The sequence below is a fragment of the Streptomyces sp. NRRL F-5650 genome, assembly GCF_000721365.1.
Taxonomy (GTDB): Bacteria; Actinomycetota; Actinomycetes; order Streptomycetales; family Streptomycetaceae; genus Streptomyces; species Streptomyces ardesiacus.
In genome coordinates, this window is the sequence record NZ_JOGV01000004.1 from 56,358 (window position 1) to 171,700 (window position 115,343).

Here is a 115,343-nt window from a genome sequence, read left to right on the forward strand (position 1 = left end):
GCCGCGTCGATCAACTGCTCGGCCCCGAGGGCGTACACCTCGGCCGTGGGGCTGCCGGACGCGCCGTTCAGCGCGGGCACCGTCGCGCGGAGGGTGACCGCCTCGTGGTCCGCGTCCGGGACCAGCGCCGGGTCGTCGGGGCGCAGCACGGTGACGGTCGGCCGCGCGGCCGGCCCGGGAGCGGCGCCGAAGACGCGGTCCAACTCGGCCGTACGGTCCGCCGCGTGCACCACCGTCCGGTGCGCCGTGCCCCGCGGACGCGCGCCGCGCAGTGCGAGGAGCACCGTCAGCCTGCTCGCCCCACCGCGCTGCGGCGGCACCTCGTCCTCGCCGCGCACCGGTGAACCCCCGCGCAGGCGGTCCAGCACCCCGGGAGCCACGCCGGAGACCACGAACTCGGCCTCCTCCAGGGTCCCGTCGGCCAGCTCCACGCCCGCCGCCCGGCCGTCCTTCTCGACGATCCCGGTGACCTCGGCCTCGAACCGGAACTCCACCCGGCGGGCCAGGCACCGCTCGTACACCGCCCGCGCCAGCTCCCGCAGACCCCCGCCGCGCACGTACCACACGCCGAACGCGTACTCCATGTACGGCAGTACGGCGGCGTTCGCCGGGGCGGTGCGGGGGTCCAGGCCGTACGCGAGGGCGTGGCTCTCCAGCAGGGCGGCCAGCCGGGGGTCGCGCAACTCCCGGGCACCGACCTCGGCGAGCGTGCCGGCCCGGCGGGTGCGCAGCAGCCGTCTGTGCGGGACCGCCGGGTAGGGCTCGCGCTCGGCCAGCACCCGCCAGTTCGGCCAGAGCGGCTCCTCCAGGAGGGGGCGGCGGGTGCGGTCCCAGGTCTCCCGGGCCCGCACCAGGAAGTCGCCCCAGCGCTGCCCGGCGCCCGCACCGAGCGCGGCGTCCAGGGCGGCGACGACGCCCGCGCGCGAGGCGTTCGGCAGGGAGACCTCCGTGCCGTCCGCGAACACGTGCCGGGAGGAGGGGTCGACCTGGACCAGGTCGACGCACGACTCCAGCGGCTCCTTGCCGGTCTTCACGAACAGATCGCGCCAGACCGCGGGCAGGGGCAGCAGACCGGGACCGGTGTCGAAGGAGAACCCGTCCCGCTCGAAGCGCCCCAGTGCCCCGCCGTAGGTCCGCCCCCGCTCGTACACCACCACCCGGTGGCCCGCGACGGCCAGCCGGGCGGCCGCCGCCATGGCGCCCGTCCCGGCGCCGATCACCGCAATCCGTGCCATGCCAGGGACCCTATCCGCCGCCACCGGCACTCCCGCGCGAGGGCTGAGCACCGGCACGGACGTCCCCGTGACCGGTCGGGCGGGCCGCCTCGTGGGCCGGGGTGCGCACGGCTGAGTAGGTGTACCTAGATCGGCAGATGAGTACCCGGGCGGATGGGCTCCGACCTGCGGGGACGAGAGAGTGGAGACACGGAGAGGGGCACGGCTCCGGCACCGGCGGCACGGGGCGCCGGAACGGAGCCGGGCCCGCGATCCGCTCCTTCCGCCGGCCGTGGCCGGCGGGAGCGAGGCACGGGGGAGCCCGGAGGGACGACCGGCGACGGGAGTTCCGACGAGGGGACGTACGGGGGAGGACGCGCCGGTCCGACGGCGGCCCGCGGGGGACGCGGCCGCCAGGGACCGGCGCTCCTTCGTGCGGCCGGCCGAACCGTCCCGCCCGCTCGGCCCGGCCCGCTCAGCCCCGCCCGCTCACCCGCCCCTGGAGCAGCCGGGACAGCGAGGCGTGCACGTCGTCCAGGGAGCGCTCCGGCTGGAACGCCTTCCAGTCCAGCGCGGCCACCAGAACCATGCCGACGAGCGCGGCGGCGGTCAGCGGCACGTCGATCTCCTCGCTGAACTCCCCGCTCGCCACACCCTCGCGCAGCACGTCCTCCACCACCGCCACGGCCTCCTGCCGGACCACCAGCAGCGTGGACTGCCAGGCCCGGTTGGTGCGCCACAGCTCGGCCACGTAGAGCTGGGCGAAGGCCGGGTAGCGGTCGATGAAGACGAGCCCCGCGCGGATCATCGCGTCCAGCGCGTCGACCCGGCCGAGCCCCTGCCGAGCGGTCCCTTCCGCGGCCTGGCGCAGCGAGGCGGTCAGCAGCCCGACGCCGTGCCGCAGCAGCTCCTCGAAGAGGACGGACTTGCTGGCGAAGTTGTAGTAGACCGTGCCCTTCGCGACCCCGGCCCGCTCGGCGATCTCGTCGACCGTGGTGGCGGAGAAACCCTGTTCGGCGATGAGGGTGACCGCCGCCTCGTACAGCTTCTGCCGGGTGGCCGCACGACGGCTGCCGCGCTGCGAGGCGGTGCTGCTGCTTTCCATGGTCCCGATTCTCACAGCACCCCGCGGGGCGCGGTCACCGCAGGCCCGGGCGGCCCCGGAACCGAACGGCCGATCGAAGCGAAAGGCCAGGTCAGAACGGATTGTCAGTGGCATACCTCACGATGGGCACATACGGCACCTCCTGCCGGGAGGGCGCCGTCACGGAGACGACAGGAGGATCGTCATGGCCCACTCGTCCGCAGCCGCCGCCCGGCGGCGCCGCGCAGCCGGCCCTGCACCCTCACTGACCGGACCGGCGAGCGACGTGCACCCCGTGCTCCGCCGGACGACAGCCCCGCCCGCCGCTCTCGGCCTCCTCGCCCAGGCCCGGGCCGGACTGGAGGAGGCCACCGCCCTCGAAACGCCGAACGAGCGGTACGCGACGGCCCACCTCGCCGCCCTGCGCACCGCCGCCGCCGTGCTGGCCGCGCGCGGCCGCCCGGAGACCAGCCCGCGGGCCAGGGCCCGCATCCGCAGCGCCTGGGAGGTGCTGCCCGAGATCGCGCCCGAGCTGTCCGACTGGAGCGCGCTGTTCGCCTCCGGCGCGCACCGCCGGGCCCGGGCCGAGGCGGGCATCCAGGGCGCCGCGGGCACCCGGGACGCCGACGACCTGATACGCGACGTCGCGATGTTCCTGCGCCTGGTGGAGCGGATGCTGGTCCTCCAGCCGGTCCTGCCCCAGCCGCGCCCCGACACCGACCCGCCGGGCCCGGAGCATCCCGGCCGCCCCGGCGCCGGGCACCCGGGCCGCGACCTGCCGGACGCGGGGTGAGCGCGGCGTGAGCGGGTGACCGGCGGGCGCGGCCGAGGCAATAGGGTGGGAGACGCCTGAAGCCTCCCCCTCCCCGCGCGGGCGGGGGCGGCAGCCCGTTCGCTCCGCCCGTGTCCGAGGCGGTGCCGCGCCGAGGAGTCAACTGCCGTGTCGGACCCGATGCGCCCGCCCGCCTCCCACCCCCGACCGCAGACGGCGTCGCCGCGCTCCGAGCCCTCCCGTTCCCGGTCGGCTCTGCGTACCGCCGTGGTCTGGGACGTCCTCCAGGACGCCCTGGAGCGCCGGGTCAAGGCCACGGGCCGGCAGGCGCTGGACGTCCTCGACACCGGCGGCGGCAGCGGCAATTTCGCGGTGCCCGTGGCCGGCCTCGGCCACCGCGTCACCGTCGTGGACCCGAGCCCCAACGCCCTGTTCGCGCTGGAGCGCCGCGCCGCCGAGGCCGGGGTCGCCGACCGCGTGCGGGGCGTGCAGGGGGACGCCCGCGGCCTCTTCGACGTGGTGGAGCGCGGCGGCTACGACGTGGTGCTGTGCCACGGCGTCCTGGAGTACGTCGACGACCCCGCGGAGGGCGTGCGCAACGCGGTGTCGGCCCTGCGCGAGGACGGCGTGCTCAGCCTGCTCGCCGCGGGCCTGGGCGGCGCGGTGCTGGCGCGCGCCCTCGCCGGCCACTTCACGGAGGCCCGGCAGGCCCTCGCCGACCCGGACGGCCGCTGGGGCACCGGCGACCCCGTGCCGCGCCGGTTCACCGCCGAGCAGCTCACCGGGCTGGTCGAGGCCGCCGGCCTCCGCGTCGGCGCCGTGCACGGCGTACGGGTCTTCGCCGACCTCGTGCCCGGCGTGCTGGTGGACACCGAGCCGGGGGCCGTGGAGGCCCTGCTGAAGCTGGAGGCCGCGGCGGCCGAACTCGCCGCGTTCCACTCCGTGGCCACCCAGCTCCACGTGCTCGGTGAGACCCGGGGTGCGGACGAGGCCTGAGCGCCTGCCGGGGTGAGGCGCTGATCAGGGGCGCGACTGCAGATGGAGTACGCCACAGGCCCCCCGAACGGGGGGCAGTCGCCGTATGATCGAGGGAGACGGCCCGGCATGACGGGTCGGCCGCTGGGGAATGGGAACTTCAGCGAGCCGGCACGGCCATGACGGAGTCCGGTTGGTCAATTGGCGCAGAGGGGCGGGTTTCACGGGGGCGATTCCCTGCCTATCCTGAAGAGACCCCCCGGGTCGCCCCGGCGACTGCACGATGAGGAGGACTCCGTGCCGCTCTCGGAGCACGAGCAGCGCATGCTCGAGCAGATGGAGCGAGCGCTGTACGCCGAAGATCCCAAGTTCGCGACAGCGCTCGAGGGAAGCGGGCTGCGTACGTACACCCGGCGACGGGTCTACCAGGCGGTCGCGGGCTTCCTCGTAGGTATTGCGCTCCTCATGGCCGGAATGGTCGCCCAGCAGGTGTGGCTCAGTGTCGTGGGCTTCCTGGTCATGCTGGGCTGCGCGGTTCTCGCCGTGACCGGCTGGCGCAAGGCCCCCAAGCCGGGTGAGCAGCAGGCGGCCGGTGCCGGTCCGCAGGCGGCTCGTCGCCAGCAACGACAGAAACGCTCCATGATGGACCGCATCGACGAGCGCTGGCAGCGCCGCAGAGACGAGCAGCAGGGCGGCCAGTAGCGCCCGAGCAACCGCTCACAGTGCATCCGCGTGAGGGGGTGCCCACCCGGACGGTGGTCACCCCCTCACGCATGCCCGGGAGCCGAACCCTGGAATGCCGCGACCGCGGGGAGGATTCCGGCAGGGGCCCGGGAGGTCTCCGTGGGCGCCGTCCCGGCGGGGCGGCGCCCATTCGGCTCAGCCCTGCTGGTCCGATGTCCTGCGCCACACCGGGCGGGCCGCCGCGACCCGCCGTTTCAGGGCCGCCCACCGGGCCGACACCGCCCACGCCACCCGTACGGCCGAACGCGGGGCGAGCCGTGCACGCAGCCGCGCGGCGCGCCCCGCCGTGGCCCGCAGACCGGCGGTGGCCAGCCGGACGTCCTCCGTCAGCCCCGCCGTCGGCCGCGGGCGGGGCGCGTACAGCACCTGTTCCACCGCGTCCGCCACCCGGTGCACCGCCGCCGCGGCCGCCGGGTCGAGCCGGCCCAGCCGGACGACACGGGCCGCCGCCTTGCGGGTGGTCTGCGACTCCTCCGGCAGGATCCCGAGGTCCCATGCCGTGTCGGTCAGCTCCTGCCAGACCGCGAGGGTGTGCGGACCGGCGTCCGCCTCGCCCCTGCCGTGCGCCCCCAGCCGCCGCGCCCTCACCCGCAGCCGCCACAGCAGCGGCGCGAGCGGGACCGACAGCACGACGAGTCCGGCCAGGACCCAGCCCAGCAGCGCGTACCACGGGGGTCCGCCGCCCCCCGTGACCGGCACGGCCACCGCGGACTCGGTCGCACACGCGTCGAGCTTCTTGTCCTCGGGGGAGCAGGCGTCGCTCTCCGAGGGCGCCGCCGACGGCTCCGCCTGGGAGTTCCGCGACGGCAGGGCCGGGTCCGGCACCGAACTGCCGGGCCGGTCCGTGACCGTGTACGCCGGGGTCGACCCGCGCGTCGGCGTCGGCTCGAAACGGGTCCAGCCCACGCCCTCGAAGTACACCTCCGGCCACGCGTGCGCGTCGCGCAGCCCCACCGAGACCGAGCCGTCCGCCTGCGGGGACCCCGGGGCGAAGCCCACCGCGACCCGGGCCGGGATGCCCAGGGAGCGGGCCATCGCCGCCATGGCGAAGGAGAAGTGGACGCAGAAGCCCTCCTTCTCCTTCAGGAACCGGGCGATCGCGTCCGAGCCGCTGCCGATGTCGACCTGGGTGTCGTACTCGAAGCCGCCGTTGACCGCGAAGTACTCCTGGAGCCTGACGGCCTGCTCATAGGGGTTCGCGGCACCGGCGGTGACCTCGCGGGCGGTGCGCGGGACCACGCCGGGCAGCGAGTCCGGCAGCTCGGTGTACTCGCGCAGGAGCGCCGCCGAAGGCTGCGGCGCCGCGGCGAGCTGCTGCGCCGTCGGCTGCAGGCTCAGGCTCCGTACCTCGTAGGTCAGCCCCCGGGTGTTCTGGCCGTGGTCGCCGACCAGGGTCATGCCGACGGGTTCGTAGCGCCAGTTGCCCGCCACGCGGACCGCACTGGGCGGGTAGGGCATCGGCAGCCAGTCCTGGGCGAAATCGTCCGCCGCCGAGATCAGGGACCGGATCTCGGTGCGTCCGACGTCGGGGCCGAGCCCGGCCGGGGTGGGGAACGTGCCGTCCGGCACGGCGGTGATGTGCCGCTTGGACGGCTTCCAGGTGGTGCCGTCGAAGTCGTCCAGGGAGACGATGCGCAGGTACAGGTCGGACAGGTTCTCGGAGTCGGTCCGGAGGGTGAGGACCTCGCGGTCCTCGTCCACGTTGAGACTGTCCCGCAGGGAGACCAGCGGGTTCACCGCGGAGATGGTGCCGCCGCCCCCGCTCCCCGGGCCCACGCCGCCGCGGGCCCCGTCCAGCAGCCCGCCGTCCATCGCGGGCAGGGCGAGCGGCACCACCAGGGCGATGCCCAGCGCGAAGGCGCCGATGCGCCGGCCGGTGCGGACCGGGGCGAGCGCGCGCCCCTGGCCGGCCCCCGGAGCGCGCGGCGAGCCGCCGAAGACCCGGCCCCACTGCGAGAGCCGGTCCCGCCCCTCGGCCAGCAGCAGCATCAGATAACCGACCGCCGCGAGCAGGAACCACAGCCAGTCGGCGCCGCCCTCGGACAGGCCCGCGGCCACCGAGTACAGCGCGAGCAGCGGCAGACCGGCCGGGGCGGCGCTGCGGAAGGACACCGCGAGGGCGTCCACCAGCAGCCCGATCACCAGGACGCCGCCGACGAGCATCAGGCGGATGCCCTCGGACTCCAGCGGCGCCGGGATCGCGTACCGGGCGATGTCGTCGCCACCCAGCCGGAGCAGGTCGGCGAAGTGCTGGAAGGCCTGCGGGCCGGGGAACAGCCCGGCGACCGCCTGCTGCCGGGCGAAGACCAGCGTCAGCAGCACCAGCGTGACCAGGGCCTGGGCGGCGATGGTCAGCGGCCGGGCCAGCGGCACCCGGCGCGCCACCGCGCCCACCCCGGTCTGCACCGCCAGCAGGACCGCCGCCTGCAGAATCCACGTGGCCGGGTCGACCAGCGGCAGCAACGCGCACGCCGCCATCAGCGTGGCCGCCCAAGCACACAACGCCAGCCGCGCCCGTCCGCTCATCGCCTCGCCCTTCGGCCGGTGGTCGTGGTGGGGGCCGGGCGCGGTCCGGTACCGACCGTCCGCTCCCGCCGCCCGCGTGTCCGGCGGTCGGTGCGCGTCGTGGGCCGTGTCCGCCGGCCCGCTCCGGCCCGCGGGTCCGGCCCGGGGGCCGGGGGCCGCCGGTGCGCCGACCCCGCGTGGCCGGTCGCCTCACCGGTCGCCTCACCGGTCGCCTCAAGGGGATGTGCCGGCCGCCCGCGTCCGCTCATCGCGCCGCCTTTCCGCCGGCCGGGGTCGTCAGGGTGGTGCGCTCGCGGTCGGCCGTGCGCCACAGCTCCTCCACCGAGGCGCCCCGGGGGACGGTCACGGCGGTCCAGCCCGACTCGCGGAGCATGCGCAGCCGTTCGCCGCTCCCGTCCAGGGGGCCGGGCGACTCGGCCGGTTCCCGGGACCAGGTCTCGCTGTCCAGGAGGAAGGCGAGGGCGCCGCCGCTGCGCTGCCGCATCTTGGCGGCCACCGCGGCCTGCTCCTCGTCCAGGTCCCCGAAGAACGCCACCAGCAGCCCCTCGTTCCCCCCGCGCAGCGTGTCGTAGGCCGCGGACAGACCCGTGCCGTCGGAGTGGTCGATCACCGCGAGGGTGTCCAGCATCAGTCCGGCCGCCTCGGCCGTGCCCTGGCTCGCCCCCGCGAAGCCCTCGGCGCCCTCGCCGGGCACCGAGTCGCCGGTGTCGGTGAGCAGCCGGACCGAGAAACCCCGCTCCAGCATGTGCACCAGCACCGACGCCGCGCCGGACACCGCCCACTCGAAGGCCGAGTCGGGGCCCGCGCCCTCGAAGGCCACGCCCCGGGTGTCCAGGAGCACCGTGCAGCGGGCCCGCTGCGGCTGCTCCTCGCGGCGCACCATCAGCTCGCCGTACCGCGCGGTGGAGCGCCAGTGGACCCGGCGCAGGTCGTCGCCGTACCGGTACCCGCGCGGGATCACGTCGTCGTCGCCGGCCAGGGCGAGCGAGCGCTGCCTGCCCTCGCCGTACCCCTTCGCCTCGCCGCTCAGCCGCACCGGCGGCAGGGCCTCCACGCGCGGGATCACGGTCAGCGTGTCGTACGCCGAGAAGGAGCGGGTCAGCTCGCACAGGCCGAACGGGTCGGTCAGGCGCAGTTGCAGCGGCCCCAGCGGATAGCGGCCGCGCAGGTCGGAACGGACCCGGTAGGACACCTCGCGGCGGCCGCCCGGCTCCACCCGGTCGAGCACGAAGCGGGGACGCGGGCCGAGCACGTAGGGCACCCGGTCCTGAAGCATCAGCAGACCAGTGGGCAGCCGGGAGACGTTGTCGACGCGCAGGTGGACCCGGGCCTCGCTGCCCGCGGGCACCCGCCCGGGGGAGAGCCGGCGGCTGCCCGCGACCCGGTAGCGCGTGCGGTGCAGCACCACCGCGCAGACCAGCGGCAGCACGCCCAGCAGCAGCCCGACGCGCAGCAGGTCGCTCTGCCCGAGGACGTAGGAGCAGATCGCGGCGGCGATGCCCGCGGCCAGGAAGGACCGCCCGCGGGTGGTCAGACCGGCCAGCGCGGTCCGGATGCCGCCCTCGCCCCGGTCCTCCCCGGCCCCGGCCGTCCCCCCGGCGTCCATCACAGCCTCCGCGGCGGCTGCTGACCGTACGCCGACGCGGCGCGGCCCACGCCGAGACCCTGCCGGGGCTCCGCCGGCACCGGGGTGCGCTGCAGGATCTCCTGGACGACCTGCTCGGCGGTGCGGCGGTTGAGCTGGGCCTGCGCGGTCGGCAGCAGCCGGTGGGCCAGGACGGGGACCGCGAGGGCCTGCACGTCGTCCGGCAGCGCGTAGTCCCGGCCGCTCAGGGCGGCGGACGCCTTCGCCGCGCGCAGCAGGTGCAGCGTGGCACGCGGCGAGGCGCCGAGTCTGAGGTCGGGATGGGTGCGGGTCGCCGCGACCAGGTCCACCGCGTACCGCCGGATCGGGTCCGCCACGTGGACGCCGCGGACCGCTTCGATCAGCTTCAGGATCTCGTGCGCGTGCGCCACCGGCTGCAGGTCGTCCAGGGGACTGACCCCGCCGTGCACGTCGAGCATCTGCAACTCGGCGTCCGGGCTCGGATAGCCGATGGAGACCCGGGCCATGAAGCGGTCCCGCTGGGCCTCGGGCAGCGGATAGGTCCCCTCCATCTCGACCGGGTTCTGCGTCGCCACCACCATGAACGGGCTGGGCAGCTCGTAGGTCTGGCCGTCGATGGTGACCTGGCGCTCCTCCATCGACTCCAGCAGCGCCGACTGCGTCTTCGGCGACGCGCGGTTGATCTCGTCGCCGATCACCACCTGCGCGAAGATCGCGCCGGGCTTGAACTCGAAGTCCCGGCGCTGCTGGTCCCAGATGGAGACCCCGGTGATGTCCGAGGGCAGCAGGTCGGGCGTGAACTGGATGCGGCGGACCGAACAGTCGATGGACCGCGCCAGCGCCTTGGCCAGCATCGTCTTGCCGACCCCCGGGACGTCCTCGATGAGCAGGTGTCCCTCGGCCAGCAGCACGGTCAGCGAGAGCCGTACGACCTCGGGCTTGCCCTCGATCACGTCCTCCACCGAACCGCGGACCCGCTCGACCACGGCGGTCAGATCTTCCCCCACGCTCCCGTACGCCCGCGCGGCGGAACCCTCCCGGCCCACCTGGTCGTCATAGGTCGTCACCCGGCCCTCCTCGGCCTTGCCCCGCACTCCCTGAGCGATGGGGGTACCCCAACTTGCCGGGCCGGTCCCACTGCGCGGACCGGCCCACCCCGAATCACGGACACCGCCCGGAAAAAGTTCCGTGCGACACCACTTCCCGCATTCTCGCCGCCGTTACCGATTCGTGTCACTGCCTGTGGACAACTGGTCGCGACACGCGGCGCCCGGGACCCATGGGCGTGCGGCCTGCGGGCGCCTGCCCGGCGGGATCGTCGGAGCGGGCCACCGGGACACGCGTCAGGCGGGGTCGACCTCGCGCAGCAGGCCCGTCCTGACGTCGAAGACGAAACCGCGCACGTCGTCGGTGTGCAGCAGGAACGGCGAGGTGCGCACCCGCTCGATCGACTGGCGCACGTCCTGGTCGGCGTCCCGGAAGGCCTCCACCGCCCACGCCGGACGCTGGCCGACCTCCAGCTCCAGGTCGTGCCGGAAGTCCTCGGTGAGGGACTCCATGCCGCAGTTGGTGTGGTGGATCAGGGCCACACTGCGGGTGCCGAGCGCGCGCTGGCTGATCGTCAGGGAGCGGATCACGTCGTCGGTGACGACGCCGCCCGCGTTGCGGATCGTGTGGCAGTCGCCGAGCTTCAGGCCGAGGGCGGCGTGCAGGTCGAGGCGGGCGTCCATGCAGGCCACCACCGCGACGCGCTGGACCGGGCGGGCGTCCATCCCGGGGTCGCTGAACGCCGAGGCGTAACGGGCGTTGGCCTCGACGAGCCGGTCGGTGACGGTGTGGTCGGCCGCGGTGGCGGATGCGGAGCCTGCGGGTACCGATGCGGAAGTCGTCATATCCATGACGTTACTGGCCGTTCCCGCCCGTGGCCCGCTCCGAAGCGGGACAAAGAATGTCATCGGAGCCGGTTGTGAGCCAATCCACAGGGTGGTGCGCATACGGCCGTACGAGTGAATTGCCGTGCCGTGCCGGTTTGCGGACGCCGGCGGCCGCGACGCGCAGGCCGGTTGATTGACCGGGCGACACCGTGGACTAAAGTGACGCGAAGCGGGAGGCGAGGGTCTCCCTGCTGGACTGAATTCCCCGGAGACCTGGGCGACGCCCCGCCAGATCTCCCCACGTGCGCGGCGCGTACGTACGGCTCGGCCTCCTCCCGCTCCCGGCCGGCCGACGCTTTTGGCGCCGGCAGGCATCCCCTTCAGATGCGAGCGGGAGGGGACCCGGCGGTGCGTGACGCCGTACCGGACCCGAGAGGCCGCCCCACTTGAGCCAGAGTCGACACGTCCCGGTGATGCTCCAGCGGTGTCTGGACCTGCTGGCGCCCGCCCTCCAGGAGCCGGGAGCCGTGGTCGTCGACTGCACGCTGGGACTCGGCGGACACAGCGAGGCGCTCCTCGAACGCTTCCCCGAGGCCCGGCTCGTCGCACTCGACCGCGACAAGGAGGCCCTGCGCCTGTCCGGCGAGCGGCTCGCCCCGTACGGAGAGCGCGCCACCCTCGTGCACGCCGTCTACGACGAACTGCCCGACGTGCTCGACCGGCTCGGCGTCCCCCGCGTCCAGGGCGTGCTGTTCGACCTGGGCGTCTCCTCCATGCAGCTCGACGAGGCCGGCCGCGGCTTCGCCTACGCCCAGGACGCCCCGCTCGACATGCGGATGGACCAGAGCACCGGCACGAGCGCGGCCGAGGTCCTCAACACCTACCCGCCCGGCGAACTCGTCCGCATCCTGCGGGCTTACGGCGAGGAGAAGCAGGCCAAGCGGATCGTCTCCGCGATCGTGCGCGAGCGCGAGAAGGAGCCGTTCACCAACAGCGCCCGCCTCGTCGAGCTGATCCGCGCGGCGCTGCCGCAGGCCGCCAAGCGCACCGGCGGCAACCCGGCCAAGCGCACCTTCCAGGCCCTGCGCATCGAGGTCAACGGCGAGCTGTCCGTGCTGGAGCGGGCGATCCCGGCGGCCGTCGAGGCCCTCGCGGTGGGCGGACGGATCGCCGTACTGTCGTACCACTCGCTGGAGGACCGGCTGGTCAAGCAGGTGTTCGCGGCCGGCGCCGCCAACACCGCGCCGCCCGGCCTGCCCGTCGTCCCCGAACGCTACGCGCCGCGTCTCAGGCTGCTGACGCGCGGTGCCGAACTTCCCACCGAGGAGGAGATCGCCGAGAACCGGCGGGCGGCACCGGCACGGCTGCGCGGCGCCGAGCGCATCAGGGAGTCCCTCGGGTGAAACGAGCCAGGCAGGCCCGGCACGGGTGCGGACCACACCGTCTGGGGGAGGGCGCGTGAGCAGGAAGACCACACCCGAACTGAGGGGCAGGGCGGCCCGCCTCGCCCGGCTGCTGCCGACGGGCAGTGCCCGGGGCCAGGCGGCCCGCGCCCCCTTCGTCCTCCTGGTCGTCGTCCTCCTCGGCGGCGGTCTCATCGGCCTCCTGGTGCTCAACTCCGCCCTGAGCGAGGGCTCCTTCCAACTGGACGACCTCAAGCAGCGCACCAAGGAGCTGACCGACGAGGAACAGGCGCTCCAGCGGGACATCGACGCCTACTCCGCCCCCCAGGCCCTCCAGCGCCGCGCCCGCGAACTGGGCATGGTGCCCGGCGGCGACCCCGCCTTCCTCGGCCCCGACGGGAGGGTCAAGGGATCGCCCAGCCCCGCTCCCGCCGCGGCCACCCCGCTCGTGCTCGCCCCCGAGGCGCTGACCGCGACGTCCGGCAGCCCGTCCGCGGCCACGCCGTCCCCCTTCACCGAGCCGTCCGCCCCGGCGGTCCCCGCGTCCCCCACCGCGGCCGCGACGCCCACCCCGACCACGACTCCCGGCAGGTGACGGAAGTGTCCGACAGGCAACCGCCGCGCCGCCGGGTGCCCGGACCCGCCAGGCCCGCCCGCCCCGGCGGCGGGCGCGGCCAGGGCCCCGGCGCCCGGCCGGCCCGCAGGCCGGGCCCGCCCCGGCCCGCGCCCCGCGCCTTCCGGCTGGGCAGCCCGCGCCCCCGCCTGCGCATGATCGGGCTCGCGCTGACCCTGGTGCTGGCCACGTTCGTCGTACGGCTCCTGCAGGTGCAGGCCGTCGACGCCGGCACGTACTCCGCGAAGGCCGCGCAGAACCGCTACGTCGTGCACACCCTGCCCGCCGAGCGCGGCGGGATCACCGACCGCAACGGCGTCGCCCTCGCGACCACCGTGGACTCCTACGACATCACCGCCGACCCCACGATGTTCACCCGCGAACAGCTCGAGGTCGACGACGGACCCGAACAGGCGGCGGCGCTGCTCGCGCCGATCCTCGGCCAGAAGCCGGAGGACCTGGCCGAGGTGCTCCGCCCGAAGAACAAGAAACTGCGCTACGTCCGCCTCGCCCGCCGGCAGACCCCCCAGGTCTGGAACCAGATCAAGGACCTGAAGACCGCGCTCACCACCAAGACGGAGACCGACAAGTCCGCGGTCAACGTGCTCGCGGGCGTCTTCGCCGACCCCAGCAGCAAGCGCGTCTACCCGGGCGGCGATCTCGCGGCCGGTGTCCTCGGCTGGGTCGGCGCCGACGGCAAGGGCGGCGGCGGCCTGGAGCGCAAGCTGGACAAGGTACTGGCCGGCGAGGACGGCAAGATCCGCTACGCGCAGTCCGGCGGGCGCCAGGTGCCCACCGCCGGCTCCACCGAGACGCCCGCCGTGCCCGGCAGCGACATCGAGCTGACCATCGACCGCGACATCCAGTGGGCCGCGCAGCACGCCATCACCGAGCAGGTGGAGAAGTCCAAGGCCGACGGCGGCTACGTCATCGTCCAGGACACCACCACCGGCGAGATCCTGGCCATGGCCAACGCACCGGGCTTCGACCCCGGCGACCTCGCCCACGCCGACCCGGCGGCGCTCGGCAACGCCGCCCTCCAGGACGCCTTCGAGCCGGGCTCCACCGCCAAGGTGCTGTCGATGGCGGCCGTGCTGGAGGAGAACGCCGCCACCCCCGGCACCCACATCACCGTCCCCAACCGGCTCAAGCGCGGCGACCGGCTCTTCAAGGACGACATCGACCACCCGACCTGGTACCTCACGCTCAACGGCGTGCTCGCCAAGTCCAGCAACATCGGCACCATCATGGCCACCGGCGAACTGGGCCGGACCCAGGCCGAGGCCAACAAGGTGCTCTACTCCTACCTGCGCAAGTTCGGCCTCGGCGCCTACAGCGGGCTCGGCTTCCCCGGCGAGACCAAGGGCATTCTCGCGCCGCCCGACCAGTGGTCGACCTCGCAGCAGTACACGATTCCTTTCGGCCAGGGCGTCTCCGTGAACGCGCTCCAGGCGGCCTCCGTCTACTCGACCGTCGCCAACGGCGGCGTCCGCATCGAACCCACCCTCGTCCGCGGCACCAAGGGCGCCGACGGGCGCTTCACCCCGGCTCCCGAGCCCAAGAAGACCCGGGTGACCAGCGAGAAGACCGCGAAGACCCTCGCGCAGATGCTGGAGTCCGTCGTCGACGACGAGGAGGGCACCGGCACCAAGGCCCGCATCCCCGGCTACCGGGTGGCGGGCAAGACGGGTACGGCCAACCGAGTGGATCCGGCCACCGGCAAGTACCACGGCTACACCTCGTCGTTCGCCGGGTTCGCCCCCGCCGACAAGCCCCGCGTCACCGTCTACTGCGCCATCCAGAACGCCACCGAGGGCAGCTACTTCGGCGGCCAGATCTGCGGACCCATCTACAAGCAGGTCATGGAGTTCGCCCTGAAGACCCTTCAGGTCCCGCCGACCGGGGCCGCCCCCGCGAACCTCCCGGTGACCTTCAAGCCCTGAGCCCCGCCGCCCCCACCGACACCGAGCCCGTACCGAGCCAGCGCCGTTTCAGTACCGAGCCACCAGGAACCACCCGTGACAACGATCACCCCCGATCCCGGGAACCAGAGCGCCCCCCGGGGCCCTGCCCAGCCCTCGCTTCGCCCCCGGGCGGGTACTCCCGGTACGCTCACCGCCGTGCCACACCCTGATCAGTCCCAAACCACCCAGAAGGGCCACCCCGTGACATACCCGGGACCGCCCCGGCCGGTGCGGATCTCCGCCACACCCCTCGCGGAACTCGCCGGTCAGTTGGGTGTCGCCGCTCCGGACGGCTCCGCCGAGGTCACCGGCATCACCCACGACTCGCGCGCCGTCCGCCCCGGCGACCTGTACGCCGCCCTGCCGGGCGCCCGCCTCCACGGCGCCGACTTCGTCACCCAGGCCGCCGGCCTCGGCGCCGCCGCCGTGCTGACCGACCCGGCCGGCGCGGAGCGTGCCGCGGCCGCCGGACTGCCGGCGCTCGTCGTCGACGACCCGCGCGCGCGGATGGGGGAACTGGCGGCCACGATCTACGGCCACCCCGGCCGCGACCTCCTCCAGATCGGCATCACCGGCACCTCCGGCAAGACCACCACGGCCTACCTGGTCGAGGGCGGCCTGCGCACCGCGAAGTCCACCGGGCTGATCGGCACGGTCGAGATGCGCATCGGCGACGAGCGCATCAAGTCCGAGCGGACCACCCCCGAGGCCACCGACCTCCAGGCGCTGTTCGCGGTGATGCGCGAGCGCGGCACCGAGGCGGTCGCCATGGAGGTCTCCAGCCACGCCCTGGTGCTCGGCCGCGTCGACGCCTGCGTCTTCGACATCGCGGTCTTCACCAACCTCAGCCCGGAGCACATGGAGTTCCACTCCGGCATGGAGGACTACTTCCAGGCCAAGGCCCAGCTCTTCACCCCGAAACGCAGCAGACTCGGCGTGGTCAACGTCGACGACGAGTACGGACGCCGGCTCGCGGGCGAGGCCACCGTGCCGGTCGTCACCTACTCCGCCGAGGGCCACCCCGACGCCGACTGGCGCGCCGACGAGGTCAAGGTCGGCCCGCTGGACTCCACGTTCACCGTGCTCGGGCCGCGGGGCGAGCGGATCGCCGCCAGGTCGCCGCTCGCCGGGCCGTTCAACGTGGCGAACACCCTCGCCGCGATCGTCGCCCTGGCCGCCGCCGGGCTCGACCCGCAGGCCGCCGCCGACGGTGTCGCCGCCGTACCGGGCGTGCCGGGGCGCCTGGAGCGCGTGGACGAGGGCCAGCCCTTCTTCGCGGTGGTCGACTACGCCCACAAGACCGACGCCGTCGAATCGGTGCTGCGGGCCCTGCGCAAGGTCACCGAGGGCAGGCTGCACGCCGTGCTCGGCTGCGGCGGCGACCGGGACACCACCAAGCGGGAGCCGATGGGCGCGGCCGTGGCCCGGTTCGCCGACACCGCCGTACTGACCTCGGACAACCCCCGCTCCGAGGACCCGCTCGCCATCCTCGCCACCATGCTCCAGGGCGCGGCCTCCGTGCCCGCGCACGAGCGCGGCGAGGTGCAGGTCTTCGAGGACCGGGCCGCCGCGATCGCCGCCGCCGTCGCCCGGGCCGAGCCCGGCGACACCGTGCTGGTGGCGGGCAAGGGCCACGAGCAGGGCCAGGACATCGCCGGGGTCGTCCGTCCCTTCGACGACCGCCAGGTGCTGCGCGAAGCCATCCAGAAGATCCAGGGACGAGATCCCGAATGATCCAGCCGATCCTGATTCTGATCCAGGGGACGAACTTGTGATCACCCTCTCACTCGCCGAGATCGCAGAAGTCGTCGGCGGGCGGATGCACGACATACCGGACGCGTCCGCCGAGGTCACCGGGCCGGTCGTCCGGGACTCCCGGGAAGCGGGGCCCGGCAGCCTCTTCGTCGCCTTCGTGGGCGAACGGGTGGACGGCCACGACTTCGCCGCGCAGGTCGTCGAAGCGGGTGCGGTGGCCGTCCTCGGCTCCCGCCCCGTCGGCGTGCCCGCGATCGTCGTGGACGACGTCCAGGCCGCCCTGGGCGCCCTCGCCCGGCACGTCGTGCGACGCCTCGGCACCACCCTCGTGGCCCTCACCGGGTCGGCCGGCAAGACCAGCACCAAGGACCTGATCGCCCAGGTCCTGCGCCGCAAGGCGCCCACGGTGTTCACGCCCGGTTCCATGAACAACGAGGTGGGGCTGCCGCTCACCGCGCTCACCGCCACCGACGAGACGAAGTTCCTCGTCCTGGAGATGGGCGCCCGCGGCATCGGCCACATCCGGTACCTGTGCGAACTGACCCCGCCCAGGATCGGCCTCGTCCTCAACGTCGGCTCCGCGCACATCGGGGAGTTCGGCGGCCGGGAGCAGATCGCCCAGGCCAAGGGCGAACTCGTCGAGGCGCTGCCGCCGGCCGAGGAGGGGGGCACCGCGGTCCTCAACGCGGACGACCCCCTCGTACGGGCCATGGCCTCCCGAACGAAGGCGAAGGTGCTCCTTTTCGGAGAGTCCGACGAAGCGGACGTTCGCGCCGAGAACGTGCGACTCACGGACACCGGACAGCCTTCCTTCAGCCTTCACACACCCTCCGGTGCAAGCGATGTGACCATGCGCCTGTACGGTGAGCACCACGTGTCGAACGCGCTCGCCGCGGCCGCCGTCGCCCACGAGTTGGGCATGTCCGCAGACGAGATCGCCACCGCGCTCTCCGAGGCGGGCTCCCTCTCCCGCTGGCGGATGGAGGTCACCGAGCGCCCGGACGGCGTGACGGTCGTCAACGACGCCTACAACGCGAACCCCGAGTCCATGAAGGCAGCGCTGCGTGCGCTCGTCGCCATGGGAAAGGGGCGTCGTACGTGGGCGGTGCTCGGCAAGATGGCCGAGCTCGGGGACGAGGCGCTCGCCGAGCACGACGCGGTCGGACGGCTCGCCGTCCGGCTCAACGTCAGCAAGCTCGTCGCGGTCGGGGGCAGGGAAGCCCAATGGCTGCAACTGGGCGCATATAACGAGGGTTCGTGGGGTGAGGAGTCGGTGCACGTGTCCGACGCACAGGCGGCGGTCGACCTGTTGCGCAGCGAGTTGCGCCCGGGGGACGTCGTGCTCGTGAAGGCGTCCCGTTCGGTGGGTCTGGAGGGCGTCGCCTCGGCGCTGCTCGAGACCGGCACCGAGGGTGAGGTCGCCGCCCGATGATGAAGCAGATCCTGTTCGCAGGAGTCATTGGCCTCTTCCTGACGCTGGTCGGCACCCCGCTGCTGATCAAGCTCCTGGCCCGCAAGGGCTACGGCCAGTACATCCGGGACGACGGACCGCGCGAGCACGCCAGCAAGCGCGGTACGCCGACCATGGGTGGTATCGCCTTCATCCTGGCGACGGTCGCCGCGTACTTCCTCGCCAAGGGCATCACCGGCTACCTGGACCCCGACATCGACGCGGGGCCGACCTTCTCCGGTCTGCTGGTGCTCGGTCTGATGGTGGGCATGGGCCTGGTCGGCTTCCTCGACGACTACATCAAGATCGTCAAGAGGCGTTCGCTGGGCCTGCGGGCCAAGGCGAAGATGGCCGGCCAGCTCATCGTCGGCATCGCCTTCGCCGTGCTCTCGCTGCAGTTCGCGGACAACCGGGGCAACACCCCGGCCTCGACCAAACTGTCGTTCATCACCGACTTCGGCTGGACCATCGGCCCGGTGCTGTTCGTCATCTGGGCGCTGTTCATGATCCTCGCGATGTCGAACGGCGTGAACCTCACCGACGGCCTGGACGGCCTGGCCACCGGCGCCTCCGTCCTGGTCTTCGGCGCCTACACCTTCATCGGCGTCTGGCAGTTCCAGGAGTCCTGCGCCAACGCGCTGACCCTGACCAACCCGGGCGCCTGCTACGAGGTGAGAGACCCCCTGGACCTCGCGGTGGTCGCCTCCGCCCTGATGGGCTCCTGCCTCGGCTTCCTGTGGTGGAACACCTCGCCGGCCAAGATCTTCATGGGCGACACCGGTTCGCTCGCGCTCGGCGGTGTGCTCGCGGGTCTGGCGATCTGCTCGCGCACCGAACTGCTGATGGCCATCCTCGGCGGCCTGTTCGTCCTGATCACCATGTCGGTGGTCATCCAGGTCGGCTCCTTCCGCCTCACCGGCAAGCGGGTCTTCCGGATGGCGCCACTCCAGCACCACTTCGAACTCAAAGGCTGGTCCGAGGTCCTTGTCGTGGTCCGCTTCTGGATCATCCAGGGCATCTGTGTGATCGTCGGACTCGGCCTCTTCTACGCGGGATGGGCAGCGGACAAGTGACCTCCTCGGTGCCTTCGGAATTCACCGGCAAGCACGTCACCGTCGCCGGACTCGGCGTCTCGGGCGTCCCGGCCGCCAAGGTCCTGCACGGGCTCGGCGCGCACGTCACCGTCGTCAACGACGGCGACGACGAACGCGCCCGCACGCAGGCGGCGGAGCTGGAGGCGCTCGGCGTCACCGTGCGCCTCGGCGACGGGGACACGCTGCCCGAGGGCACCGAGCTGATCGTCACCGCACCCGGCTGGAAGCCGACCAAGCCCCTGTTCACGGCGGCCGCCGAGGCCGGCGTCCCGGTCTGGGGCGACGTCGAACTGGCCTGGCGGCTGCGCGGCCTGGACGGCCGGAAGGCCGCGCCGTGGCTCGCCGTCACCGGCACCAACGGCAAGACCACCACCGTCCAGATGCTCGCGTCGATCCTGAAGGCGGCCGGACTGCGCACCGCCGCCGTCGGCAACATCGGCGTCTCCCTGCTGGACGCGGTCACCGGCGACACCGAGTACGACGTCCTGGCCGTGGAGCTGTCCAGCTACCAGCTCCACTGGGCGCCCTCCCTGCGCGCCCACTCCGCCGCCGTGCTCAACCTCGCCCCGGACCACCTCGACTGGCACGGCTCCATGGAGGCCTACGCCGCCGACAAGGGCCGCATCTACGAGGGCAACCGCGTCGCCTGCGTCTACAACGTCGCCGACAAGGCGACCGAGGACCTGGTCCGCGCCGCCGACGTGGAGGAGGGCTGCCGGGCGGTCGGCTTCACGCTCGGCACCCCCGGTCCGTCCCAACTCGGCGTCGTGGAGGGCCTCCTGGTCGACCGCGCCTTCGTCGAGGACCGGCACAGGAACGCCCAGGAACTCGCCGAGGTCTCGGACGTCAACCCGCCGGCCCCGCACAACATCGCCAACGCCCTTGCCGCCGCGGGCCTCGCCCGCGCCTTCGGCGTCTCCGCCGCCGCCGTGCGCGACGGGCTGCGCGCCTTCACGCCGGACGCCCACCGCATCGCGCACGTCGCCGACGTGGACGGCGTGGCCTACGTGGACGACTCCAAGGCCACCAACACCCACGCCACCGAGGCCTCCTTGGCGGCGTACGAGTCGATCGTGTGGATCGCCGGCGGGCTGGCCAAGGGCGCGACCTTCGACGAACTGGTCACGGGCGCGGCCAAGCGGCTGCGCGGCGTCGTGCTCATCGGTGCCGACCGCGCCCTGATCCGCGAAGCCCTGGCGCGACACGCCCCCGAAGTACCCGTGGTCGACCTCGACCGGACCGACACTGGTGCGATGCTCCAGGCCGTCCAGGAGGCGCGGCGGCTCGCCCGGCCCGGTGACACGGTGCTGCTGGCCCCGGCCTGCGCCTCCATGGACATGTTCACCAACTACAACCAGCGCGGTGACGCGTTCGCGCAGGCCGTTCGCGAACTCGGCGCCTGACCCGGCCGCGCTCCCGCGCCGGGTGAACTCGGGAGGACGCGTGGGACGGTCCGTGCCGACGTACAGCGGAGGCAGCGATGCCCGGTAGTCCCCAGAGCCGCACCGGGCGTCCGCCCGTACAGCGGGCGGCCGTCAAGCGACCCGGCACCCCGGGACCGCCGCCGCAGGAGAACCCGCTGCTCCGCCTGTACCTGCGCCTGCGCCGCGCCTGGGACCGGCCGCTGACCGCGTACTACCTGATCTGCGGCGGCAGCGCGCTGATCACGGTGCTCGGCCTGGTGATGGTCTACTCGGCCTCCCAGATCACCGCGCTCCAGCTCTCGCTGCCCGGCTCGTACTTCTTCCGCAAGCAGGCCCTCGCGGCACTGATCGGCGCGGGGCTGCTGGTGGCCGCCATGAAGATGCCGGTGAAGCTGCACCGCGCGCTGGCGTATCCCATCCTCGCCGGTGCCGTCTTCCTGATGATCCTGGTCCAGGTGCCGGGGATAGGAGTGGCGGTCAACGGCAACCAGAACTGGATCTCGCTGGGCGGCTCCTTCCAGATCCAGCCCAGCGAGTTCGGCAAGCTGGCCCTGGTGCTGTGGGGCGCGGACCTGCTCGCCCGCAAGCACGACAAGAAGCTGCTGACGCAGTGGAAGCACATGCTGGTGCCGCTGGTGCCGGCCGCGTTCATGCTGCTCGGACTCATCATGATCGGCGGCGACATGGGGACCGCGATCATTCTGACGGCCATCCTGTTCGGCATGCTGTGGCTGGCCGGCGCGCCCACCCGGCTGTTCGCGGGGGTGCTGTCGATCGCCCTGGTGCTGGGCTTCATCCTCATCAAGACCAGCCCCAACCGCATGGCCCGGCTCAACTGCCTCGGCGCCACCGACCCCGGCCCCGGCGACTCCTGCTGGCAGGCCGTGCACGGGATCTACGCCCTCGCCTCGGGCGGACTGTTCGGTTCCGGGCTCGGTGCCAGTGTGGAGAAATGGGGCCAACTCCCCGAAGCACACACCGACTTCATCTTCGCCGTCACCGGTGAGGAACTGGGCCTGGCGGGGACGCTGTCGGTGCTCGCCCTCTTCGCGGCTCTAGGCTATGCGGGTATCCGCGTGGCCGGACGCACGGAGGACCCCTTCGTGAGGTATGCCGCGGGAGGCGTGACCACCTGGATCACGGCCCAGGCCGTGATCAACATCGGTGCGGTCCTCGGACTGCTGCCGATCGCCGGTGTCCCGCTCCCGCTGTTCTCCTACGGGGGTTCCGCCCTGTTGCCGACCATGTTCGCCATCGGGCTGCTGATCGCCTTCGCGCGTGACGAACCCGGTGCGCGGGCGGCGCTTGCGTTGCGGCAACCTCGCTTTGGTAGAAAGCGGGGAGCCAGGGGACCCGCGGCCAAGCGGAGCCCCCGGAGTTGGAACACGATGCGACGGCGCGCCTCGGCGGCGCGCTCGTCCGGAGAGCGGTGAATTTCGGTGCATGTCGTACTCGCCGGCGGAGGAACCGCGGGCCACATCGAGCCCGCGCTCGCCCTCGCGGACGCCCTGCGCAGGCAGGATCCGACCGTGGGGATCACGGCCCTGGGCACGGAACGCGGCCTGGAGACCCGCCTGGTGCCCGAGCGGGGTTACGAGCTGGCGCTGATCCCGGCGGTACCGCTGCCGCGCAAGCCCACCCCCGAACTGATCACCGTCCCGGGCCGGCTGCGCGGCACCATCAAGGCGACCGAGCAGATCCTGGAGCGCACCAAGGCGGACGCGGTGGTCGGCTTCGGCGGCTACGTCGCCCTGCCCGGCTACCTCGCCGCCAAGCGCCTCGGCGTGCCGATCGTCGTCCACGAGGCCAACGCCCGTCCCGGCCTGGCCAACAAGATCGGTTCGCGCTACGCCGCGCAGGTCGCCGTCTCCACCCCGGACAGCAAGCTGCGCAACTCCCGCTACATCGGCATCCCGCTGCGCCGCGCCGTGGCCACCCTCGACCGCGCCGCCGCGCGTCCCGAGGCCCGCGCGATGTTCGGGCTCGACCCCAACCTGCCGACGCTGCTGGTCTCCGGCGGTTCGCAGGGCGCCCGGCGGCTCAACGAGGTGGTGCAGCAGGTCGCGCCGTGGCTCCAGCAGGCCGGCATCCAGATCCTGCACGCGGTCGGGCCCAAGAACGAACTGCCGCAGGTCCACCAGATGCCGGGGATGCCCCCGTACATCCCGGTAAGTTATCTGGACCGGATGGACCTCGCGTACGCAGCCGCCGACATGATGCTCTGCCGCGCGGGCGCGATGACCGTCGCCGAACTCTCCGCCGTCGGGCTCCCGGCCGCCTACGTCCCGCTGCCCATCGGCAACGGCGAACAGCGGCTCAACGCCCAGCCGGTGGTCAAGGCCGGCGGCGGACTGCTGGTCGACGACGCGGAACTGACGCCCGAGTGGGTCCAGCAGAACGTCCTGCCCGTGCTGGCCGACCCGCACCGGCTGTACGAGATGTCCCGCGCCGCCGCCGAGTTCGGCCGCCGGGACGCCGACGACCTCCTCGTCGGCATGGTGTACGAGGCGATCGCCGCCCGTGCGCACCGCTAGACACGTCTGACGGAAGGCAGGGAGCGTGGCCGGACCGACCACCGCCGAGCGCGGGGCACGCCAGCAGGAATCGTCCGGCCCGCCCCCCGCGCGCCGGTTCCGCCCGCCCCGTCTTCGTACGATCATCATCCTCGCCGTCGCGCTCGTCCTGGTCGCGGGCGGAACCGTCTGGGTCCTCTACGGCTCCAACTGGACGCGTCTGGAAGACGTCTCGGTCTCCGGAACCCGCGTCCTGACCCCCGAGCAGGTGCGCGAGGCCGCCGACGTACCGGTCGGGGACCCGCTGGTCTCGGTCGACACGGACGCCATCGAGGCACGGCTCCGCCGGAAATTGCCCCGCATTGACGAGGTCGAGGTGGAGCGTTCCTGGCCGCACGGAATCGGACTGAAAGTGACGGAGCGCACTCCGGTCCTGATTGTGCAAAAGGGCGGAAAGTTCGTGGAAGTGGACGATGAAGGCGTCCGTTTCGCCACGGTTTCCCGTGCTCCGAAAGGCGTGCCCGAGCTCGAATTGGAACCCGCCCGCTCCGGCTCCGCCGCGGCGAGTCTGCGCCGCTTCGGCGACGACCGCCTGGTGCGCGAGGCGGTACGGGTGGCCGGCCGGCTCCCGGGCAAGGTCGCCCGGGACACACGGCTCGTCAAGGTCCGTTCCTACGACGACATCTCGCTGGAGCTGAGCGGCGGCCGGTCCGTGTCGTGGGGGAGTGGTGAGCAGGGTGTGAGCAAGGCCCGCGCGCTGACCGCGCTCATGAAAGCGACGCCCGACGCACGGCACTTCGACGTCAGTGTTCCCACCGCCCCGGCGTCATCGGGGAGTTGACGGGTATACGCGCAGGCCAGCACCCTGGTTGGGCAGCGCTACGGCTGATCACATAGGGTGAAAAGAAAAACGGGAGGTTCGGCGTGTTCGTTGAACGTGCGCCACTTGTCGACTTAGTGTCCTGTTCGGAAGAGTCCAAGGAACAGACACACTGGTAACCCTAAACTTCAGCGTTAGGGTTCGGGTCGGCGCTACGGACCGTCCCAATCGGCATCAGTCGTCGGGTCGCGGGGGCATCAGTGCTTCGGCGGTCGGGCGACACGTAACTCGAGGCGAGAGGCCTTCGACGTGGCAGCACCGCAGAACTACCTCGCAGTCATCAAAGTCATCGGTGTCGGCGGCGGTGGTGTCAATGCCATCAACCGGATGATCGAGGTCGGTCTCAAGGGCGTCGAGTTCATCGCCATCAACACCGACGCACAGGCGCTGTTGATGAGCGACGCCGACGTCAAGCTCGACGTCGGCCGCGAACTCACCCGCGGACTCGGCGCCGGAGCCAACCCGGCCGTCGGCCGCAAGGCCGCCGAGGACCACCGCGAGGAGATCGAGGAGGTCCTCAAGGGGGCCGACATGGTCTTCGTGACAGCCGGTGAAGGCGGCGGCACCGGCACCGGCGGCGCTCCCGTCGTGGCCAACATCGCCCGCTCGCTGGGCGCCCTGACGATCGGCGTGGTCACCCGCCCGTTCACCTTTGAGGGACGGCGCCGGGCCAACCAGGCCGAGGACGGCATCGCGGAACTCCGCGAAGAGGTCGACACCCTCATCGTCATCCCCAACGACCGGCTGCTGTCCATCTCGGACCGCCAGGTCAGCGTGCTCGACGCGTTCAAGTCCGCCGACCAGGTGCTGCTCTCCGGTGTGCAGGGCATCACCGACCTCATCACCACGCCCGGCCTGATCAACCTGGACTTCGCCGACGTCAAGTCGGTCATGTCCGAGGCGGGTTCGGCGCTCATGGGCATCGGCTCGGCCCGCGGCGACGACCGCGCGGTGGCCGCGGCCGAAATGGCCATCTCCTCCCCGCTGCTCGAGGCGTCCATCGACGGCGCCCGGGGCGTGCTGCTCTCCATCTCCGGCGGCTCCGACCTCGGCCTCTTCGAGATCAACGAGGCCGCCCAACTGGTCAGCGAGGCCGCCCACCCCGAGGCCAACATCATCTTCGGCGCGGTCATCGACGACGCCCTCGGCGACGAGGTGCGGGTCACCGTGATCGCGGCCGGCTTCGACGGGGGCCAGCCGCCGTCCAAGCGGGACAACGTCCTCGGGTCCGCCTCGGCCAAGCGCGAGGAGCCCGCTCCGGCCCGGCAGCCCGAGAGCCGCCCGTCCTTCGGCTCGCTCGGCAGCGTGAAGCCGAAGGAGGAGCCGGAGCCCGCCCCCGCGCCGGAGCCGGTGAGCGACCTGCCGCCGGTCTCCGCGCCGCCGGTCCCGCCGTCCCGCACCTACTCGGACAGCGCGGCCGAGGAACTGGACGTGCCGGACTTCCTGAAGTGATAGGACAGCGCGACACCGTGAACGGCGCGCACTTCGGCTTCACCGACCGGTGGGGCGGAGTGAGCGCCGTTCCGTACGAGGAGCTCAACCTCGGCGGCGCGGTCGGCGACGACCCCGCCGCCGTCACCGCCAACCGGGAGCTGGCGGCCAAGTCACTGGGTGCCGACCCCGCCCGCGTGGTCTGGATGAACCAGGTGCACGGGGCCGACGTCGCCGTGGTCGACGCGCCCTGGGGGGACCGCCCGGTCCCGCGGGTCGACGCCGTCGTCACCGCCGAACGCGGACTCGCCCTCGCCGTCCTCACCGCCGACTGCGTGCCGGTGCTGCTCGCCGACCCGGTCGCCGGCGTCGCCGCCGCGGCCCACGCGGGCCGGCCCGGGCTGGTCGCCGGAGTCGTCCCCGCCGCCGTGCGGGCCATGACCGGACTCGGCGCGGACCCCGCCCGGATCGTCGCCCGTACCGGGCCCGCCGTGTGCGGCCGGTGCTACGAGGTGCCCGAGGAGATGCGCGCCGACGTGGCCGCCGCCGAGCCGGCCGCGTACGCCGAGACCAGTTGGGGCACTCCGGCGCTCGACGTGAGCGCCGGAGTGCACGCCCAGCTCGAACGCCTCGGAGTGCGCGACCGGACGCGGTCGCCGGTGTGCACCCGGGAGTCGAAGGACCACTTCTCGTACCGACGCGACCGCACCACCGGGCGGCTCGCGGGCTATGTCTGGCTGGACTGATGGGCATGACGGACCGTAAGCACGAACTCGCCGCGAATCTGGCGAAAGTGGAAGAACGCATCGGCGCCGCGTGCGCGGCCGCCGGCCGCCCGCGCGAGGACGTGACCCTCATCGTGGTCACCAAGACCTACCCGGCGGACGATGTGCGCATTCTCTCGGAACTGGGGGTGCGGCACGTCGCGGAGAACCGCGACCAGGACGCCGCGCCCAAGGCCGCAGCCTGTTCGGATCTGCCGCTTTCGTGGCATTTCGTCGGCCAGTTGCAGACCAACAAGGTCCGTTCCGTGGTCGGTTACGCGGATGTCGTGCAGTCGGTGGACCGGGCCAGGCTCGTCACCGCCCTGTCGAAGGAGGCCGTGCGGGCCGGGCGCGAGGTGGGGTGCCTTCTCCAGGTCGCGCTCGACGCGGGCGAGAGCGGGCGTGGGGAGCGCGGCGGCGTCGCGCCCTCCGGAATCGAAGAGTTGGCCGACCTGGTCGCCGGATCGGACGGGCTGAGGTTCGACGGTCTGATGACCGTCGCCCCGCTCACCGGCGAGTACGCGGGCCGCCAACAGGCGGCGTTCGAGCACCTCATGGATTTGTCGACCTGCGTGCGCCGAGCCCATCCGGCTGCGAACATGGTCTCCGCGGGGATGAGTGCGGACCTCGAGCAGGCCGTGGCCGCCGGAGCGACACATGTACGCGTCGGCACTGCGGTACTCGGAGTCCGACCCGTGCTCGGGTAACGTCGCCAAGAAGTCGGACCACAGCAGAAAATATGGTCATTACCGCCGAAAGGCGGACGCAACGACCTCGTGGATCGCAGGCACTTGGAGTCGTCGGCAGATCCACCACAGAGCGGAGGACTCAGAGCATGGCCGGCGCGATGCGCAAGATGGCGGTCTACCTCGGCCTCGTGGAGGACGATGGGTACGACGGCAGGGGGTTCGACCCCGACGACGACTTCGAACCCGAACTGGACCCGGAATCCGAGCGGGACCACCGGCGCCACGAACCGGCGCACCAGTCACACGGTTCACACCAGCCCCAAAGGGACGAAGAGGTACGAGTCGTACAACCCCCCGCGCAGCGCGAGCCGATGCCCCGTTCCGCTTCGCTCGCGGCGGAATCGAGTCGTCCGGCGCGCATCGCGCCCGTGGCGTCCATCACACAAGAACGCGCAAGCCTGGAAAAGAGCGCACCGGTCATCATGCCCAAGGTCGTGTCCGAACGAGAGCCCTACCGGATCACCACACTTCACCCCCGGACCTACAACGAGGCCCGTACCATCGGGGAACACTTCCGTGAGGGCACTCCGGTGATCATGAATCTCACTGAGATGGATGACACAGATGCGAAGCGACTTGTCGACTTTGCGGCCGGTTTGGTGTTTGGTCTTCACGGCAGTATCGAGCGGGTGACGCAGAAGGTGTTCCTGCTGTCTCCTGCTAACGTCGATGTCACGGCGGAGGACAAGGCCCGCATCGCAGAGGGCGGGTTCTTCAACCAGAGCTGAGACGCACCACCGGCAGAGAGCAAGAACCCGGGCCCGGCACAGGGTCCGACACATGGTTCAGGGGAGAGGGAAGCACAGGTCATGAGCGTGGTCCTGGATGTCGTCTACATCGCGCTGATGTGCTTCCTCATCGTGCTCATCTTCCGGCTGGTCATGGACTACGTCTTCCAGTTCGCCCGCTCGTGGCAACCCGGCAAGGCGATGGTGGTCCTCCTGGAGGCCACCTACACTGTCACCGATCCACCGCTGAAGCTTCTGCGGCGGTTCATCCCGCCGCTGCGTCTCGGGGGCGTGGCGCTCGACCTGTCCTTCTTCGTACTGATGATCATCGTCTACATCCTGATCTCGATCGTGAGCCGGCTGTGATCGATGAGAGAGATACGGGCTTGCCGAATGCCGACGACAACGTTGAGGTGAAGAGATGCCGTTGACCCCCGAGGACGTGCGGAACAAGCAGTTCACGACCGTCCGCCTCCGAGAAGGCTATGACGAGGACGAGGTCGATGCCTTCCTCGACGAGGTCGAAGCCGAACTGACCCGACTGCTCCGCGAGAACGAGGACCTGCGCGCCAAGCTGGCCGCGGCGACCCGCGCGGCCGCGCAGAACCAGCAGAACATGCGCAAGCCTCCGGAACCGCCGCAGGATCAGCAGCAGCACCAGCAGCAGGGTCCGCCGCAGCAGGGCGGCATGCCCCAGCAGGGCATGCGAGGTCCCGGCGCTCCGGTGCCCGCCGGCATATCGGGCCCGCCGCAGCAGCAGATGGGTGGCCCCATGGGTGGCCCGCCCCAGCTGCCGAGCGGTGCTCCGCAACTGCCCGCCGGCCCCGGCGGACAGGGTGGCCCGCAGGGTCCCGGCCCGATGGGTCAGGGTCCGGGGCCGATGGGCCAGGGCCCGGGTCCGATGCAGGGCCAGATGGGTCCCGGTCCGATGGGCGGCCCCATGGGCGGCCCGCAGGGTCCCGGCGGCCCCGGTGGTCCCGGCATGCCCGGTCAGGGCGGCCCCGGCGGCGACAGCGCCGCGCGTGTCCTCTCGCTGGCCCAGCAGACCGCCGACCAGGCGATCGCCGAGGCCCGTTCCGAGGCCAACAAGATCGTCGGCGAGGCGCGTTCGCGTGCCGAGGGTCTGGAGCGCGACGCCCGTGCCAAGGCGGACGCACTGGAGCGGGACGCGCAGGAGAAGCACCGCGTCGCGATGGGCTCCCTGGAGTCCGCCCGCGCCACGCTGGAGCGCAAGGTCGAGGACCTGCGCGGCTTCGAGCGCGAGTACCGCACGCGGCTGAAGTCGTACCTGGAGTCGCAGCTCCGCCAGTTGGAGACGCAGGCGGACGACTCGCTCGCCCCGCCGCGTACGCCCGCGACGGCCTCTCTGCCGCCGTCCCCGGCGCCCTCGATGGCACCGGCCGGCGCGAGTGCCCCGTCCTACGGCGGCAACCAGTCGATGGGCAGCGGTCCGAGCCAGTCGGGTCCCTCCTACGGCGGGCAGCAGCAGATGTCGCCCGCGATGACCCAGCCGATGGCGCCGGTGCGGCCGCAGGGGCCGTCGCCGATGGGGCAGGCGCCCTCGCCCATGCGGGGTTTCCTGATCGACGAGGACGACAACTGATCTGTAGTACGGCGTAGCCTTCGGCAACGTTCAGGGCGGGCCCCGGGTTTCTGACCCGGGGCCCGCCCTTGTGTCTGCGTAACTGCGGGCAGTCGTGCCTCCCCCGGTGCCTGAACGGCCTGGGAGGTACCCCCAGGGCGGCACGGGTGGGCGGTGGGGGTACCTCCCGCTCGAGCGAAGCCGAGAGTGGGGAAGGCACCCGGCAAGCGCTGGTGGGCGAACCCCACCCTCGGCCCGCACCGACGGACAGCACTGGGCCCGGCGCCCCTCGCGTGAGGGAGGCCGGGCCCAGGTGCTGCCAGGCGGCTACTGCTTGCGCAGGCGGAACTCCAGGGACAGGCCCTCGTCCGTGAACGGGGCTCCGTAGGTGTCGTCCGCCTCGCCCTGGGCGAAGTCCGTTGCGAGGACCTCGTCGGCGATCAGGCCCGCGTGGTCGGTCAGGGCCGCGATGGTCGCCGGGTCCGTGGCCGTCCAGCGCAGCGCGATGCGGTCGGCGACGTCGAGGCCGCTGTTCTTGCGGGCCTCCTGGATCAGGCGGATCGCGTCCCGGGCGAGGCCCGCGCGGCGCAGCTCCTCCGTCAGCTCCAGGTCGAGCGCCACCGTCGCGCCCGAGTCGGAGGCGACCGACCAGCCCTCGCGCGGCGTCTCCGTGATGATCACCTCGTCCGGGGCGAGGGTGATCGTCTCGCCGTCGACCTCCACCGACGCTGTCCCCTCGCGCAGGGCGAGGGAGAGCGCGGCGGCGTCGGCGCCCGCGACGGCCTTCGCCACGTCCTGGACGCGCTTGCCGAACCGCTTGCCCAGTGCCCGGAAGTTGGCCTTCGCGGTCGTGTCGACCAAGGAGCCGCCGACCTCGCTGAGCGACGCGAGGGACTCGACGTTCAGCTCCTCGGTGATCTGCGCGTGCAGCTCGGGGGAGAGTGCGTCGAAGCCCGCCACCGCGATCAGGGCGCGGCTGAGCGGCTGACGGGTCTTCACGCCCGACTCCGCGCGCGTGGCCCGGCCCAGCTCGACCAGGCGGCGGACCAGGACCATCTGCCGCGACAGCTCCGGGTCGATCGCCGTGAGGTCGGCCTCCGGCCACGCGGACAGGTGGACCGACTCCGGGGCGCCCGGGGTCACCGGCACGACCAGGTCCTGCCAGACCCGCTCGGTGATGAACGGGGTCAGCGGCGCCATCAGCTTGGTGACCGTCTCGACGACCTCGTGCAGGGTGCGCAGCGCGGCCTTGTCGCCCTGCCAGAAGCGGCGGCGGGAGCGGCGCACGTACCAGTTGGACAGGTCGTCGACGAACGCGGACAGCAGCTTGCCGGCGCGCTGGGTGTCGTACGCGTCCAGCGCCTGGGTGACCTGGTCGGTCAGCGCGTGCAGCTCGGAGAGCAGCCAGCGGTCCAGGACCGGGCGGTCGGCCGGGGCCGGGTCGGCCCCGCTGGGGGCCCAGCCCGTGGTGCGGGCGTACAGGGCCTGGAAGGCGACCGTGTTCCAGTACGTGAGGAGCGTCTTGCGGACGACCTCCTGGATGGTGCCGTGGCCCACCCGGCGGGCCGCCCAGGGCGAGCCGCCGGCCGCCATGAACCAGCGCACCGCGTCGGCGCCGTGCTGGTCCATCAGCGGGATCGGCTGGAGGATGTTGCCCAGGTGCTTGGACATCTTGCGGCCGTCCTCGGCGAGGATGTGGCCGAGACAGACCACGTTCTCGTAGGACGACTTGTCGAAGACCAGGGTGCCGATCGCCATCAGCGTGTAGAACCAGCCGCGGGTCTGGTCGATGGCCTCGGAGATGAACTGCGCCGGGTACCGGCTCTCGAACAGCTCCTTGTTCTTGTACGGGTAGCCCCACTGCGCGAACGGCATCGAACCCGAGTCGTACCAGGCGTCGATGACCTCCGGCACGCGCACCGCTTCGAGGGAGCAGCCCTCGTGGGTGCAGGTGAAGGTCACGTCGTCGATGAACGGGCGGTGCGGGTCCAGGGCCGACTGGTCGGTGCCGGACAGCTCGGTCAGTTCCGCGCGGGAGCCGACGACCGTGAGGTGGTCCTCCGCGCAGCGCCAGATGGGCAGCGGGGTGCCCCAGTAGCGGTTGCGGGACAGGGCCCAGTCGATGTTGTTGTTCAGCCAGTCGCCGTACCGGCCGTGCTTGACGGCGTCCGGGTACCAGTTGGTCTTCTCGTTCTCCTGGAGGAGACGGTCCTTGATCGCGGTGGTGCGGATGTACCAGGACGGCTGCGCGTAGTAGAGCAGGGCCGTGTGGCAGCGCCAGCAGTGCGGGTAGCTGTGCTCGTACGGGATGTGCTTGAACAGCAGGCCCCGGGCGTCCAGGTCCTCGGTCAGTCTCTCGTCGGCCTTCTTGAAGAAGACGCCGCCGACCAGCGGGACGTCCTCCTCGAAGGTGCCGTCGGGGCGGACCGGGTTGACGACGGGCAGGCCGTAGGAGCGGCAGACCCTGAGGTCGTCCTCACCGAAGGCGGGGGACTGGTGGACGAGGCCGGTGCCGTCCTCGGTGGTGACGTAGTCGGCGTTGACGACGTAATGGGCCGGCTCCGGGAACTCGACCAGTTCGAAGGGCCGCCGGTACGTCCAGCGTTCCATCTCGGCGCCGGTGAAGGACTGGCCGGTGGTCTCCCAGCCCTCGCCGAGGGCCTTGGCGACCAAGGGCTCGGCGACGACCAGCTTCTCCTCGCCGTTCGTGGCGACGACGTAGGTGACGTCGGGGTGCGCGGCGACCGCGGTGTTGGAGACCAGGGTCCACGGAGTCGTCGTCCACACGACCAGCGCGGCTTCGCCGGCCAGCGGGCCCGAGGTCAGCGGGAAGCGGACGTAGACGGACGGGTCGACGACCGTCTCGTAGCCCTGGGCCAGCTCGTGGTCGGACAGGCCGGTGCCGCAGCGGGGGCACCAGGGGGCGACGCGGTGGTCCTGGACCAGCAGGCCCTTGTTGAAGATCTCCTTCAGCGACCACCAGACGGACTCGATGTACTCCGGGTCCATAGTGCGGTACGGGTCCTGGAGGTCGGCCCAGTAGCCCATGCGCGTGGTGAGCTCTTCGAAGGCGTCGGTGTGGCGGGTCACCGACTCGCGGCACTTCGCGTTGAACTCCGCGATGCCGTACGCCTCGATGTCCTGCTTGCCGGAGAAGCCCAGCTCCTTCTCGACCGCCAGTTCCACGGGCAGGCCGTGGCAGTCCCAGCCGGCCTTGCGGCCCACGTGGTAGCCGCGCATCGTGCGGAAGCGGGGGAAGACGTCCTTGAAGACGCGCGCCTCGATGTGGTGGGCGCCGGGCATGCCGTTGGCGGTGGGCGGGCCCTCGTAGAACACCCACTCGGGGCGGCCCTCGGACTGCTCCAGGCTCTTGGCGAAGATCTTCTGCTCGCGCCAGAAGTCGAGCACCGCGTGCTCGAGCGCGGGCAGGTCGACCTGGGCGGGTACCTGGCGGTACTGAGGCGTTGTCATCAGCGAGCTTCCTCCGGCGGACGTGCTGCCTTCCGTCGGAGGGACGAGAGCCGTGCTCCCGCGGTACCACCCTCCTTGGCCCGCCGGTGCGTCGTGTGCTCCGGTGAGCCCCCTCATTGGGGTCGCGAGCCGGGTCTACTCGCCGCTGCGGTCGCGCCACGGCTTTCTTCCGGCGGCTCCGGGGTGATCTTCACGTCGCGCTCGCCCCCGGGCTCACACCGTCCCCGGGTCGCTCTGGGCTGCTGACGCCGCTACTCGTCCCCATCCACGCCTTTCGCTGCGCCCAGTGTACGGCGCCGCGGGGACGGTGGCCGACCGGTTTCGGCGTGACCCGAATGCCGCCGTCCGGGGAGCGGGCCCGGGACGGCCCGGCCGGGGGTGTTCCGGCGGATTACCGGGCGGGGAGCTGGGCACAACGCATGCATGCTCGCCGCGCGGCGCACGGTGGGCGGGCGAGTCGGGCGGCGTGCCCCGTTGCCGCGGGACCGGAGTCGATTTATCGTCCCAGCACGATTCGCGCGCAAGATCACAATATGTGAAGGGGCCGCGGCCATGGTGGCGAAGAAGAAGACGGCGGCCGCGCGGAGCGCCGCCGAGGAGGGCACCGCGGAGCAGCGCCCGGCGAAGAGGACGGCGGCCAGGAAGAGCCCGGCGAGGAAGACCGCGGCGAAGACGGACCCGGCGGAGAAGACGGCGGCAGGCAAGGCGGGGGCGGGGAAGACGGCGGCAGGGAAGACGGCGGCCGCAAAGACGGGGGCAGCAAAGACGGGGTCGAGCAAGAGCACGGCCACGAAGAGCACCGCCAAGAAGAGCACGGCCAAGAAGAGCACGGCCAAGAAAGCGGGCGCGGCCGAGGCCGCGGAGCAGACGGGAGCCACGACGGTGGTTGCGAAGAAGACCCCTGGCACGGCCACGGCGGCCAAGACCGCCGTCCCCAAGGCCCGCGGCACCGCCGCGGACCCCGGCGACCTCGCGGTACGCCCCGGCGAGGAACCCTGGACCCCGCAGGAGGTCGAGGAGGCGCGCGGCGAGCTGCAGTCCGAGGCCGACCGGCTGCGCACCGAGATCGACTCCTCCGAGCGGTCGCTGCAGGGCATGATGCGGGACTCCGGCGACGGCGCGGGCGACGACGAGGCCGACACCGGCAGCAAGAACATCACGCGCGAGCACGAACTGGCGCTGGCCGCCACCGCGCGGGAGGTGCTCACCCAGACCGAGCGCGCCCTGGAACGCCTGGACGCGGGCACCTACGGCCTGTGCGAGAACTGCGGCAACCCCATCGGCAAGGCGCGGATGCAGGCCTTCCCGAGGGCCACCCTGTGCGTCGAATGCAAGCAGAAGCAGGAACGCCGGTACTGAGCGGCAGCCGGGACGGGAGGCGTGCCGTACCCTCGTCCTCAGTCAAGGACCTAGGCTGAGGGACTCACGTGGCAGAGGCGGAGCGCATCATCGGTACTCCGGAGACCCCGGACACGGCGGGGGACGGGCAGGAACGGCCCGGCCCCGACGCAGGGCAGGAGCAGAAGCAGGACCCGGCTCCGGAGCGCCCCCGTGGCAAGCGCCGGGTCGCCGTGCTCTTCGCGGTCGCCGTCTTCGCCTACCTGCTCGACCTGGGCAGCAAGATGCTGGTGGTCGCCAAGCTGGAGCACCACGAGCCGATCGAGATCATCGGGGACTGGCTGCGGCTCGCGGCGATCCGCAACGCCGGCGCCGCCTTCGGCTTCGGCGAGGCCTTCACGATCATCTTCACGGTGATCGCGGCGGCCGTGATCGTCGTGATCGCCCGCCTCGCGCGCAAGCTGCGCAGCCTGCCGTGGGCGATCGCGCTCGGCCTGCTGCTCGGCGGCGCCCTGGGCAACCTCACCGACCGCATCTTCCGGGCGCCCGGCGTCTTCGAGGGCGCGGTCGTGGACTTCATCGCCCCCAAGCACTTCGCCGTCTTCAACCTGGCCGACTCGGCGATCGTCTGCGGCGGCATCCTCATCGTGATCCTCTCCTTCCGGGGCCTGGACCCGGACGGGACCGTCCACAAGGACTGAGCGCGCGTTCGGGTGTGCCGGCGCAGTCCGGCATACTCGACGGGTGAGCACGATTCCCGAGATCCGCACCCTGCCCGTGCCCGACGGCCTGGAGGGCGAGCGCGTCGACGCCGCCATCTCCCGCATGTTCGGCTTCTCCCGCACCAAGGCCGCCGAGCTGGCGGCGGCGGGGAAGGTGCAGGTCGACGGAGCGGTGGTCGGCAAGTCCGAGCGGGTCCACGGCGGCGCCTGGCTCGAGGTCGAGATGCCCGCGGCGCCCGCGCCCGTGCAGGTGGTCGCCGAGCCCGTCGAGGGCATGGAGATCGTGCACGACGACGACGACGTGGTCGTGATCGTCAAGCCCGTCGGCGTCGCCGCCCACCCGTCCCCCGGCTGGACCGGCCCGACCGTCATCGGCGGACTGGCCGCCGCCGGGTACCGCATCTCCACCTCCGGCGCCGCCGAGCGCCAGGGCATCGTGCACCGCCTCGACGTCGGCACCTCCGGCCTGATGGCGGTGGCCAAGTCGGAGCGCGCCTACACCTCGCTCAAGCGCCAGTTCAAGGAGCGCACGGTCGACAAGCGCTACCACACGCTCGTGCAGGGCCACCCCGACCCGACCAGCGGCACCATCGACGCCCCGATCGGCCGCCACCCCCAGCACGACTACAAGTGGGCCGTCACCGCCGAGGGCAAGCCCTCCGTCACCCACTACGACCTCATCGAGGCCTTCCGCGCCGCCTCCCTGCTCGACGTGAAGCTGGAGACCGGCCGCACCCACCAGATCCGCGTCCACATGGCCGCCCACCGCCACCCCTGCGTCGGCGACCTGACCTACGGCGCCGACCCGACCCTCGCCAAGCGGCTGCGCCTGACCCGCCAGTGGCTGCACGCCGTACGGCTCGGCTTCGAGCACCCCGGCGACGGCCAGTGGGTCGAGTACGCCAGCGACTACCCCGCCGACCTCCAGCAGGCCCTCGACCAGGTCCGTGAGGAGACCTACGGATGAGCACCCCGAACCCGGCCCCGGCCGCCTACGAGGTGCGCGTCGCCGAGGACCCCGCCGACCGCGAGGCCTGCTTCGCGGTGCGCAAGGACGTCTTCGTCGCCGAGCAGAAGGTCCCCGAGGACATCGAGTACGACGCCTACGACGCGGGCGCCGTGCACGTCCTGGCCGTCCGCGAGGACGGCGTGCCGCTCGGCACCGGCCGGCTCCTGCACGGCGCGGCAGCCGCCGAGAAGAACGGCGACGGGGACCCGGCCGTCGGTTCCCTGGGCCGGCTGGCGGTGACCGCGGCGGCCCGCGGCCTCGGCATCGGTGCCGCGCTGGTGCGTGCCGTCGAGGAGGCGGCCCGGGCGCGGGGACTCACCGCCGTGGACCTGCACGCGCAGACCCACGCCCTGGGTTTCTACGAGCGACTGGGGTACCAGGCCTACGGACCCGAGTTCCCCGACGCCGGGATCCCCCACCGCGCGATGCGCCGCCGCCTGTAGCGAAGGCGCCGTACCGGCCGGTGGGACCGGTGGCGTGGCAGGCTTGGGGCCGCCGGGTGAACGCCCAGACCACAGCCCCTAGACCCCACCGGAGCGGTGACCGTGGATCAGCTCGCCCTGTTGTTCCTGCTGTTGCTCGGGGCCCTGCTGAGCGTCCCGGTCGGTGACCGGCTCCGGCTGCCGGCGCCGGTGCTGATGACCGTCCTCGGGATCGTCCTGGCGCTGCTCGACTTCGTGCCCAACGTCGACATCCCGCCCGAACTGATCCTTCCCGCGCTGCTCCCGCCGCTGCTGTACGCCGCCGTACGGCGCACCTCCTGGCGGCAGTTCGCGGCCAACAAGCGCCCCATCTTCCTGCTGGCCGTCGCGCTGGTCTTCGTCACCATGGCCTGCGTGGCCTCCGTGGCCCACTCGATCGTGCCGGGTCTGCCGCTCGCCGCCGCGTTCGCGCTCGGCGCGCTGGTGGCGCCGCCCGACCCGGTCGCCGCTACCGCCGTCGCAGGGCAACTGGGGCTGCCGCGCCGCCTGGTCTCCATCCTGGAGGGCGAGGGCCTCTTCAACGACGTGACGGCCATCGTCCTGTACCACGTGGCCATCGCCGCGGCGGTCGGCGGCTCCTTCTCGCCCTGGCGGGCCGGTCTCGACCTGGTGCTGTCCGCCGTCGTCGCCGTCGTGATCGGCCTGGCCCTGGGCTGGGGATCCAACAAGCTCATGGACGTGCTGGACGACCCGACGCTGCAGATCGGGCTGACCCTGCTGGTGCCGTTCGTGAGCTACGTCGCCGCCGACGAACTGCACGGCTCCGGCGTGCTCGCCGTGCTCACCACCGCCATGTTCCTCGCCGAGTACGCCTCGGACGCCGACGACGTGATGACCCGCCTCGGCGGACACACCGTCTGGGACGTGGTCGACACCCTGGTCACCGGGGTGGCCTTCGGCCTGATCGGACTCGAACTGCACAACGCCGTGCGCACCGCCTCCGGCCGGTGGACCGAGCTGCTCGGCTGGTCGGCGGCGATCCTGGCCGTCGTCGTCCTGGTCCGGCTGCTGTGGCTGCTGCCGGCCACGTGGCTGACCCAGCGGCTGCACGCCCGGCGCGACCAGGACGAGGACATCCCGACGAGCTGGCGGGAGACGGTGGTCATGTGGTGGGCGGGGATGCGCGGCGTGGCCTCCGTCGCGCTCGCGCTGGCGATCCCGCTGCACACGGACGACGGAGCGCCCTTCCCGCACCGGGAGGAGATCGTCTTCATCGCGTTCGGCGTGATCATGGGCACGCTGCTGCTGCAGGGACTGACCCTGCCCTGGCTGGTGGGCAGGCTCGGGGTCCGGGCGGACACGGAGCGGGAGCAGGAGTTCGAGCGGGACCTGGCCCTGCGGGCGGCCAGGGCGGCCAAGCAGCGGCTCAAGGAGATCGAGTCGGTCGAGGAACTGCCGGAGGAGCTGTCCGAGCAGATGCTGCGGCGCGCCTTCGACATCGGCGTACGCATCAGCCCGGACCTCGGGGACGAGGAGCGCCGGGAGGCGCACGAGCAGCGGGCGCGGCGGATCAAACGTCTCCGGCGGATCCAGGGCGAGATGCTCAGCGCCGCCCGGCACGAGGTCCTGGCGGCCCGCAGCGAGCCCGGTGCCGATCCGGAGATCGTCGACCGGGTCCTGCGCCACCTGGACGTGCGCAGCCTGCGCTGACCCGCGCGGGCGGGTCAGCGGTCACAGGCTCTTGGTGGGCCGTCCCGTGAAGCGGCGGGAGGCCGCGTCCGAGGGGCGGCGGGCGGGCGGGAAGCCTCCGTGGGGCGGGCGCGGCGCCGCGTCCGCCGTGTTGACCCGCGGCAGCGCGTAGGGGTGCTCCTCGGCCAGCCAGCGGAGCATGCCCTCGCGCACCGTGACCCGCACCGTCCAGATGTCGTCCGCGTCCTTCGCCGTCACCAGGGCCCGCACCTCCATGGTGGTCGGGGTGGTGTCCGTGACGGTCAGGTTGTAGTTGCGCCCGTCCCAGGCCGGGCACTCGCGCAGGATGTCGCGCAGGCGCTCGCGCATGAGGTCCATCGGCGCCGAGTGGTCGAGCTGCCAGAAGACGGTGCCGGTCATCTGCGGGGTGCCGCGCGACCAGTTCTCGAACGGCTTGGAGGTGAAGTACGACACCGGCATCGTGATCCGGCGCTCGTCCCAGGTGCGCACCGTCAGGTACGTCAGCGTGATCTCCTCGACGGTGCCCCACTCGCCGTCCACGACGACCGTGTCGCCCATGCGCACCATGTCGCCGAAGGCGATCTGGAACCCGGCGAACAGGTTGCCCAGCGTGGACTGGGCCGCCACACCGGCGACGATGCCGATGATCCCCGCCGAGGCCAGCAGGGAGGCGCCCGCCGCGCGCATCGCCGGGAACGTCAGCAGCATCGACGACACGGCGACCACGCCGACGACCGCCGTGACCACCCGCATGATCAGCGACACCTGGGTCCGCACGCGCCGCACCCGCGCCGGGTCGCGTTCGGCGTGGGCGTGCGCGTAGCGGGAGTAGGACGTCTCGACGACCGCGGCGGCGATCCGGACCACCAGCCAGGCCACCGAGCCGATGAGCGCCAGCGTCAGCGTCCGGCCGACCCCGGTCTGGTGCTCCGGGAACACCCGGGCCTCGACGTACGACCCTCTCAGCAGGCCGGCGCAGAGCGCGATCTGGTAGGGCACGCGGGCGCGCCGCAGCAGCCCCCACAGCGGTGTCTCGGGGTGGCGTCCGTCGGCCTTGCGCAGCAACAGGTCGGTGGCCCAGCCGATGACCAGGGTCAGCAGGATTGAGCCGCCGACCACGATCAGCGGGCGGAGTATCGTCTCCATCCCCCGAACGTAACCGCCACCACCGCGCCGTGAACCTGTGACTTACGTCCTGCCCCGGGTATCGCCCCGCGTCGCGCCGTCACACCCGGCTGGCACCATGGCCTCATGAACATCGTGCTCTTTCACTCGACCCTCGGCCCGAGGCCCGCGGTGCGGCAGGCAGCCGACCGGCTGCGCGAGGCCGGGCACCGGGTGTGGACCCCGGACCTCTACGAGGGCCGTACCTTCGACACGGTCGAGGAGGGCATGGCCCACCAGGACGGGATCGGCCGGGAAGAACTGCTGAAGCGGGCCGTGCTGGCCGCCGCGCCCTACTCCGAGCGCGGGCTGGTGTACGCCGGTTTCTCGCTCGGCGCCTCGATCGCCCAGACCCTCGCCCTCGGCGACCACCGGGCACGCGGGCTGCTCCTCCTGCACGGCACCTCCGACCTCGCGCCGAACGCCTCGGTCGACGGCCTGCCGGTCCAGCTCCACGTGGCCGAGCCGGACCCCTTCGAGACGGACGACTGGCTCAGCGCCTGGTACCTCCAGATGGGCCGGATCGGCGCCGACGTCGAGGTGCACCGGTATCCCGGGGCGGGACACCTCTACACCGACCCCGGACTGCCGGAGGACTACGACGCGGAGGCGGCCGAGGCCACCTGGCGGGTGGCGCTCGGCTTCCTCGAGACCCTCCAGGAGGCTCAGACCGGGGCGTAGACGCGCTCGACGCGCTGGGTGCCGCTGCGCGTGCGGTAGGAGCGGGCCCAGGCGGACGTGGCGTGCGCGTCGGTGCGGTCGGAGACGACGTAGTAGTCCATCTGCGCCCGTTCCGCGGTGATGTCCAGCACGCCGTAGCCGTGGCGGTCCGTGTCGACCCAGTGCACGTGCCGGTTGGCGGCCCGGATCACCGGCGCCGCGACCGTCGAGACGGTGCCCTCGGGGACCTTCACGATGTCGTCGAGGTTGTCCGAGGTCACCGACGTGACGACGAACTCCGTGGCCGCCGAGGCGGACAGCGGGTACGTCCCGGCGTTGTGCGGCACGTCGTTGGCCCACGCCATGTGGATGTCGCCGGTCAGGAACACGGTGTTGCGGATCGCGTGCGAGCGCAGGTGGGCCAGCAGTTCGCGGCGGTCGTCGGTGTAGCCGTCCCACTGGTCGGTGTTGAGGGCGATGCCCTCCTTGGGCAGCCCGAGCAGTTCGGCGAGCGGCCCCAGCAGCGAGGCGGGGAGCGAGCCGACGGCGAAGGGGGAGATCATCACCGGGTTGCCGACCAGCCGCCAGGCGGCGTCGGAGGAGGCGAGCCGCGACTTGAGCCAGTCCAGTTGGGCGCGGCCGGTGAGGGTGCGGTCCGGGTCGTCGACCTTCCCGTCGCCGATCGTCACCTGCTGCGAGCGGAAGGAGCGCAGGTCGAGCAGCGACAGGTCGGCCAGCCTGCCGAACCGTAGCTGCCGGTAGGTGGTGCCGGCGATCGCCGGGCGCACCGGCATCCACTCGAAGTAGGCGCGCTTGGCGGCGCTCTGCCGGTCCGCCCAGGTCCCCTCGGCGCCCTCGGTGTGGTTCTCGGCGCCGCCCGACCAGGTGTCGTTGGCGATCTCGTGGTCGTCCCAGATCGCCACCACCGGCGCCGTGGCGTGCAGGGCCTGGAGGTCGGGGTCGGTCTTGTAACGGCCGTGCCGGGTGCGGTAGTCGGCGAGGGTGAGGATCTCGTGGGCCGGGGCGTGCGGGCGGACGACGGTGCCGCGGGTGCCGTACTCGCCGGTGCCGTACTCGTAGATGTAGTCGCCCAGGTGCAGCCAGGCGTCCAGGTCGCCGCGGGCCGCGAGATGGCGGTACGAGGAGAAGTAGCCGGCCTCCCAGTTGGCGCAGGAGACCACGCCGAAGCGCAGGCCGGTGACGGCCGCGTCGTGGGCGGGGGCGGTGCGGGTGCGGGCGACGGGGGAGTCGGTGGGGCCCGCGGAGAAGCGGAACCAGTAGTCGGTGGCGGGCGCGAGGCCGCGGACGTCGGCCTTCACGGTGTGGTCGGAGGCGGCCGTCGCGGTGACGGTTCCCTCGGCGACGACGTCGGTGAGGGCCTTGTCGGTGGCGACGACCCAGCTCACCTCGGTGTCCGGGCCGGCCCCCGAGCCGGGTATGGCCTCGGGCACGGGTGTCACCCGGGTCCACAGCAGGACGCCGTCGGGCAGGGGATCGCCGGAGGCGACGCCGTGCAGGAAGGCCGGGACCGCGCCGGCGGCACCGGCGGGCAGCGCCGCGGCGAGCGGGGCGGCCAGGACGGCACCGGCCGCCGCGGCCTTGACGACCGTACGGCGGCTCGGGGTGCGGGAGTTCTCGGGATTCTCGGTGTGGTCGCGGTCTGCGGGCGCTCTGTGTCGACTGGTCACGGCCGATCAGGTTACTGATCGGTATGCGCGCGAGTGGGCGAACTCGCAAAAGTTCGCCCACTCGTCAGACGGCGATCACCGGGCCCGGCGGGTCACTTGGTGACGCCCGCGTCCTTGAGCGCCTTCTGCCACGCGTCCGGCGTGCTCGGGGTCTCGACGATCTTGTCGTTGATCTTGATGGTCGGGGTCGACTGGACGCCCTCGGCCTTGTCGAAGGACTTGCTCATCCGCATCGCCCAGGCGTCGTAGGTGCCCTTCTTCACGGCGTCCTGGAACTTCTTGTTGTTCTTCAGGGCGTCGACCGAGTTCGCCACCTTGATCAGGTAGTCGTCCTTGGCGAACTCGTCGGTGGACTCCTCGGGGTGGTACTCGGTGGAGTACAGCGCGGTCTTGTAGTCGACGAACGCCTCGGGGCTGACGTTCAGCGCCGCGCCGAGCGCGCTCAGCGCGTTCTTGGAGCCCTCGCCGCCCAGGTTGCCGTCGAGGAAGGTGCCGATGGTGAAGGAGAGCTTGTAGTCGCCGTCCTGCATGCCCTTGTTGACGGTCTCGCCGATGCTCTGCTCCATCGCAGCGCAGCCCGGGCAGCGCGGGTCCTCGTAGAGGTGGACGACGTTGTCGGACTTGGACTCGCCGACGACGATCGTGGTGCCGTCCTTGCCGGAGGTGTTGGCCGGGGCCACGACCTTCGCCTCGGCGGCCTTGTCCCAGCCGGTGGGCTTGCTGTTCTGCACGACGGCGTAGCTGATGCCGCCGGCTATCGCCAGCACGCCGACGATGGAGGCGGCCACGACGGCCTGCCGCTTGACCTTGTCGCGCTTGGCCTGGCGCTCGCGCTCCTGGCGCAGGCGCTCACGGGCCGCCGTCTTCGCCGCCTGGCTGTTCCGCTTGCTCATGGTGGTGATCTCTCCGGGGACGCGCACACGGGGGTGTGCGGAGGTGCGTACGGGGGACTGCTGTGCTCGGTGGTGCTCGTGCGGCCCGGGGGCCGGGTCACACGAGGGCGGTCACCGGGCGCGGCGGTCCGCGACGTCCCAGGGAGTGCGTGAGGATCCGCTCCCGGGCGCCGGCGGCGCGGCGGACCGGGGGCACCGGGCGGCGCACCGCGGGGGCCCGGCGTACGCTCACGGCCGCGACGGCGACGAGCAGCGGCCGGAAGGTGGTCGCGGCCACGGCGCCGACCAACTGGGCCAGCGCCCGCTCGCCGCGCCGCAGCCAGGCCGCCGCGAGCAGCCCGACGCCGAGGTGCGCGCCCAGCAGCAGCCAGGCGGTGCCCGGGTCGGCCTGGGCCAGCACCGAGGCCATCCGGTCGGTCTCCGCCCCGGTGACCCGGGTCAGCGGCGCGGTCATCCCGGCGTGGACGCCGGTGCCGTCACCGCACAGCACGTCGAAGCCGACCGAGCGCAGCGGGCCCGCTACCGGGCCGCCCGCGCGGCCGTAACAGACGTGCTGGCCGGTGGTGAAGACGGTGTCGGCGGCCAGCTCCAGCGGGATCAGCAGGGCGGCGATCCGCCCGAAGCCGCGCTCGCGCCGCCCGGCCAGGGCGTACGCGATCAGGAACACGGCGGCGGCGACCGCCGTCACCGTGGCCAGCGGCAGCGGAACCCCGGACAGCAGCACGTGCGACGCGGTGCTGAGGGTCACGGCGAGGGCCGTGAACAGCGCCGCGCGTACGGCTCTGAGCGGGGTTCCGGATATGTCCATAGCAGTAGAAGAGTGTGTCACGGGGGCCGGTAAGGGACCCCTAAAGGGTGGCTGTGAGAATCCCGACGGTCACAGGCCCGGGATCCGGCCGTTGCGGAAGAGGTCGACGAAGGTCTGGTGGTCGGCACGCGCGCGTGCGCCGTAGCGGTGGGCGAAGTCGACCAGGAGGGGCGCGAAGCCCTCCTCGTCGGCCGCGATCGCCGCGTCGATGGCCCGCTCGGTGGAGAACGGCACCAGGGACTCCCCGGACTGGTCGTCGGCCGCCGCGTGCATGGTGGCCGTCGCCCGGCCCAGGTCGGCGACGACCTCGGCGATCTCCTCCGGGTCGTCGAGGTCGCTCCAGTCCAGGTCGACGGCGTACGGCGAGACCTCGGCGACGAGCTGGCCGGCGCCGTCCAGCTCGGTCCAGCCCAGCCACGGGTCGGCGTGCGCCTGCAGGGCGCGCTGGGAGATCACCGTGCGGTGGCCCTCGTGCCGGAAGTAGTCCCGGATCGCCGGGTCGGCGACGTGCCGGGAGACGGCCGGGGTCTGGGCCTGCTTGATGTAGATCACGACGTCGTTCTCCAGGGCGTCGCTGTTGCCCTCCAGCAGGATGTTGTACGAGGGCAGACCGGCCGAGCCGATGCCGATGCCGCGGCGGCCGACGACGTCCTTCACCCGGTAGGAGTCGGGACGGGCCAGGGAGGACTCGGGGAGCGTCTCCAGGTAGCCGTCGAAGGCGGCGAGCACCTTGTAGCGCGTGGCGGCGTCCAGCTCGACGGAGCCGCCGCCGGGGGCGAAGCGGCGCTCGAAGTCACGGATCTCGGTCATCGAGTCCAGCAGCCCGAAGCGGGTCAGCGAGCGGGCCACGCGCAGGGCGCCCAGCAGCGGGCCCTGAGCGGTGTCCAGCGTGAAGGGCGGCACCTCGTCGCTCTTGGCTCCGGTGGCCAGGGCGTGGATCCGCTCGCGGTACGCGCCCGCGTACACCCGCACCAGCTCGCCGATCTGTTCGTCACTGAGCGCCTTCGCGTACCCGATCAGCGCGACGGAGGCGGCGAAGCGCTTGAGGTCCCAGGTGAACGGGCCGACGTAGGCCTCGTCGAAGTCGTTGACGTTGAACACCAGGCGTCCGTTGGAGTCCATGTAGGTGCCGAAGTTCTCCGCGTGGAGGTCGCCGTGGATCCACACCCGGGAGGTCCGCTCGTCCAGGTAGGCGTCGCCCTGCCGGTCACCGAAGTCAGGGTCCTCGGCCAGGTCCCGGTAGAAGAGGCCGGCGGTGCCGCGGTAGAACGCGAAGGCCGACGCCGCCATCTTCCGGAACTTCACGCGGAACGCCGCGGGGTCCGCGGCCAGCAGCCGGCCGAAGGCGGTGTCGAAGACGGCGAGGATCTCCTCGCCGCGCCTCTCCTCGTTGAGCTGCGGGACCGACATGCCTGGTGCCTCCTGGTGCGGGTGATGCCTGACGGGTGGAGCGGATCTCCACTCGGGCCAACGTTCGAACGGGTGCGGGAGTGCCCGTCCCAGAAGGTACGCGTGGGGAGCCCCGGAGTGTCAGTGGCGAGGCATAGACTTCGACGCTGACCCCCCGGATCGACCGCCGCCAGTCGTCCACCGTTTTCCCAGGAGGCCGCACGTGTCCAAGCCGCCGTTCACGCACCTGCACGTCCACACCCAGTACTCGCTGCTGGACGGTGCCGCGCGGCTCAAGGACATGTTCAACGCCTGCAACGAGATGGGCATGACGCACATCGCCATGTCCGACCACGGCAACCTGCACGGGGCGTACGACTTCTTCCACTCGGCGCAGAAGGCCGGGGTCACCCCGATCATCGGGATCGAGGCGTACGTCGCCCCGGAGTCCCGGCGCAACAAGCGCAAGATCCAGTGGGGCCAGCCGCACCAGAAGCGCGACGACGTCTCCGGCTCGGGCGGTTACACCCACAAGACCATGTGGGCGGTGAACAGCACCGGGCTGCACAACCTCTTCCGCCTCTCCTCCGACGCGTACGCCGAGGGCTGGCTGCAGAAGTGGCCCCGGATGGACAAGGAGACCATCAGCCAGTGGTCCCAGGGCATCGTCGCCTCCACCGGCTGCCCCTCCGGCGAGGTCCAGACCCGGCTGCGCCTCGGCCACTTCGACGAGGCCCTGAAGGCGGCCGCCGACTACCAGGACATCTTCGGCAAGGACCGCTACTTCCTGGAGCTGATGGACCACGGCATCGAGATCGAGCACCGGGTCCGCGACGGGCTGCTGGAGATCGGCAGGAAGCTCGGCATCCCGCCGCTGGTGACCAACGACTCGCACTACACCTACGCGCACGAGGCGACCGCCCACGACGCGCTGCTGTGCATCCAGACCGGCAAGAACCTCTCCGACCCGGACCGCTTCCGCTTCGACGGCACCGGCTACTACCTGAAGTCCACGGACGAGATGTACGCCGTGGACTCCTCCGACGCCTGGCAGGAGGGCTGCGCCAACACCCGCCTGGTCGCCGAGATGGTCGACACGACCGGCATGTTCGTCAAGCGCGACCTGATGCCGAAGTTCGACATCCCCGACGGCTTCACCGAGGTCACCTGGTTCCAGGAGGAGGTCCGCCGCGGCATGGCGCGCCGCTTCCCCGGCGGCGTCCCCGAGGACCGCCAGAAGCAGGCCGAGTACGAGATGGACGTCATCATCCAGATGGGGTTCCCGGGGTACTTCCTCGTGGTCGCCGACTTCATCATGTGGGCCAAGAAGCAGGGCATCGCGGTGGGCCCCGGCCGGGGCTCCGCGGCCGGTTCGATCGTGGCGTACGCGATGGGCATCACCGACCTCGACCCCATCCCGCACGGCCTGATCTTCGAGCGGTTCCTCAACCCCGAGCGCGTCTCCATGCCCGACGTCGACATCGACTTCGACGAGCGCAGGCGCGTCGAGGTCATCAGGTACGTGACGGAGAAGTACGGCGCCGACAAGGTCGCCATGATCGGCACCTACGGCAAGATCAAGGCGAAGAACGCCATCAAGGACTCCGCGCGCGTGCTGGGCTACCCGTACGCGATGGGCGACCGCCTGACCAAGGCCATGCCCGCCGACGTCCTCGGCAAGGGCATCGACCTCAACGGCATCACCGACCCGACGCACCCCCGCTACAGCGAGGCCGGCGAGATCCGCGCGATGTACGAGAACGAGCCGGACGTGAAGAAGGTCATCGACACCGCCAAGGGCGTCGAGGGCCTGGTGCGGCAGATGGGCGTGCACGCGGCCGGCGTGATCATGTCCAGCGAGCCCATCGTGGACCACGCCCCGATCTGGGTGCGGCACACCGACGGCGTGACCATCACGCAGTGGGACTACCCGCAGTGCGAGTCGCTCGGCCTGCTGAAGATGGACTTCCTCGGCCTGCGCAACCTCACGATCATGGACGACGCCGTCAAGATGGTGAAGTCCAACAAGGGCGTCGACCTCGACCTGCTGTCGCTGCCGCTGGACGACCCCAAGACCTTCGAGCTGCTGCAGCGCGGCGACACGCTCGGCGTCTTCCAGTTCGACGGCGGCCCCATGCGCTCCCTGCTGCGGCTGATGAAGCCCGACAACTTCGAAGACATCTCCGCCGTGTCGGCCCTGTACCGCCCCGGCCCGATGGGCATGGACTCGCACACCAACTACGCGCTGCGCAAGAACGGCCTGCAGGAGATCACGCCGATCCACAAGGAGCTGGAGGAGCCGCTCCAGGAGGTCCTGGCGGTCACCTACGGCCTGATCGTGTACCAGGAGCAGGTGCAGAAGGCCGCCCAGATCATCGCCGGCTACTCGCTCGGCGAGGCCGACATCCTGCGCCGCGTGATGGGCAAGAAGAAGCCCGAGGAACTGGAGAAGAACTTCGTCATCTTCCAGGCCGGCGCCCGGAAGAACGGCTACAGCGACGAGGCCATCCAGGCCCTGTGGGACGTGCTGGTCCCCTTCGCCGGCTACGCGTTCAACAAGGCGCACTCCGCCGCGTACGGACTGGTCTCGTACTGGACCGCCTACCTGAAGGCGAACTACCCGGCCGAGTACATGGCCGCGCTGCTCACCTCGGTCAAGGACGACAAGGACAAGTCGGCGGTCTACCTCAACGAGTGCCGGCGCATGGGCATCAAGGTGCTGCCGCCCAACGTCAACGAGTCCATGTCCAACTTCGCCGCGCAGGGCGACGACGTGATCCTCTTCGGCCTCTCCGCCGTGCGCAACGTCGGCACCAACGTCGTCGAGTCGATCATCCGCTGCCGCAAGGCCAAGGGGAAGTACGCGTCCTTCCCGGACTACCTGGACAAGGTCGAGGCGGTCGTCTGCAACAAGCGGACGACGGAGTCGCTGATCAAGGCCGGCGCCTTCGACGAGATGGGGCACACCCGCAAGGGGCTCACCGCGCAGTACGAGCCGATGATCGACAACGTGGTCGCGGTCAAGCGCAAGGAGGCCGAGGGGCAGTTCGACCTCTTCGGCGGCATGGGGGACGAGCAGAGCGACGAGCCGGGCTTCGGACTCGACGTGGTCTTCGGCGAGGACGAGTGGGACAAGACCTATCTCCTGGCCCAGGAGCGGGAGATGCTCGGACTCTACGTCTCCGACCACCCGCTCTTCGGCCTGGAGCACGTGCTGTCCGACAAGGCCGACGCGGGCATCTCCCAGCTCACCGGCGGTGACTTCGGCGACGGCGCGGTCGTCACCATCGGCGGGATCATCTCCGGGCTCCAGCGCAAGATGACCAAGCAGGGCAACGCCTGGGCCATCGCCACCGTCGAGGACCTCGCCGGTTCGCTGGAGTGCATGTTCTTCCCGGCGACCTACCAGCTCGTGTCCACGCAACTCGTCGAGGACGCCGTGGTGTTCGTCAAGGGGCGCCTGGACAAGCGGGAGGACGTGCCGCGGCTGGTCGCGATGGAGCTGATGATCCCCGACCTGTCGAACGCGGGCGCCAACGCGCCCGTGGTGCTCACCATTCCGGCCACCCGCGTCACTCCGCCGATGGTCAGCAGGCTCGGTGAGATCCTCACCCACCACCGCGGCGACAGCGAGGTGCGGATCAGGCTCCAGGGGCCGACGAAGACGACCGTGCTGCGCCTGGACCGGCACCGGGTGAAGCCCGATCCGGCCCTCTTCGGCGACCTGAAGGTGCTGCTCGGCCCGTCCTGCCTGGCGGGCTGAGCGCCGAACGAGCGAGGGCGCACCCGGCTGCCGGGTGCGCCCTCCGTCGTGGACGTCAGTTGTGGCCGAAGCGCTTCTGCCGCTTGCGGGACGCCGCGTCGCCGGGCGTCGTGAGCTGCGGGGAGTGCTGCTCCTCGCGGTCCAGCACGGCCGACTCGGCGGCCTGCGGGGCGCTGCGCTCGGAACGGGGCTGCTTACGATCACGGTTGTTCTTGTTCTTGGCCATGGTGATCTACCTCCTGAGGGGGATCTAGGGGCCAGGGCCGGAACCAGATTCACATAGCCCAACAAAGAACGCATATCGGGCAATTACCGTCCGTGACGCGTATCGGCGAGGTGCGGAGCGCCGAAACGCCACGCCGAAGATCGAGTTCGGGCCGTTAACCTCCGCGCGGTCGGGCAGACTCGAAGGAAGCCCGAAGCAAACCTCCCGGAAAGAGGGTGGATCGCGTGGACCGCTGCATCGTCCTGGTGGACGCCGGGTATCTGCTGGGGGCCGCCGCGAGTCTCCTGGCCGGAGAGCCCTCGCGCTCGCGCATCACCGTCGATCACGCCGCCCTCATCCAGGGACTGCGCGACCGCGCCGAGTCCGACACGCAGCAGCCCCTGCTGCGCATCTACTGGTTCGACGGCGCCCCCGACCGCGTCCCGCAGCCCGAGCACCGCCGCCTGCGCGTGATGCCCCGGGTCACCGTCCGGCTGGGCGCCCTCACGCGCAGTGACGGACGCTGGGCCCAGAAGGGCGTGGACGCCGCCATGCACGCCGAACTGACCGAGCTGGCCCGCAACCGCGCCTGCTCCGACGTCGTCCTGGTCACCGGCGACGGCGACCTGCTGCCGGGCATGATGGCCGCCAAGGAGCACGGGGTGGCCGTCCACCTGTGGGCCGTTCAGGCCGCCGACGGCGACTACAACCAGTCCGAGGACCTGGTCGCCGAGGCCGACGAACGCCGTGTCCTGGACCGTACGTGGATCACCAAGGCCGTACGAGCCAAGGAGGTCGGCGGCATCTGCGCGCCGCCGCCCGTGCCCCGCCCCGAGATCGCCGCGATCCTCTCCGCGCCGCTGCCCGAGTCCGCCCTCTCCGGCGCCGGCCGGCGGCCCGCCGAGCCGCCCGAGCACCCCACCGCGGCCCCCGCCGGGCAGGGCGCCGCCGACCAGCGGGTGCCGCCCGCCAAGGGCGTCCCCACCCCCAAGGACCTCGCCGCCCTGCGCGCCCCCTCCCACCCCGCCCCCCAGCCGGCCAACGCCACCCTGCGCTGGTCCTCCGACAAGGGCTGGGTCGACCGGACCGCCGCCGAGCCCTCCGAGGCCGCCTCGCTGCCCACGCTCGCCCAGCTCACCACGGCCGAGCAGCGCTGGGCCGACCGCGAGGAGGACATCACCACGGTCGGCGGCGACCCGTACGAGGTCGGGCAGGTCTTCGCCCGCCGCTGGCTCGAACGCCTCGGCGACCACGGCCACCTGCAGAAACTGTCCGGGATGTACCCCCGCATCCCGCACCGCGTCGACGGCGAGCTGCTGCGCTACGCGGCCCGCTTCGGGCTGCTGGCGCACAAGGACGACCAGATCGACGAACACGACCGGTACGCGATCCGGGCCGGCTTCTGGCGGGAGGTCGACGTGCGGACGGCGACCGAACGCACGCCCGCGGCGGAGTGAGGCGTTCCGCGCCCGCGCCGCCCCGGCGCGCCCCCGCTCCACCCGGCTGAATCGACACTTATGGGCGGACCCGGGGACGGACCGGGGGGACCGACCCCGTACTCTCGTCCCTTGTGAGTACGCGCGTGGCACAGGCATCTCGACCCGGTGGCGATGCCGTGTGCGTGGTGCGCGAACTGACCAAGACCTACCCGGCCGCGCGCGGCCGGCGCGGCGCTCCGGCCGCCCCCGAGGTGCGGGCCACCGACGGCGTCACCCTGGACATCCGCCGCGGTGAGATCTTCGGCCTGCTCGGACCGAACGGCGCCGGCAAGTCCACCCTCGTGCGCCAGCTCACCGGGCTGATGCGGCCCGACGCGGGCAGCGTGGAGATCCTCGGGCACGACATCGTGCGCCACCCGGAGCGGGCCGCGCGGATCCTCGCCTACCTGGGCCAGGAGTCCAGCGCCCTGGACGAGCTGACCGTGTCGCTCGCCGCCGAGACCACCGGACGGCTGCGCGGTCTGGAAGTGCGCCGGGCCCGCGCCGAGCGGGACGCGGTACTGGAGGAACTGGGCCTGACCGGGCTCGCCGGCCGCCCGCTCAAGAAGCTCTCCGGCGGCCAGCGCCGCCTGGCCTGCTTCGCCGCCGCGCTGGTGGGGGAGCGCCCGCTGCTCGTGCTGGACGAGCCGACCACCGGCATGGACCCGGTGGCCCGGCGCGCGGTCTGGTCGGCCGTCGACCGGCGGCGCGCCGAGCACGGCACCACCGTCCTGCTCGTCACCCACAACGTCATCGAGGCCGAGACCGTCCTCGACCGGGTCGCCGTCCTCGACCGGGGCCGCGTGATCGCCTGCGACACGCCCTCCGGACTCAAGGAGGGCGTCGCCGGGGAGGTCCGCGTCGACCTGGTGTGGCGCGAGAGCGCACCGCTGCACGTCCCCGAGGTCGCCGCCCTGCGCGATCGTGCCGCCGAGTCGGGACGCCGCTGGACGCTGCGGCTCGCCCCCGAGGAGGCCCGCGCGGTCGTCGCCACCGTCACCGGCGGCGCCGCCTTCGCCGCCCTGGACGACTTCACCCTGGCCACGCCCAGCCTGGAGGACGTGTACCTGGCGCTGGGCGGCGCCGCGCGACAGGGGCTGGTGAGGGCGTGAGCACACGAGCGGTGAGAACACCGGCGGCGGCATCCGTACCCGTCGAGGTGGACGTACCCGTTCGGGCGAAGGTTCCGGACGGCTCCAGCGAGAACGACCCTAACGAAGGGGAGCAGCACGACGTGAGTGCCGTACCCGCCGATGCCCTGCACGGGGCTGCCCCGGCGGCCGAGGGGCGGCACGCTGCCGGGCCGGCCGGCCTGGGGCCCAGGGTGCGGCTGTGGCCCTCCCTGGTGGCCGTGTACCGGGCGCAGCTCTCCCGGGCCCGGGTCGCGCGCATCCCGCTGCTGTTCGTGGCGACCTTCCAGTCGATCGGCATCATGATCCTGATGCGCGGCGTCGTGGACGGCGGCGGCGAGGCGCGGGCCGTGGTCGCCGGGTCGGCCGTGCTCGTCGTGGCCTTCGTCGCGCTCAACCTCCTCGCCCAGTACTTCGGGCAACTGCGCGCCAGCGGCGGGCTCGACCACTACGCGACGCTGCCGGTGCCGCCCGCCGCGGTGGTGCTGGGCGCGGCGGGTGCGTACGCGTCCTTCACCGCGCCCGGGACCGTGGTGACGGCGGTCGTCGGCTGCCTGTTGTTCGGGCTGCCGATGACCCACCTGTGGGTGCTGCTGGCCGTGATCCCGCTGGCCGGAGCCGCGCTCGCCGGACTGGGCGCGGCGCTCGGCCTGCTCGCGCCGCGGCCCGAGCTCGCGACGCTGCTGGGCCAGCTCGGCATGTCCGCGGCCCTGCTGCTCGGCGTGCTGCCGCCCGAACGGATGCCGCAGGTGGTGCGCCTGGCCCGGGACCTGCTGCCGTCCACGTACGGTGTGGAGGCATTCGCCCGCACGTTCGGCGGACGGCCCGACTGGGGGTACGTCCTCGGCGACCTCGCGGTGTGCGCCGTGGTCGGGGTGATCTCGCTGGCCGTGGCCACCTGGGCGTACCGCCGGGCCGCCGTCCGGTGACGCGCCGCACGGGCGGGTTTGGCACGATGGCACGGTGACCGCACCCTTGAGCCCGCCACCGCCGCCGAACGAACACTCGCCGTACCCGGGCGGGGCGGTGCCGCCGCCCGCCGGTGCGTACGCCCCTCACGGTGACCCCCATGGCGAACAGGACGGCCCCGGGATGTTGAAGGAAGTGCGGCAGGCCGTCGTGACCGCGGTGGTGGTCGCGCTCTTCGGTGCGCTGCTCGGCGTGCTGTGGTGGAAGCTGGCGCCGAGCGTGCCGCTGGTGGGTGACGCGGCCGCCGGCAGTTGGGTCGTCTACCTCAAGGACTCCGAGGGCGAGCAGGCGATCGGCGTCGACGGAACGTTCACGCTGCTGGCACTGGCGTTCGGTGCGGTGAGCGCGGTCGTGGTCTTCCTGCTGCGGCGGCGCGGGGGTGTGCCGCTGGTCGTGGCCCTCGGCGCCGGGGGGCTGCTGGGGTCGCTGGTGGCGTGGCGGCTCGGGGTGTGGCTCGGGCCGACGCAGGACGTGATCGCCCACGCCAAGGAGGTGGGCAAGGGGGTCACGTTCTCCGCGCCGCTGAAGCTGGGGGCGAAGGGGGTGCTGCTGGCGTGGCCGTTCGCGGCGCTGGTGGTGCATCTGGGGCTGACGGGGCTGTTCGGGCCGCGGGACCCGGAGCCGGATCCCTGGCCGGGGCCGACGGCGGCGCCGACGCCGGGGCAGTATCCGCCGGGGCCGGGGCCGGGGCCGGGGCCGTACGGGGGCGGGGGCAAGTAGGTCTGGCCCGGTGCGCCCGCCCGTGCCCGCCGCCCCTCACGCACGGGTGTCCGTGGCTACGGGCGGGAGACGGGGGCCAGGGTTGCGTCGGTGAGCGTGACGAGGTCGTCGGGGGAGAGTTCCACCTCCAGGCCGCGGCGGCCCGCCGAGACGCAGATCGTGGGGTGGGCCGTGGCCGAGGCGTCCAGGACCGTCGCGAGCCGTTTGCGCTGGCCCAGCGGGGAGATGCCGCCCCGCACGTAGCCCGTGGTGCGCTCCGCGAGGGCCGGGTCGGCCATCGCGGAGCGCTTGCCGCCGACCGCGGCCGCCAGCGCCTTGAGGTCGAGCCGGCCCGCCACCGGCACCACCGCGACCGTCAGCGCGCCGTCGACCTCCGCCACCAGCGTCTTGAACACCCGCTGCGGGGAGACGCCCATCGCCTCGGCCGCCTCCTCGCCGTAGGACGGGTGGGCCGGGTCGTGCTCGTAGGCGTGGACCGTGTGCGTCACCCCGGCCGCCGTGAGGGCCACCGTCGCGGGGGTGCCCCCGGACTGCTCCTTCTTGTTCGCCTTGCTCGGCTTCTTCGCCATGCGGGCCAGTACCTCAGTTGAGACTCGTCGGGCCGCGCGTCAGGTCCGACGCCGGCAGGGACGGCAGCGTACGGATGATGGAGGTCTCGGAGCGAAGGAGTTTCAGCTCGTCCCGCAGCCGCGAGGCGGTGTCCGGGGACTGGAGCAGGCGCTGCTTCGTCGGCGTGTCCAGCACCATCGCGGCGGCGACCAGGTAGGAGACCACCCCAGGTTCGTCCGGCAGGTCGGAGCCGGTCGCCAGCGACCGCTCACGGGCCCCCGCCAGCCGCTTCTGGTACTGCCGGAAGGACCGCAGCACCCCCTCGGCCAGGGCACCCGCCTCGTCGCCCGGCTCCTCGGGCAGCGGCTCCAGCTCGCCGGTCAGGAAGGGGCCCGAGGCGTCCACGGAGGTCAGGCGCACCCGGCTGGTGCCGGTCGCGAGGATCTCGAAGGTGCCGTCGGCCCGCTCGCGGATCGTCGCGGCGTCCGCGACGCAGCCCACCTTGTGGAACGCCCTGAGCGGGTCGGCCCCGAAGCCGGCCGTGGGCCCGTGCTCGACGGCCGCCGTCGGGTCCGGCAGGCCGGGGGCGGTCCGGGCGACCTCGTGGCCGTCGCGGATCGCCACGACGGCGAACCGGCGTGGTTCGTCCTCCGGGGTCTTCAGCAGCTCGCGCATCATGGCGCGGTAGCGCTCCTCGAAGACGCTGAGCGGAAGCACCAGCCCCGGGAACAGGACCGAGTTCAGGGGGAAGAGGGGGAGCCGGACGGTGGTCACGACGCAGAAGCCTAATGGGCGCCCGCTCCCAGGTGCGCACGGACGTCCGCGCGCACCTGGAGGAAACGGCCGAGCGGGTCGGGCTCGCCGGTGTCCCGGTCCCACGGGAAGGACGTCACGTACGGGCCGGTCAGCCGCAGTTGCTCCGCGGCGTCCCGGTGGCGTCCCAGGCGTACGAGGACGTAGACGAGCAGGTTCCGCAGCTCCGCCGCCCAGGGATCGGCCGGCGGGTGGGCGGCCGACAGGTCGGCCGCGCGGTCGGCCGCGGCGTCCAGGCGGGGGCGGTGGGCGCGTACGGCGGTGCCGGGGGCCGTCAGACAGGAGAAGGCCGCGCGCAGGGGCAGGGCCCGTACGAGCGCGTCCTCGGGGGCGTCCTGGGCGGCCGTCTCCGCGAAGTCCAGGCACTCGCCGTGGGCGCCGGGCGAGGTGTCGGCCAGGTACTCCAGGGCGGCGACGTGGCTGCCGTAGTGGTGCGGGGAGCGGCGCACCGCCTGTTCCCACAGCCGCTCGAACTCGGTGTGCGCGGCGCCCGCGCCCCGGGCCGCGTCCAGCGCGGTCCGCCACGGCACCGGGTCGGCGGGGCCGGCCCCCTCGGCTGCGGCGACGACGGCGGGGACGACCTGGCGCAGGAGTTCGGCGCGGGCCGGTGAGTCCCAGCGCCGCTGTACCGCCAGCCGGGCCGCCACCAGCAGGGCGTCGGGGTCGTCCGGGGCGGTGGCGCGCCAGGCGTCGAGCCACTCGGAGCGGGAGCGGGCGAAGGCGGCGAGCCGGGTCGCGTAGCGGTCGCGGTGGTCCCACTCGGCGTGCTCACGGGTACCGGCGAGGAGAGCGGCCGCGGGGCCGTGCTCACCGCGGGCCGCGGCGACGAGGGCGGGGGCGAGGCGGTCGTCGGGGGCGTCGAGGAGCACGTCGTCGTCGGAGGCGGGCCGTGGGGACCGGGGGCGGGCCCGGGCGGCCGCGGCCCGCAGGAACGCGCGCAGCATGGCCAGTACGACGGCCGAGGGTCCGGGATGGTTGTGCGGCCCGGCCCCGGCTTGCGCCGGCCGGGTTCCCGCCGGGCTCCCGTCCGTGCCGGCGGGGTCCGCGGGCGGGCGGGGGTGCCTGCCGCGGTGGTCAGTTCCTGCGGAGCAGGCGGGTCGCGCCGGCCGCCACCGTCGTCGCCAGGACCCAGCCCAGCAGGACCAGGGCCGTCGACAGCCACTGCCAGCCGTCGTGGAGCTGCCAGAAGCCCACCTGGCCCAGGTCGATCACCGGCAGGAGCAGGTCCAGGGCGTAGAGCGACGGGTTCCACTGCGGGTGTTCGCCGCCCTGCGGCGCGGGCGGGTCCGCGCGGGCGAAGGCGAGCGAGCCGGCCGCCCACAGCACCGCCATCCACACCGCCGCCCGGCCCGGCCGGTAGCCGTAGGCGACCGTCCAGTCCTGTGCGTACCCCACCAGCTTCGCGGCGAGGGGCAGGCTCTCGCGCCGCCTCCGGTGCTTGGCGAGCAGCACCTCGCGGGCGTCCTCGTCCTCGCCGCCGGCCCGCAGCACGGCGGCGAGCCGCTCGTACGGCTCCGGGTGGTACTCGGCGGTCGCGGCGCCCACCCAGCGCAGCCGCTTCGCCAGCGGGAACGGCCCGCGCGGCACCAGGTTCTCGTAGGCGAAGCCGCCCATGTGCAGCCGCCCGGGGCCCGGCCAACTGTCCGCCCGGTCCATCAGGTTGACCACCCGGGCCCCCGACAGCACCACCCGCCCGCGCGCCGGACGCTCGCCCAGGAAGCGCAGTTCGGGAGTCTGCACCCGGCGCAGCGACAGCTCCTGGTCGTCGGTGAACGTGAACCGCGCGTGCTCCAGGTCCAGGGCGTCGCCGAACCGCCCGTCGTCGAGGCGCACCCCGCCCTCGCACTCGAAGCGCTGGATGCGGGTGCCCTGCGCGGGCGTGGTGCCGCGCAGCAGCGGGCTGCCCAGCCCCGCCGGGGTCAGGTACAGCGTGCGCTCCACCGTGAGCTGCGGGGCGTTCAGCGCGTGCCGCGTGTACGGGTTGAGGAGCCGGGCCCCGCGCAGGCTCAGCGACACGCCGACCTGGGCGCTGCGCAGACTCACCTCGCCGTGCGACTCCAGCATCTCGGCCTGGAGGTCCTGCCCGACCGTCATCCCGTCCGCGGCGATCGAACGCCCGCTGCGGTCCCGGTGCACGACCGCCTGGTTGAGCAGCAGGTCGGTGCCTATCTGCGCGTCCGTGAGCCGGATGCCGCCCGGGAAGCGGGAGCGCGGCAGGTGCAGGTCGCCCTCGGTGTGCAGCCGGGCCGCCTCCAGGCGCGGCACCGCGCAGTCCACCAGCCGCACCGTCGTGAACCGGGCCTCCGGCAGCAGCACCTCCCGGTCGAAGCGGCAGCGCCGCAGCTCCACGTACGGCACCACCGTGCCGCCCGCCAGGTCCATCGTGTCGCTGATCCGCACGCCCACGAGCTGCAGCGAGGACACCCGGCCCGCGAGCGCCGGCGGACCGTCGAGGAGCAGCCAGCACACGATGCGCGCCCGCACCGTGCGCTCCGGTCCCCACGGGCGCATGCCGTGCGGGTCGTCGACGAGCGCGTCGCCGCTGCTCAGGTCGTACACACTGCCGTTGCGGAAGGCCTGCCACATGCCGGTCTCGGCGATGGTCAGGTCGTCCGGAAGCGCTCCGTCACGATGGCCGGTCCCCTCGGTCACGGTGGTTCACTCCCTCCCCGTCTACTCGCCGGTCGCTCACCCTTCGTACAACCGTTCATGCCCACTGCGTGACCTTCCGAACACTCAAAGTGAGCACGGATCGCGCGAGTTCACCGTGGGCGGTGCGGTCCGTCGCGTTGCGTATCAGCCACTGATACGCGCGGACCGTGCCGGACGCGGGTCTGAGAGAATTGGTTCCGTGATCTCCCGAATCGATCTGCGCGGCGACGCCCTCCCCGAGGGCCCCGCCCTGCGCGACCTGCTGCCCCGAGCCGACTTCGACGTCTCGGCCGCCCTGGAGAAGGTGCGTCCGATCTGCGAGGCCGTGCGTCATCGCGGGGACGCGGCGCTGATCGACTTCACCGAGCAGTTCGACGGCGTCCGGCTGGAACAGGTGCGTGTCCCGGCCGAGGAGCTGACCCGCGCGCTGGAGGGCCTCGACCCGGCCGTGCGCGCCGCGCTCGAGGAGTCCGTCCGCCGTGCCCGCCTCGTCCACCGCGAGCAGCGCCGCACCACGCACACCACGCAGGTCGTGCCCGGCGGGTCGGTCACCGAGAAGTGGGTGCCGGTCGAGCGGGTCGGGCTCTACGTGCCCGGCGGCCGCTCGGTCTACCCGTCGTCCGTGGTCATGAACGTGGTGCCCGCACAGGAGGCCGGTGTCGGCTCGATCGCGCTCGCCTCGCCCGCGCAGGCCGAGTTCGGCGGCATCCCGCACCCCACCATCCTGGCCGCCTGCGCCCTGCTCGGCGTCGACGAGGTGTACGCGGCCGGCGGCGCCACCGCCGTCGCGATGTTCGCCTACGGCACGGAGTCCTGTCCGCCCGCCAACATGGTCACCGGCCCCGGCAACATCTGGGTCGCCGCCGCCAAGCGCTTCTTCACCGGGAAGATCGGCATCGACGCCGAGGCCGGCCCGACCGAGATCGCCGTCCTGGCGGACTCGACCGCCGACCCGGTGCACGTCGCCTCCGACCTGATCAGCCAGGCCGAGCACGACCCGCTGGCCGCCGCCGTCCTGGTCACCGACTCCGCGGAGCTGGCGGACGCGGTGGAGAAGGAGCTGCACCCGCAGGTCGAGGCCACCCGGCACGTCGAGGACCGGATCCGTCCGGCGCTGGCCGGCCGCCAGTCCGCGATCGTCCTCGTCGACGGCCTGGACGAGGGGCTGCGCGTGGTCGACGCCTACGGCGCGGAGCACCTGGAGATCCAGACCGCCGACGCCGCCGCCGTCGCCGACCGGGTCAGGAACGCGGGCGCGATCTTCGTCGGCCCCTGGGCGCCCGTCTCGCTCGGCGACTACGCGGCCGGGTCCAACCACGTCCTGCCCACCGGCGGCTGCGCCTGCCACTCCTCGGGCCTGTCCGTGCAGTCCTTCCTGCGCGGCATCCACATCGTCGACTACACGCGCGACGCGCTCGCCGAGGTCGCGCGGCACGTCGTGACGCTGGCCGAGGCGGAGGACCTGCCCGCGCACGGCGCGGCGATCAAGGCGAGGTTCGAGTGGAAGGTCCCGGAAAGCAAGTGACGTTCGGCATCGACGATCTCCCCGTACGGGACGAGCTGCGCGGCAAGTCCCCCTACGGCGCTCCCCAACTGGACGTGCCGGTACGGCTGAACACCAACGAGAACCCCTACCCGCTGCCCGAGGCACTGGTCGAGCGGATCGCCGAGCGCGTCCGCGAGGCCGCCCGCGGCCTCAACCGCTACCCCGACCGGGACGCGGTCGAGCTGCGCACGAGGCTCGCCGCGTACCTGACCGACACCTCCGGGCACCCGCTGGACGTCGGCAACGTCTGGGCGGCCAACGGCTCCAACGAGGTCATCCAGCAACTGCTGCAGACCTTCGGCGGCCCCGGCCGCACCGCGATCGGCTTCGAGCCGTCGTACTCGATGCACGGGCTCATCGCGCGCGGCACCGGCACCGAATGGATCTCCGGGCCGCGCCACGAGGACTTCACCATCGACGTGGCCGCCGCCGAGCGGGCCGTCGCGGAGCACCGCCCGGACGTCGTCTTCGTCACCACCCCCAACAACCCGACCGGCAACGCGGTCCCGCCCGAGACGGTCCTCGCCCTGCACGACGCGGCCCAGGCGGCGAAGCCGTCCATGGTCGTGGTCGACGAGGCGTACATCGAGTTCAGCCACGGCGCCTCGCTGCTGCCGCTGCTGGACGGGCGGCCGAACCTGGTGATCTCCCGCACGATGTCGAAGGCGTTCGGCGCGGCGGGCCTGCGCCTGGGCTACCTGGCCGCGCACCCGGCCGTCGTCGACGCCGTCCAGCTCGTACGGCTGCCGTACCACCTGTCGGCCGTGACCCAGGCGACGGCGCTGGCCGCCCTGGAGTACACGGACACGCTGCTGAAGTACGTCGAGCAGCTCAAGGCCGAGCGGGACCGGCTCGTCGCCGAACTGCGGGCCATCGGCTACGAGGTGACCGAGTCCGACGCCAACTTCGTCCAGTTCGGGCGGTTCGCGGACGCCCACGCCGCCTGGCGGAAGATCCTCGACCGGGGCGTCCTGGTCCGGGACAACGGCGTACCGGGATGGCTGCGGGTCAGCGCCGGCACCCCGGAGGAGAACGACGCGTTCCTCGACGCGGTACGTGAAGTCAAGAAGGAGCAGAACACATGAGCCGCGTGGGACGCGTGGAGCGCACGACCAAGGAGACCTCGGTCCTCGTCGAGATCGACCTCGACGGCACCGGCAAGACCGACATCGCCACCGGCGTCGGCTTCTACGACCACATGCTCGACCAGCTCGGCCGGCACGGTCTGTTCGACCTGACCGTGAAGACCGACGGCGACCTGCACATCGACTCCCACCACACCATCGAGGACACCGCCCTCGCGCTGGGCGCCGCCTTCAAGCAGGCCCTCGGCGACAAGGTGGGCATCTACCGCTTCGGCAACTGCACGGTCCCGCTGGACGAGTCCCTCGCCCAGGTCACCGTCGACCTCTCCGGCCGCCCCTACCTCGTGCACACCGAGCCCGAGAACATGGCGCCGATGATCGGCGCGTACGACGTGACGATGACCCGGCACATCCTGGAGTCCTTCGTCGCCCAGGCCCAGATCGCCCTGCACGTGCACGTGCCCTACGGCCGCAACGCGCACCACATCGTGGAGTGCCAGTTCAAGGCGCTGGCGAGGGCCCTGCGCTACGCATCGGAGCGCGACCCCCGCGCGGCCGGCATCCTGCCTTCCACGAAGGGCGCGCTGTAACCCATGAACGGTACGTCCACCGCACTGATCGTCGTCGGCCTCTTCCTGGCCGGCGGCATCTACTCCTTCGCCAAGCAGCAGATGCCCAGGGGCCTGATCGTGCTGCTCTCCATCGGCGCCGGCATGTGTCTGCTCGCGGGCGTCCTGAGGCTGGAGGTGTGGAGTTGACCGCGGCCCCCGCCAAGAGCGTCGTCGTCTTCGACTACGGCTTCGGCAACGTCCGCTCCGCCGAGCGCGCCCTCGCGCGCGCGGGCGCCGACGTGGAGATCACCTGCGACTACGACAAGGCGATGAACGCCGACGGACTGCTCGTCCCCGGCGTCGGCGCCTTCGCCGCCTGCATGGACGGCCTCAAGGCCGCCCGCGGCGACTGGATCGTCGACCGCCGGCTGTCGGGCGGGCGCCCGGTGATGGGCATCTGCGTCGGCATGCAGATCCTCTTCTCGCGCGGCATCGAGCACGGCGTGACGGCCGAGGGCCTGGACGAGTGGCCCGGCACGGTCGGACCGCTCCAGGCCGACGTCGTGCCGCACATGGGCTGGAACACGGTCGAGGCACCGGCCGGCTCCCAGCTCTTCGCCGGCCTGGACGCCGACGCCCGCTTCTACTTCGTGCACTCCTACGCCGTCCACGAGTGGACCCAGGAGGCGCACAACCCGCTGCTCGCCGCGCCCCGGGTCACCTGGTCCACGCACGGCGAGCCCTTCGTGGCCGCCGTGGAGAACGGCGCGCTGTGGGCCACCCAGTTCCACCCCGAGAAGTCCGGCGACGCCGGAGCCCAGCTCCTCACCAACTGGATCGAGACCCTGTAGAGATGAGCAAGCTCGAACTCCTTCCCGCCGTCGACGTCCGCGACGGCCAGGCCGTCCGCCTCGTGCACGGCGAGTCCGGCACCGAGACCTCCTACGGCTCGCCGCTGGAGGCCGCGCTCGCCTGGCAGCGCTCCGGCGCCGAGTGGCTGCACCTGGTCGACCTGGACGCCGCGTTCGGCACCGGCGACAACCGCGCGCTGATCGCCGAGGTCGCGAAGGCCATGGACATCAAGGTGGAGCTGTCCGGCGGCATCCGCGACGACGACACCCTCGCCGCCGCCCTCGCCACCGGCTGCACCCGGGTGAACCTCGGCACCGCCGCGCTGGAGACCCCCGAGTGGGTCGCCAAGGTCATCGCCGAGCACGGCGACAAGATCGCGGTCGGCCTCGACGTACGGGGCACCACGCTCCGGGGCCGCGGCTGGACCCGCGACGGCGGCGACCTCTACGAGACGCTGGACCGCCTGAACCGGGAGGGCTGCGCGCGGTACGTCGTCACCGACATCGCCAAGGACGGCACCCTCCAGGGCCCCAACCTGGAGCTGCTGAAGAACGTGTGCGCGGCCACCGACCGCCCGGTCGTGGCCTCCGGCGGCGTGTCGTCCCTGGACGACCTCCGCGCGATCGCCGGGCTCGTCCCGGCCGGTGTCGAGGGGGCCATCGTCGGGAAGGCCCTCTACGCGAAGGCGTTCACCCTGGAAGAGGCCCTGGAGGCTACGTCGTGAAATTGGACTCGGTGTCATGACGTCCGAAGCCGTACGGCGCGTGCAGAGCGGAAGTCCCTGGGAGGAGTCCTTCGGTTTCGCACGGGCCGTGGCGGCCGGGGACCGGGTCGTCGTGGCGGGCACCACCGCCTTCAGGGGCGAGGTGCTCTACGGCGAGGGCGACCCGTACGAGCAGGCCAAGGTGGCCTTCGGCACCGCGGTCGAGGCGATCGGCGAGTTCGGACTCGGCATCGAGTCCGTCGTCCGGACCCGTGTGTACCTGGCCCACACCCGCGACGTCGACGAGGTGGGCCGTGCCCACAAGGAACTGTTCGACTCCGTGCGCCCGGCCACGACCCTGCTGGTCGTGGAGGGTTTCGTCGACTCGCGGGTGCTGGTGTCGGTCGAAGTGGAAGCGTATAGAGGAGCCGTGGATTCATGACCCTGGCGGTCCGAGTCATCCCCTGCCTGGACGTGGACGACGGGCGGGTCGTCAAGGGCGTCAACTTCCAGAACCTGCGCGACGCGGGCGATCCCGTCGAGATGGCCAAGGTGTACGACGCCGAGGGCGCCGACGAGCTGACGTTCCTGGACATCACCGCCTCGTCGGGCAACCGCGAGACGACCTACGACGTGGTGCGCCGCACCGCCGAGCAGGTGTTCATCCCGCTCACCGTCGGCGGCGGGGTGCGCACCGCCGAGGACGTCGACAGGCTGCTGCGGGCCGGTGCCGACAAGGTGGGCGTGAACACGGCCGCCATCGCCCGCCCCGACCTGATCCGCGAGATCGCCGAGCGGTTCGGCCGGCAGGTCCTGGTCCTGTCGGTCGACGCGCGCCGCACCGAGGCGGGCACCTTCGAGGTGACCACCCACGGCGGCCGGCGCGGCACCGGCATCGACGCGGTGGAGTGGGCGCACCGGGCCGCCGAGCTGGGCGCGGGGGAGATCCTGCTCAACTCGATGGACGCGGACGGCACGAAGGACGGCTACGACCTGGAGATGCTGGCGGCCGTCCGCAAGCACGTGAGCGTCCCCGTGATCGCCTCGGGGGGCGCGGGCAGCCTCGCCCACTTCGCCCCGGCGGTCGAGGCGGGCGCGGACGCGGTCCTGGCGGCGTCGGTCTTCCACTTCGGGGACCTGCGGATCGGCGAGGTGAAGGCCGCCCTGCGGGAGGCGGGCCACCCGGTCCGGTAGCGACAGGCCGAGATGCGAAAGGAAAGTTGCGCAACATCTATTGCGCAACTTTTCTTTCGTAATCTAGCCTGGCCGCATGCCGAGTCAGGAGAACCACCCCGTCACCGACCTGGGCACCCTCAAGGCCCTCGCCCACCCGCTGCGCATGCGGCTCTACCGGGGCCTGTGCGTCGCGCGCACGGCGACCGCCTCCCAGCTCGCCGAGCAGGTCGACGAGGCCGTCTCCCTGGTCAGTTACCACCTGCGCAAGCTGGCCGAGCACGGGCTGGTCGAGCAGGCCGAACCCCAGAGCGCGGACGGCAGGGAGCGGTGGTGGCAGCCGTCCTCGGACGTGGTCACCATCCGCGACGAGCACTTCCGCGACGCCCCCGAGCGGGCCGCCGCCCACCTCGCCGCCACCCGCCTCTTCCACGACCAGCGCGCCGAGATGTACCGCCGCTACCTCGACGAACGCCCTACCTGGGGCCCCGAGTGGAACTCCGTCGCCCCCGACAACGAGTCACTGCTGCGCCTGACCCCCGCCGACCTGAAGGAACTGGGCGAGGAACTGCTCGCCCTGGCGCGGAAGTACGACGAGCGCGGCCGGGCCGCCGAGGCCGCCGGCGACACCGAGGGGCGCGAGAACGTCGCGCTGCACGTCTACGGGTTCCCGTTCCGTGTCTGAGGCGACCACGTCCGTGCCGGGCGTACCGACACCCGCCGCCTCCGTGCCCGCCCACCGCGACGGCAACGTCCTTCGCTGGGTCGCCGCCTACACCACCTCCATGGTCGGCGACATGGTCTTCTACCTCGCGCTGTCCTGGGCCGCCGTGCAGAACGGCACCCCCGCGCAGGCCGGTCTCGTCACCGCCGTCAGCGCCGTGCCCCGTGCCCTGCTCATGCTCGGCGGGGGAGTGGTGGCCGACCGGCTCGGGCCGCGCCGGGTCGTCATCGGCAGCGACGCCGTACGGTGCGGCGCGGTCCTCGCCGTCGCCGCCCTGCTGTTCGCGACCGACCCCGGCCTGTGGCTCCTCGCCCTGCTCGCCCTCGTCTTCGGCACCGTCGACGCCGTGTTCATGCCGGCCGTGGGCGCCCTGCCGGCGCGGATCACCGGCCGGGACCAGCTCGCCCGCGTCCAGGGCATGCGCGGCCTCGCCGTGCGCTTCGCCTCCGTCGTGGGCGCTCCGCTGGGCGGACTCGGCGTGGCGGTCGGCGGTGCGGCGGCCGCCTTCGCGTTCGCCGGGCTGCTGATCGCCGTGTCCGTGCCGCTGCTGGTCTCCGTCCGGATGCGGGACCTGCCGGCCGACGACGCGAGCACCGCGGGCGGGACCACCGCCTGGCGGGACCTGGTGGGCGGGCTCCGCTACGTCCGCCGGCACCGCGTCCTCGGCCCGCTCATGGTCGCCATCGCCCTCGGCGACCTCGGCTTCGTCGGCCCCCTCAACGTGGGCCTCACCCTGCTCGCGGACGAACGCGGCTGGGGCGCCTCCGGGATGGGCTGGGTGCTCGCGGGATTCGGCACGGGCGCCGCGGTCGCCGCCCTGCTGCTCACCGTACGGGGGCGCCTGCCGCGCGCCGGGTGCGTCGCCGCCGGTGCGATCATCCCCGGCGCGGCCGCGATCGCCGCCCTGGCCCAGGCGTCCGGCCTCCCCGCGGCCGTCGGCACCGCGCTGCTCATCGGCCTGCTCACGGGGCTCAGCGGCGCCATGTGCTCGGCCCTGCTGCAGACCCAGTCCGACCCCGCCTACCTGGGGCGCGTCACCGCCGTCGGCGGCATCGTCAGCCTCGGGATCGCGCCGCTGAGCATGCCGCTGTCCGCCGCCGCCATCGGGGTGTGGGGCACCGGCCCGGTCTTCGCCGTCAGCGGCGCGATCTGCGGCCTCGGCGGGGTCGTCGCCCTGTGCGCGCCGGGGGTGCGGCGGGCAGAGCTGCCGAAGTGAGCGGTGCCGGGTCAGATCCCGAGCCGCTTGGTCTCCCGCAGCCTGGCGATCGCGTCCTGCTCGCCCTCCAGCTCCACCTTCGCGGCGTCCTGCCTGCCGTACGCGAACAGCAGCAGCTCGGACGGCTCGCCCGTGGCCGTCACCACCGGCGTGCCCCGGTGCGCGACCGTCGTCTGGCCGTTGGGGCGGCGCAGCACCAGGCCCGTCGGGATGCCGCGGCCCATCAGGCGGGCGGCGCGCTCCAGGCGGGCCCACAGGGTGTCCTGGAAGACCGGGTCCAGCTCGCGCGGCGACCAGTCGGGCTGGGCACGGCGCACGTCCTCGGCGTGGACGTAGAACTCGACCGTGTTCGCCGCCTCGTCGACCTGCTTGAGCTGGAAGGGGGAGAAGCGCGGCGGACCCGTGCGGACGAGCTGGAGCAGCTCCTCGTACGGCTTCGCGCCGTACTCCTCCATCACCCGGTCGAGGCGGGACGCCAACGGCTTGATCAGGCTGCCCCCGGCGGCGTCCGGACGGCGCTCGCGCACCACCACGTGCGCGGCCAGGTCACGGGTCCGCCAGCCCTCGCACAGGGTCGGGGCGTCCGGGCCCGCCGTCTCCAACAGGTCGGCGAGCAGAAGTCGTTCACGCTTGGCGAAAGTCGACATGGAGTCAGCCTACGGCGCCCGGCCGGGTCCGCCCAATGGACATTCCCGGGGCGTGTCCGTCCCGCGCGGCACAATGGGCGCATGACCAGCAGCTCCCCCACCAGCGGCCCCGGGCGCCCCAGCCCGCTCGCCCCGGAGATCGCCGACCGCCTCAAGCGCGGCGCCGACGGCCTCGTGCCCGCCGTCGCCCAGCAGTACGACACGGGGGAGGTGCTGATGCTCGGCTGGATGGACGACGAGGCGCTGCACCGCACGCTGACGACCGGACGCTGCACCTACTGGTCCCGCAGCCGCCAGGAGTACTGGGTCAAGGGCGACACCTCCGGACACGTCCAGTGGGTGAAGTCGGTGGCCCTGGACTGCGACGCCGACACCGTGCTCGTCAAGGTCGACCAGGTCGGCGCCGCCTGCCACACCGGCGCCCGTACCTGCTTCGACGCCGACGTGCTGCTCGCGGAGGATCCCGCCGCCCCCGCCGCCCCCGGCACGGATCAGTAGGGTCTGCCGCCATGGACGTCACCCACGACATGGACCTCGACACCTTCCGCAAGCTGGCCGCCGACCGCCGGGTCATCCCGGTCGGCCGCAAGCTCCTCGCCGACGGCGACACCCCCGTGGCCCTGTACCGCAAGCTCGCCGCGGAGCGCCCCGGCACGTTCCTGCTGGAGTCCGCCGAGAACGGCAGGTCCTGGTCCCGGTACTCCTTCGTCGGCGTCCGCAGTGCCGCCACCCTCACCGAGAAGGACGGGCAGGCCCACTGGCAGGGCACCCCGCCCGTCGGCGTCCCCACCGGCGGCGACCCGCTCGCCGCGCTGCGCGCCACCGTCGAGGCCCTGCACACCCCGCGCGACCTCGCCGACGACCTCGGTCTGCCGCCCTTCACCGGCGGCATGGTCGGCTACCTCGGCTACGACATCGTGCGCCGCCTGGAGAAGGTCGGCCCCGGGGAGCGCGACGACCTGAAGCTGCCCGAGCTGACCATGCTGCTCACCAGCGACCTCGCCGTCATGGACCACTGGGAGGGCTCGGTCCTGCTGATCGCCAACGCGATCAACCACAACGACCTGGCCACCGGCGTCGACGAGGCCTACGCCGACGCGATCGCCCGCCTGGACGCCATGGAGTCCGACCTCACCCGCGCGGTCGCCCAGCCCCCGGCCGCGCTGCCGCCCTCCGAACTGCCCGAGTACACCGCGCTGTGGGGCGGCCCCGACTTCCAGGACGCCGTCGAGGACATCAAGGAGCGCATCCGCGCGGGCGAGGCCTTCCAGGTCGTCCCCTCCCAGCGCTTCGAGACGCCCTGCACGGCGAGCGCCCTGGACGTCTACCGGGTACTGCGGGCCACCAACCCCTCGCCCTACATGTACCTGCTCCGCCTCGACGGCTTCGACGTGGTCGGGTCGTCCCCCGAGGCGCTGGTCAAGGTCGAGGACGGGCGCGCGATGGTGCACCCCATCGCCGGCACCCGCCCGCGCGGCGCCACGCCGCAGGAGGACCAGGCACTCGCCGAGGAACTGCTCGCCGACCCCAAGGAACGCGCCGAGCACCTGATGCTCGTCGACCTCGGCCGCAACGACCTCGGACGCGTCTGCGAGCCCGGCTCCGTCGAGGTCGTCGACTTCATGTCCGTCGAGCGGTACTCGCACGTCATGCACATCGTCTCGACGGTCACCGGGCGGGTCGCCGCCGGCCGCACCGCCTTCGACGTCCTCACCGCCTGCTTCCCGGCCGGCACCCTCTCCGGCGCCCCCAAGCCGCGCGCCCTGCAGATCATCGACGAACTCGAACCCTCCCGTCGCGGCCTGTACGGCGGCTGCGTCGGCTACCTGGACTTCGCCGGCGACTCCGACACCGCCATCGCCATCCGCACGGCCCTGCTGCGCGACGGCACGGCCTACGTCCAGGCGGGCGCGGGAGTCGTCGCCGACTCCGACCCGGTCGCCGAGGACACCGAGTGCCGCAACAAGGCGGCGGCGGTGCTGCGGGCCGTGCACACGGCCAACCGGCTGGCGCGGTAGGGCCGCCCGGCGGGGGGAGTGGGGCGATTCTCACGTGGGGGAGAGGGAACCCCGGGTGACGGATCGCCCGGGGTCCGGGTGATAGTGGAGTACGTGACAGCCGTTCCTCACCCCCGTACCCCAGCCGCAGGACCCGCCCGGGCCGGCCGCCGGAGCCTCGCCGTCGCCCTGCTGTGCGGCGCGCTCGGCGCCGCCGTCGCCCTGCTCGCCACCCGGCAGGAATGGGCGGAGGGCACCGCGACCGTGGCCGGCGGCGCCTTCCCGCTGACCGCCAGGGGCAGCGACGTCACGGGCGTACCCGCGGCGCTCGCCATAGTCGGCCTCGCCGCGCTCGTCGCCGTCTTCGCCGTCCGGCGGGCCGGCCGCCTCGCCGTCGCCGCCGTGCTCGCGCTCAGCGGCGCGGGCACCGTCGCCGCCGCCCTGACCGGCGCCTCCGACGGCTCCGCCCTGGACGACCAGGCGGCCAAGGCGGCCGGCGACACCTCGGCCACCGTCGACGCGCTCTCCCACACCGCCTGGCCCTACGTGGCGGCCGTGGGCGGCGCCCTGCTCCTGCTGGCCGGGCTGCTCGCGCTGCGCTACGGCCGCCTGTGGCCCGCGATGTCCGGCCGCTACGAGCGCGACGGCACCCCGCGCCCGCGCCGCAGGCCCCAGACCGTCGACCCGGACCGCCCCGAGGACCTGTGGAAGGCCATCGACCGCGGCGAGGACCCCACCGGCGCCTGACCGCCGGCGGACCTGCGTTCACCCGCCGGAGCACCCCCGCTCACGGCGCGTGCCCCCGTGCGGGACAATGGGTGCGAGCGTCCTGCTCAGACATGGCACACAGCAACGAGGAGCAAGCAATGGCGGGCAGCAGCCACGGTCACACCCCGGCCGCCTGGACCGGTGTCATCATCGCCTTCATCGGTTTCTGCATCGCGGGCATGTTCATGGTGGCGGCCCAGCCGTGGGGCTTCTGGGCCGGCATGGCGGTCGTGCTCCTCGGCGGTGTCGTCGGCTACGTCATGAAGATGATGGGCCTCGGCCAGCCGAAGCAGAACCACTCCGTGCACCAGGTCTCCGGCGAGCGAGCGCAGGCCGGCGCCAAGGGCTGACGCGGCCCCGGACCTCCCGAGGGGCGGACCGGCACACGGGTGCCGGAACCGCCCCTCGTGTGCGTGCGGGAGCCGCCGGGGGCAGAATGCGGGCGTGGACGTCGAGAGCGGAAAACCCGGCCGGACCGGCGGCACCACCCGGTTCCGCGGCACGGCCCTGCGGCTGGCCGTCCCCGCCGGGGTGCTCGCCGCCGTCGCCGGTGCCTTCGCCTACGTGGGCAGCGTCGACCCCTACGAGCCCGGCCACTACCCCGTCTGCCCCCTGCTGCGCCTCACGGGCGTCTACTGCCCCGGGTGCGGCGGCCTGCGCAGCGCCCACGCCTTCGTGCACGGCGACCTGACGGCCGCCCTGCACGCCAACGCGCCCGCCGTCCTCGCCTACCTGGGCTTCGCCGTCCTGTGGACCGTCTGGGTGGTCCGCGCCGCCCGGGGCCGCCCCGTGCGGGTCGACCTCGGGCCGGTCCACCTGTGGACGCTGGGGACGTTGCTGCTGGTCTTCACGGTGGTCCGCAACCTGCCCTTCGGGGGCTGGCTCCTGCCGTGACCGCCGTGAAACGTCCAGGTGGCGGGAGCGTGATCGGGTGGATTCGGGGCCGGTGCCCGGCTGCGGATACCATCACAGTGACCACACGTTTTGCCGTCTGAAAGGGGGCCGCTCGCGTGAGTGTGCTCGACGAGATCATCGACGGAGTCCGTGCCGACCTCGCGGAGCGGCAGGCGCGCGTCGGCCTCGACGAGCTCAAGGAGCGCGCGGCCAAGGCCCGTCCCGCCCAGGACGGCGTCGCCGCGCTGCGCGGTGACGGCGTCAAGGTCATCTGCGAGGTCAAGCGCTCCAGCCCGTCCAAGGGCGCGCTCGCGGCCATCGCCGACCCGGCCGGACTCGCCGCCGACTACGAGGCGGGCGGCGCCGCCGTCATCTCCGTCCTCACCGAGCAGCGCCGCTTCGGCGGCTCGCTCGCCGACCTGGACTCGGTCCGGGCCCGGGTGGACATCCCCGTACTGCGCAAGGACTTCATCGTCACCTCGTACCAGCTGTGGGAGGCCCGCGCGCACGGCGCCGACCTCGCGCTGCTGATCGTCGCGGCCCTCGAACAGCCGGCCCTCGAGTCGCTGATCGAGCGGGCCGAGTCCATCGGACTCACCCCGCTCGTCGAGGTGCACGACGAGGACGAGGTCGAGCGCGCGGTGGACGCCGGCGCCAGGGTCATCGGCGTCAACGCGCGCAACCTGAAGACGCTCGAGGTCGACCGCGGCACGTTCGAGCGGGTCGCCCCGGAGATCCCCGCGCACATCGTCAAGGTCGCCGAGTCCGGCGTCCGCGGCCCGCACGACCTCATCGCCTACGCCAACGAGGGCGCCGACGCCGTCCTGGTCGGCGAGTCCCTGGTCACCGGCCGCGACCCGAAGACGGCGGTCTCCGACCTGGTGGCGGCCGGCGAACACCCGGCACTCCGCCACGGCCGGGGCTGACCCGCCGGTAGGCTGACCCCGATGACCCCCGTCCTCACTCCGGCCCCCCGGGACCCGTACGCCCGCCTCGCGCGCGGCTGCCGGCCCCGGGGCTGCCGCGCGCCCGCACGCAGGGTGCACGGCCGCCGCGTGCGGTACGTCATCGGGGACGAACCCGGACAGGTGAACGGCATGCGATGGCTCGGGCGCCCCGCAAGGGGCGCGGGGCTGTATTGAACCTGCGACTCCGTCGCGTGTCCGTGCGCGAGCAGCCACACACGGCCCGGAGCGGTCCGATCCACCCCGCCCCCACGGCGAATCTGCCAGAAACCAGATACTCACCGTGAGGTTCACGCATGCCCAGCAACTTCTTCATCCCCGACCCGGAGGGTCAAGTCCCCTCCGTCGAGGGCTACTTCGGCGCCTACGGGGGCAAGTTCATCCCCGAGGCCCTGGTCGCGGCGGTCGACGAGGTCGCCGTCGAGTACGACAAGGCGAAGTCCGACCCGGAGTTCGCCCGCGAGCTGGACGACCTCCTCGTCCACTACACGGGCCGTCCGTCCTCCCTCACCGAGGTGCCCCGCTTCGCGGAGCACGCGGGCGGAGCCCGGGTCTTCCTCAAGCGCGAGGACCTGAACCACACCGGTTCGCACAAGATCAACAACGTGCTCGGCCAGGCCCTGCTCACCAAGCGCATGGGCAAGACCCGCGTCATCGCCGAGACCGGCGCCGGGCAGCACGGCGTGGCCACGGCGACCGCCTGCGCCCTCTTCGGCCTCGACTGCACCATCTACATGGGCGAGATCGACACCCGCCGCCAGGCCCTCAACGTGGCCCGCATGCGCATGCTCGGCGCCGAGGTCATCGCCGTGAAGTCCGGCAGCCGCACGCTCAAGGACGCGATCAACGAGGCCTTCCGGGACTGGGTCGCCAACGTCGACCGCACCCACTACCTGTTCGGCACCGTCGCGGGCCCCCACCCCTTCCCGGCGATGGTCCGCGACTTCCACCGCGTCATCGGCGTCGAGGCCCGCCGCCAGCTCCTGGAGCAGGCCGGACGCCTGCCCGACGCCGCGATCGCCTGCGTCGGCGGCGGCTCCAACGCCATCGGCCTCTTCCACGCCTTCATCCCCGACGCCGGCGTCCGCCTCATCGGCTGCGAGCCCGCCGGGCACGGCGTCGCGACCGGCGAGCACGCGGCCACCCTGACCGCGGGCGAGCCCGGCATCCTGCACGGCTCCCGGTCCTACGTCCTCCAGGACGACGAGGGCCAGATCACCGAGCCGTACTCCATCTCGGCCGGCCTGGACTACCCCGGCATCGGCCCCGAGCACGCCTACCTCAAGGACTCCGGCCGCGGCGAGTACCGCGCGGTCACCGACGACGCCGCCATGCAGGCGCTGCGGCTGCTGTCGCGCACCGAGGGCATCATCCCGGCCATCGAGAGCGCCCACGCGCTGGCCGGCGCCCTGGAGGTCGGCAAGGAGCTGGGCGAGGACGGGCTGATCGTGGTCAACCTGTCCGGCCGCGGGGACAAGGACATGGACACCGCCGCCCGCTACTTCGGGCTCTACGACACCGACGCCCAGGTCGCCGAGGACGCCGCCGGCACCGCCGAGATCGAGGGGGACGCCAAGTGAGCGGGAACGTACGGCTGCTGAACGACACCCTCGCGGCGGCGAAGTCCGAGGGCCGCGCCGCGCTGATCGCCTACCTCCCGGCCGGGTTCCCGACCGTGGACGGCGGCATCGAGGCGATCAAGGCCGCGCTCGACGGCGGCGCCGACGTCGTCGAGGTGGGCCTGCCGCACAGCGACCCGGTGCTCGACGGCCCGGTGATCCAGACCGCCGACGACATCGCCCTGCGCGGCGGTGTGCGGATCGCCGACGTGATGCGCACGGTCCGCGAGGCGCACGGGGCCACCGGCAAGCCGATCCTCGTCATGACGTACTGGAACCCCATCGACCGCTACGGCGTGGAGCGCTTCACCGCCGAGCTGGCCGAGGCGGGCGGCGCCGGGTGCATCCTGCCCGACCTGCCGGTCCAGGAGTCGGCGCTGTGGCGGGAGCACGCGGACAAGCACGGGCTCGCCACGGTCTTCGTGGTCGCGCCCAGCAGCAAGGACGCGCGGCTCGCCGAGATCACCGCGGCCGGCAGCGGCTTCGTCTACGCCGCCTCCCTCATGGGCGTCACCGGCACCCGCGAGTCGGTCGGCGCGCAGGCCGAGGACCTGGTGCGGCGTACCCGCGCCACCACCGGCACCCCCGTCTGCGTCGGCCTCGGCGTCTCCAACGCCGCCCAGGCGGCCGAGGTGGCCGGCTTCGCCGACGGTGTGATCGTCGGCTCGGCCTTCGTCAAGCGGATGCTGGACGCGCCCGACGACGCGGCCGGCGTCGAGGGCGTCCGCGCGCTCGCCGCCGACCTGGCGAAGGGCGTGCGCGGACAGGCGTGAGGGTGGCCCGTATCCGCGGGGCGGGCCCATGACAGAGGTCCCTCGTACGGGTGGACCTGGGACCGGGGAGGCGCGCTGCGCCTCCCCGGTTCGTTCTGCGGGGTGTGAGCGAGAAGAACCGACAGGGAAAGCGCAGCGCCCGCGAGAAGATGGCGGCCGAGCGCGAGAAGCAGAGGTCCAGGGACAAGCGCCGCCGTGCGCTGATCGTCGGCGCGAGCGTGGTCTGCGTCCTCGGCCTCGCGGCGGTGATCGGCGTGATCGCCGCGAACGCGGGCAAGGACGACGGCAGCGAGTCGAGCGGTCCGGTCGTGGCGCCGTCCGGCGCGCAGGGCAAGGACGGCCTCGCCATCCCCGTCGGCAAGGAGAGCGCCAAGTCCAAGCTCACCGTCTGGGAGGACTTCCGCTGCCCGGCCTGCAAGGCCTTCGAGCTGGCGTACCGGGACACCGTCCACGAGCTGACCGCCGCCGGGCAGCTCAAGGTCGAGTACCACCTGGCCACGATCATCGACGGCAACATGGGCGGCACCGGCTCCCGCAAGGCGGCCAACGCCGCGGCCTGCGCCCAGGACGCCGGAAAGTTCCCCGCCTACCACGACGTGCTGTACGACAACCAGCCCCCGGAGACCGAGGACGCCTTCGCCGACGAGAGCAAGCTGCTCGGCCTGGCGGGCAAGGTCGACGGCCTCGACACCGCCCCCTTCCAGGAGTGCGTGAAGAACGGCAGGCACAACAGCTGGGTGGAGAAGTCCAACAAGGCATTCCAGGGGGGCGGCTTCAGCGGGACCCCGACGGTGCTCCTGGACGGCAAGAACATCTACCAGGACCGCTCCATGACCCCGGCCAAGCTCAAGCAGATGGTGGAGGAGGCCAACAAGTAGCGCGCCCGCTCGTTACGGACCCGTAGCCGGGCTGCCCGCCGCGCGTCCCGTCCGACACGGTAGCGTCGACCCTGCCATGGAACTTGCCTTCATTCCCAGCCCGTCGCGCGGGGTGCTGTACCTCGGTCCCGTCCCGCTGCGCGGCTACGCGTTCTGCATCATCATCGGCGTCTTCGTAGCCGTCTGGCTCGGCAACAAGCGCTGGATCGCCCGGGGCGGGCGGCCCGGCACGGTGGCCGACATCGCGGTCTGGGCCGTTCCCTTCGGTCTGGTCGGCGGACGCCTGTACCACGTGATCACGGACTACCAGCTCTACTTCAGCGAGGGCCGGGACTGGGTCGACGCCTTCAAGGTCTGGGAGGGCGGGCTCGGCATCTGGGGCGCGATCGCGTTCGGTGCGCTGGGCGCCTGGATCGGGGCCCGGCGCCGGGGCATCCCGATGCCCGCGTACGCCGACGCCGTCGCCCCCGGCATCGCCCTCGCGCAGGCCATCGGCCGCTGGGGCAACTGGTTCAACCAGGAGCTGTACGGCAGGGCGACCGACCTGCCGTGGGCCGTGGAGATCACCTCGACGTCCGACGGACGGGTGCCGGGCACCTACCACCCGACCTTCCTGTACGAGTCGCTGTGGTGCATCGGCGTCGCGCTGCTCGTCATCTGGGCCGACCGCCGCTTCAAGCTGGGCCACGGGCGGGCCTTCGCCCTGTACGTGGCGGCGTACTGCGCGGGCCGGTTCTGGATCGAGTACATGCGCGTCGACGACGCCCACCACATCCTCGGCCTGCGCCTGAACAACTGGACCGCGCTCCTCGTGTTCCTGCTCGCCGTGGTGTACATCGTGGTCTCGGCACGCAAGCGGCCGGGCCGGGAGGCCGTGGTGGAGCCGGGTGCGGAGCCCGCGGACGGCAAGACCGGTGCCGACGGCGAGGCGGGTGCCGACGGTGAGGCGGGTACCGAGGGCGACACCCGTGCCGACGGCGAAGCCGGTGCCGGCGACGCGGAGGACGGCGGCGACACGGACGCCGCGGCCGACGCGCGGGACGGCGAGGGCGCGAAGGACGGCGGGGCCGTGAAGAACGGCGCGGACTCCGCCAGGAAGGGCTGATCACCAGCCCGCCGAAGACGCCGCCGAGGGCGCCCGGGACCTCCCGGGCGCCCTCGGCGTCTGCCGGGCGCACGGCTCAGGACAGGGCGGGCCGCCCGGCCAGCGACAGGGTCCGCCGGGCCGTCGCCACCACCGCCGCGTCGATGAACCGGCCGTCCGGCAGCGCCTGCGCGCCCGGCTGGACCGCGGCGGCCTTCACGATCGTCTCCGCCTCCTCCAGCTCCCGTTCGGTCGGCAGGTACGCCCGCTCGATGACCGGTAGCTGACGGGGGTGGATCGCGGCCCGCCCCAGGAACCCCAGGGCCCGGCCATGGGCGCAGGACGCCGCCAGGCCCTCCAGGTCCCGGGTGTCCGGATGCACCGTCTGGGAGGGCGGCGCCAGACCCGCCGCCCGCGCCGCCACGACCACGCGCGAGCGCGACCAGTCCAGGCCGGCGTCCCCGCGCACGCCCAGGTCGGCCCGGAGGTCCGCCTCCCCGAGGGCGATGCCGCGCAGCGCCGGATGGGCGCCGGCGATCCGGTACGCCCGCTCGACCCCGAGGGCCGTCTCCAGCAGCGCGTACAGCGGCGGGCCGCCGGTGCCCTCGGCCACCCCGGTGACCTGCTCCGGCGCCGTCACCTTGGGCAGCCGCAGCCCGGCCAGCCCCGGCAGCCGGGCCAGCGCCGCGAGGTCCGCGGCGGCGAGCGGGCCGTCCAGGGCGTTGACGCGGACGTGCACCGGCACCGGCTGCGGCTCGGTGAGCAGCTCGGCCGTGGCGTCGCGGGCGTACTCCTTGCGGTCGGCGGCGACCGCGTCCTCCAGGTCGACCACCACCACGTCGGCGCCGGCGGCCAGAGCCTTGGCCACCACCCGGGGCCGGTCCCCGGGGGCGTACAACCAGGTCAGCGGGGGCGCGGTCGGGGACACGGCCGGGGGTGCGGTCATACGACGCCCTCCTCGCGCAGCTCCTTCACGTCCGCCGGGGTCAGCCCCAGCCCGGTCAGCACCTCCTCGGTGTCGGCGCCGTGCGGGCGGCCCGCCCAGCGGACGGCGCCCGGGGTGGCGGAGAGCCGGAAGAGGACGTTCTGCATGCGCAGCGGGCCCAGCTCCGGGTCGTCGACGGTGGTGATCGTGTCGAGCGCCCGGTACTGCGGGTCGCTCATCACGTCCCGCACGTCCTGGACCGGTGCCACCGCCGCCTCGGCCTCCTCGAACGCGGCGAGCACGTCGGCGCGGGAGTGCCGGGCGATCCACTCGCCGACGGCCGCGTCCAGGACGTCCGTGTGCCGGGCCCGCTCGGCACCGCTCGCGAACCAGGGCTCCTCGATCAGCTCGGGGCGGCCCACCAGCCGCATCACCCGCTCGGCGACGGACTGGGCCGAGGTGGAGACGGCGACCCAGGTGCCGTCGGCGGTGCGGTAGGTGTTGCGCGGCGCGTTGTTCTGCGAGCGGTTGCCGGTGCGCGGCTGGACGTGGCCGAGCTGGTCGTACCAGAGGGGCTGCGGGCCCAGCACGGTCAGGATCGGTTCGATGATCGCCATGTCGACGACCTGGCCCTCGCCGGTGCGTTCCCGGGCGGCCAGCGCCGTCATCACGGCGTACGCCGTCGCGAGGGCGGCGATCGAGTCGGCGAGGCCGAAGGGCGGCAGCGTCGGCGGTGCGTCCGGCTCGCCGGTCATGGCCGCGAAGCCGCTCATGGCCTCGGCGAGGGTGCCGAAGCCGGGGCGGTGCGCGTACGGGCCGAACTGGCCGAAGCCGGTGACCCGGGTCAGCACCAGGCGGGGGTTGACGGCGGACAGCTCGTCCCAGCCCAGGTCCCACTTCTCCAGGGTGCCCGGCCGGAAGTTCTCGACGACGACGTCGGCGGTGGCGGCGAGCCGGAGCAGCGTGGCGCGGCCCGCGGGTTTCGACAGGTCCAGGGTGATCGTGTGCTTGTTGCGGCCCAGCAGCTTCCACCACAGGCCGACCCCGTCCTTCGACGGGCCGTGCCCCCGGGACGGATCGGGCCGGGTGGGGTGCTCGACCTTGACGACCTCGGCGCCGAAGTCGCCGAGCATGGTGGCGGCGAGGGGGCCCGCGAAGAGGGTGGCGAGGTCGAGGACGCGCAGGCCGGTCAGCGGGGCGGGAGCGGGAGCGGCGGCGGGGCGAGGGGCGGCGGGCTCGGGCATGGGCGGGTGGCCTCCCGGTGGGTGAGGTGGGCGAGGGCGTCGAAGCCGGTGCCGTCGAAGCCGCGGACGGAGGTGGCCAGGCGGTTCTTCAGCGGGGCCGTCCAGTGCTCGGGCAGCGCGGCGGGGGACCCGGCGAGCAGCCCGGCGACGCTGCCGACGGTGGCGCCGTTGGAGTCGGTGTCCCAGCCGCCGGAGACGACGCGGGCGAGCGAGCCGGTGAAGTCGCCGTCCGCGTGGGTGAGCGCGGCGGCGATCATGGCCGTGTTGGGAACGGCGTGCACCCAGTGGTGCGCGGGGGAGTGCACGGCGTGGAGTTCGTCCACGACCGCGTCGAAGTCGTCGTGCGCGCCCGCGAGCTCCACGGCGTGCCGGACGGCCCGGGCGAGGCGGGACCCGGGCGGGACGACCGCGAGGCCGGCGCGCAGACAGGCGTGGACGTCGGGAGCGTCGTCGGGGGCCGCGGCGGCGATGACGGCCGCCGCGAACATGGCCGCGTAGACGCCGTTGGCGGTGTGGCTCAGGGTCGCGTCGCGGTGCGCCTGCCCGGCGGCGGCGGCCGGGTCGCCGGGGTTGGTCCAGCCGTGCACGTCGGCACGGATCAGGGCGCCGATCCACTCGCGGAAGGGGTTGCGCAGGCGGGCGGTGTCCGGGGGTTCGAGGCCGGTGAGGAGGTTGCGCAGGGCGAGGCGTTCGGCGGTGAAGGCGCGGCCGGGCGGGAGTTCGTCGAGCCAGACGCGGGCCACGTCCTCGGTGCGGAAGGCCCTGCCGTGGCGCTGCAGGAGCAGGAGGTTCAGGAGCGGGTAGTCGAGGTCGTCGTCCTCCGGCATGCCGTCGATGTTCTCGACCAGGGAGGTGGACGCGGACCGGCGGTTCCAGGGGTACGCGGCGAGCAGGTCGCGGGGCACGCCCCGGGCGGTGAAGTAGCCGGCCGGGGGCCAGTTGCCGGCGGCCCGGCCGAGGCGGCGGATGCCGGTCAGGGGCAGCTTCTCGACGGGTTTGCCGAGCAGGCAGCCTGCGGCGCGGCCGAGCCAGGCGGCCTCCAGGCGGGCGGGGGAGACGGAGGCGGCGGGGCGCGGGGACGGCCAGTCGGGGCACCGTGCCCTGATCCGGCCGAGGTCGTCCGGCTCGTCGTCCGCCGAGGGGCGGGGCAGGCGGGCCAGTTCGTCCAGGAGGTCCTCGGCCAGACGGCGCAGGCGCGGGGAGGCGGGAGCGGCGGAGGCGCCCGCCCGGGACGGGGCCTCGTCGCCGCCCGCCGCCCGCCAGCGGGCCGCGACCGCCGACGCGTCGCGGCCGTCCAGTTGCGCCTGGCGCAGCTCGTGGCCGACCAGGTCCTCGGGCTGCACCCAGGTCAGCCGGAGCATCCCGCACCCCCGAGCGCGGCGAACGCCTCCTCGTGCGCGCGGCGCCGGCGCACGTCCCGCGCGAAGACCTCCCGCGCGACCCCGGTGAGCGTCGCCGCGGGCGCCCACAGGTCCAGACGGCTGGCCTCCGCGACGGTCTTGGCCCAGTCCTCGGGCACCGGCGAGCCCAGTGCCCCGGCGAGCGCGCCCGCCATCGTGGCGACGGAGTCGCAGTCGCGGCCGTAGTTGACGGCGCCGAGGACCGCGTGCCGGAAGTCGCCGCCGGAGACGACCAGCATTCCGAGGGCGATCGGCAGTTCCTCGATCGCGTGCAGCCGGGAGGGGCGCCGGGCACCGAGCGAGGGGGCGCGGTAGTCGGGGCCCACGGTGTCGTAGGGGGCGACGGCCGCGCGCAGCGGTGCGAGCGCCGACTCGAAGTCCGAGTGGCGCACCGCCTCGTCGCACACCGCCTCGATCGCCGCCCGGGTGCCGTCCTTGGCCAGGGCCAGGCAGGCGGCCACCACCGACTCGGGCCCCGCCCCCGGCACGCACGCCGCGGCCACCGCCGCCGCGAAGACACCGGCCGCCTCACGGCCGTAGGACGACTGGTGCGCGCCCGCGACGTCCAGGGCCTCGGCGTAGGCGGCCTCCGGGTTCGCGGCGTTGACCAGGCCGACCGGGGCCATGTACATCGCGGCACCGCAGTTGACGATGTTGCCGGTGCCGGCCTCGCGCGGGTCCACGTGGCCGTAGTGGATCCGCGCGACCAGCCACTTCTCGGCGAGGAAGATCCGCTGGAGGGGGAGGGCCTCGGCCTCCAGCTCGGGGATCCAGCGGGGGTTCGTGATCAGGTCCGGGACGAGGTGATCGGCGACCGCGTAGGCGTCGAGGTGGTCGCGGACGGTGTCGTAGACGCGGACCAGCGCGTGTGTCATCAGGGTGTCGTCGGTGACGTGGCCGTCGCCCTTGTGGTACGGCGCGACGGGGCGGGCGGTGCGCCAGGCGTCGCCGTTCCAGGGGCCGACGACGCCGTGGACGCGGCCGCCGTGGCGTTCGAGGATCTGCTCGGGGGAGTAGCCCTCGACGGGGCCGCCGAGCGCGTCGCCGACGGCCGCGCCGACGAGGGCGCCGGTGACCCGCTCGTCGAGGGGCGTGGTGATGCCGTGGTCCGGGGTGGTGGGGGTCATGGTGTGGTGGCTCGTCCTTCCGGTGGGGACGGTTGCGCGGCGTGCAGGGCGGCGGCGAGCTCGACCAGGTCGGTGCCGGTGAGCCGGGGCAGGACGCAGCCGGGCAGGGTGCGGCAGGCGTCCCGCCAGGACGCGGGGACCGAGGCGCCGCCGCCGAGCGCGCCGGTGAGGGCGCCGGCCAGCGCGGGGGCGGAGTCCGCGACGCGGGACAGGCAGGCCGCCGCCGGTACCGCCTCGGCGATGCGGCCCCGGGCGGCGGTGGCCAGGGCCAGGGCGACGGGGACGGTCTCGGCGGCGGCGATGCCGTAGCTGTAGACGTGGTCGACGATGCGGTGTTCGAGGAGCGGGACCAGGGCGAAGGTGCTCTCGGCGCCCGCCGCGAGGGCCAGGGCCTGGCGGGCGTTGCGGCCGATCTCCGTCGCCTCGGGGAGTTCGGCGAGCGCGGCCGTGACGCAGGCGTCCACGTCGGCGCCGTCGAGGGCGCGGGCCAGGGCCGCCGCCATGGCCCGGGCGCCGTGCACGCCGTCTCCGTCCTGGGTGTAGCGGGCGTCGAACTCGGCGAGGTCGGCGGCGGGGCGCGGGGCACCGGGATGGGCGACGGCGAGGACGCAGGCCCTTACGCAGGCGGCGTCGTCGAAATAGTGCGGGTTGTCGTGGCCGGTGGCGGGCGGGCGCAGGCCGGCGGCGAGATTGCCGAGCCCGGCCCGCACCGAGATGCGGGCGCGCAGGGGCAGCACCGCCGACTCGACCTCGGGGGCGCGGTCGGCCGCCGCGGCCACCTCGCTGGCGACGGCGTTCCAGGTCAGGTCGATCGCGGCCCGCATCCGGCGGTCTCGGCTCAGGTCCCCGAGCAGGCTGTCGTCCCCGGCCCGCAGTACCGCCTCCGCCGCGAACGCCGCCCACTCGGCGTCGTCCGAGGGGCCGAGGCGCAGCGGCTCCGGGGGCTGGTTCAGGGCGATGGGGACGGGGAGGGTGGTGGTCGCGTTCTGCTCGGCGAAGGTGTCCAGCTCGCGGGTGAGCCGGCGCGTCCACTGCGGCATCCGGGCGGCCCGGTGGCGGGCGGCGGGCCAGCCGGCGGCGTCCCCCGCGGCGAGCCCGAGCAGCAGCCCCTCGACGCGGTCGCCGGGCGGTACCGCGTGGGGCGATGCCGTTGCCGTGGTCGTGTCGGGTTCTGGTCGGTGTCCGCTTCCGCCGGGTGTGTGGGGCTGTGGTGTGGTGGGCGCTTCGACGTACGCCGTGGCTTCCGGCGCCCCGATGCCGCCGGGTGCCCTGCTCACGGTCCCACCTCGGCCGCCGTGCCGGTGTCCGGGACGTCGGCGTTCTTCGCGGCGGGTCGGGGCAGGAGTCCCTCGACGCGGTCGCCGGGCGGTACCGCGTGGGGCGATGCCGTTGCTGTGGTCGTGTCGGGTTCTGGTCGGTGTCTGCTTCCGCCGGGTGTGTGGGGCTGTGGTGTGTCGGGCGCTTCGACGTACGCCGTGGCTTCCGGCGCCCCGATGCCGCCGGGTGCCCTGCTCACGGTCCCACCTCGGCCGCTGTGCCGGTGTCCGGGACGGGAAGGCACGCGGTGGGGGCGGGGCCGCCGGGCGGCTCACTCCGCGGGCGGGACGCAGCTCGCGCGCGCACCCGGCGTGCGTCCGGCCGGTCGCGCTCGGTGCCCGGCGGCTCCGGGTGAGGGGGAGTGGGCTCCGGCTCCCGGGCCGGTGCTTCCCGGGTTCCCGACGGGGCCTCCTGGGGCTCGCGGGGCGGTGTCCCGCCGGTTCCGGACGGCGCCCCCTGCGGGTCCGGGAGCGCCGGGGGCCCCGGTGGCACAGGTCGCGAGCCCGAGGGCCCGGTGAGTCCCGGTACGTGCTCCGGTCCCGGTGGCACCTCCCGTGCGGCGCGGGTCAGCAGGTCCGCCACCTCCAGGACGTGGTGGCCGGCCATCGTCGGCAGGCAGGAGCCGCGGACCGGGCCGATGGCGGCGGCCCAGTCGGCCGGGACGGCCTGGACGCCGCGGGTCGCGCCGGCCAGGGCGCCGGCCACCGCGGCCGTGGTGTCGGCGTCGCGGCCCATGTTGACGGCGGTCAGCACGGCGTCCGTGAAGTCGCCGTCGGCCGCCGCGTACGCGCCGAAGGCGAGGGCGACGGCCTCGGGCGCCAGGTCGGTCCACGGGTAGCCGCCGATGACCACCGCGGAGCGCACCGCCCGTTCGCCGCGGTGGGCCGCCGTCATCGCGCGGCGCAGACAGCGCGCCGTCCACGAGTCGTCCGGCACGACCGCCAGCGCGGAGGCCACCACCGCGACGGTCGACGCCCCGGCCATCGCCGCCGCGACGCCCGCCGCCACCGCCTGGCCGCCGTAGATGCCCTCGCCCTCGTGGCTGACCGAGCCGTCGATCGCCGCCAGCCGGGCCGCCTCCGCGGGCCGCCCGGCCGCGAACACGCCGTGCGGCGCGGCCCGCATCGCCAGCCCGTCGCTCCAGGCGTGCCGGTGCTGGGCGGAGATCGGGGCGGCCAGGCCCCGGCGCAGGTTCTCCAGGGTGCCGCGCTCGCTGAAGCCCGCGCCCCGGAACGGGCCCTCCTCCCGGTCGGCGATCCACTCGTGCCAGGCCGTCTCCACGTGGGCCGGGGTGAGCGCGGCGCCGTGGCGGGCCAGCAGCAGCCCCGAGAAGATCGCGTACTCGGTGTCGTCGGTCCCGGCGGGCCGGTCGGCCACGTATCCCGTGATGCGGCCCCAGCGGGCGCGGATCTCCGAGGGCTTCATGTTCTCGGCCGGAGCCCCGAGGGCGTCCCCGACGGCCAGTCCGAGCAGGGCGCCCCGGGCCCGGTCGCGGAGCACGACGGCGCCCTTCGACGCGGGGACCGGGGGAATGCAGGCGGTGGATGCCATGCGGCCTCTCCTCTCCCTCGGCACATCTGTCCCCGGTGCGCCGGGCACCGCAGCCGAACCACGGCCGGTGTCACCCGCTCGGCACAAAACCGCAGGTAAGCCCAGCCTTTCCTTGCTGGCGGGAAGGAAATGACCGGCGTAGATTGAGTGTTGTTAAAAAGTGGAATCAGTCCAAACTAGCTGTCCGGGGGAACCCTCATGGCCATCATCGAGACCGAGGCGCCGCTCCACGAGGCGCACCGCGACAACCACACCCACCGCGACGTGAACGGCGGCTGGCTGCGCCCCGCCGTCTTCGGTGCCATGGACGGACTGGTCTCCAACCTCGCCCTGATGACCGGTGTCGCCGGCGGCACGGCGAGCCAGCAGACCGTGGTGATCAGCGGACTCGCGGGACTGGCGGCCGGCGCCTTCTCCATGGCCGCCGGCGAGTACACCTCCGTCGCCTCCCAGCGTGAGCTGGTCGAGGCCGAGCTGGACGTCGAGCGCCGCGAGCTCAAGAAGCACCCGGCGGACGAGGAGGCCGAGCTGGCCGCGCTCTACGAGTCGCGCGGCGTCGAGCCGGAGCTGGCCCGCGAGGTGGCCCGCCAGCTCTCCAGCGACCCCGAGCAGGCGCTGGAGATACACGCCCGCGAGGAACTCGGCATCGACCCCTCCGACCTGCCCTCGCCGCTGGTCGCGGCCGTGTCCTCGTTCGGCTCCTTCGCGCTGGGCGCCCTGCTGCCCGTCCTGCCCTTCCTGCTCGGCGCCAGTGCGCTGTGGCCCGCGGTGCTGCTCGCCCTGGCCGGGCTGTTCCTGTGCGGTGCGGTGGTCGCCAAGGTCACGGCCCGTAGCTGGTGGTACAGCGGCCTGCGGCAGCTCGCCCTGGGCGGTGCGGCGGCCGGTGTGACGTATCTCCTGGGCAGCCTGTTCGGAACGGCCGTAGGATAGCCCGGCTCGAACTTATGCGGCGGGCCGCATAAGTACCCGCACTCGCAGCCGTTACTCGCTGGTTTCGAGCGCGTAATCTCCGGGCATGAGCCGTAAGCGCTGTGGGCAATGAGGCCTGCCGTGCATCCGCGGAGTGGGCGACGACGCTCCCTCCGCGCCCCCGGACCGACGGACACCGATCTGCCCGTTCCGGTCCCCACAACTTCCACCCACGGGTGCGGTACCCCCGCCGCACCCCGTCGGTGTCCGCATGTTGGAACGGATTGTCCCGTTTACCGAGAACCACTCCATCATGTAACCTGCACCAAATTTTGCACCTGCTTACGCACATCGCAGAGGGCCAACGTCGTCCCTCGGCACTTGCCACATGCCAGATGACGACGACGGGAGAGCCGATGCGTACGCCGCGCCAGCCGTCCCAGCACTCCGCGAATGGCCAGAACTGGTCGTTCATGGATGCTCGCCCTGCCGCGCAGGGTATGTACGACCCCCGCAACGAACACGACGCGTGCGGCGTCGGTTTCGTCGCCACCCTCACCGGCGAGGCGTCCCACACCCTGGTCGACCAGGCACTCACCGTGCTGCGCAACCTGGAGCACCGCGGCGCCACCGGCTCCGAGCCCGACTCGGGCGACGGCGCGGGCATCCTCTCCCAGGTGCCGGACGCCTTCTTCCGCGAGGTCGCCGGATTCGAACTGCCCGAGGCCGGGGCGTACGCCGTCGGCATCGCCTTCCTGCCGGCCGACGGCACCGACGACGCCGTCGCCCGCATCGAGACCATCGCCGGCGAGGAGGGCCTCACCGTCCTCGGCTGGCGCGAGGTCCCGGTCGCCCCGCAGATGCTCGGCGCCACCGCCCGCTCGACCATGCCGGTCTTCCGCCAGGTCTTCGTCACCGACGGCGCCTCGCGGGGCATCGTCCTGGACCGCCGCGCCTTCGCGCTGCGCAAGCGCGCCGAGCGCGAGGCCGGTGTCTACTTCCCGTCGCTGTCCGCGCGGACCATCGTCTACAAGGGCATGCTCACCACGGGCCAGCTCGAGCCGTTCTTCCCGGACCTGTCCGACCGCCGATTCGCTTCCGCGATCGCGCTCGTGCACTCCCGGTTCTCCACCAACACCTTCCCGAGCTGGCCGCTCGCCCACCCGTACCGCTTCGTCGCCCACAACGGCGAGATCAACACGGTCAAGGGCAACCGCAACTGGATGCGCGCCCGCGAGTCCCAGCTCGCCTCGGACCTGTTCGGGTCCTCCGCGGACCTGGAGCGGATCTTCCCGGTCTGTACGCCGGACGCCTCGGACTCCGCCTCCTTCGACGAGGTCCTGGAACTGCTCCACCTCGGCGGGCGGTCGCTGCCGCACTCCGTGCTGATGATGATCCCGGAGGCGTGGGAGAACCACGACTCCATGGACCCGGCCCGGCGCGCGTTCTACCAGTACCACTCCACGATGATGGAGCCCTGGGACGGCCCCGCCTGCGTCACCTTCACCGACGGCACCCAGGTCGGCGCCGTCCTCGACCGCAACGGACTGCGCCCCGGCCGCTACTGGGTCACCGACGACGGCCTCGTCGTCCTCGGCTCCGAGGTCGGCGTCCTCGACATCGACCCCGCCCGGGTCGTCCGCAAGGGCCGCCTGCAGCCGGGCCGGATGTTCCTCGTGGACACCGCCGAGCACCGCATCATCGAGGACGACGAGATCAAGGCCCAGCTCGCCGCCGAGCAGCCGTACGCCGAGTGGATGGACGCCGGCGAGATCGAGCTGAGCGACCTGCCCGAGCGCGAGCACATCGTGCACACCCACGCCTCGGTCACCCGCCGCCAGCAGACCTTCGGGTACACCGAGGAGGAGCTGCGCGTCATCCTCGCGCCGATGGCCAAGGCCGGCGCCGAGCCGATCGGCTCCATGGGAACCGACTCGCCCATCGCCGCGCTCTCCGAGCGTCCCCGGCTGCTCTTCGACTACTTCACCCAGCTCTTCGCGCAGGTCACCAACCCGCCGCTGGACGCCATCCGCGAGGAACTGGTCACCTCGCTGCGCTCCTCGCTCGGCCCCCAGGGCAACCTGCTCGACCCGACGGCCGCCTCGTGCCGCAGCGTCCTGCTGCCCTTCCCGGTGATCGACAACGACGAGCTGGCCAAGCTCATCCACATCAACGCCGACGGCGACATGCCCGGCTTCAAGGCCGCCACCCTCTCCGGTCTCTACCGGGTGCACGGCGGCGGCGACGCCCTGGCCGCGCGCATCGAGGAGATCTGCGCCGAGGCCGACGCCGCCATCGAGAACGGCGCCCGGCTCATCGTCCTGTCCGACCGCCACTCGGACGCCGAGCACGCCCCGATCCCGTCGCTGCTGCTCACCGCCGCCGTCCACCACCACCTCATCCGCACCAAGCAGCGCACCGAGGTGGGTCTGCTGGTCGAGGCCGGCGACGTCCGCGAGGTCCACCACGTCGCCCTGCTCATCGGCTTCGGCGCCGCCGCGGTCAACCCGTACCTGGCGATGGAGTCCGTCGAGGACCTGGTCCGCGCGGGCACCTTCCTGCCGGGCATGGAGGCCGAGCAGGCCATCCGCAACCTGATCCACGCCCTCGGCAAGGGCGTCCTCAAGGTCATGTCCAAGATGGGCATCTCCACCGTCGCCTCCTACCGGGGCGCCCAGGTCTTCGAGGCCGTCGGCCTGGACGAGGCCTTCGTCGAGAAGTACTTCAACGGCACCACCACCAAGATCGGCGGCGTCGGCATCGACGTCGTCGCCCAGGAGGTCGCCGCCCGCCACGCCAAGGCGTACCCGGCCAGCGGCATCGCGCCGGCCCACCGCGCCCTGGACATCGGCGGCGAGTACCAGTGGCGCCGCGAGGGCGAACCGCACCTGTTCGACCCGGAGACGGTCTTCCGCCTCCAGCACTCCACGCGCTCGGGCACGTACGACATCTTCAAGAAGTACACCGAGCGGGTGAACGAGCAGTCCGAGCGGCTGATGACGCTGCGCGGCCTGTTCGGCTTCAAGTCGGACCGGCAGCCGGTCCCCCTCGACGAGGTCGAGCCCGTCTCCGAGATCGTCAAGCGCTTCTCCACCGGCGCCATGTCGTACGGCTCCATCTCCCAGGAGGCGCACGAGACCCTCGCCATCGCCATGAACCAGTTGGGCGGCAAGTCCAACACCGGTGAGGGCGGCGAGGACCCCGAGCGCCTGTACGACCCGGCGCGCCGGTCCAGCATCAAGCAGGTCGCCTCCGGCCGCTTCGGCGTCACCTCCGAGTACCTGGTCAACGCCGACGACATCCAGATCAAGATGGCCCAGGGCGCCAAGCCCGGCGAGGGCGGCCAGCTCCCCGGCCACAAGGTGTACCCGTGGGTCGCCAAGACCCGGCACTCCACCCCGGGTGTCGGTCTGATCTCCCCGCCGCCGCACCACGACATCTACTCCATCGAGGACCTCGCCCAGCTCATCCACGACCTGAAGAACGCCAACCCCCAGGCGCGGATCCACGTCAAGCTGGTCTCCGAGGTCGGGGTCGGCACGGTCGCGGCGGGCGTGTCCAAGGCGCACGCGGACGTGGTGCTCATCTCCGGGCACGACGGCGGCACCGGCGCCTCGCCCCTGACGAGCCTCAAGCACGCGGGCGGCCCCTGGGAGCTGGGCCTCGCCGAGACCCAGCAGACCCTGCTGCTCAACGGCCTGCGCGACCGCATCGTCGTCCAGACCGACGGCCAGCTCAAGACCGGCCGCGACGTCGTCATCGCCGCGCTGCTGGGCGCCGAGGAGTTCGGTTTCGCCACCGCGCCGCTCGTCGTCTCCGGCTGCGTCATGATGCGCGTCTGCCACCTGGACACCTGCCCGGTGGGCATCGCCACCCAGAACCCGGTCCTCAGGGAGCGGTTCTCCGGCAAGGCCGAGTACATCGTGAACTTCTTCCGGTTCATCGCCGAAGAGGTCCGCGAGATCCTCGCCGAACTGGGCTACCGCTCCATCGAGGAGGCCGTCGGCCACGCCGAGACCCTCGACGTGACCCGCGCCGTCGACCACTGGAAGGCGCAGGGCCTCGACCTGGAGCCGCTGTTCCACGTGCCGGACCTGCCCGAGGGCGCGGTGCGCCACCAGGCCGTCGGCCAGGAGCACGGCCTGGAGAAGGCGCTCGACAACCAGCTCATCAAGCTCGCCGCCGACGCGCTGGCCGCCCCGGACGCCACCAGGGCCGCCCCCGTGCGCGCCCAGGTCGCCATCCGCAACATCAACCGCACGGTCGGCACCATGCTCGGCCACGAGGTCACCAAGAAGTTCGGCGGCGGCGGCCTGCCCGACGACACCGTCGACATCACCTTCACCGGCTCCGCCGGCCAGTCCTTCGGCGCCTTCGTCCCCCGCGGCATCACGCTGCGCCTGGAGGGCGACGCCAACGACTACGTCGGCAAGGGCCTGTCCGGCGGCCGGATCGTCGTCCGCCCCGACCGGGGCGCCGACCACCTCGCCGAGTACTCCACCATCGCCGGCAACACCATCGGCTACGGCGCCACCGGCGGCGAGATGTTCCTGCGCGGCAAGGTCGGCGAGCGCTTCTGCGTCCGCAACTCCGGCGCGCTGGTCGTCTCCGAGGGCGTCGGCGACCACGGCTGCGAGTACATGACCGGCGGCCACGCGGTCGTCCTCGGCGAGACCGGCCGCAACTTCGGCGCCGGCATGTCCGGCGGCATCGCCTACGTCGTCGACCTCGACCCCGACAACGTCAACGCGGGCAACGCCGACGCGGTCCAGCCGCTGGACGACGCCGACAAGGACTGGCTGCACGACGTGGTGCGCCGCCACGCCGAGGAGACCGGTTCCACGGTCGCCCAGAAGCTGCTGGCCGACTGGCCCGCCGCCGTGGAGCGCTTCAGCAAGCTCATCCCCCGCACGTACCAGGCAGTGCTCGCCGCCAAGGACGCCGCCGAGCGAGCCGGTCTCTCCGAGACCGAGACCACCGAGAAGATGATGGAGGCGGCGACCAATGGCTGATCCCAAGGGCTTTCTGAACCACGGACGCGAGGTCGCCCGGACCCGCCCCGTCGAGGAGCGCGTCAAGGACTGGAACGAGGTCTACGTCCCCGGCTCCCTGCTGCCGATCATCAGCAAGCAGGCCAGCCGGTGCATGGACTGCGGCATCCCGTTCTGCCACAACGGCTGCCCGCTCGGGAACCTGATCCCCGAGTGGAACGACTACGCCTACCGCGAGGACTGGTCGGCGGCGTCCGAGCGCCTGCACGCCACCAACAACTTCCCGGAGTTCACCGGCCGCCTGTGCCCGGCCCCGTGCGAGTCGGCGTGCGTGCTCGGCATCAACCAGCCGCCGGTCACCATCAAGAACGTCGAGGTCTCCATCATCGACAAGGCGTGGGAGACCGGGGACGTCGCCCCGCGCATCCCCGAGCGCCTGTCCGGCAAGACCGTCGCCGTCATCGGCTCGGGACCGGCGGGCCTCGCCGCGGCCCAGCAGCTCACCCGGGCCGGCCACACCGTCGCCGTCTACGAGCGCGCGGACCGCATCGGAGGCCTCCTCCGGTACGGCATCCCCGAGTTCAAGATGGAGAAGCGGCACATCAACCGGCGCATAGAGCAGATGCGCGCCGAGGGCACCCGCTTCCGCACCGGCGTCGAGATCGGCCGCGACCTCAAGGCGACCGACCTCAAGAAGCGCTACGACGCCGTCGTCATCGCCGCCGGCTCCACCACCGCCCGCGACCTGCCGGTCCCCGGCCGGGAACTCAAGGGCATCCACCAGGCGATGGAGTACCTGCCCCTGGCCAACAAGGTCCAGGAGGGCGACTACGTCACCGCCCCCATCTCCGCCGAGGGCAAGCACGTCGTCGTCATCGGCGGCGGCGACACCGGCGCCGACTGCGTGGGCACCGCCCACCGCCAGGGCGCCGCCTCCGTCACGCAGCTTGAGATCATGCCCCGGCCGGGCGAGGAGCGGAACCCGGTCTCCCAGCCGTGGCCGACCTTCCCCATGCTGTACAAGGTCACCAGTGCCCACGAGGAGGGCGGCGAGCGCGTCTACGCCGTCTCCACCACCCACTTCGAGGGCGACGAGGACGGCAACGTCCAGTGGCTGCACCTGAGCGAGGTCGAGTTCGCCGACGGGAAGCTCACCCCGAAGCCCGGCACCGAGCGGAGGATCCCCGCCCAGTTGGTCACCCTCGCCATGGGCTTCACCGGCACCGACAAGGAGAACGGCCTCGTCGACCAGTTCGGCCTGGAGCTCGACGAACGGGGTAACATCGCCCGGGACGCCGACTTCCAGACCAACGTGCCGGGTGTGTTCGTCGCCGGTGACGCCGGCCGCGGCCAGTCGCTCATCGTCTGGGCGATCGCCGAGGGCCGCTCGGCCGCGCGCGGCGCCGACCGCTTCCTGACCGGAGCCAGCGACCTGCCGGCCCCGATCCGCCCGACCGACCGCGCCCTCGCGGTCTGACGGACGGAACAACCGTCCTGACGGGCGGACAACCGCCCTGACGGACGGAACAACCGAAGAGCGTCCCGCACAAAGGCGTGCGGAACATGATGGCGCCTGCCTCGTCCCCGACCGGACCAGGGCAGGCGCCGTCGCATGCTCAGGGCACCCGGTAGGTGTCCCCGTACATCTCCCACACCAGCGGTGTCGCCAGCTCCAGGTTCCCGGCCGCGAGGAAGCGGCGCTGGGCCGTGTCGACGCGCGAGGTGTCGATGCCCGGCCGCTTGTCGCGCATGGCCTGCTCGCGGACGTCCAGGAAGGTGTCCAGGTAGGCCCTCTCGGAGCCGCCCTGTCCCGGCGTCCTCGCCTTGGCCATGGCCTGCTCGCGCAGCCCGTAGAAGCCCCCGGGATCGGTGTCGGGGCCGTGGAAGACCATCGCGTCGTAGTACACGAACTGGCCGAGCGTGCCCAGGCCGTCCAGCTTGGCCAGGCGCACCGCCGGTTCGAAGTAGACCCGGTCGCGCTCCGCCTCCTGGGCCGCGCGGAACGCCGGGACCTCGGCCTCCGCCTTCCAGGCCGCCGTGAAGCCCGGGTCCAGCCCCTCGTGCGAGTCACTGCCGTCCACCTTCCGCAGCGCGGGCAGGTACCTCGCCAGACCGTTGTCCGGGTGGGCCTCGGTGTAGCGCTCCACCAGGGTGAGCAGGTCGTGGGTGCCCGTGCAGAAGCCGACGATGCCCGCCGTGTACCCGTCGCCGTCCCCGACGTCCTGGATGCTGCCGTAGGCGGTGCGCCAGCGTGTGGTCGAGTTCTCGGCGCTGGACACGAGCTGCTGGGCCAGCTCCTTCTTCGCCGGTGCGGCGAGCCCCGGCGGCAGGTCGGCGATGAGCGCGTCGTCCGCCTCCCGCTCCTTCTCGGCCCGGTCCTTGGCGTCGTCGCGGGCCGACCCGGCGGTGGCCGAGGACGACGGGGAGGCGGGGGCCGCGGTGTCCGACGAGTCGCCCGGCACGGCGAAGTACACGCCCGCGGCGATCACGGGCAGGGCCCCGAGCAGCAGCACTCCGGGACGTTTCACAGGGGGACACCTCTCCTAGGGGAACAGCAGCTCTCGCGGCGGGGGACGCTCACAGGGGAACACTCCCGCCCGTCGGTTCGGACACCTTCCACGCCGCCACCGCCGGCAGCACCGCCGGCGGGGCAGCCGCGCCGGCCCGCACCGCGACCGGGCGCCGGTCCCGGGGCGCGTAGGCGACCGCCGGGGCCGGCCCGCCGCCGGCCGGCACGGCGCCGACGGGCACCGGCCGCGAGGTGAACCAGGCGGAGGCCGCCAGGCACCGCGGCGGCCCGGCCGCCGGCCGGCCGAAGCGGCCCGAGGCGGCGCCCGGCCTGCGGTGCAGCACGTAGGACGCGGCACCCGGCCTGCGGTGCAGCACGTAGGACGGGGCACCCACACCGCGGACGGCACCGGACGCCCCGACCGAGGACGTGCCCGGGGACGGCGAGGACCAGCTCCGGGACGCAACAGCCGAGCGCGGAGAACAGGTACCGGGCGGGGAAACGGACCCGCCCGGGCATCGGCCCCACCGGAACAGGCCGTCGCCGACGCAGCGGGCGCCCTCCGGACCGAGCAGCCGCGAGCCGGCCATGGCGAGCCGGCCCACGAGTCCCGGCCGCACCACCTCCGCCGGGTACGCGAGCACGGTGAGCGCGAACAGCGTGAACGCCACCACGGGGGGCGCCGAGGCACGGCCCCGCCGAGAGGCCGGGCCCGACGTGCCGGCCGCGCCCCTTCCCGCACGCACTCGCGACACCGGTGACCGACCGGCGCCGCGCGCACGCGGTCCGGGCAGGTACCGTGCGCGGCCGGTGCGGCGGACGGCGTACTCCACCGCGGGGTGGCGGTGGCACCTGGTGGCGGTGGATCCGGAATGCACGGCCGGCTCCTCGGGACGGGCGGACGGTGAGCCGGTGGGGACGGCGGCGAACAAAATAACGAACGCCCGCGCGCCGGGCGGGAGGCGGGGTGGCGCCGGATGCCGGGTCAGTGCCGCAGGGAGAAGCCCAGCGCGACCCGGGCGGACACCTCCACCACCCCCGGGGCCAGCACGCCCGGCGGGCCGCCGCCCGCCGAGGCGCGGAACGCGGCGACGGGCTCCGGCTCCACGTCCTGGACGTGCAGGACCGGTCCCAGCCGCGCGTCCGCCGCCTCCGCGTACACCTCGGCCTTGCGGCGGGCCGCGGCGACCGCCCTGCGCCGCGCCTCGTCGAGCAGCGCCGCCCGGTCGCGCACGTCGAACTCGACGCCGTCGATCCGGTGCGCGCCCGCCTCCACCACGTCCGCGATCAGCCGCTCCAGACCGTCCAGACCCTCGGTCTCCACCGAGTACGCGGCCTGGCACCGGTACCCGAGCATCGTCCGGCGCCCGCCGTGACCGTCGTACTCCGAGCTGAGGCCGAGCCGGGAGCCCGAGACCGAGGCGTCCGGCACCCCGTGCCGCCGCAGCACCTCCCGCAGCCGGACCACGGCCTCCCCGGCCCGCCGGAAGGCCTGCTCCGGCGACGGTTCCAGGACGTCCACGGCCGGCCGCACCCGCGCCAACGACGGCTCGGCCCGCACCGTGCCCGAGCCGAACACACTGATGCCCCAGGGTTCTTCTATGGCCTGTGTCATACGGGCATTCAAGCAGTGCCCCGCGCCCGGCGGGCCCGCCTCAGGTGTCGCACTCCAGCACCGTCCGGCACAGCCCGCACCGCGCCCGCACCCGCCCCCGCACCGGCACCCTGATCCGCTGGTGGCAGGTCGGGCAGGGGAACGACACCCGCAGTTGTCCCGGCGCCGGGACGCTGAAGGCGTACGGGCCGTCCGCCGCGGGCCCGGCCCCGTGCGGGTCCTGGGCGTGACGGCGGTCCCGGGCGTAGCGGCGGCGGCCCGCCCAGCCGGCCGCCGTGAGCGGCGGCTGCTGCGCGTCCCGGCGCGCCCGGGCCAGCCCCTTGCCGTACGCCGTGTACGCCTGCGGGCTCGTGAACCACACCGAGGGGTCCTCGCCGAACAGCAGCGCCCGCTTGGCCAGCACGTAACCGAACTCCTCCGGCGTCAGGTACCCCAGCTTCTGCGAGGACACCCCGTCCTCCCGGTAGGCGTCCAGGAGCAGCCAGCCCGCGCCCAGGTACGCCGCCGCCGTGTCGGTGAGGATCTCGTTGGCCCGGGTGGAGGGGAACGACAGGTCGAGCCGGTGCAGGCAGACGTGCATCACCTCGTGCGCGAGCGCCGCGCCGATGTCCCGGCGATGGGTGCGGAAACGGTCGTTCAGCTCCACGAAGTACTCCGGCCCCGCCGTCAGTTCCACGTTCGCCGCGTGGGTCATCTCCCGGAAGGAGACGACCATGCGGGCGTCGGGCAGCCGGTAGTGCCGCACCAGTTCGCGGGCCACCCGCTGCGCGCCCAGATACAGGTCGTCCGTGTCGCAGAACGCCACGTCCACCGGGGCCACACTGGCCGAGAAGGTCTGGACGGTGTCGTACGACAGCCGCCGGTACAGCGCCGTGACGGCCTCCCGCACCGTCTCCAGGTGCGGAAACCCGTGCTCGACCGGTCCGCCGTTCGCCACGCCCTACCCCCAAGACGCCTGGACCCTGCTTCCCCGGCCCCGTGCGCCGGGCCCTGCTCCCACTGTAGGAGCCGCACGGGGACCGTACGCCGTTCAGCGCCTGAGACGGTCTGCCGCGCCGCGGCCCGCGCCCGTAGGGTGGGCGCCCATGACCACCAGCAACACCGGTACCGGTGCCGTCGACCCCGCCGCCCGCGAGGAGCTGGCCCGGCTGCGGGACAGCATCGACAACATCGACGCGGCCGTCGTCCACATGCTCGCCGAGCGCTTCAAGTGCACCCAGCAGGTCGGCCACCTCAAGGCCCGCCACCGGCTGCCGCCCGCCGACCCGGACCGCGAGGCCCGGCAGATCGCCCGGCTGCGCGCCCTCGCCGAGAGCGCCAAGCTCGACCCCGCGTTCGCCGAGAAGTTCCTGAACTTCATCGTCGCCGAGGTGATCCACCACCACGAGCGCATCGCCGAGTCCAACGGCGCCGACGGCGTCCCGTCCTCCGGCTGAGCCGGGCCGCGCCCCCGTCCGCGGGGGCGCACGCCGGGGGGAGGACGGCGGCCGGCGGGGCGGACCGGACATACCGCGCGTACCGAACCGCCGCTGTGCCCCGCCCACCGCATCAGGCAGCATGTCGTGCATGTCCGTACTGACGCGCGACGAAGCGCAGACCCGTTCCCGGCTCCTCGACGTCCACCACTACGCGATCGACCTCGATCTCACCCGTGGGGACGAGACCTTCGACTCCCGCACCGTCATCCGCTTCACCGTCCGCGGCGACACGGACACCGCGGACACCTTCGTCGAGGTCAAGCCCGCCGAACTGCGCACCGTCACCCTGGACGGACACCCCCTCGACCCGGCCGCCCTGGACGACAACCGGCTCGCCCTGGAGAACCTCGCCCCCGGCGAGCACGAGCTGCGCGTCGAGGCCGCCATGCGGTACTCCCGCACCGGCGAGGGCATGCACCGCTTCACCGACCCCACCGACGGCGAGACCTACGTCTACACCCAGCTCTTCCTCGACGACGTCCAGCGCGTCTACGCCGCCTTCGACCAGCCCGACCTCAAGGCCGTCTTCGACCTCGCCGTGACCGCCCCCGAGGGCTGGACCGTCCTCGCCAACGGCGTCACGGAGCACACCGGCGACGGCCGCTGGAAGGCCGCCACCACCCCGCTGATCTCCACCTACCTCGTCGCCGTCGCCGCCGGGCCCTGGCACTCCGTGCGCACCGAGCACCGCGGCCTGCCCTTCGGCCTCCACTGCCGCCGCTCGCTCGCCCCGCACCTGGACGCCGACGCCGACGAACTCCTCGACGTCACCCGCGCCTGCTTCGACCGCTACCACGAGAAGTTCACCGAGCCCTACCCCTTCGACTCCTACGACCAGGCGTTCGTCCCCGAGTTCAACGCCGGCGCCATGGAGAACCCCGGACTGGTCACCTTCCGCGACGAGTTCGTCTTCCGCTCCGCCGTCACCGAGACCCAGCGCCAGACCCGCGCCATGGTGATCGCCCACGAGATGGCCCACATGTGGTTCGGCGACCTCGTCACCCTGCGCTGGTGGGACGACATCTGGCTGAACGAGTCCTTCGCCGAGTACATGGGCTACCAGACCACCGCCGAGGCCACCCGTTTCACGGACACCTGGACGGACTTCGGCGTCACCCGCAAGGCCTGGGGCTACGACGCCGACCAGCGCCCCTCCACCCACCCCGTCGCCCCCGAGGACGTCCGGGACACCGCCTCCGCCCTGCTCAACTTCGACGGCATCTCCTACGCCAAGGGCGCCTCCGCCCTGCGCCAGCTCGTCGCCTGGCTCGGCGAGAAGGACTTCCTGGCCGGCATCAACATCCACTTCGACCGGCACAAGTTCGCCAACGCTTCCCTCGCCGACTTCATCGACTCCCTCGCCGCCGCCACCGACCGCGACGTCCACGCCTGGGCCGACGCCTGGCTGCGCACCACCGGCGTCGACACCCTCACCCCGGCCGTCACCGGCGACAACGGCAGCCGCGCCCTCACCGTCCACCGCACCGGCGAGCGCCCCCACCGCATCGCCGTCGGCCTCTACGACCAGGACCCCGGCGAGGAGGGCCGCCTCACCCCGCGCGAACGCCTCGACATCGACGTCCCCCAGGACGGGCCCCGGCCCATCGGCAAGCTCCCCGCCCTCGTCGTCCTCAACGACGGCGACCTGAGCTACGCCAAGATCCGCTTCGACGCCGACTCCTTCCGCACCCTGCGCGAAAGCCTGTCCGGCCTGCCCGACCCACTCACCCGGGCCGTCGTCTGGAACGCCCTCAGGGACGCCGTGCGCGACGGCGAACTCCCCGCCGCCACCTACCTCGACATCGCCCGCACCCACCTGCCGCACGAGACCGACCTCGCGCTCGTCGACGGCGTCCTCGCCTTCGCCGCCGGCCAGGTCGCCGACCGCTACGTCACCGCCGACCAGCGGCCCGCCGCCCTGAACACCCTCGCCGAGCTGTGCCGCGACCTCATCCGCCGCACCGAGGACGGCGACCACCCCGGCCTGCGCCTGATCGCCGTACGCCACCGCATCTCCACCGCCGCCCACCCCGACACCATCGCCGCCTGGCTCGCCGACGGCACCGTGCCCGGCGGCCCCGAACTCGACCCCGAGCTGCGCTGGCGCATCCTCACCCGGCTCGCCGTCCTCGGCGCCACCGACGAGGACGCCATCGCCGCCGAACTGGCGAACGACCCGAGCGCCACCGGCCAGGAGGGCGCCGCCCGCTGCCGCGCCGCGCTGCCCGACGCCGGGGCCAAGGCCCGCGCCTGGGACGCCATGTTCGCCTCCGACGACCTGTCCAACTACCTGTTCACCGCCACCGCCCAGGGCTTCTGGCAGCCCGAACAGGCCGGCCTCGTGCGCGACTACGTCCCGCGCTACTACCCCGAGGCCGTCGCCCTCGCCGCCCGCCGCGGCCCCGCCATCGCCGACGCCGCCGGCCGCTGGGCCTTCCCCGCCCACGCCGTCGACGCCGACACCCTCCGCCTCGGCCGGGAGTGCCTCGCGGACGCCGACCCGGTCCCCGCCCTGCGCCGCAAGCTCACCGACCAGCTCGACGACCTGGCCCGCGCCCTGCGGGTGCGGGAGGCGAGCAGCGACTGAGCCCGGACGCGGCCGGTCCCCGGGCGAGCGGGGGACCGGCCGCGGCTCCCGGCACAAGGGCCGCCGGGATACCCCTTTCGGGTTGGATCACTGAGCTGTCCGGGCGTACGCGCACCCGTGCGTACAAGCTGGAACCCCAGTCCCCGTGCCCCAAGGACGGCTCATGGGCCTGCCGCCCCTCGCCTCGGGCCCGCACGGCACCGACGCCCTGCGGCCCCTGCTCGACACCGTGCTCGACGCCCTGCGCGCCGGCACCGCCGCCCGCCGCGGCCCGCTGCCCCCGGGCGGTCCCGGCGCCGTCGCCGCCCGGGTGGCCGAGGCGGCCGGCGAGATCCTGCCCGACCGGGGCGACCCCGAGGCGCTGCGCGTCCTGGTCACCGCGCTCGCCGAGGGCGCCGCCGACCCCGCCCATCCCCTGTGCGCCGCGCACCTGCACGCCCCGCCGCTGGCCGTCGCGGCCGCCGCCGACCTCGCCGCGAGCGTCCTCAACCCCTCCCTCGACTCCTGGGACCAGGCCCCCGCCGCCTCCGCCCTGGAGGCCCTCGTCACCCGCGCCCTCGCCCGCGAGACCGGCGCCGCCGAGGCCCTCGTCACCACCGGCGGCACCGAGTCCAACCAGCTCGCCGTCCTGCTCGCCCGGGAGAGGCACGGGGCGAGCCTGCGGCTGGTCCACGGGGAGAACGCCCACCACTCCCTGCCCCGCGCCGCACGGCTCCTCGGGCTGCCGGAACCCGTCGTCGTGCCCGCCCCCGCCGGCACCCTCGACCCCGCCGCCCTCGACGAGGCGCTCCTGCGGGTCCCCGGCCCCCATCTCGTCGCCGCCACCGCCGGCACCACCGACGCCGGGCTCATCGACCCGCTCCCCGAGATCGCCGGCCGCTGCACCGCCCACGCCGCCCGCCTCCACGTCGACGCCGCCTACGGCGCGGGCCTCCTCTTCAGCGACCGGCACCGCCCACGGCTGGCGGGGCTGGAGGGCGCCGACACCGTCGCCCTGGACCTGCACAAGCTCGGCTGGCAGCCGATCCCCGCCGGCCTCCTCACCGTCACCGACCCCGACGACCTCGCCGCCCTCCACCACCGCGCCGACTACCTCAACGCCGACGACGACACCGAGGCCGGCCTCCCCGACCTCCTCCACCGCTCCCCGCGCACCAGCCGCCGCCCCGACGTCCTCAAAGCCGCCGTCACCCTCAAGACCCTGGGCCGCAGCGGACTGGGCGCGCTCGTCGACGCGGTCTGCTCCCTCGCCCGGCACTTCGCCGACCTGGTCGACACCCACCCCGGGTTCGCACTGCACGCCCCGCCCACCATCAGCACGGTCCTGTTCCGGCCCGCGGGGGCCACCGACGACGCCGTCGCCGCCGTACGCCGCGCGCTGCTCGGCACCGGCCGCGCCGTGCTCGGACGGGCCCGCGCCGACGGGCGGCTCTGGCTCAAGGCGACCTTCCTCAACCCCCACGCCGGGCCGGACGACCTCGCAGCACTCCTGACACTCGTGGAAGGACACACCCCCCGATGAACGCCACCCCGCACGCGCCCCGCGACCTCGTCGGCATCGGCATCGGCCCCTTCAACCTCTCCCTCGCGGCCCTCGCCGACCCCCTCACCGGCCTCGACACCGTCTTCTACGAACAGCGCCCCGGCTTCCGCTGGCACCCCGGCCTGCTCATCGACGGCGCCCGCATCCAGGTCCCCTTCCTCGCCGACCTCGTCACCCTCGTCGACCCGGCCAGCCCCTGGACCTTCCTCAACCACCTCAGGGCCAGAGAACGCCTCTTCCCCTTCTACTTCGCCGAGCGCTTCCACATCGAGCGCGCCGAGTACGACGCCTACTGCCGCTGGGTCGCCGAGAACCTGCCCGCCCTGCGCTTCCACCACCAGGTCGACGCGGTGCGCTGGAACCCCGAACGCGGCCTCTTCGAGGTCGACTACACCCAGCTCGACGCCGACGGAGAGGCCGAGGCCCTCGGCCGCACCCACACCCGCAACGTCGTCCTCGGCGTCGGCACCGAGCCCCACGTCCCCGAAGCCCTCAGACCGCTCGCCGAGGACCCCGCCGTCCCCGTCGTCCACGCCGCCGACTACCTCCGCCACCGCGACACGCTCCTGGCCGCCGGGCACGTCACCGTCGTCGGCACCGGCCAGTCCGGCGCCGAGATCTTCCTCGACCTGCTCCGCCGCCGCCCCACCGGCCGCGAACGGCTGCACTGGATCGGCCGCACCGGGGCCCTCGCCCCCATGGAGTACTCCAAGCTCGGCCTGGAGCACTTCACCCCCGACTACACCCGCTACTTCCACGGCCTGGCCGAACCGGTGCGCGACCGCCTCGTCGCCGCCCAGTGGCAACTCCACAAGGGCATCGACGCCGACACCACCGCCGCCATCCACGACGAGCTCTACCGCCGCACCCTCGACGGCGGCTGGCCCGACACCACCCTCACCCCCGGCGTCCACGTGCGCACCGCCGGCCGCATCGGCGCCACCCAGGTCGAGCTCCACCTCGAACACGAACAGCAGAAGACCCGCACCCGCCTCACCACCGACGCCGTCGTCCTCGCCACCGGCCAGCGCGAACGCCCCCTGGGCCGCCTCCTCGCCGGTCTCGACCCCTACATGCGGCGCGACAACCGCGAACGCCCCCGCGTCGACGACCGCCACCGTCTCGTCCTCGACCCCTGCGTCACCGGCAACGTCTACGTGCAGAACGCCGAGACGCACACCCACGGCGTGGGCACCCCCGACCTCGGCCTCGCCGCCTGGCGCAGCGCGACCATCCTCAACGACCTCACCGGGCAGGAGCCCTACCCGCTGCCCGCGCGCACCGCCTTCACCACCTTCGGCCTGGAAGGCGGCCGGCCCCAGATCCCGTCCGCGCGCCACCACCGGGAACTCACCCCGCTGGTGGACGGAATCTGAGGCCGCCCGTGCGCCTGCCGCGGATCAGAACACCGGCACGCCGTCGCGCGTCAGCGACCAGTCCACGGACGCGAAGTCCTTCGGGTCCAGCACGCCCCTGGCCGTCACCCACTCCGCGATCCGGGTCCGGATCTCCGTCGACTCCGACCACAGCTCCTTCGCCGACGCCACGTGCGGGAACGCGCCGCCGCCGTTGGCCCGGTAGTTGTTCACCGCCAGCACGAACTGCTGCGCGTCGTCCAGCGGAGCACCGCCGTACGTGAGGTTCCTGATCCGCGACCCGGCGGCCTGCGCGATGTCGATCTCGTAGGCCAGCCCCGACACGTAGTCGTAGTTGTAGTCCGGGCGGCCGTTCGCGTTGGTCAGCTTCTCCACGTCCACCGGCGCACCGGCGGCCGTCCGCACGTAGTACTCCGCCGAGTACTCCAGGTACGCCCGGACCTGGGCGCCCGTCAGCAACTTGGCGACCAGCGTGTTGTCGTAGACGTACAGGCTCGACAGGTCCCGGATCGTCACGTCGCCCGCCGGGATCTGCGAGGTCCGGGAGAACGGCGAGGCCTGCGCCAGGACCGGCAGCGCCGCGTACTCCGTGCCCGCCAGCGCCTCCTTGACCACGTCCTCCTGCACCTTGGTGATCAGGTCGATGATCGGGGCGTCCTTGTACCGCGCCTCGACCGTCGTCAGTGTCTCGGTGGCCGTGCCGACGACCTGGTTGACGTACGCCACGACCTTCGCGTGCTCGTCCGCCAGCAGCTTCGTGATCCTCGGGTCGTCGGCAACCGTGCTGGAGTCGCGCAGCGACGCCCCGACCGACTCCACGTGCCAGCGGCCCCGCTCGAAGACCAGCTCGAAGTCGAACACGCTGAGCCGCTCGGCGAAGCACAGCGGCTCCGACAGGACGACGGTCTTCCCGGTCTTCTCGTTGACGACCTTCAGCTCCGCGATCTCCTCGTGCGCGTGCCCGACCAGGATCGCGTCGATGCCCGGCACCTGCCGCGCCACGTTGGCCGCCGCGTTCTCGACGTAGGGGACCTGGTCGCCGTAGGAGGACGTGCCCGACGAGCCCGAGTGCGCCGAGACGACCACCACGTCCGCGCCCATGGAACGCAGCTTCGGCACCCACTTGGCCGCCTGCTCCTCGAGCCCCGGGAAGGCCAGCTTCCCCTGCACGTACGCCTTGTCCCAGATCGCGATGCCCGGGTTGGTCAGCCCCAGCACCGCCACCTTCACCGGCCGCGCGCCCCGCACGGGGAACGTCTTCATGAAGTACGGCGGGAAGGCGGGCTTCAGGGTCTTGGCGTCGACCGCGTTCGCGCCGAGCAGCGGAAAGTCGCACTGCTCCTCGAACCTGCGCAGCGTCTCGATGCCGTAGTTGAACTCGTGGTTGCCGAGTGCCACGGCGTCGTAGCCGATGGCGTTCATCGCCTGCGCCATCGGGTGCACCGGCCCGCCCTCGGCGGTGATCGGGTCGACCTTGGCGTAGTAGTACGTCAGCGGGGTGCCCTGGATGGTGTCGCCCGCGTCCACCAGCAGGGTGTTGTGGCGGCCCTTCTCCTCGCGCACCTGGTTCACCAGGGTGGAGATCCGGCCGAGGCCCTGCGCGTTGCCCGCCGCGTCCGTGTACTCGGCGTCCTTGAAGTAGTCCCAGTTGAAGACGTGCCCGTGCAGGTCGGTGGTGCCGAGCACGGTCAGCGCGTACCGCTTCCGCTTCCCGCCCGGGTGCCCCTGGGGCGCGGTGGAGGCCGCCTCGGCCGCCGGAGCCGCGGCGGCGCCGGCCAGCGCGACCCCCGCTCCCGTCACGGCGGACCTGCTCAGGAAGGTGCGGCGGTTCAACGGCATGACTGGCTCTCCTCGGTGACCCGTACAGACAGTGGCAACGCGCGTAGATTCTGTCCTGAACATGCCGCGTGTCAAGGGGCGCGTTCCTGTCCGGATGCTCATCGGAGCACACCGCCGCACACTTCAACACTTGTCAATATCCCTTTACTGAAAGGTTGTTGAGTGGTCATGCGTGGCCAATTCGCTACCCGGCAGTAAGTCATAGGCTCGGTCCATGCGCCGAGCAAAGATCGTCTGCACCCTTGGTCCCGCCACCGATTCGTACGACCAGATCAAGGACCTGGTCGACGCCGGAATGGACATCGCCCGCTTCAATTTCAGCCACGGCTCCCACGCCGAGCACGAGGAGCGCTACCGCCGGGTCCGCAAGGCGTCCGACGAGACCGGGCGCAGCGTCGGCACCCTCGCCGACCTTCAGGGGCCGAAGATCCGCCTCGGCCATTTCGGTGAGGGACCCGTACTCCTCGAACGCGGCGACAGCTTCACCATCACCGTCGAGGAGGGCGTCGAGGGCGACCGCCACGTCTGCGGCACCACCTACGCGGGCCTGGCCGAGGACGTCACCCCCGGCGAACGGGTCCTCGTCGACGACGGCAAGGTCTGCCTGGAGGTGACCGGCGTCGACGGACCCCGGGTGCGCACCCGGGTGATCGAGGGCGGCATGGTCTCCGACCACAAGGGCCTGAACCTCCCCGGGGTCGCGGTGTCCGTGCCCGCCCTGTCGAAGAAGGACGAGGACGACCTGCGCTGGGCGCTTCGCAACGGCTTCGACGTCGTCGCCCTCTCCTTCGTCCGCAGCGGGCGCGACGTCCTCGACGTCCACCGCATCATGGACGAGGAGGGCCGCCGGCTGCCGGTCATCGCCAAGGTGGAGAAACCGCAGGCGGTCGAGAACATCGAGGACATCGTCGCCGCCTTCGACGGCATCATGGTCGCCCGGGGCGACCTCGGCGTCGAGATGCCCCTGGAGCAGGTGCCGATCGTCCAGAAGCGCGCCATCAAGCTCGCCAGGCGCAACGCCAAGCCGGTCATCGTCGCCACCCAGATGCTCGACTCGATGATCGACAACGCCCGCCCCACCCGCGCCGAGGCCTCCGACGTCGCCAACGCGGTCATCGACGGCACGGACGCCGTGATGCTCTCCGGCGAGACCAGCGTCGGCAAGCACGCGACCGACACGGTGCGCACCATGGCCCGGATCGTCGAAGCGGCCGAGGAGGACATCCTCGCCAAGGGCCTGCCCCCGCTGACCGAGGGCAGCAAGCCCCGCACCCAGGGCGGCGCCGTCGCCCGCGCCGCCGCCGAGACCGGCGACTTCCTGGGTGCGAAGTTCCTGGTCGCCTTCACCCAGTCCGGCGACACCGTCCGCCGGCTGTCCCGCTACCGCTCGCCCATTCCGCTGCTCGCCTTCACCCCGGAACCGGCGACCCGCTCGCAGCTCAGCCTGACCTGGGGAGTGGAGACCTTCCTCGGCCCGCACGTGGACTCCACGGACGCGATGGTCGACCAGGTGGACGAACTGCTCACCCGGTACGGCCGCTGCGAGAAGGGCGACGTCGTGGTGATCACGGCGGGCTCCCCGCCGGGGGTGTCCGGCACGACCAATCTGGTGCGGGTCCACCACATCGGGGAGGACGACGACTGAACGGGTGTCACCGTTCTGCGCGCTAGGGGCCTTCGAAACGAAGGTGAAAGTGCCCCGGGTGGGACTCGAACCCACACTGAATGCCTTTTGAGGGCATCGTCTCTGCCGATTGGACTACCGGAGCCTCTTCGAACCGAAGGTCAGTGTAGCCCCTCGGTGACTCAAACATACAGGAGCTAGGTAGGCTCTTGTCAGCAGTACCCCTGCCCCGAACGAGGAGCCCACGTGACCGCCCCCGAGTCGCCCCAGCCCGCCGACGTGACCGACGACGACCAGTCGCACGTTCCTCCGCTGACGACCCGAGTCGTCATCGCCGAGGACGAGGCGCTCATCCGGCTGGATCTCAAAGAGATGCTGGAGGAGGAGGGCTACTCCGTCGTCGGTGAGGCCGGTGACGGGGAGCAGGCGGTCGAGCTGGCCCGGGAGCACAAGCCCGACCTCGTGATCCTGGACGTGAAGATGCCCAAGCTGGACGGCATCTCCGCGGCCGAGAAGATCGCCGAGGAGAGCATCGCGCCGGTGCTGATGCTGACCGCCTTCTCGCAGCGCGACCTGGTGGAGCGGGCCCGGGACGCCGGGGCCATGGCGTACCTCGTGAAGCCGTTCAGCAAGAGCGACGTCGTACCGGCGATCGAGATGGCCGTGTCGCGGTTCACGGAGCTGAAGGCGCTGGAGAAGGAGGTCGCCGACCTCAGCCAGCGGCTGGAGACGCGCAAGCTGGTGGACCGCGCCAAGTCCGTGCTGCAGACGGAGTACGGGCTGACCGAGCCGGCCGCCTTCCGGTGGATCCAGAAGACCTCGATGGACCGGCGGATGTCGATGCAGCAGGTGGCCGAGGCGGTCATCCAGGACGCCGAGGAGAAGAAGGCGGCCAAGGGCTGATCCAGGACTGAACCGGGGCCGACCCCCGGTCTGTCCGCGGGCGTACGAGTGAGGCCCGCGTCCCCGGTCCGGGGGGCGCGGGCCTCAGCCGTGTGCGTGGTGTGCCGGTCGCGTCAGTCCTCGCCGAGGTACGCCTTGCGGACCGACTCGTCGTGGAGCAGGTCCCGGCCGCTGCCGGACAGGACGATGTTGCCGACCTCCATGACGTGGCCCTGGTCGGCCAGGGAGAGGGCCGCCTGGGCGTTCTGCTCGACCAGCAGGATGGTGGTGCCCTGCGACTTCAGCTCCGCGATGGTCGCCATGATCTTCTGCATCATGATCGGCGAGAGGCCCATGGAGGGCTCGTCGAGCATGAGCAGCTTGGGCTGGGACATCAGCGCGCGGCCCATGGCGAGCATCTGCTGCTCACCGCCCGACAGGGTGCCCGCGGCCTGCTTGCGGCGCTCCCCGAGGATCGGGAAGAGGTCGTAGGCCCGCTGGATGTCCTTCTCGATGCCCGCCCGGTCGCTGCGCAGGAAGGCACCGAGGCGGAGGTTGTCCTCGATGGTCATGCGGGGGAAGATGTGCCGGCCCTCGGGCGAGTGGGCGAGCCCCAGGGAGACGATCTTGTGGGCGGGGATCTTCTTCAGCGACTTGCCGTTGAACCTGATCTGGCCGCCGACGGGCTTGAGGAGCCCGGAGAGCGTACGCAGCGTGGTGGTCTTGCCGGCGCCGTTGGTGCCGATGAGGGTGACCACCTCGCCGGCCTCGACCGTGAACGAGATGCCCTTGACGGCCTGGATCTTCCCGTAGGCGACTTTGAGGTCCTCGACTTCGAGGAGTGCGGTCATCGGTCGTTCTCCTTGCCGGGCGCGGCGTCCGTGGTGGCCTCGGCGGCGGCTTCGGCGGCCTCGACTTCGGCGGCTTCGGCGGCGCCGGGGTCGTTCTCCAGGGGTTCACCGATGTAGGCGGCGATGACGCGTTCGTCGCCCTGGACGGTGGCGGCGTCGCCCTCGACGAGTTTCTGGCCCTGGACGAGGACGGCCACGCGGTCGCAGAGGTTGAAGATGAACCGCATGTCGTGCTCGATGACGAGGACGGCGGTCCCCCGGTCGCGGATGGCGAAGATGAGTTCCTCGGCCGCCCGGGTCTCCTGGGGGTTCATACCGGCGGTGGGTTCGTCGAGGAGCAGCAGTCCGGGTTCGCTGGCGAGGGCGCGGGCGATCTCGAGCTTGCGCTGCTCGCCGTAGGGCAGGTTGCGGGCGAGGTGGTCGGCCTTGGCCCCGAGGCCGACGAACTCCAGGAGTTCCGTGGCGCGTTCGCGGGACGCCGCCTCGGCCTTGTGGAAGCCGGGGCCGCGCAGGACGGCCGACCAGAAGCCCTCCTTGGTGCGGGTGTGGCGGCCGACGAGGACGTTCTCCAGAACGGTCATGTTGCCGAAGAGCCGGATGTTCTGGAACGTCCGGGCGATGCCGGCGGCGGTGACCTTGAAGGACTTGGGCGGCAGGACCTGGCCCTTGTAGCGGACCTCGCCCTCGGTCGGGATGTAGAGACCGGTGAGGCAGTTGAAGAAGGTGGTCTTGCCGGCGCCGTTGGGGCCGATGAGCCCGACGATCTCGCCGCTGCTGACGGTGAGGTCGACGTCGCGGACGGCGGTGAGACCGCCGAAGCGCATGGTGACGCCGCGTGCGTCGAGGACCGTGGTGCCGGGGGCGGGGGCGCCCGGGGAGGTGTCCTTGGTGGTGGTGTCGGTGGTCATGGTGGTCAGGCCCCTGTCTTGCTCAGGACTGTGGGCGCGTCGGCCTCTTCGTGGAACTCCAGCTTGCGGCGCCGGTTGGGGATGAGTCCCTCGGGCCGGAAGCGCATCAGCAGGACCAGCGCGAGACCGAAGGCGAGGAGCTGGTAGTCGCCGAGGAACTGGAGCTTGTTGGGGATCAGGAAGAGCAGCGCGGCACCGATGAGGGGTCCGGCGATGGTGCCCATGCCGCCGAGGACGACCGCGGCGAGCAGGAAGGCGGAGTTGGGCGGGGTGGTGCCGGCGAACAGGTACTGCTCCGGGGTCACGGTGTAGGTGACGTGCGCCTGGACGGTGCCGGCGAGACCGGCGAGGGTGGCGCCGACGGCGAAGGCGATGAGCTTGACGCGGAAGCCGTTGATGCCCATGGCGAGTGCCGCGGTCTCGTCCTCGCGGATGGCGACCCAGGCACGGCCGATGCGCGAGTCGCCGCTGCGCCGGAAGACGAGGACGACCACGGCCGTGATGAGGAGCATCAGGAAGAAGTAGTTCGCGAACCGGCCGATGGTGAACCCGGCGATGTCGTGCTGGACGCCGAGGTCGAAGCCGAGGATGTTCAGGTCCGGGATGGACGCGATGCCGTTGGAGCCGTTGGTGATGTCCGGACCCGAGGTGCCGTCGGTGTTGTTGACCGCGATGCGGAAGATCTCACCGAAGCCGAGGGTGACGATGGCGAGGTAGTCGCCGCGCAGCCGCAGGGTCGGGGCGCCGATGAGCACGCCGAAGATCAGGGAGGCCACGGCCCCGACGAGTACGGCGGCCCAGAACGGGAAGTGGACGCCGAGCGGTGAGCTGGGCGAGCCGGAGACCAGGGCGGCCGCGTAGGCGCCGACGCCGAGGAAGGCGACGTAGCCGAGGTCGAGCAGGCCGGCGAGGCCGACGACGATGTTGAGACCGAGGGCGACCGTGGCGAAGATGAGGATGTAGACGCCGAGGGTCGCGTACTGGTCGTCGGTCTGTGTGAAGGGGAAGCAGGCCGCGGCGACGAAGGCACCGCAGACGGTGATGTTCTGGTGCCGTGCGGTGATCTGCGAGGCATGGGCGATCAGGCCGGAGCGGTTGAGGGCGCTGAACCCGAAGCCGGCGGTGATCAGGAACCCGACGAAGAGCTCGTCGTACTCGGTGCCGATGCCGTAGGTGAAGATCACCAGGGCGAGGGCCAGGACCGCGACGATGATCAGGATCTCGACGTAGGACGGCAGGGCGCGCACGGGGCCGGGGCTGTGCGAGGTGAAGGCGGCCCGCACGGTGGCCCAGCGGTGGCCGCTGTCGTGCTTGAACCGCTCCCAGCCGGTGTCGTCCGGGTCGAACGGGTCGGGTTCCGGCCGCTCGAAGGGAAGGGCGAGGGCGCCGACGAGGGCGATCAGCGTGGCGGCCGCGACGACGTAGCCGCCGGGCTCCAGGTTGACCAGGCCGCCCAGGTCGAAGCTGATGGCGAGGACGGTGTACCAGGCGGTGGCGAAGGTGCCCAGCGTGGCGTACTTGAGGGCGGCGTCGCCGCCGGACGGGGTGAGCCAGCCCAGTCCCTTGACGCCGTAGGACGAGAGTCCGAGCAGGGTGGCGAGTGCGCCGCCCACGAGGACGAGGACCTGGAGGCCGCCGGGGTAGCCGTAGACGGTGAGGTCGCCGGGGAACTCGGCGGTCCAGGTCCACGCGAGGAACGTGGAGACGACCGCGAGGGCGCTGCCGCCGGTGGCGAGGGCGCGGCCGAGATGCGCGGGTATGCCGATGAGGCCGGTGGGCGTGGTCGTGGCGGGGGCGGCCGGGGCGGTGGAAGGGGGAGTCTGTGTGGTCATCGGTGTCACGCCCTGTCCGCAACGCGTTCGCCGAGCAGGCCCTGTGGCCTGAACAACAGCACGAGGATGAGGAGGATGAAGGCCCAGACTTCGGCCCAGGACTGGCTGCCGAACTTGTCCAGGCCGGGGATGTCGGCGATGTAGGCGGTGGCCAGGGTCTCGACCACGCCGAGGACCACCCCGCCGATCATGGCGCCGTAGATGTTGCCGATGCCGCCGAGGACCGCCGCGGTGAAGGCCTTGAGGCCGAGGATGAAGCCCATCTTGAAGTCGATCTGGCCGTACTTGAGGCCGCTGGCGACGCCTCCGACGGCGGCGAAGACGGCACCGAGGGCGAAGGCGACCACGATGATGCGGTCGGTGTTGACGCCCATCAGCTTCGCGGTGTCGGGGTCCTGCGCGGTGGCCTGCATGCCGCGTCCGGTGCGGGTGCGCAGCACGAAGTAGGCGAGGAAGGCCATGCTGAGGGGTGCGGCGATCAGCAGGAAGATGTCGCCGGTCTGCAGCGTGGCACTGCCGATGCTGAAGGGGCCGCCCTCGATCTGCGGGAAGGGCAGCTTGGACTTGGCCTCGGGGTAGAAGGCCCAGACGGCCTGCTGGAGCGCCAGGGAGAGACCGATGGCGGTGATGAGCGGGGCCAGGCGGGGCGCGCCGCGCAGCGGGCGGTAGGCGAACCGTTCCGCTCCGATGGCGACGAGGACCGAGACGATCACGGCGCCGAGCAGCATCAGGGGCAGGGCCACCCAGATGGAGGTGCCGTCGGGCAAGACGTACAGATGTACGGTGAGGGCGCCGAAGGCGCCGACCATGAAGATCTCGCCGTGGGCGAAGTTGATGAGCTGGACAATGCCGTAGACCATTGTGTAGCCGATGGCGACCAGGCCGTACATGGATCCCAGTAGCAGGCCGTTGACCAGCTGCTGCGGCAGTTCGTTCACCGCATGTCCTCCGAGACTTTCGCGATGCTTCGACGGATGGGGCCGGATGCGAGTCCGCGCGGGACGCCAGTGGAACAGCGCCCCGCGCGGCTCTTGGGAGTGGTGCGGGCGGTGATCAGCCGGTGAAGGTGCCGGACTTCACGGTGCCCCACGCCCCGTCCTTGACGGAGTACACGGTGAGCTGCTTGTTGGTGGCGTCACCGAACTCGTCGAAGGAGACCTTGCCGGTCACTCCGTCGAAGGAGACGTTCTGCATCGCGTCGACGACCTTGGCGCGGGCGTCGTCGGGAAGCTTGCCGTCGTTGTCCTCGACGACCTTCTTGACGGCCTCGATGATCGCCCACGCCGAGTCGTAGGAGTAGCCGCCGTACGCCTCGTAGGCCTCCTTGTAGCCGGCGCTCTTGTAGTTGGCGACGAACTCCTTGGCGGAGGGGAGCTCCTCGACGGGCGCGCCGACCGAGGTGGCGAGGTCGCCGGTGCCCGCGGCACCCGCCAGCTTGATGAAGTCGGCGCTGTAGATGCCGTCGCCGCCGACCAGCGGGATCTTGGCGCCGGCTTCCTTGATCTGCTTGCTCAGCGGACCGGCCTGCGGGTACTCGCCGCCGTAGTAGACGACGTCGGCGCCCGCGTTCTTGACCTTGGTGGCGACCGCGCTGAAGTCCTTGCTCTCGGGGTTGATGTGCTCGGTGCCGACGACCTCGCCGCCGAGCTTCTTGAACTCGTCGGTGAAGGTGGCGGCGAGGCCGGCGCCGTAGGTCTTCTTGTCGTCGATGACGAAGACCTTCTTCTTCTTGGCGTCGTTGTAGACGTACTGCGCGGCGAACGGGCCCTGGATGGCGTCCGTGGTCGCGGTGCGGAAGTACGACTTGTACGGCCGGACCTTCTTGGTCTGCCAGTCCACGCCCTGGCTGAGGGCGGGGTTGGTGTTGGCGGGGGAGACCTCGACCAGCTTGGCGGTGTCGAAGACCTTCTGCATGGACTCGCCGACGGAGGAGTTCAGCGGACCGACGACGCCGAGCACGTCCTTGTTGGCGACGAGCTTGGTGGCGTTCTGCTGGCCGACGGAGGCCTGGCCCTGGTCGTCGAGGGCTTCGACCTTGAAGGTGACGCCCTCGACGTGCTTCTCCTTGTTGGCGGTCTTGGCCGCCAGGTCCACCGAGTTCTTGATGCCGAGGCCGAGCGCGGACAGGTCGCCGGTCAGCGGGGCGTCGACGCCGATGACGACGGTGGTGCCACCGCCGCCGTTGCCGGAGTCGGAGCCGCCGCCGTCGTCGTCGCGCGAGCCGCAGGCGGTGAGGGTGAGCGCTCCCGCCGCCAGAGCGGCGGTGATGGCGATGAGCGAACGTTGACGCACGATCAGTCCTTTCCCTGGCACGGCCGCTTCCCCGTGGAGACGGCCGAGTCGAGCGCGGGGCCGAAATGACAATCCGACGGCGCGGTGACTGGCCGTGACTCTAGGCGTGTGCAGGGAAGGTGGAGGAGGGTCTGACTCAGGCTGTGACTCTCTTGTTATGACACTTGGTATTGCAGAGCGGTACTGGCTGGGAAGAAGGGCTGAATTCAGGCCGATTCGCCCTGTCCGCATGCTGAGAACCCGCAGGACCGACGGGGCGTGTTCAGGTGTCTGGGGCGTTTTGGTGATTACCTGGAATCCTTGCCGCAGGCGGCCTCCAGGGTCCTGGAGAGGTCGTGCGCATAGCGCGCGCCCAGGATGAAACTGTGGGCCTCTATTGCGCGCGTATTACGCAGTGTTACATCCAGGAAAGGGAGTCCGGGATTCCGGGGCGCTTTTTCACATTCCGTCACCCGGAGGGTCACGATGATCTTGCGGGCGGAATGCGAATTTGTCTGGAAAGGTGCCGCGGGGGAGGTGGTCGCCGACAGGCCGTCGTAGGGCTGGGTCAGCCGGGTCACGGTGACGGGCGGTCCCGAGCGCACGCTCAGCAGCACCGTGAAGGTGAAACCGTCGGCCGCGGGTCCCGGGGAGCCGGTCGCCGGGGCCATGTAGACGAGGTCGACCGCCTGGGACGGGTAGGGCGGCGGGGGAGGGGGGCTCGGCTGCGGCCGGCTCGCGTACAGGTAACCGCCGCCCGCCGGGACGAGGAGGGCGGCGCCGCAGACGAGGAGGGTCCTGCGGTGGCGTGCGCAGGCCCGGGCGAGGCGGCCGCGCGGACGGGGTGGCGGTGCCTCCCTCACGAGGGTGTCCTCGCCCGGCTCGACGGGGCCGATCCCGCTCACGACAGCCGCGGGCCGTGGCCCGGACCGCCGTCGCGGTGCCCCTCGGCGCGTGTCCGCCATGCCTGAGCGCCGGTCAACCGCACGGCCTCGCAGGCGCCTTGGTCTCGCCCGGCGGCCCGCGCCGCGTCCACGGCCTTTCGCGGAGCGCCGTACTGACGGTTCGACAGTCCCATCGACTGATGGTCGCCGCAGGGCGCCCCGCCGTCCAGCGTCCCGCACGCCCGGTGCCCCGGTGCCCGGTGCCAGGTGCCCCGGCGCCCCGGTGCCCGAGGCCGGCGCCTGGTGCCCGGCGCCTGGTGCAGGGCGTGGGGCACCCGGCGCTCGGCGCTCAGCCCGCCGCGCGCGCCGGGGCCGCGTCGCCGGGGTTCACGTCCCGCAGCAGGCAGGTCAGCCGGGCCGTGCACACCCGGCGGTCCTGCTCGTCGCTGATCACGACCTCGTACGTCGCCGTCGAGCGGCCCCGGTGCACCGGCGTGGCCACCCCGGTGACCAGGCCGGAGCGGACGCCGCGGTGGTGGGTGCAGTTCAGGTCGACACCGACGGCGATCTTCGAGGCGCCGCCGTGCAGCATCGAGCCGACCGACCCGAGCGTCTCGGCCAGCACGGCAGAGGCGCCGCCGTGCAGCAGGCCGTACGGCTGGGTGTTGCCCTCCACGGGCATGGTGCCTACGACCCGGTCCGCCGACGCCTCGACGATCTGGACGCCCATGCGGGTGCCCAGATGACCGGCGGAGAACAGCGCGGGCAGGTCGACGCCGAGCGCGGCGTACTCGTCGATGACCTCCTGCGGGAACTGCACCTGCTGCTGCTCGCCCATGGGCCGGCTCCGTTTCCTCGATCCGTCGGGGGCCCGCCGGCCGGCCGCCACGACCGGCGTGACCGGCCGGCCACGTTGCTGAGCAAACGCTCAGTCGGTCGCCGATTGTTCCAGACGGACGACCACGGACTTGCTGGCCGGGGTGTTGCTGGTGTCCGCGGTGGCGTCCAGCGGCACCAGGACGTTGGTCTCCGGGTAGTACGCCGCCGCGCAGCCCCGGGCCGTCGGGTAGTGCACGACGCGGAAACCGGGCGCCCGCCGCTCCACCCCGTCCCGCCACTCGCTCACCAGGTCGACGTACGCGCCGTCCGCGACGTCCAGCCTCCGGGCGTCCTCGGGGTTGACCAGGACGACCCGGCGGCCGTTCCTGATGCCCCGGTAACGGTCGTCCAGGCCGTAGATGGTGGTGTTGTACTGGTCGTGCGAGCGCAGCGTCTGCAGCAGCAGGCGGCCCTCGGGCAGCTCGGGGAACTCCACCGGCGCGGCGGTGAAGTTGGCCTTCCCGGTGGCCGTCGGGAAGCGCCGCTCGTCGCGCGGGGCGTGCGGCAGCGCGAAGCCCCCGGGGTGCGCCACGCGCGCGTTGAAGTCCTCGAAGCCCGGCACGACACGCCCGATGCGGTCGCGGATCGTCGCGTAGTCCTTCTCGAACTCCTCCCACGGCGTGCGGCTCTCCTCGCCCAGCACCCGGCGCGCCAGCCGGCACACGATCGCCGGCTCGGACAGCAGGTGCCGGCTCGCGGGCTCCAGCCTGCCGCGGGAGGCGTGCACCATGCCCATGGAGTCCTCCACGGTCACGAACTGCTCGCCGCCGCCCTGCAGATCGCGCTCGGTGCGGCCCAGCGTCGGCAGGATCAGCGCCCGCGCGCCCGTGACCGCGTGCGAGCGGTTCAGCTTCGTCGACACGTGCACGGTGAGCCGCGCGCGGCGCATGGCCGCCTCGGTGACCTCCGTGTCGGGCGAGGCGGAGACGAAGTTGCCGCCCATGGCGAAGAAGACCTTCGCCTCGCCGTCGCGCAGCGCGCGGATGGCCCGCACGACGTCGTAGCCGTGCTCGCGCGGCGGGGCGAAGCCGAACTCCTTCTCCAGGGCGTCCAGGAACGCGGGCGCGGGCCGCTCGAAGATGCCCATCGTGCGGTCGCCCTGCACGTTGGAGTGGCCGCGCACCGGGCACACGCCCGCACCGGGGCGCCCGATGTTGCCGCGCAGCAGAAGGAAGTTGACCACTTCGCGGATCGTCGGCACCGAGTGCTTGTGCTGGGTCAGGCCCATCGCCCAGCACACGATGGTGCGCTTCGAGGCGAGCACCATGCGCAGCGCCTCCTCGATCTCCGCGCGCGAGAGACCGGTCGCCGCGAGCGTCCGGTCCCAGTCGGCGGCGCGGGCCGCCGCGGCGAACTCCTCGTAGCCGTGCGTGTGTTCCTCGACGAACGCCTCGTCGACCGCGCCCTCGGTCTCCAGGATCAGCTTGTTGAGGAGCCGGAACAGGGCCTGGTCGCCGCCGAGACGGATCTGCAGGAACAGGTCGGTGAGGGAGGCGCCCGCGGTCAGGCCCTTGGGGGTCTGCGGATTCTTGAAACGCTCCAGACCCGCCTCGGGCAGCGGATTGACGCTGATGATCCGCGCGCCGTTCGCCTTGGCCTTCTCCAGGGCCGAGAGCATCCGCGGGTGGTTGGTGCCCGGGTTCTGGCCGGCCACGATGATCAGGTCGGACTCGTACAGGTCCTCCAGCAGGACGCTGCCCTTGCCGACGCCGATGGTCTCGGACAGGGCCGAGCCGGACGACTCGTGGCACATGTTGGAGCAGTCCGGCAGGTTGTTGGTGCCCAGCTCGCGGGCGAAGAGCTGGTAGAGGAACGCCGCCTCGTTGCTGGTGCGCCCCGAGGTGTAGAAGACGGCCTCGTCGGGCGAGTCCAGCGCGGCGATCTCCTCCGCGACGATGTCGAAGGCGCGCTCCCAGGTGACCGGCTCGTAGTGCTCGCCGCCCTCGGGCAGGTACACCGGGTGCGTCAGCCGGCCCTGCTGGCCCAGCCAGTAGCCGCTGCGGGTCGCGAGGTCGGCCACGGGGTGCGCGGCGAAGAACTCCGGGGTGACCCGGCGCAGGGTGGCCTCCTCGGCCACGGCCTTCGCGCCGTTCTCGCAGAACTCCGCCTTGTGCCGGTGGTCGCCCTCCGGCCAGGCGCAGCCCGGGCAGTCGAAGCCGTCCTTCTGGTTGACGTTCAGCAGCGTCAGCGCCGTCCGCCGCACACCCATCTGCCGTTGCGCGATCCGCAGGGTGTGGCCGATGGCGGGGATGCCCGCCGCCGCGTGCTTGGGTTCCGAGACCTGCGGCGCGTCCTGAACCGGGTCACCCTTGGGCGGCTTGCTCGCCATCGCGCGCTCCTTCGCCTACGCGTTGTGAAGTACGTCTCCGATCCTCGCACGCCCCGTCGGCGCCGAGGCGGTCCGGGAGGGGCGGAGGTGGTGAGCAAAGCTCGCGGAACCTGCGGGGGCGCCGTCGGGCGCCCGGCGCGGAACGGCGAGGGCGGGGCCGAGTGTCAGTGGCACGTGGCAGGATCGGTGTCGTGGCGAAGACAGCATCGAAGAAGACCGACAGCACCTCCGGCGGCCGACCGCGGCTGATGCTCATGGACGGGCACTCGCTGGCGTACCGCGCGTTCTTCGCGCTGCCCGCGGAGAACTTCACGACCGCGACGGGCCAGCCGACCAACGCGATCTACGGCTTCGCGTCGATGCTGGCCAACACCCTGCGTGACGAGGCGCCCACGCACTTCGCGGTGGCGTTCGACGTCTCCCGCAAGACCTGGCGGTCCGAGGAGTTCACCGAGTACAAGGCGAACCGCTCCAAGACCCCGGACGAGTTCAAGGGGCAGGTCGAGCTGATCGGCGAGCTGCTCGACTCCATGCACGTCCCCCGCTTCGCCGTCGAGGGCTTCGAGGCGGACGACGTCATCGCCACCCTCGCCACCCAGGCCGAGGCCGAGGGCTTCGACGTCCTGATCGTCACCGGCGACCGGGACTCCTTCCAGCTCGTCAGCGAGCACACCACGGTGCTGTACCCGACCAAGGGCGTCTCCGAGCTGACCCGCTTCACCCCGGAGAAGGTCTTCGAGAAGTACGGACTGACCCCCGCCCAGTACCCCGACTTCGCGGCGCTGCGCGGCGACCCGTCCGACAACCTGCCCGGCATCCCCGGCGTGGGCGAGAAGACGGCAGCGAAGTGGATCAACCAGTTCGGATCCTTCGCGGAGCTGGTCGAGCGCGTCGACGAGGTCAAGGGCAAGGCCGGGCAGAACCTCCGCGACCACCTGGAGTCCGTCAAGCTCAACCGCCGGCTCACCGAGCTGGAGCGCCGGGTCGAGCTGCCGAGGACCGTCGCCGACCTGGAGCGGAGCGCGTACGACCGCAAGGGCGTCGCGATGATCCTGGACACCCTGGAGATCCGCAACCCCTCCCTGCGCGAGCGGCTCTACGCCGTGGACCCGGGCGCCGCGGAGGCCGAGGCCGCCCCGGTGGTCGCGGACGGCGTGGAACTGGACGGCACGGTGCTGGGCACGGGCGAGCTGGCCGGCTGGCTCGCCGAGCACGGGCAGCAGCCGCTCGGCGTGGCCACGGTTGACACCTGGGCGCTGGGCACCGGCTCGGTCACCGAGGTCGCGCTGGCGGCGGCCGACGGGAAGGCCGCCTGGTTCGACCCGACGGAGAGCGACGAGGCCGACGAGAGGGCGTTCCGGGCCTGGCTCTCCGACCCCGGGCGGCCGAAGGTCCTGCACAACGCCAAGGACGCGATGCGCGTCTTCGCCGAGCACGGCTGGAGCCTCGCCGGCGTGGGCATGGACACCGCGCTGGCCGCCTACCTGGTCAAGCCGGGCCGCCGCTCCTTCGACCTGGACGCGCTGTCCCTGGAGTACCTGCACCGCGAGCTGGCCCCCGCCGCCGCGGCCGACGGGCAGCTCGCCTTCGGCACGGACGAGGGCGCCGAGGCCGAGGCGCTGATGGTGCAGGCCCGCGCCATCCTCGACCTGGGCGAGGCCTTCGAGGGCCGCCTCGCCGACGTCGGCGCCGCCGACCTGCTGCGCGACGTGGAGCTGCCCACGTCCGCCCTGCTCGCCCGCATGGAGCGGCACGGCATCGCGGCCGACCGGGAACACCTCCGGGCCATGGAGCAGATGTTCGCGGGCGCCGTCCAGCAGGCGGTGAAGGAGGCCCACGCGGCGGCCGGACGGGAGTTCAACCTGGGCTCGCCCAAGCAGCTCCAGGAGGTCCTCTTCGGCGAGCTGAACCTGCCCAAGACCAAGAAGACCAAGACCGGCTACACCACCGACGCCGACGCCCTGGCCTGGCTTGCCGCCCAGACGGACAACGAGCTGCCGGTGATCATGCTGCGCCACCGCGAGCAGGCCAAGCTGCGGGTCACGGTGGAGGGCCTGATCAAGACGATCGCCGCGGACGGCCGCATCCACACCACGTTCAACCAGACCGTCGCCGCGACCGGCCGCCTCTCCTCCACGGACCCGAACCTGCAGAACATCCCGGTCCGCACCGACGAGGGCCGCGCCATCCGCCGCGGCTTCGTGGTCGGCGAGGGCTTCGAGTCCCTGATGACGGCCGACTACAGCCAGATCGAGCTGCGGGTGATGGCACACCTCTCCGAGGACGCGGGCCTGATCGA

97 protein-coding genes, 1 tRNA gene and 1 pseudogene (2 of these 99 cut by a window edge) are annotated in these 115,343 nt (G+C 72.7%); 61 read left to right on the plus strand and 38 right to left on the minus strand.

Going from position 1 to position 115,343, the window contains the following annotated elements; genetic code table 11:
• Both IG88_RS0106170 and IG88_RS0106175 read right to left on the minus strand, forming a co-directional pair.
• Nucleotides 1–1,235: the 5' portion of a phytoene desaturase family protein gene (locus IG88_RS0106170; protein WP_031035839.1), read on the minus strand. It extends 286 nt beyond the left edge of the window; 1,235 of the gene's 1,521 nt are visible here — the first part of the coding sequence; its start codon is at nucleotides 1,233–1,235; its stop codon lies beyond the left edge, outside the window.
• Nucleotides 1,236–1,689: 454 nt separating this feature from the next.
• The gene (locus IG88_RS0106175) at nucleotides 1,690–2,319 is read right to left on the minus strand and encodes a TetR/AcrR family transcriptional regulator (protein WP_031035841.1); all 630 of its coding nucleotides are present in this window, start codon (nucleotides 2,317–2,319) and stop codon (nucleotides 1,690–1,692) included.
• A 184-nt stretch (nucleotides 2,320–2,503) separates the two neighbouring features.
• Between IG88_RS0106175 and IG88_RS43255 the strand changes: the two genes are divergently transcribed.
• The 3 genes from IG88_RS43255 (at nucleotide 2,504) to IG88_RS0106190 (ending at nucleotide 4,747) form a co-directional block, all read left to right on the plus strand.
• Nucleotides 2,504–3,091 (plus strand): SAV_6107 family HEPN domain-containing protein, encoded by a 588-nt coding sequence (locus IG88_RS43255; protein WP_031035842.1) that lies wholly within the window; start codon nucleotides 2,504–2,506, stop codon nucleotides 3,089–3,091.
• 147 nt (nucleotides 3,092–3,238) lie between these two features.
• Entirely contained in the window at nucleotides 3,239–4,066 is an 828-nt protein-coding gene (locus IG88_RS0106185) for a methyltransferase (protein ID WP_031035844.1), read from the plus strand.
• A gap of 276 nt (nucleotides 4,067–4,342) precedes the next feature.
• A complete protein-coding gene (locus IG88_RS0106190) occupies nucleotides 4,343–4,747 on the plus strand; it encodes a spore wall synthesis complex protein (RefSeq protein ID WP_030402154.1) in 405 nt (134 codons plus the stop codon).
• 177 nt (nucleotides 4,748–4,924) lie between these two features.
• On the opposite strand, the gene IG88_RS0106195 is transcribed toward IG88_RS0106190, so the two are convergent.
• The 4 genes from IG88_RS0106195 to IG88_RS0106210 form a co-directional block, all read right to left on the minus strand.
• On the minus strand, nucleotides 4,925–7,315 hold the full coding sequence (locus IG88_RS0106195) for a transglutaminaseTgpA domain-containing protein (RefSeq protein WP_031035845.1): 2,391 nt from the start codon (nucleotides 7,313–7,315) through the stop codon (nucleotides 4,925–4,927).
• A gap of 244 nt (nucleotides 7,316–7,559) precedes the next feature.
• Nucleotides 7,560–8,921 carry a DUF58 domain-containing protein gene (locus IG88_RS0106200; protein WP_031035847.1) on the minus strand — a complete coding sequence of 454 codons (1,362 nt, stop codon included), beginning with the start codon at nucleotides 8,919–8,921 and terminating at the stop codon, nucleotides 7,560–7,562.
• The gene (locus IG88_RS0106205) at nucleotides 8,921–9,988 is read right to left on the minus strand and encodes an AAA family ATPase (protein WP_420712074.1); all 1,068 of its coding nucleotides are present in this window, start codon (nucleotides 9,986–9,988) and stop codon (nucleotides 8,921–8,923) included. The genes IG88_RS0106200 and IG88_RS0106205 overlap by 1 nt, the downstream gene beginning before the upstream one ends.
• A gap of 276 nt (nucleotides 9,989–10,264) precedes the next feature.
• A complete protein-coding gene (locus IG88_RS0106210; RefSeq protein WP_078861416.1) occupies nucleotides 10,265–10,819 on the minus strand; it encodes a beta-class carbonic anhydrase in 555 nt (184 codons plus the stop codon).
• A 422-nt stretch (nucleotides 10,820–11,241) separates the two neighbouring features.
• On the opposite strand from IG88_RS0106210, the gene rsmH reads away from it, so the two are divergent.
• The 16 genes from rsmH (at nucleotide 11,242) to divIVA (ending at nucleotide 29,166) form a co-directional block, all read left to right on the plus strand.
• Entirely contained in the window at nucleotides 11,242–12,198 is a 957-nt protein-coding gene (gene rsmH / locus IG88_RS0106215) for a 16S rRNA (cytosine(1402)-N(4))-methyltransferase RsmH (protein WP_078861417.1), read from the plus strand.
• A gap of 55 nt (nucleotides 12,199–12,253) precedes the next feature.
• A complete protein-coding gene (locus tag IG88_RS0106220; RefSeq protein WP_031035851.1) occupies nucleotides 12,254–12,793 on the plus strand; it encodes a membrane protein in 540 nt (179 codons plus the stop codon).
• Nucleotides 12,790–14,754, plus strand: coding sequence for a cell division protein FtsI (gene ftsI / locus IG88_RS0106225; RefSeq protein WP_107452061.1), 1,965 nt, complete (start codon nucleotides 12,790–12,792; stop codon nucleotides 14,752–14,754). Before IG88_RS0106220 ends, ftsI begins: the two co-directional genes overlap by 4 nt.
• Before the next feature lie 222 nt (nucleotides 14,755–14,976).
• Nucleotides 14,977–16,509, plus strand: a complete 1,533-nt coding sequence (locus IG88_RS0106230; RefSeq protein ID WP_031035853.1) for a UDP-N-acetylmuramoyl-L-alanyl-D-glutamate--2,6-diaminopimelate ligase — start codon at nucleotides 14,977–14,979, stop codon at nucleotides 16,507–16,509.
• 37 nt (nucleotides 16,510–16,546) lie between these two features.
• The gene (locus IG88_RS0106235) at nucleotides 16,547–17,962 is read left to right on the plus strand and encodes a UDP-N-acetylmuramoyl-tripeptide--D-alanyl-D-alanine ligase (protein WP_031035855.1); all 1,416 of its coding nucleotides are present in this window, start codon (nucleotides 16,547–16,549) and stop codon (nucleotides 17,960–17,962) included.
• Nucleotides 17,962–19,053, plus strand: coding sequence for a phospho-N-acetylmuramoyl-pentapeptide-transferase (mraY, locus tag IG88_RS0106240; protein WP_030402164.1), 1,092 nt, complete (start codon nucleotides 17,962–17,964; stop codon nucleotides 19,051–19,053). Before IG88_RS0106235 ends, mraY begins: the two co-directional genes overlap by 1 nt.
• Nucleotides 19,054–19,061: 8 nt before the next feature.
• The gene (gene murD, locus IG88_RS0106245) at nucleotides 19,062–20,477 is read left to right on the plus strand and encodes a UDP-N-acetylmuramoyl-L-alanine--D-glutamate ligase (protein WP_107452074.1); all 1,416 of its coding nucleotides are present in this window, start codon (nucleotides 19,062–19,064) and stop codon (nucleotides 20,475–20,477) included.
• Between the two features lie 77 nt (nucleotides 20,478–20,554).
• Entirely contained in the window at nucleotides 20,555–21,931 is a 1,377-nt protein-coding gene (gene ftsW, locus IG88_RS0106250; RefSeq protein WP_031035859.1) for a putative lipid II flippase FtsW, read from the plus strand.
• Nucleotides 21,932–21,937: 6 nt separating this feature from the next.
• The gene (murG, locus tag IG88_RS0106255) at nucleotides 21,938–23,032 is read left to right on the plus strand and encodes an undecaprenyldiphospho-muramoylpentapeptide beta-N-acetylglucosaminyltransferase (RefSeq protein WP_030402167.1); all 1,095 of its coding nucleotides are present in this window, start codon (nucleotides 21,938–21,940) and stop codon (nucleotides 23,030–23,032) included.
• A gap of 25 nt (nucleotides 23,033–23,057) precedes the next feature.
• Nucleotides 23,058–23,852 carry a cell division protein FtsQ gene (gene ftsQ, locus IG88_RS0106260; RefSeq protein WP_031035860.1) on the plus strand — a complete coding sequence of 265 codons (795 nt, stop codon included), beginning with the start codon at nucleotides 23,058–23,060 and terminating at the stop codon, nucleotides 23,850–23,852.
• Nucleotides 23,853–24,140: 288 nt separating this feature from the next.
• Complete coding sequence (gene ftsZ / locus IG88_RS0106265) at nucleotides 24,141–25,343, plus strand: cell division protein FtsZ (RefSeq protein ID WP_030402169.1); 1,203 nt, start codon at nucleotides 24,141–24,143, stop codon at nucleotides 25,341–25,343.
• The gene (gene pgeF, locus IG88_RS0106270; RefSeq protein ID WP_031035861.1) at nucleotides 25,340–26,068 is read left to right on the plus strand and encodes a peptidoglycan editing factor PgeF; all 729 of its coding nucleotides are present in this window, start codon (nucleotides 25,340–25,342) and stop codon (nucleotides 26,066–26,068) included. Before ftsZ ends, pgeF begins: the two co-directional genes overlap by 4 nt.
• Nucleotides 26,069–26,073: 5 nt before the next feature.
• Nucleotides 26,074–26,793: a YggS family pyridoxal phosphate-dependent enzyme gene (locus tag IG88_RS0106275; RefSeq protein ID WP_031035862.1), complete on the plus strand. Its 720-nt coding sequence runs from the start codon at nucleotides 26,074–26,076 to the stop codon at nucleotides 26,791–26,793.
• Nucleotides 26,794–26,921: 128 nt separating this feature from the next.
• Nucleotides 26,922–27,563: a cell division protein SepF gene (locus IG88_RS0106280; protein WP_031035863.1), complete on the plus strand. Its 642-nt coding sequence runs from the start codon at nucleotides 26,922–26,924 to the stop codon at nucleotides 27,561–27,563.
• A gap of 81 nt (nucleotides 27,564–27,644) precedes the next feature.
• A complete protein-coding gene (locus tag IG88_RS0106285) occupies nucleotides 27,645–27,929 on the plus strand; it encodes a YggT family protein (RefSeq protein ID WP_030402173.1) in 285 nt (94 codons plus the stop codon).
• A gap of 55 nt (nucleotides 27,930–27,984) precedes the next feature.
• The gene (gene divIVA, locus IG88_RS0106290) at nucleotides 27,985–29,166 is read left to right on the plus strand and encodes an apical growth/hyphal branching protein DivIVA (RefSeq protein ID WP_030402174.1); all 1,182 of its coding nucleotides are present in this window, start codon (nucleotides 27,985–27,987) and stop codon (nucleotides 29,164–29,166) included.
• A gap of 306 nt (nucleotides 29,167–29,472) precedes the next feature.
• On the opposite strand, the gene ileS is transcribed toward divIVA, so the two are convergent.
• Nucleotides 29,473–32,616: an isoleucine--tRNA ligase gene (ileS, locus tag IG88_RS0106295; RefSeq protein WP_031035864.1), complete on the minus strand. Its 3,144-nt coding sequence runs from the start codon at nucleotides 32,614–32,616 to the stop codon at nucleotides 29,473–29,475.
• A gap of 552 nt (nucleotides 32,617–33,168) precedes the next feature.
• On the opposite strand from ileS, the gene IG88_RS0106300 reads away from it, so the two are divergent.
• The 5 genes from IG88_RS0106300 to IG88_RS0106320 all read left to right on the plus strand — a co-directional run bounded on the left by IG88_RS0106300 (nucleotide 33,169) and on the right by IG88_RS0106320 (nucleotide 37,817).
• Nucleotides 33,169–33,975 (plus strand): TraR/DksA C4-type zinc finger protein, encoded by an 807-nt coding sequence (locus tag IG88_RS0106300; RefSeq protein ID WP_031035865.1) that lies wholly within the window; start codon nucleotides 33,169–33,171, stop codon nucleotides 33,973–33,975.
• 68 nt (nucleotides 33,976–34,043) lie between these two features.
• Nucleotides 34,044–34,655 (plus strand): signal peptidase II, encoded by a 612-nt coding sequence (gene lspA, locus IG88_RS0106305; protein WP_031035866.1) that lies wholly within the window; start codon nucleotides 34,044–34,046, stop codon nucleotides 34,653–34,655.
• A 43-nt stretch (nucleotides 34,656–34,698) separates the two neighbouring features.
• Complete coding sequence (locus IG88_RS0106310; RefSeq protein ID WP_031035867.1) at nucleotides 34,699–35,643, plus strand: RluA family pseudouridine synthase; 945 nt, start codon at nucleotides 34,699–34,701, stop codon at nucleotides 35,641–35,643.
• On the plus strand, nucleotides 35,640–36,128 hold the full coding sequence (locus IG88_RS0106315) for a GNAT family N-acetyltransferase (RefSeq protein WP_031035868.1): 489 nt from the start codon (nucleotides 35,640–35,642) through the stop codon (nucleotides 36,126–36,128). The genes IG88_RS0106310 and IG88_RS0106315 overlap by 4 nt, the downstream gene beginning before the upstream one ends.
• 102 nt (nucleotides 36,129–36,230) lie before the next feature.
• Nucleotides 36,231–37,817, plus strand: coding sequence for a Na+/H+ antiporter (locus IG88_RS0106320; protein ID WP_031035870.1), 1,587 nt, complete (start codon nucleotides 36,231–36,233; stop codon nucleotides 37,815–37,817).
• Between the two features lie 21 nt (nucleotides 37,818–37,838).
• On the opposite strand, the gene IG88_RS0106325 is transcribed toward IG88_RS0106320, so the two are convergent.
• On the minus strand, nucleotides 37,839–38,963 hold the full coding sequence (locus tag IG88_RS0106325) for a mechanosensitive ion channel family protein (RefSeq protein ID WP_031035872.1): 1,125 nt from the start codon (nucleotides 38,961–38,963) through the stop codon (nucleotides 37,839–37,841).
• Nucleotides 38,964–39,023: 60 nt separating this feature from the next.
• Between IG88_RS0106325 and IG88_RS0106330 the strand changes: the two genes are divergently transcribed.
• Entirely contained in the window at nucleotides 39,024–39,662 is a 639-nt protein-coding gene (locus tag IG88_RS0106330; RefSeq protein WP_420712075.1) for a dienelactone hydrolase family protein, read from the plus strand.
• Here the strand turns inward: IG88_RS0106330 and IG88_RS0106335 are convergent.
• The 4 genes from IG88_RS0106335 to IG88_RS0106350 all read right to left on the minus strand — a co-directional run bounded on the left by IG88_RS0106335 (nucleotide 39,647) and on the right by IG88_RS0106350 (nucleotide 44,440).
• The gene (locus tag IG88_RS0106335; RefSeq protein ID WP_031035875.1) at nucleotides 39,647–41,329 is read right to left on the minus strand and encodes an alkaline phosphatase D family protein; all 1,683 of its coding nucleotides are present in this window, start codon (nucleotides 41,327–41,329) and stop codon (nucleotides 39,647–39,649) included. The genes IG88_RS0106330 and IG88_RS0106335 overlap by 16 nt on opposite strands.
• A 92-nt stretch (nucleotides 41,330–41,421) precedes the next feature.
• Nucleotides 41,422–42,222, minus strand: a complete 801-nt coding sequence (locus tag IG88_RS0106340; protein ID WP_031035877.1) for a DsbA family protein — start codon at nucleotides 42,220–42,222, stop codon at nucleotides 41,422–41,424.
• Between the two features lie 97 nt (nucleotides 42,223–42,319).
• Nucleotides 42,320–43,030 carry a hypothetical protein gene (locus tag IG88_RS0106345; protein ID WP_031035879.1) on the minus strand — a complete coding sequence of 237 codons (711 nt, stop codon included), beginning with the start codon at nucleotides 43,028–43,030 and terminating at the stop codon, nucleotides 42,320–42,322.
• A gap of 69 nt (nucleotides 43,031–43,099) precedes the next feature.
• Nucleotides 43,100–44,440, minus strand: a complete 1,341-nt coding sequence (locus IG88_RS0106350; protein WP_031035881.1) for a DUF2252 domain-containing protein — start codon at nucleotides 44,438–44,440, stop codon at nucleotides 43,100–43,102.
• A gap of 202 nt (nucleotides 44,441–44,642) precedes the next feature.
• Here IG88_RS0106350 and dnaE point away from each other — a divergent pair, with 202 nt between their 5' ends.
• The gene (gene dnaE, locus IG88_RS0106355; protein ID WP_031035883.1) at nucleotides 44,643–48,182 is read left to right on the plus strand and encodes a DNA polymerase III subunit alpha; all 3,540 of its coding nucleotides are present in this window, start codon (nucleotides 44,643–44,645) and stop codon (nucleotides 48,180–48,182) included.
• Between the two features lie 55 nt (nucleotides 48,183–48,237).
• Here dnaE and IG88_RS42370 read toward each other — a convergent pair whose 3' ends face one another.
• On the minus strand, nucleotides 48,238–48,408 hold the full coding sequence (locus IG88_RS42370) for a hypothetical protein (protein WP_037799716.1): 171 nt from the start codon (nucleotides 48,406–48,408) through the stop codon (nucleotides 48,238–48,240).
• Nucleotides 48,409–48,632: 224 nt separating this feature from the next.
• Between IG88_RS42370 and IG88_RS0106365 the strand changes: the two genes are divergently transcribed.
• The 4 genes from IG88_RS0106365 (at nucleotide 48,633) to IG88_RS0106380 (ending at nucleotide 52,684) form a co-directional block, all read left to right on the plus strand.
• The gene (locus tag IG88_RS0106365) at nucleotides 48,633–49,844 is read left to right on the plus strand and encodes an NYN domain-containing protein (protein ID WP_031035884.1); all 1,212 of its coding nucleotides are present in this window, start codon (nucleotides 48,633–48,635) and stop codon (nucleotides 49,842–49,844) included.
• 158 nt (nucleotides 49,845–50,002) lie between these two features.
• Nucleotides 50,003–50,977: an ABC transporter ATP-binding protein gene (locus IG88_RS0106370; protein ID WP_031035886.1), complete on the plus strand. Its 975-nt coding sequence runs from the start codon at nucleotides 50,003–50,005 to the stop codon at nucleotides 50,975–50,977.
• A 122-nt stretch (nucleotides 50,978–51,099) separates the two neighbouring features.
• Nucleotides 51,100–51,924 carry an ABC transporter permease gene (locus tag IG88_RS0106375; RefSeq protein WP_031035888.1) on the plus strand — a complete coding sequence of 275 codons (825 nt, stop codon included), beginning with the start codon at nucleotides 51,100–51,102 and terminating at the stop codon, nucleotides 51,922–51,924.
• Between the two features lie 34 nt (nucleotides 51,925–51,958).
• Nucleotides 51,959–52,684 carry a hypothetical protein gene (locus tag IG88_RS0106380; RefSeq protein ID WP_051851786.1) on the plus strand — a complete coding sequence of 242 codons (726 nt, stop codon included), beginning with the start codon at nucleotides 51,959–51,961 and terminating at the stop codon, nucleotides 52,682–52,684.
• A gap of 56 nt (nucleotides 52,685–52,740) precedes the next feature.
• Here the strand turns inward: IG88_RS0106380 and ybaK are convergent, their stop codons facing one another.
• The 4 genes from ybaK to IG88_RS0106400 all read right to left on the minus strand — a co-directional run bounded on the left by ybaK (nucleotide 52,741) and on the right by IG88_RS0106400 (nucleotide 56,698).
• Nucleotides 52,741–53,253 carry a Cys-tRNA(Pro) deacylase gene (gene ybaK / locus IG88_RS0106385; RefSeq protein ID WP_031035892.1) on the minus strand — a complete coding sequence of 171 codons (513 nt, stop codon included), beginning with the start codon at nucleotides 53,251–53,253 and terminating at the stop codon, nucleotides 52,741–52,743.
• A gap of 13 nt (nucleotides 53,254–53,266) precedes the next feature.
• Nucleotides 53,267–54,007: an LON peptidase substrate-binding domain-containing protein gene (locus IG88_RS0106390; RefSeq protein WP_031035894.1), complete on the minus strand. Its 741-nt coding sequence runs from the start codon at nucleotides 54,005–54,007 to the stop codon at nucleotides 53,267–53,269.
• 11 nt (nucleotides 54,008–54,018) lie between these two features.
• The gene (locus tag IG88_RS0106395; protein ID WP_031035895.1) at nucleotides 54,019–54,990 is read right to left on the minus strand and encodes a hypothetical protein; all 972 of its coding nucleotides are present in this window, start codon (nucleotides 54,988–54,990) and stop codon (nucleotides 54,019–54,021) included.
• A gap of 130 nt (nucleotides 54,991–55,120) precedes the next feature.
• Nucleotides 55,121–56,698: a hypothetical protein gene (locus IG88_RS0106400; RefSeq protein ID WP_031035897.1), complete on the minus strand. Its 1,578-nt coding sequence runs from the start codon at nucleotides 56,696–56,698 to the stop codon at nucleotides 55,121–55,123.
• Between the two features lie 199 nt (nucleotides 56,699–56,897).
• On the opposite strand from IG88_RS0106400, the gene hisD reads away from it, so the two are divergent.
• From hisD to IG88_RS0106450, 10 genes are all read left to right on the plus strand, one after another.
• Nucleotides 56,898–58,223 carry a histidinol dehydrogenase gene (hisD, locus tag IG88_RS0106405; protein ID WP_031035898.1) on the plus strand — a complete coding sequence of 442 codons (1,326 nt, stop codon included), beginning with the start codon at nucleotides 56,898–56,900 and terminating at the stop codon, nucleotides 58,221–58,223.
• Entirely contained in the window at nucleotides 58,220–59,329 is a 1,110-nt protein-coding gene (locus IG88_RS0106410; protein ID WP_031035901.1) for a histidinol-phosphate transaminase, read from the plus strand. Before hisD ends, IG88_RS0106410 begins: the two co-directional genes overlap by 4 nt.
• Nucleotides 59,326–59,919 (plus strand): imidazoleglycerol-phosphate dehydratase HisB, encoded by a 594-nt coding sequence (gene hisB / locus IG88_RS0106415; protein WP_031035903.1) that lies wholly within the window; start codon nucleotides 59,326–59,328, stop codon nucleotides 59,917–59,919. The genes IG88_RS0106410 and hisB overlap by 4 nt, the downstream gene beginning before the upstream one ends.
• A 3-nt stretch (nucleotides 59,920–59,922) precedes the next feature.
• The gene (locus IG88_RS43720; protein WP_030402198.1) at nucleotides 59,923–60,087 is read left to right on the plus strand and encodes a hypothetical protein; all 165 of its coding nucleotides are present in this window, start codon (nucleotides 59,923–59,925) and stop codon (nucleotides 60,085–60,087) included.
• Complete coding sequence (gene hisH, locus IG88_RS0106425; protein WP_063760584.1) at nucleotides 60,078–60,731, plus strand: imidazole glycerol phosphate synthase subunit HisH; 654 nt, start codon at nucleotides 60,078–60,080, stop codon at nucleotides 60,729–60,731. The genes IG88_RS43720 and hisH overlap by 10 nt, the downstream gene beginning before the upstream one ends.
• 2 nt (nucleotides 60,732–60,733) lie before the next feature.
• Nucleotides 60,734–61,456, plus strand: a complete 723-nt coding sequence (gene priA / locus IG88_RS0106430) for a bifunctional 1-(5-phosphoribosyl)-5-((5-phosphoribosylamino)methylideneamino)imidazole-4-carboxamide isomerase/phosphoribosylanthranilate isomerase PriA (protein ID WP_031035907.1) — start codon at nucleotides 60,734–60,736, stop codon at nucleotides 61,454–61,456.
• Between the two features lie 16 nt (nucleotides 61,457–61,472).
• Nucleotides 61,473–61,877, plus strand: a complete 405-nt coding sequence (locus tag IG88_RS0106435; RefSeq protein ID WP_031035910.1) for a RidA family protein — start codon at nucleotides 61,473–61,475, stop codon at nucleotides 61,875–61,877.
• Entirely contained in the window at nucleotides 61,874–62,629 is a 756-nt protein-coding gene (gene hisF, locus IG88_RS0106440; protein ID WP_031035912.1) for an imidazole glycerol phosphate synthase subunit HisF, read from the plus strand. Before IG88_RS0106435 ends, hisF begins: the two co-directional genes overlap by 4 nt.
• Nucleotides 62,630–62,705: 76 nt before the next feature.
• The gene (locus IG88_RS0106445; protein ID WP_031035915.1) at nucleotides 62,706–63,293 is read left to right on the plus strand and encodes an ArsR/SmtB family transcription factor; all 588 of its coding nucleotides are present in this window, start codon (nucleotides 62,706–62,708) and stop codon (nucleotides 63,291–63,293) included.
• Nucleotides 63,286–64,548, plus strand: a complete 1,263-nt coding sequence (locus IG88_RS0106450) for an MFS transporter (RefSeq protein ID WP_051851787.1) — start codon at nucleotides 63,286–63,288, stop codon at nucleotides 64,546–64,548. The genes IG88_RS0106445 and IG88_RS0106450 overlap by 8 nt, the downstream gene beginning before the upstream one ends.
• Nucleotides 64,549–64,559: 11 nt before the next feature.
• Here the strand turns inward: IG88_RS0106450 and IG88_RS0106455 are convergent, their stop codons facing one another.
• Nucleotides 64,560–65,195 (minus strand): TIGR03085 family metal-binding protein, encoded by a 636-nt coding sequence (locus IG88_RS0106455; protein ID WP_031035918.1) that lies wholly within the window; start codon nucleotides 65,193–65,195, stop codon nucleotides 64,560–64,562.
• 81 nt (nucleotides 65,196–65,276) lie between these two features.
• On the opposite strand from IG88_RS0106455, the gene hisI reads away from it, so the two are divergent.
• From hisI to lgt, 11 genes are all read left to right on the plus strand, one after another.
• Nucleotides 65,277–65,693, plus strand: a complete 417-nt coding sequence (gene hisI / locus IG88_RS0106460; protein ID WP_031035920.1) for a phosphoribosyl-AMP cyclohydrolase — start codon at nucleotides 65,277–65,279, stop codon at nucleotides 65,691–65,693.
• A gap of 11 nt (nucleotides 65,694–65,704) precedes the next feature.
• Entirely contained in the window at nucleotides 65,705–67,213 is a 1,509-nt protein-coding gene (locus IG88_RS0106465; RefSeq protein ID WP_107452062.1) for an anthranilate synthase component I, read from the plus strand.
• A gap of 84 nt (nucleotides 67,214–67,297) precedes the next feature.
• A complete protein-coding gene (locus tag IG88_RS0106470) occupies nucleotides 67,298–67,939 on the plus strand; it encodes a TIGR02234 family membrane protein (RefSeq protein ID WP_031035923.1) in 642 nt (213 codons plus the stop codon).
• 119 nt (nucleotides 67,940–68,058) lie between these two features.
• A complete protein-coding gene (locus IG88_RS0106475; protein ID WP_031035925.1) occupies nucleotides 68,059–68,310 on the plus strand; it encodes an HGxxPAAW family protein in 252 nt (83 codons plus the stop codon).
• A 94-nt stretch (nucleotides 68,311–68,404) separates the two neighbouring features.
• Entirely contained in the window at nucleotides 68,405–68,854 is a 450-nt protein-coding gene (locus IG88_RS0106480) for a DUF2752 domain-containing protein (RefSeq protein ID WP_031035927.1), read from the plus strand.
• Nucleotides 68,855–68,970: 116 nt separating this feature from the next.
• Entirely contained in the window at nucleotides 68,971–69,780 is an 810-nt protein-coding gene (gene trpC / locus IG88_RS0106485) for an indole-3-glycerol phosphate synthase TrpC (protein WP_031035929.1), read from the plus strand.
• 21 nt (nucleotides 69,781–69,801) lie between these two features.
• Entirely contained in the window at nucleotides 69,802–69,996 is a 195-nt protein-coding gene (gene trpM, locus IG88_RS45245; protein WP_037835446.1) for a tryptophan biosynthesis modulator TrpM, read from the plus strand.
• A 119-nt stretch (nucleotides 69,997–70,115) separates the two neighbouring features.
• Nucleotides 70,116–71,399: a tryptophan synthase subunit beta gene (gene trpB / locus IG88_RS0106490; protein ID WP_031035931.1), complete on the plus strand. Its 1,284-nt coding sequence runs from the start codon at nucleotides 70,116–70,118 to the stop codon at nucleotides 71,397–71,399.
• Nucleotides 71,396–72,211: a tryptophan synthase subunit alpha gene (gene trpA / locus IG88_RS0106495; protein ID WP_031035933.1), complete on the plus strand. Its 816-nt coding sequence runs from the start codon at nucleotides 71,396–71,398 to the stop codon at nucleotides 72,209–72,211. The genes trpB and trpA overlap by 4 nt, the downstream gene beginning before the upstream one ends.
• A 104-nt stretch (nucleotides 72,212–72,315) precedes the next feature.
• Nucleotides 72,316–73,089 carry a DsbA family protein gene (locus IG88_RS0106500; RefSeq protein WP_031035935.1) on the plus strand — a complete coding sequence of 258 codons (774 nt, stop codon included), beginning with the start codon at nucleotides 72,316–72,318 and terminating at the stop codon, nucleotides 73,087–73,089.
• 76 nt (nucleotides 73,090–73,165) lie between these two features.
• The gene (gene lgt, locus IG88_RS0106505; RefSeq protein ID WP_031035937.1) at nucleotides 73,166–74,194 is read left to right on the plus strand and encodes a prolipoprotein diacylglyceryl transferase; all 1,029 of its coding nucleotides are present in this window, start codon (nucleotides 73,166–73,168) and stop codon (nucleotides 74,192–74,194) included.
• Between the two features lie 76 nt (nucleotides 74,195–74,270).
• On the opposite strand, the gene IG88_RS0106510 is transcribed toward lgt, so the two are convergent.
• From IG88_RS0106510 to IG88_RS38390, 6 genes and pseudogenes are all read right to left on the minus strand, one after another.
• A complete protein-coding gene (locus tag IG88_RS0106510) occupies nucleotides 74,271–75,119 on the minus strand; it encodes an HpcH/HpaI aldolase/citrate lyase family protein (RefSeq protein WP_031035939.1) in 849 nt (282 codons plus the stop codon).
• A complete protein-coding gene (locus tag IG88_RS0106515) occupies nucleotides 75,116–76,342 on the minus strand; it encodes a CaiB/BaiF CoA transferase family protein (RefSeq protein ID WP_031035941.1) in 1,227 nt (408 codons plus the stop codon). Before IG88_RS0106515 ends, IG88_RS0106510 begins: the two co-directional genes overlap by 4 nt.
• On the minus strand, nucleotides 76,288–77,703 hold the full coding sequence (locus tag IG88_RS0106520) for an ADP-ribosylglycohydrolase family protein (RefSeq protein WP_031035943.1): 1,416 nt from the start codon (nucleotides 77,701–77,703) through the stop codon (nucleotides 76,288–76,290). Before IG88_RS0106520 ends, IG88_RS0106515 begins: the two co-directional genes overlap by 55 nt.
• Entirely contained in the window at nucleotides 77,691–78,869 is a 1,179-nt protein-coding gene (locus tag IG88_RS0106525; RefSeq protein ID WP_031035950.1) for an ADP-ribosylglycohydrolase family protein, read from the minus strand. Before IG88_RS0106525 ends, IG88_RS0106520 begins: the two co-directional genes overlap by 13 nt.
• Complete coding sequence (locus IG88_RS0106530; RefSeq protein ID WP_031035952.1) at nucleotides 78,866–80,146, minus strand: ADP-ribosylglycohydrolase family protein; 1,281 nt, start codon at nucleotides 80,144–80,146, stop codon at nucleotides 78,866–78,868. Before IG88_RS0106530 ends, IG88_RS0106525 begins: the two co-directional genes overlap by 4 nt.
• Before the next feature lie 606 nt (nucleotides 80,147–80,752).
• Nucleotides 80,753–81,737, minus strand: a pseudogene (locus IG88_RS38390) (ADP-ribosylglycohydrolase family protein); the annotation flags it as partial.
• Between the two features lie 198 nt (nucleotides 81,738–81,935).
• Here IG88_RS38390 and IG88_RS0106540 point away from each other — a divergent pair.
• The 3 genes from IG88_RS0106540 (at nucleotide 81,936) to IG88_RS0106550 (ending at nucleotide 89,114) form a co-directional block, all read left to right on the plus strand.
• On the plus strand, nucleotides 81,936–82,667 hold the full coding sequence (locus IG88_RS0106540) for a VIT1/CCC1 transporter family protein (RefSeq protein WP_031035955.1): 732 nt from the start codon (nucleotides 81,936–81,938) through the stop codon (nucleotides 82,665–82,667).
• A gap of 452 nt (nucleotides 82,668–83,119) precedes the next feature.
• On the plus strand, nucleotides 83,120–87,658 hold the full coding sequence (gene gltB / locus IG88_RS0106545; protein WP_063760585.1) for a glutamate synthase large subunit: 4,539 nt from the start codon (nucleotides 83,120–83,122) through the stop codon (nucleotides 87,656–87,658).
• Nucleotides 87,651–89,114 carry a glutamate synthase subunit beta gene (locus IG88_RS0106550; protein WP_031035959.1) on the plus strand — a complete coding sequence of 488 codons (1,464 nt, stop codon included), beginning with the start codon at nucleotides 87,651–87,653 and terminating at the stop codon, nucleotides 89,112–89,114. Before gltB ends, IG88_RS0106550 begins: the two co-directional genes overlap by 8 nt.
• 139 nt (nucleotides 89,115–89,253) lie before the next feature.
• Here IG88_RS0106550 and IG88_RS0106555 read toward each other — a convergent pair whose 3' ends face one another.
• The 4 genes from IG88_RS0106555 to IG88_RS0106570 form a co-directional block, all read right to left on the minus strand.
• Complete coding sequence (locus tag IG88_RS0106555) at nucleotides 89,254–90,165, minus strand: chitosanase (RefSeq protein WP_031035961.1); 912 nt, start codon at nucleotides 90,163–90,165, stop codon at nucleotides 89,254–89,256.
• A 49-nt stretch (nucleotides 90,166–90,214) separates the two neighbouring features.
• On the minus strand, nucleotides 90,215–90,820 hold the full coding sequence (locus IG88_RS38395) for a hypothetical protein (RefSeq protein WP_051851788.1): 606 nt from the start codon (nucleotides 90,818–90,820) through the stop codon (nucleotides 90,215–90,217).
• 311 nt (nucleotides 90,821–91,131) lie between these two features.
• Nucleotides 91,132–91,761, minus strand: coding sequence for an SIMPL domain-containing protein (locus IG88_RS0106565; protein WP_031035963.1), 630 nt, complete (start codon nucleotides 91,759–91,761; stop codon nucleotides 91,132–91,134).
• Nucleotides 91,762–91,801: 40 nt separating this feature from the next.
• Nucleotides 91,802–92,698: a hypothetical protein gene (locus tag IG88_RS0106570; protein ID WP_031035965.1), complete on the minus strand. Its 897-nt coding sequence runs from the start codon at nucleotides 92,696–92,698 to the stop codon at nucleotides 91,802–91,804.
• A gap of 148 nt (nucleotides 92,699–92,846) precedes the next feature.
• Between IG88_RS0106570 and IG88_RS0106575 the strand changes: the two genes are divergently transcribed.
• The 4 genes from IG88_RS0106575 (at nucleotide 92,847) to IG88_RS0106590 (ending at nucleotide 98,745) form a co-directional block, all read left to right on the plus strand.
• A complete protein-coding gene (locus tag IG88_RS0106575) occupies nucleotides 92,847–93,197 on the plus strand; it encodes a chorismate mutase (protein ID WP_031035967.1) in 351 nt (116 codons plus the stop codon).
• Between the two features lie 130 nt (nucleotides 93,198–93,327).
• A complete protein-coding gene (gene pepN, locus IG88_RS0106580) occupies nucleotides 93,328–95,826 on the plus strand; it encodes an aminopeptidase N (RefSeq protein ID WP_031035969.1) in 2,499 nt (832 codons plus the stop codon).
• 163 nt (nucleotides 95,827–95,989) lie between these two features.
• Entirely contained in the window at nucleotides 95,990–97,348 is a 1,359-nt protein-coding gene (locus tag IG88_RS0106585) for a pyridoxal phosphate-dependent decarboxylase family protein (RefSeq protein WP_031035971.1), read from the plus strand.
• Entirely contained in the window at nucleotides 97,345–98,745 is a 1,401-nt protein-coding gene (locus IG88_RS0106590) for a lysine N(6)-hydroxylase/L-ornithine N(5)-oxygenase family protein (RefSeq protein WP_031035973.1), read from the plus strand. Before IG88_RS0106585 ends, IG88_RS0106590 begins: the two co-directional genes overlap by 4 nt.
• Before the next feature lie 24 nt (nucleotides 98,746–98,769).
• On the opposite strand, the gene IG88_RS0106595 is transcribed toward IG88_RS0106590, so the two are convergent.
• Nucleotides 98,770–100,584, minus strand: a complete 1,815-nt coding sequence (locus tag IG88_RS0106595; RefSeq protein WP_031035975.1) for a bifunctional metallophosphatase/5'-nucleotidase — start codon at nucleotides 100,582–100,584, stop codon at nucleotides 98,770–98,772.
• A gap of 214 nt (nucleotides 100,585–100,798) precedes the next feature.
• On the opposite strand from IG88_RS0106595, the gene pyk reads away from it, so the two are divergent.
• The gene (pyk, locus tag IG88_RS0106600) at nucleotides 100,799–102,229 is read left to right on the plus strand and encodes a pyruvate kinase (protein WP_031035977.1); all 1,431 of its coding nucleotides are present in this window, start codon (nucleotides 100,799–100,801) and stop codon (nucleotides 102,227–102,229) included.
• Between the two features lie 50 nt (nucleotides 102,230–102,279).
• On the opposite strand, the gene IG88_RS0106605 is transcribed toward pyk, so the two are convergent.
• Nucleotides 102,280–102,353 (minus strand) — tRNA-Leu (locus IG88_RS0106605).
• Nucleotides 102,354–102,454: 101 nt separating this feature from the next.
• On the opposite strand from IG88_RS0106605, the gene IG88_RS0106610 reads away from it, so the two are divergent.
• On the plus strand, nucleotides 102,455–103,111 hold the full coding sequence (locus tag IG88_RS0106610) for an ANTAR domain-containing response regulator (RefSeq protein ID WP_030402235.1): 657 nt from the start codon (nucleotides 102,455–102,457) through the stop codon (nucleotides 103,109–103,111).
• 113 nt (nucleotides 103,112–103,224) lie between these two features.
• Here IG88_RS0106610 and IG88_RS0106615 read toward each other — a convergent pair whose 3' ends face one another.
• The 8 genes from IG88_RS0106615 to IG88_RS0106650 form a co-directional block, all read right to left on the minus strand.
• Nucleotides 103,225–103,941 carry an ABC transporter ATP-binding protein gene (locus tag IG88_RS0106615; RefSeq protein ID WP_031035979.1) on the minus strand — a complete coding sequence of 239 codons (717 nt, stop codon included), beginning with the start codon at nucleotides 103,939–103,941 and terminating at the stop codon, nucleotides 103,225–103,227.
• Complete coding sequence (locus IG88_RS0106620; protein WP_031035981.1) at nucleotides 103,938–104,849, minus strand: ABC transporter ATP-binding protein; 912 nt, start codon at nucleotides 104,847–104,849, stop codon at nucleotides 103,938–103,940. The genes IG88_RS0106615 and IG88_RS0106620 overlap by 4 nt, the downstream gene beginning before the upstream one ends.
• 5 nt (nucleotides 104,850–104,854) lie before the next feature.
• Complete coding sequence (locus IG88_RS0106625) at nucleotides 104,855–106,681, minus strand: branched-chain amino acid ABC transporter permease (RefSeq protein WP_031035982.1); 1,827 nt, start codon at nucleotides 106,679–106,681, stop codon at nucleotides 104,855–104,857.
• Between the two features lie 5 nt (nucleotides 106,682–106,686).
• Complete coding sequence (locus tag IG88_RS0106630) at nucleotides 106,687–107,619, minus strand: branched-chain amino acid ABC transporter permease (protein WP_031035984.1); 933 nt, start codon at nucleotides 107,617–107,619, stop codon at nucleotides 106,687–106,689.
• Nucleotides 107,620–107,734: 115 nt separating this feature from the next.
• On the minus strand, nucleotides 107,735–108,973 hold the full coding sequence (locus IG88_RS0106635; protein WP_031035986.1) for a branched-chain amino acid ABC transporter substrate-binding protein: 1,239 nt from the start codon (nucleotides 108,971–108,973) through the stop codon (nucleotides 107,735–107,737).
• 287 nt (nucleotides 108,974–109,260) lie between these two features.
• Nucleotides 109,261–109,857 (minus strand): hypothetical protein, encoded by a 597-nt coding sequence (locus IG88_RS0106640; RefSeq protein ID WP_031035988.1) that lies wholly within the window; start codon nucleotides 109,855–109,857, stop codon nucleotides 109,261–109,263.
• 328 nt (nucleotides 109,858–110,185) lie between these two features.
• On the minus strand, nucleotides 110,186–110,674 hold the full coding sequence (locus tag IG88_RS0106645) for a PaaI family thioesterase (protein ID WP_031035989.1): 489 nt from the start codon (nucleotides 110,672–110,674) through the stop codon (nucleotides 110,186–110,188).
• A gap of 90 nt (nucleotides 110,675–110,764) precedes the next feature.
• Entirely contained in the window at nucleotides 110,765–113,044 is a 2,280-nt protein-coding gene (locus tag IG88_RS0106650; protein WP_031035991.1) for an FdhF/YdeP family oxidoreductase, read from the minus strand.
• Between the two features lie 191 nt (nucleotides 113,045–113,235).
• Between IG88_RS0106650 and polA the strand changes: the two genes are divergently transcribed.
• Nucleotides 113,236–115,343, plus strand: the 5' portion of a protein-coding gene (gene polA / locus IG88_RS0106655; protein ID WP_031035993.1) for a DNA polymerase I. The gene runs 616 nt beyond the window's last position; the window shows 2,108 of its 2,724 coding nt (coding positions 1–2,108); its start codon is at nucleotides 113,236–113,238; its stop codon lies beyond the right edge, outside the window.

Excerpts from the sequence above, each read along its gene's own strand:
- divIVA (WP_030402174.1), top strand. The coding sequence starts at position 27,985 with ATGCCGTTGACCCCCGAGGACGTGCGGAACAAGCAGTTCACGACCGTC.
- IG88_RS42370 (WP_037799716.1), bottom strand. The coding sequence starts at position 48,408 with ATGGCCAAGAACAAGAACAACCGTGATCGTAAGCAGCCCCGTTCCGAG.
- IG88_RS0106620 (WP_031035981.1), bottom strand. The coding sequence starts at position 104,849 with ATGACCACCGACACCACCACCAAGGACACCTCCCCGGGCGCCCCCGCC.
- ftsW (WP_031035859.1), top strand. The coding sequence starts at position 20,555 with ATGCCCGGTAGTCCCCAGAGCCGCACCGGGCGTCCGCCCGTACAGCGG.
- IG88_RS0106300 (WP_031035865.1), top strand. The coding sequence starts at position 33,169 with ATGGTGGCGAAGAAGAAGACGGCGGCCGCGCGGAGCGCCGCCGAGGAG.
- IG88_RS0106455 (WP_031035918.1), bottom strand. The coding sequence starts at position 65,195 with ATGTCGACTTTCGCCAAGCGTGAACGACTTCTGCTCGCCGACCTGTTG.
- IG88_RS0106520 (WP_031035943.1), bottom strand. The coding sequence starts at position 77,703 with ATGCTCCGGCTGACCTGGGTGCAGCCCGAGGACCTGGTCGGCCACGAG.
- IG88_RS0106645 (WP_031035989.1), bottom strand. The coding sequence starts at position 110,674 with ATGGGCGAGCAGCAGCAGGTGCAGTTCCCGCAGGAGGTCATCGACGAG.
- pepN (WP_031035969.1), top strand. The coding sequence starts at position 93,328 with ATGTCCGTACTGACGCGCGACGAAGCGCAGACCCGTTCCCGGCTCCTC.
- IG88_RS0106195 (WP_031035845.1), bottom strand. The coding sequence starts at position 7,315 with ATGAGCGGACGGGCGCGGCTGGCGTTGTGTGCTTGGGCGGCCACGCTG.
- IG88_RS0106315 (WP_031035868.1), top strand. The coding sequence starts at position 35,640 with ATGAGCACCCCGAACCCGGCCCCGGCCGCCTACGAGGTGCGCGTCGCC.
- IG88_RS0106435 (WP_031035910.1), top strand. The coding sequence starts at position 61,473 with ATGACGTCCGAAGCCGTACGGCGCGTGCAGAGCGGAAGTCCCTGGGAG.
- hisF (WP_031035912.1), top strand. The coding sequence starts at position 61,874 with ATGACCCTGGCGGTCCGAGTCATCCCCTGCCTGGACGTGGACGACGGG.
- IG88_RS0106590 (WP_031035973.1), top strand. The coding sequence starts at position 97,345 with ATGAACGCCACCCCGCACGCGCCCCGCGACCTCGTCGGCATCGGCATC.
- ileS (WP_031035864.1), bottom strand. The coding sequence starts at position 32,616 with ATGACAACGCCTCAGTACCGCCAGGTACCCGCCCAGGTCGACCTGCCC.
- IG88_RS0106285 (WP_030402173.1), top strand. The coding sequence starts at position 27,645 with ATGAGCGTGGTCCTGGATGTCGTCTACATCGCGCTGATGTGCTTCCTC.
- IG88_RS0106525 (WP_031035950.1), bottom strand. The coding sequence starts at position 78,869 with ATGACCCCCACCACCCCGGACCACGGCATCACCACGCCCCTCGACGAG.
- IG88_RS0106540 (WP_031035955.1), top strand. The coding sequence starts at position 81,936 with ATGGCCATCATCGAGACCGAGGCGCCGCTCCACGAGGCGCACCGCGAC.
- IG88_RS0106395 (WP_031035895.1), bottom strand. The coding sequence starts at position 54,990 with ATGCTGCGCGCGTTCCTGCGGGCCGCGGCCGCCCGGGCCCGCCCCCGG.
- IG88_RS0106350 (WP_031035881.1), bottom strand. The coding sequence starts at position 44,440 with ATGTCGGTCCCGCAGCTCAACGAGGAGAGGCGCGGCGAGGAGATCCTC.
- trpB (WP_031035931.1), top strand. The coding sequence starts at position 70,116 with ATGCCCAGCAACTTCTTCATCCCCGACCCGGAGGGTCAAGTCCCCTCC.
- gltB (WP_063760585.1), top strand. The coding sequence starts at position 83,120 with ATGGATGCTCGCCCTGCCGCGCAGGGTATGTACGACCCCCGCAACGAA.
- IG88_RS0106650 (WP_031035991.1), bottom strand. The coding sequence starts at position 113,044 with ATGGCGAGCAAGCCGCCCAAGGGTGACCCGGTTCAGGACGCGCCGCAG.
- lgt (WP_031035937.1), top strand. The coding sequence starts at position 73,166 with ATGGAACTTGCCTTCATTCCCAGCCCGTCGCGCGGGGTGCTGTACCTC.
- hisI (WP_031035920.1), top strand. The coding sequence starts at position 65,277 with ATGACCAGCAGCTCCCCCACCAGCGGCCCCGGGCGCCCCAGCCCGCTC.
- IG88_RS0106280 (WP_031035863.1), top strand. The coding sequence starts at position 26,922 with ATGGCCGGCGCGATGCGCAAGATGGCGGTCTACCTCGGCCTCGTGGAG.
- IG88_RS0106465 (WP_107452062.1), top strand. The coding sequence starts at position 65,705 with ATGGACGTCACCCACGACATGGACCTCGACACCTTCCGCAAGCTGGCC.
- IG88_RS43720 (WP_030402198.1), top strand. The coding sequence starts at position 59,923 with ATGAACGGTACGTCCACCGCACTGATCGTCGTCGGCCTCTTCCTGGCC.
- IG88_RS0106475 (WP_031035925.1), top strand. The coding sequence starts at position 68,059 with ATGGCGGGCAGCAGCCACGGTCACACCCCGGCCGCCTGGACCGGTGTC.
- pyk (WP_031035977.1), top strand. The coding sequence starts at position 100,799 with ATGCGCCGAGCAAAGATCGTCTGCACCCTTGGTCCCGCCACCGATTCG.
- IG88_RS0106275 (WP_031035862.1), top strand. The coding sequence starts at position 26,074 with ATGACGGACCGTAAGCACGAACTCGCCGCGAATCTGGCGAAAGTGGAA.
- IG88_RS0106550 (WP_031035959.1), top strand. The coding sequence starts at position 87,651 with ATGGCTGATCCCAAGGGCTTTCTGAACCACGGACGCGAGGTCGCCCGG.
- IG88_RS0106345 (WP_031035879.1), bottom strand. The coding sequence starts at position 43,030 with ATGGACATATCCGGAACCCCGCTCAGAGCCGTACGCGCGGCGCTGTTC.
- hisB (WP_031035903.1), top strand. The coding sequence starts at position 59,326 with ATGAGCCGCGTGGGACGCGTGGAGCGCACGACCAAGGAGACCTCGGTC.
- trpM (WP_037835446.1), top strand. The coding sequence starts at position 69,802 with ATGACCCCCGTCCTCACTCCGGCCCCCCGGGACCCGTACGCCCGCCTC.
- IG88_RS0106575 (WP_031035967.1), top strand. The coding sequence starts at position 92,847 with ATGACCACCAGCAACACCGGTACCGGTGCCGTCGACCCCGCCGCCCGC.
- IG88_RS0106585 (WP_031035971.1), top strand. The coding sequence starts at position 95,990 with ATGGGCCTGCCGCCCCTCGCCTCGGGCCCGCACGGCACCGACGCCCTG.
- IG88_RS0106625 (WP_031035982.1), bottom strand. The coding sequence starts at position 106,681 with ATGACCACACAGACTCCCCCTTCCACCGCCCCGGCCGCCCCCGCCACG.
- IG88_RS0106565 (WP_031035963.1), bottom strand. The coding sequence starts at position 91,761 with ATGACACAGGCCATAGAAGAACCCTGGGGCATCAGTGTGTTCGGCTCG.
- mraY (WP_030402164.1), top strand. The coding sequence starts at position 17,962 with ATGAAGCAGATCCTGTTCGCAGGAGTCATTGGCCTCTTCCTGACGCTG.
- ybaK (WP_031035892.1), bottom strand. The coding sequence starts at position 53,253 with ATGGCGAAGAAGCCGAGCAAGGCGAACAAGAAGGAGCAGTCCGGGGGC.
- IG88_RS0106210 (WP_078861416.1), bottom strand. The coding sequence starts at position 10,819 with ATGGATATGACGACTTCCGCATCGGTACCCGCAGGCTCCGCATCCGCC.
- IG88_RS0106175 (WP_031035841.1), bottom strand. The coding sequence starts at position 2,319 with ATGGAAAGCAGCAGCACCGCCTCGCAGCGCGGCAGCCGTCGTGCGGCC.
- IG88_RS0106325 (WP_031035872.1), bottom strand. The coding sequence starts at position 38,963 with ATGGAGACGATACTCCGCCCGCTGATCGTGGTCGGCGGCTCAATCCTG.
- IG88_RS0106445 (WP_031035915.1), top strand. The coding sequence starts at position 62,706 with ATGCCGAGTCAGGAGAACCACCCCGTCACCGACCTGGGCACCCTCAAG.
- priA (WP_031035907.1), top strand. The coding sequence starts at position 60,734 with ATGAGCAAGCTCGAACTCCTTCCCGCCGTCGACGTCCGCGACGGCCAG.
- IG88_RS0106200 (WP_031035847.1), bottom strand. The coding sequence starts at position 8,921 with ATGGACGCCGGGGGGACGGCCGGGGCCGGGGAGGACCGGGGCGAGGGC.
- IG88_RS0106615 (WP_031035979.1), bottom strand. The coding sequence starts at position 103,941 with ATGACCGCACTCCTCGAAGTCGAGGACCTCAAAGTCGCCTACGGGAAG.
- IG88_RS0106340 (WP_031035877.1), bottom strand. The coding sequence starts at position 42,222 with ATGAGCAAGCGGAACAGCCAGGCGGCGAAGACGGCGGCCCGTGAGCGC.
- IG88_RS0106515 (WP_031035941.1), bottom strand. The coding sequence starts at position 76,342 with ATGCCCGAGCCCGCCGCCCCTCGCCCCGCCGCCGCTCCCGCTCCCGCC.
- IG88_RS43255 (WP_031035842.1), top strand. The coding sequence starts at position 2,504 with ATGGCCCACTCGTCCGCAGCCGCCGCCCGGCGGCGCCGCGCAGCCGGC.
- IG88_RS0106595 (WP_031035975.1), bottom strand. The coding sequence starts at position 100,584 with ATGCCGTTGAACCGCCGCACCTTCCTGAGCAGGTCCGCCGTGACGGGA.
- IG88_RS0106510 (WP_031035939.1), bottom strand. The coding sequence starts at position 75,119 with ATGACCGCACCCCCGGCCGTGTCCCCGACCGCGCCCCCGCTGACCTGG.